The organism is Aquimarina algiphila, assembly GCF_947494415.1.
GTDB lineage: Bacteria > Bacteroidota > Bacteroidia > Flavobacteriales > Flavobacteriaceae > Aquimarina > Aquimarina algiphila.
Window position 1 is genome coordinate 288,358 of record NZ_CANLVC010000007.1, and the last position, 115,343, is coordinate 403,700.

The 115,343-nt window shown below is 32.9% G+C and carries 92 protein-coding genes and 2 tRNA genes (2 of these 94 only partly in view); 57 read left to right on the forward strand and 37 right to left on the reverse strand.

Features of this window, described 5'->3' with window-relative positions; translation table 11 throughout:
- The 11 genes from PQF96_RS15985 to PQF96_RS16035 all read left to right on the forward strand — a co-directional run.
- Positions 1–1,044, forward strand: the 3' portion of a protein-coding gene (locus tag PQF96_RS15985) for a glycoside hydrolase family 15 protein (RefSeq protein ID WP_271767358.1). Its footprint begins 744 nt before the window's first position; 1,044 of the gene's 1,788 nt are visible here — the last part of the coding sequence; its start codon lies off the left edge, out of view; its stop codon occupies positions 1,042–1,044.
- A gap of 312 nt (positions 1,045–1,356) precedes the next feature.
- Positions 1,357–3,666 carry an NADP-dependent malic enzyme gene (locus tag PQF96_RS15990; RefSeq protein WP_109435604.1) on the forward strand — a complete coding sequence of 770 codons (2,310 nt, stop codon included), beginning with the start codon at positions 1,357–1,359 and terminating at the stop codon, positions 3,664–3,666.
- Between the two features lie 273 nt (positions 3,667–3,939).
- Positions 3,940–4,296 (forward strand): hypothetical protein, encoded by a 357-nt coding sequence (locus PQF96_RS15995; protein WP_109435603.1) that lies wholly within the window; start codon positions 3,940–3,942, stop codon positions 4,294–4,296.
- A 636-nt stretch (positions 4,297–4,932) separates the two neighbouring features.
- The gene (locus PQF96_RS16000; protein ID WP_271767361.1) at positions 4,933–5,724 is read left to right on the forward strand and encodes a hypothetical protein; all 792 of its coding nucleotides are present in this window, start codon (positions 4,933–4,935) and stop codon (positions 5,722–5,724) included.
- Between the two features lie 383 nt (positions 5,725–6,107).
- Positions 6,108–7,286 carry a DUF6786 family protein gene (locus tag PQF96_RS16005; protein WP_271767362.1) on the forward strand — a complete coding sequence of 393 codons (1,179 nt, stop codon included), beginning with the start codon at positions 6,108–6,110 and terminating at the stop codon, positions 7,284–7,286.
- 191 nt (positions 7,287–7,477) lie between these two features.
- Complete coding sequence (ruvA, locus tag PQF96_RS16010) at positions 7,478–8,059, forward strand: Holliday junction branch migration protein RuvA (protein WP_109435595.1); 582 nt, start codon at positions 7,478–7,480, stop codon at positions 8,057–8,059.
- Between the two features lie 5 nt (positions 8,060–8,064).
- On the forward strand, positions 8,065–15,294 hold the full coding sequence (sov, locus tag PQF96_RS16015; RefSeq protein WP_456298489.1) for a T9SS outer membrane translocon Sov/SprA: 7,230 nt from the start codon (positions 8,065–8,067) through the stop codon (positions 15,292–15,294).
- A 139-nt stretch (positions 15,295–15,433) separates the two neighbouring features.
- The gene (gene gcvH, locus PQF96_RS16020; RefSeq protein ID WP_271767366.1) at positions 15,434–15,814 is read left to right on the forward strand and encodes a glycine cleavage system protein GcvH; all 381 of its coding nucleotides are present in this window, start codon (positions 15,434–15,436) and stop codon (positions 15,812–15,814) included.
- Positions 15,786–16,199, forward strand: a complete 414-nt coding sequence (locus PQF96_RS16025; RefSeq protein ID WP_109435592.1) for a VanZ family protein — start codon at positions 15,786–15,788, stop codon at positions 16,197–16,199. The genes gcvH and PQF96_RS16025 overlap by 29 nt, the downstream gene beginning before the upstream one ends.
- 142 nt (positions 16,200–16,341) lie before the next feature.
- Positions 16,342–17,067, forward strand: a complete 726-nt coding sequence (locus tag PQF96_RS16030) for an energy transducer TonB (RefSeq protein ID WP_109435591.1) — start codon at positions 16,342–16,344, stop codon at positions 17,065–17,067.
- A gap of 109 nt (positions 17,068–17,176) precedes the next feature.
- Positions 17,177–17,911: an energy transducer TonB gene (locus tag PQF96_RS16035; protein ID WP_109435590.1), complete on the forward strand. Its 735-nt coding sequence runs from the start codon at positions 17,177–17,179 to the stop codon at positions 17,909–17,911.
- A 57-nt stretch (positions 17,912–17,968) separates the two neighbouring features.
- Here PQF96_RS16035 and PQF96_RS16040 read toward each other — a convergent pair whose 3' ends face one another.
- A complete protein-coding gene (locus PQF96_RS16040) occupies positions 17,969–18,841 on the reverse strand; it encodes an MBL fold metallo-hydrolase (protein WP_271767368.1) in 873 nt (290 codons plus the stop codon).
- Positions 18,842–19,080: 239 nt separating this feature from the next.
- Here PQF96_RS16040 and cyoE point away from each other — a divergent pair, with 239 nt between their 5' ends.
- The 15 genes from cyoE (at position 19,081) to tsaB (ending at position 32,783) form a co-directional block, all read left to right on the forward strand.
- Positions 19,081–19,983, forward strand: a complete 903-nt coding sequence (cyoE, locus tag PQF96_RS16045; RefSeq protein WP_271767370.1) for a heme o synthase — start codon at positions 19,081–19,083, stop codon at positions 19,981–19,983.
- Positions 19,974–20,555, forward strand: a complete 582-nt coding sequence (locus tag PQF96_RS16050; protein WP_109435588.1) for a cytochrome c oxidase subunit 3 — start codon at positions 19,974–19,976, stop codon at positions 20,553–20,555. The genes cyoE and PQF96_RS16050 overlap by 10 nt, the downstream gene beginning before the upstream one ends.
- 139 nt (positions 20,556–20,694) lie before the next feature.
- Positions 20,695–21,678, forward strand: a complete 984-nt coding sequence (locus tag PQF96_RS16055) for a cytochrome c oxidase subunit 3 (RefSeq protein ID WP_109435587.1) — start codon at positions 20,695–20,697, stop codon at positions 21,676–21,678.
- Between the two features lie 23 nt (positions 21,679–21,701).
- Complete coding sequence (locus PQF96_RS16060) at positions 21,702–22,061, forward strand: cytochrome C oxidase subunit IV family protein (RefSeq protein ID WP_109435586.1); 360 nt, start codon at positions 21,702–21,704, stop codon at positions 22,059–22,061.
- Between the two features lie 139 nt (positions 22,062–22,200).
- Positions 22,201–22,854, forward strand: a complete 654-nt coding sequence (locus tag PQF96_RS16065; protein WP_271767371.1) for a hypothetical protein — start codon at positions 22,201–22,203, stop codon at positions 22,852–22,854.
- 105 nt (positions 22,855–22,959) lie between these two features.
- Complete coding sequence (locus PQF96_RS16070) at positions 22,960–23,694, forward strand: SCO family protein (RefSeq protein WP_109435584.1); 735 nt, start codon at positions 22,960–22,962, stop codon at positions 23,692–23,694.
- On the forward strand, positions 23,687–24,229 hold the full coding sequence (locus PQF96_RS16075; protein WP_109435583.1) for a DUF420 domain-containing protein: 543 nt from the start codon (positions 23,687–23,689) through the stop codon (positions 24,227–24,229). Before PQF96_RS16070 ends, PQF96_RS16075 begins: the two co-directional genes overlap by 8 nt.
- A gap of 18 nt (positions 24,230–24,247) precedes the next feature.
- Positions 24,248–24,481, forward strand: coding sequence for a hypothetical protein (locus PQF96_RS16080; protein WP_109435911.1), 234 nt, complete (start codon positions 24,248–24,250; stop codon positions 24,479–24,481).
- Positions 24,482–24,696: 215 nt separating this feature from the next.
- Positions 24,697–25,398, forward strand: coding sequence for an ABC transporter ATP-binding protein (locus tag PQF96_RS16085; RefSeq protein WP_109435582.1), 702 nt, complete (start codon positions 24,697–24,699; stop codon positions 25,396–25,398).
- Positions 25,391–26,620 (forward strand): ABC transporter permease, encoded by a 1,230-nt coding sequence (locus PQF96_RS16090; RefSeq protein WP_271767373.1) that lies wholly within the window; start codon positions 25,391–25,393, stop codon positions 26,618–26,620. The genes PQF96_RS16085 and PQF96_RS16090 overlap by 8 nt, the downstream gene beginning before the upstream one ends.
- A gap of 16 nt (positions 26,621–26,636) precedes the next feature.
- Positions 26,637–27,899 carry an ABC transporter permease gene (locus PQF96_RS16095; RefSeq protein ID WP_109435580.1) on the forward strand — a complete coding sequence of 421 codons (1,263 nt, stop codon included), beginning with the start codon at positions 26,637–26,639 and terminating at the stop codon, positions 27,897–27,899.
- Positions 27,900–27,936: 37 nt separating this feature from the next.
- Complete coding sequence (locus tag PQF96_RS16100) at positions 27,937–29,058, forward strand: efflux RND transporter periplasmic adaptor subunit (RefSeq protein ID WP_109435579.1); 1,122 nt, start codon at positions 27,937–27,939, stop codon at positions 29,056–29,058.
- A gap of 64 nt (positions 29,059–29,122) precedes the next feature.
- Positions 29,123–30,625: a TolC family protein gene (locus PQF96_RS16105; RefSeq protein ID WP_271767375.1), complete on the forward strand. Its 1,503-nt coding sequence runs from the start codon at positions 29,123–29,125 to the stop codon at positions 30,623–30,625.
- 78 nt (positions 30,626–30,703) lie between these two features.
- Positions 30,704–31,981 (forward strand): efflux RND transporter periplasmic adaptor subunit, encoded by a 1,278-nt coding sequence (locus PQF96_RS16110; RefSeq protein ID WP_109435578.1) that lies wholly within the window; start codon positions 30,704–30,706, stop codon positions 31,979–31,981.
- A gap of 139 nt (positions 31,982–32,120) precedes the next feature.
- Complete coding sequence (gene tsaB / locus PQF96_RS16115) at positions 32,121–32,783, forward strand: tRNA (adenosine(37)-N6)-threonylcarbamoyltransferase complex dimerization subunit type 1 TsaB (RefSeq protein ID WP_271767376.1); 663 nt, start codon at positions 32,121–32,123, stop codon at positions 32,781–32,783.
- A gap of 99 nt (positions 32,784–32,882) precedes the next feature.
- Here the strand turns inward: tsaB and PQF96_RS16120 are convergent, their stop codons facing one another.
- From PQF96_RS16120 to PQF96_RS16140, 5 genes are all read right to left on the reverse strand, one after another.
- The gene (locus tag PQF96_RS16120) at positions 32,883–33,584 is read right to left on the reverse strand and encodes a hypothetical protein (protein WP_109435576.1); all 702 of its coding nucleotides are present in this window, start codon (positions 33,582–33,584) and stop codon (positions 32,883–32,885) included.
- Between the two features lie 263 nt (positions 33,585–33,847).
- On the reverse strand, positions 33,848–34,561 hold the full coding sequence (locus tag PQF96_RS16125) for a hypothetical protein (RefSeq protein WP_271767377.1): 714 nt from the start codon (positions 34,559–34,561) through the stop codon (positions 33,848–33,850).
- Positions 34,562–34,848: 287 nt separating this feature from the next.
- The gene (locus tag PQF96_RS16130) at positions 34,849–36,882 is read right to left on the reverse strand and encodes a thioredoxin domain-containing protein (protein WP_271767378.1); all 2,034 of its coding nucleotides are present in this window, start codon (positions 36,880–36,882) and stop codon (positions 34,849–34,851) included.
- Positions 36,883–37,110: 228 nt separating this feature from the next.
- The gene (locus PQF96_RS16135) at positions 37,111–37,311 is read right to left on the reverse strand and encodes a dodecin family protein (RefSeq protein ID WP_109435574.1); all 201 of its coding nucleotides are present in this window, start codon (positions 37,309–37,311) and stop codon (positions 37,111–37,113) included.
- A gap of 126 nt (positions 37,312–37,437) precedes the next feature.
- Positions 37,438–38,349 (reverse strand): NifU family protein, encoded by a 912-nt coding sequence (locus PQF96_RS16140; RefSeq protein WP_109435573.1) that lies wholly within the window; start codon positions 38,347–38,349, stop codon positions 37,438–37,440.
- Positions 38,350–38,600: 251 nt separating this feature from the next.
- On the opposite strand from PQF96_RS16140, the gene PQF96_RS16145 reads away from it, so the two are divergent.
- Positions 38,601–39,617 (forward strand): PorP/SprF family type IX secretion system membrane protein, encoded by a 1,017-nt coding sequence (locus PQF96_RS16145; protein ID WP_109435572.1) that lies wholly within the window; start codon positions 38,601–38,603, stop codon positions 39,615–39,617.
- 116 nt (positions 39,618–39,733) lie between these two features.
- On the opposite strand, the gene PQF96_RS16150 is transcribed toward PQF96_RS16145, so the two are convergent.
- From PQF96_RS16150 to PQF96_RS16160, 3 genes are all read right to left on the reverse strand, one after another.
- Positions 39,734–40,111, reverse strand: coding sequence for a nuclear transport factor 2 family protein (locus PQF96_RS16150; protein WP_109435571.1), 378 nt, complete (start codon positions 40,109–40,111; stop codon positions 39,734–39,736).
- Positions 40,112–40,279: 168 nt separating this feature from the next.
- Positions 40,280–40,882: a rhodanese-like domain-containing protein gene (locus PQF96_RS16155; RefSeq protein ID WP_271767379.1), complete on the reverse strand. Its 603-nt coding sequence runs from the start codon at positions 40,880–40,882 to the stop codon at positions 40,280–40,282.
- The gene (locus PQF96_RS16160) at positions 40,870–42,042 is read right to left on the reverse strand and encodes a VWA domain-containing protein (protein WP_143916767.1); all 1,173 of its coding nucleotides are present in this window, start codon (positions 42,040–42,042) and stop codon (positions 40,870–40,872) included. Before PQF96_RS16160 ends, PQF96_RS16155 begins: the two co-directional genes overlap by 13 nt.
- A gap of 217 nt (positions 42,043–42,259) precedes the next feature.
- Here PQF96_RS16160 and PQF96_RS16165 point away from each other — a divergent pair, with 217 nt between their 5' ends.
- Complete coding sequence (locus PQF96_RS16165; RefSeq protein ID WP_109435568.1) at positions 42,260–44,476, forward strand: histidine kinase; 2,217 nt, start codon at positions 42,260–42,262, stop codon at positions 44,474–44,476.
- Entirely contained in the window at positions 44,477–45,208 is a 732-nt protein-coding gene (locus PQF96_RS16170) for a LytR/AlgR family response regulator transcription factor (protein ID WP_271767380.1), read from the forward strand.
- Between the two features lie 3 nt (positions 45,209–45,211).
- On the opposite strand, the gene murI is transcribed toward PQF96_RS16170, so the two are convergent.
- From murI to PQF96_RS16210, 8 genes are all read right to left on the reverse strand, one after another.
- On the reverse strand, positions 45,212–46,003 hold the full coding sequence (gene murI / locus PQF96_RS16175; protein ID WP_271767381.1) for a glutamate racemase: 792 nt from the start codon (positions 46,001–46,003) through the stop codon (positions 45,212–45,214).
- An 88-nt stretch (positions 46,004–46,091) separates the two neighbouring features.
- A complete protein-coding gene (locus tag PQF96_RS16180) occupies positions 46,092–46,601 on the reverse strand; it encodes an OmpH family outer membrane protein (RefSeq protein ID WP_109435565.1) in 510 nt (169 codons plus the stop codon).
- A 47-nt stretch (positions 46,602–46,648) separates the two neighbouring features.
- Positions 46,649–47,488: an OmpH family outer membrane protein gene (locus PQF96_RS16185; protein ID WP_109435564.1), complete on the reverse strand. Its 840-nt coding sequence runs from the start codon at positions 47,486–47,488 to the stop codon at positions 46,649–46,651.
- A gap of 35 nt (positions 47,489–47,523) precedes the next feature.
- Complete coding sequence (bamA, locus tag PQF96_RS16190; RefSeq protein WP_271767382.1) at positions 47,524–50,157, reverse strand: outer membrane protein assembly factor BamA; 2,634 nt, start codon at positions 50,155–50,157, stop codon at positions 47,524–47,526.
- Positions 50,158–50,161: 4 nt separating this feature from the next.
- The gene (locus PQF96_RS16195; RefSeq protein WP_109435562.1) at positions 50,162–50,899 is read right to left on the reverse strand and encodes an isoprenyl transferase; all 738 of its coding nucleotides are present in this window, start codon (positions 50,897–50,899) and stop codon (positions 50,162–50,164) included.
- Positions 50,900–50,901: 2 nt separating this feature from the next.
- The gene (gene porG, locus PQF96_RS16200; RefSeq protein ID WP_109435561.1) at positions 50,902–51,579 is read right to left on the reverse strand and encodes a type IX secretion system protein PorG; all 678 of its coding nucleotides are present in this window, start codon (positions 51,577–51,579) and stop codon (positions 50,902–50,904) included.
- 99 nt (positions 51,580–51,678) lie between these two features.
- On the reverse strand, positions 51,679–52,563 hold the full coding sequence (locus PQF96_RS16205; RefSeq protein ID WP_271767384.1) for an NAD kinase: 885 nt from the start codon (positions 52,561–52,563) through the stop codon (positions 51,679–51,681).
- A gap of 40 nt (positions 52,564–52,603) precedes the next feature.
- Positions 52,604–53,260 carry a CBS domain-containing protein gene (locus PQF96_RS16210; protein WP_109435559.1) on the reverse strand — a complete coding sequence of 219 codons (657 nt, stop codon included), beginning with the start codon at positions 53,258–53,260 and terminating at the stop codon, positions 52,604–52,606.
- Positions 53,261–53,361: 101 nt separating this feature from the next.
- Between PQF96_RS16210 and PQF96_RS16215 the strand changes: the two genes are divergently transcribed.
- The 8 genes from PQF96_RS16215 (at position 53,362) to clpX (ending at position 61,766) form a co-directional block, all read left to right on the forward strand.
- Complete coding sequence (locus PQF96_RS16215; RefSeq protein ID WP_271767386.1) at positions 53,362–54,075, forward strand: pyridoxine 5'-phosphate synthase; 714 nt, start codon at positions 53,362–53,364, stop codon at positions 54,073–54,075.
- Between the two features lie 14 nt (positions 54,076–54,089).
- Positions 54,090–54,857, forward strand: a complete 768-nt coding sequence (locus tag PQF96_RS16220) for an alpha/beta fold hydrolase (protein WP_271767388.1) — start codon at positions 54,090–54,092, stop codon at positions 54,855–54,857.
- A 121-nt stretch (positions 54,858–54,978) separates the two neighbouring features.
- Entirely contained in the window at positions 54,979–56,226 is a 1,248-nt protein-coding gene (locus tag PQF96_RS16225) for an OmpP1/FadL family transporter (protein ID WP_109435556.1), read from the forward strand.
- Between the two features lie 5 nt (positions 56,227–56,231).
- Positions 56,232–57,818 carry a G-D-S-L family lipolytic protein gene (locus PQF96_RS16230; protein ID WP_333968052.1) on the forward strand — a complete coding sequence of 529 codons (1,587 nt, stop codon included), beginning with the start codon at positions 56,232–56,234 and terminating at the stop codon, positions 57,816–57,818.
- 87 nt (positions 57,819–57,905) lie between these two features.
- The gene (locus PQF96_RS16235) at positions 57,906–58,253 is read left to right on the forward strand and encodes a phage holin family protein (RefSeq protein WP_109435554.1); all 348 of its coding nucleotides are present in this window, start codon (positions 57,906–57,908) and stop codon (positions 58,251–58,253) included.
- Positions 58,254–58,338: 85 nt separating this feature from the next.
- Positions 58,339–59,661, forward strand: coding sequence for a trigger factor (gene tig, locus PQF96_RS16240; RefSeq protein ID WP_109435553.1), 1,323 nt, complete (start codon positions 58,339–58,341; stop codon positions 59,659–59,661).
- Positions 59,662–59,763: 102 nt separating this feature from the next.
- On the forward strand, positions 59,764–60,438 hold the full coding sequence (gene clpP, locus PQF96_RS16245; protein WP_109435552.1) for an ATP-dependent Clp endopeptidase proteolytic subunit ClpP: 675 nt from the start codon (positions 59,764–59,766) through the stop codon (positions 60,436–60,438).
- Between the two features lie 95 nt (positions 60,439–60,533).
- Positions 60,534–61,766: an ATP-dependent Clp protease ATP-binding subunit ClpX gene (gene clpX, locus PQF96_RS16250; protein WP_109435551.1), complete on the forward strand. Its 1,233-nt coding sequence runs from the start codon at positions 60,534–60,536 to the stop codon at positions 61,764–61,766.
- Between the two features lie 111 nt (positions 61,767–61,877).
- Here clpX and PQF96_RS16255 read toward each other — a convergent pair whose 3' ends face one another.
- Positions 61,878–62,198, reverse strand: a complete 321-nt coding sequence (locus tag PQF96_RS16255; RefSeq protein WP_271767390.1) for a hypothetical protein — start codon at positions 62,196–62,198, stop codon at positions 61,878–61,880.
- Positions 62,199–62,431: 233 nt separating this feature from the next.
- Positions 62,432–63,973, reverse strand: a complete 1,542-nt coding sequence (locus tag PQF96_RS16260; protein ID WP_271767392.1) for a GH3 auxin-responsive promoter family protein — start codon at positions 63,971–63,973, stop codon at positions 62,432–62,434.
- Positions 63,974–64,088: 115 nt separating this feature from the next.
- Between PQF96_RS16260 and PQF96_RS16265 the strand changes: the two genes are divergently transcribed.
- Positions 64,089–64,883, forward strand: a complete 795-nt coding sequence (locus tag PQF96_RS16265; RefSeq protein ID WP_143916757.1) for a DUF2797 domain-containing protein — start codon at positions 64,089–64,091, stop codon at positions 64,881–64,883.
- Here the strand turns inward: PQF96_RS16265 and PQF96_RS16270 are convergent.
- The 9 genes from PQF96_RS16270 to PQF96_RS16310 all read right to left on the reverse strand — a co-directional run bounded on the left by PQF96_RS16270 (position 64,880) and on the right by PQF96_RS16310 (position 75,650).
- Positions 64,880–66,337: a pyridoxal phosphate-dependent decarboxylase family protein gene (locus tag PQF96_RS16270; RefSeq protein WP_271767394.1), complete on the reverse strand. Its 1,458-nt coding sequence runs from the start codon at positions 66,335–66,337 to the stop codon at positions 64,880–64,882. The two genes, PQF96_RS16265 and PQF96_RS16270, sit on opposite strands and share 4 nt — an antisense overlap.
- 105 nt (positions 66,338–66,442) lie before the next feature.
- Positions 66,443–67,075 carry a LysE family transporter gene (locus PQF96_RS16275; protein ID WP_109435546.1) on the reverse strand — a complete coding sequence of 211 codons (633 nt, stop codon included), beginning with the start codon at positions 67,073–67,075 and terminating at the stop codon, positions 66,443–66,445.
- A gap of 128 nt (positions 67,076–67,203) precedes the next feature.
- Positions 67,204–67,644 (reverse strand): hypothetical protein, encoded by a 441-nt coding sequence (locus PQF96_RS16280; RefSeq protein ID WP_109435545.1) that lies wholly within the window; start codon positions 67,642–67,644, stop codon positions 67,204–67,206.
- A 58-nt stretch (positions 67,645–67,702) separates the two neighbouring features.
- A complete protein-coding gene (locus PQF96_RS16285) occupies positions 67,703–68,977 on the reverse strand; it encodes a hypothetical protein (protein WP_109435544.1) in 1,275 nt (424 codons plus the stop codon).
- Between the two features lie 517 nt (positions 68,978–69,494).
- Positions 69,495–69,938: a hypothetical protein gene (locus tag PQF96_RS16290; protein WP_109435543.1), complete on the reverse strand. Its 444-nt coding sequence runs from the start codon at positions 69,936–69,938 to the stop codon at positions 69,495–69,497.
- Positions 69,939–70,005: 67 nt separating this feature from the next.
- Complete coding sequence (locus PQF96_RS16295) at positions 70,006–71,256, reverse strand: hypothetical protein (RefSeq protein ID WP_109435542.1); 1,251 nt, start codon at positions 71,254–71,256, stop codon at positions 70,006–70,008.
- Between the two features lie 258 nt (positions 71,257–71,514).
- Positions 71,515–71,952 (reverse strand): hypothetical protein, encoded by a 438-nt coding sequence (locus PQF96_RS16300; RefSeq protein WP_109435541.1) that lies wholly within the window; start codon positions 71,950–71,952, stop codon positions 71,515–71,517.
- Positions 71,953–72,133: 181 nt separating this feature from the next.
- Positions 72,134–74,773, reverse strand: coding sequence for an AsmA-like C-terminal region-containing protein (locus tag PQF96_RS16305; protein ID WP_271767397.1), 2,640 nt, complete (start codon positions 74,771–74,773; stop codon positions 72,134–72,136).
- A gap of 169 nt (positions 74,774–74,942) precedes the next feature.
- Positions 74,943–75,650, reverse strand: coding sequence for a queuosine precursor transporter (locus PQF96_RS16310; RefSeq protein WP_271767398.1), 708 nt, complete (start codon positions 75,648–75,650; stop codon positions 74,943–74,945).
- An 87-nt stretch (positions 75,651–75,737) separates the two neighbouring features.
- Here PQF96_RS16310 and folK point away from each other — a divergent pair, with 87 nt between their 5' ends.
- The gene (gene folK, locus PQF96_RS16315) at positions 75,738–76,889 is read left to right on the forward strand and encodes a 2-amino-4-hydroxy-6-hydroxymethyldihydropteridine diphosphokinase (protein ID WP_271767400.1); all 1,152 of its coding nucleotides are present in this window, start codon (positions 75,738–75,740) and stop codon (positions 76,887–76,889) included.
- A gap of 14 nt (positions 76,890–76,903) precedes the next feature.
- Here folK and PQF96_RS16320 read toward each other — a convergent pair whose 3' ends face one another.
- Entirely contained in the window at positions 76,904–78,199 is a 1,296-nt protein-coding gene (locus PQF96_RS16320; protein ID WP_271767401.1) for a dipeptidase, read from the reverse strand.
- Between the two features lie 253 nt (positions 78,200–78,452).
- Positions 78,453–78,986: an RNA methyltransferase gene (locus tag PQF96_RS16325; RefSeq protein WP_271767403.1), complete on the reverse strand. Its 534-nt coding sequence runs from the start codon at positions 78,984–78,986 to the stop codon at positions 78,453–78,455.
- Positions 78,987–79,216: 230 nt separating this feature from the next.
- On the opposite strand from PQF96_RS16325, the gene PQF96_RS16330 reads away from it, so the two are divergent.
- From PQF96_RS16330 to PQF96_RS16405, 16 genes are all read left to right on the forward strand, one after another.
- Positions 79,217–80,578, forward strand: a complete 1,362-nt coding sequence (locus PQF96_RS16330) for an XAC2610-related protein (RefSeq protein WP_271767405.1) — start codon at positions 79,217–79,219, stop codon at positions 80,576–80,578.
- A 135-nt stretch (positions 80,579–80,713) separates the two neighbouring features.
- Positions 80,714–81,877, forward strand: a complete 1,164-nt coding sequence (locus PQF96_RS16335; RefSeq protein ID WP_271767406.1) for a leucine-rich repeat domain-containing protein — start codon at positions 80,714–80,716, stop codon at positions 81,875–81,877.
- A gap of 113 nt (positions 81,878–81,990) precedes the next feature.
- Positions 81,991–82,377 (forward strand): hypothetical protein, encoded by a 387-nt coding sequence (locus tag PQF96_RS16340; protein ID WP_271767407.1) that lies wholly within the window; start codon positions 81,991–81,993, stop codon positions 82,375–82,377.
- A gap of 268 nt (positions 82,378–82,645) precedes the next feature.
- Positions 82,646–85,237 (forward strand): DNA mismatch repair protein MutS, encoded by a 2,592-nt coding sequence (gene mutS / locus PQF96_RS16345; RefSeq protein WP_109435906.1) that lies wholly within the window; start codon positions 82,646–82,648, stop codon positions 85,235–85,237.
- A gap of 94 nt (positions 85,238–85,331) precedes the next feature.
- Positions 85,332–85,403, forward strand: a tRNA-Gly gene (locus tag PQF96_RS16350).
- 19 nt (positions 85,404–85,422) lie between these two features.
- A tRNA-Leu gene (locus PQF96_RS16355) sits at positions 85,423–85,507 on the forward strand.
- Positions 85,508–85,990: 483 nt separating this feature from the next.
- The gene (locus tag PQF96_RS16360; protein WP_271767408.1) at positions 85,991–90,736 is read left to right on the forward strand and encodes a hypothetical protein; all 4,746 of its coding nucleotides are present in this window, start codon (positions 85,991–85,993) and stop codon (positions 90,734–90,736) included.
- Positions 90,737–90,803: 67 nt separating this feature from the next.
- Complete coding sequence (locus PQF96_RS16365) at positions 90,804–92,912, forward strand: fibronectin type III domain-containing protein (protein WP_271767409.1); 2,109 nt, start codon at positions 90,804–90,806, stop codon at positions 92,910–92,912.
- Between the two features lie 3 nt (positions 92,913–92,915).
- Entirely contained in the window at positions 92,916–96,326 is a 3,411-nt protein-coding gene (locus tag PQF96_RS16370) for a T9SS type A sorting domain-containing protein (protein WP_271767411.1), read from the forward strand.
- Between the two features lie 39 nt (positions 96,327–96,365).
- Positions 96,366–97,715: a PKD domain-containing protein gene (locus PQF96_RS16375; RefSeq protein WP_271767412.1), complete on the forward strand. Its 1,350-nt coding sequence runs from the start codon at positions 96,366–96,368 to the stop codon at positions 97,713–97,715.
- A 33-nt stretch (positions 97,716–97,748) separates the two neighbouring features.
- Entirely contained in the window at positions 97,749–103,250 is a 5,502-nt protein-coding gene (locus PQF96_RS16380; RefSeq protein WP_271767413.1) for a fibronectin type III domain-containing protein, read from the forward strand.
- A gap of 23 nt (positions 103,251–103,273) precedes the next feature.
- Positions 103,274–104,086 (forward strand): regulatory protein RecX, encoded by an 813-nt coding sequence (locus PQF96_RS16385; RefSeq protein ID WP_271767414.1) that lies wholly within the window; start codon positions 103,274–103,276, stop codon positions 104,084–104,086.
- A gap of 4 nt (positions 104,087–104,090) precedes the next feature.
- Complete coding sequence (locus PQF96_RS16390) at positions 104,091–104,513, forward strand: hypothetical protein (protein ID WP_271767415.1); 423 nt, start codon at positions 104,091–104,093, stop codon at positions 104,511–104,513.
- Between the two features lie 104 nt (positions 104,514–104,617).
- Positions 104,618–106,993 (forward strand): porin family protein, encoded by a 2,376-nt coding sequence (locus PQF96_RS16395; RefSeq protein ID WP_271767417.1) that lies wholly within the window; start codon positions 104,618–104,620, stop codon positions 106,991–106,993.
- A gap of 233 nt (positions 106,994–107,226) precedes the next feature.
- Positions 107,227–107,448: a hypothetical protein gene (locus PQF96_RS16400; RefSeq protein WP_143918360.1), complete on the forward strand. Its 222-nt coding sequence runs from the start codon at positions 107,227–107,229 to the stop codon at positions 107,446–107,448.
- A 126-nt stretch (positions 107,449–107,574) separates the two neighbouring features.
- Entirely contained in the window at positions 107,575–108,699 is a 1,125-nt protein-coding gene (locus PQF96_RS16405; protein ID WP_271767418.1) for a pentapeptide repeat-containing protein, read from the forward strand.
- 6 nt (positions 108,700–108,705) lie between these two features.
- Here PQF96_RS16405 and PQF96_RS16410 read toward each other — a convergent pair whose 3' ends face one another.
- Together PQF96_RS16410 and PQF96_RS16415 are read right to left on the reverse strand one after the other, a co-directional pair.
- A complete protein-coding gene (locus PQF96_RS16410; protein WP_109435525.1) occupies positions 108,706–109,137 on the reverse strand; it encodes a hypothetical protein in 432 nt (143 codons plus the stop codon).
- Positions 109,118–109,843 carry a methyltransferase domain-containing protein gene (locus PQF96_RS16415; RefSeq protein WP_271767419.1) on the reverse strand — a complete coding sequence of 242 codons (726 nt, stop codon included), beginning with the start codon at positions 109,841–109,843 and terminating at the stop codon, positions 109,118–109,120. The genes PQF96_RS16410 and PQF96_RS16415 overlap by 20 nt, the downstream gene beginning before the upstream one ends.
- A 76-nt stretch (positions 109,844–109,919) precedes the next feature.
- Here PQF96_RS16415 and PQF96_RS16420 point away from each other — a divergent pair, with 76 nt between their 5' ends.
- Positions 109,920–110,495 (forward strand): nitroreductase family protein, encoded by a 576-nt coding sequence (locus PQF96_RS16420; protein ID WP_271767420.1) that lies wholly within the window; start codon positions 109,920–109,922, stop codon positions 110,493–110,495.
- A gap of 62 nt (positions 110,496–110,557) precedes the next feature.
- On the opposite strand, the gene PQF96_RS16425 is transcribed toward PQF96_RS16420, so the two are convergent.
- The 4 genes from PQF96_RS16425 to PQF96_RS16440 all read right to left on the reverse strand — a co-directional run bounded on the left by PQF96_RS16425 (position 110,558) and on the right by PQF96_RS16440 (position 113,586).
- Positions 110,558–110,998 (reverse strand): hypothetical protein, encoded by a 441-nt coding sequence (locus PQF96_RS16425; RefSeq protein ID WP_271767421.1) that lies wholly within the window; start codon positions 110,996–110,998, stop codon positions 110,558–110,560.
- A gap of 165 nt (positions 110,999–111,163) precedes the next feature.
- Complete coding sequence (locus PQF96_RS16430) at positions 111,164–111,940, reverse strand: TIGR03915 family putative DNA repair protein (RefSeq protein ID WP_271767423.1); 777 nt, start codon at positions 111,938–111,940, stop codon at positions 111,164–111,166.
- A 10-nt stretch (positions 111,941–111,950) separates the two neighbouring features.
- Entirely contained in the window at positions 111,951–113,213 is a 1,263-nt protein-coding gene (locus tag PQF96_RS16435) for a putative DNA modification/repair radical SAM protein (RefSeq protein ID WP_271767425.1), read from the reverse strand.
- Positions 113,203–113,586 carry an endonuclease domain-containing protein gene (locus tag PQF96_RS16440; RefSeq protein ID WP_167571869.1) on the reverse strand — a complete coding sequence of 128 codons (384 nt, stop codon included), beginning with the start codon at positions 113,584–113,586 and terminating at the stop codon, positions 113,203–113,205. Before PQF96_RS16440 ends, PQF96_RS16435 begins: the two co-directional genes overlap by 11 nt.
- 166 nt (positions 113,587–113,752) lie before the next feature.
- Here PQF96_RS16440 and PQF96_RS16445 point away from each other — a divergent pair, with 166 nt between their 5' ends.
- Positions 113,753–114,520 carry an XRE family transcriptional regulator gene (locus tag PQF96_RS16445; RefSeq protein WP_271767426.1) on the forward strand — a complete coding sequence of 256 codons (768 nt, stop codon included), beginning with the start codon at positions 113,753–113,755 and terminating at the stop codon, positions 114,518–114,520.
- On the opposite strand, the gene PQF96_RS16450 is transcribed toward PQF96_RS16445, so the two are convergent.
- Positions 114,517–115,343, reverse strand: the 3' portion of a protein-coding gene (locus PQF96_RS16450; RefSeq protein WP_271767428.1) for an App1 family protein. Its footprint extends 175 nt past the window's final position; the window shows 827 of its 1,002 coding nt (coding positions 176–1,002); its start codon lies beyond the right edge, outside the window — the gene reads right to left on this strand; its stop codon occupies positions 114,517–114,519. The two genes, PQF96_RS16445 and PQF96_RS16450, sit on opposite strands and share 4 nt — an antisense overlap.

Genomic DNA, 115,343 nt, shown 5'->3' on the forward strand with positions numbered 1-115,343 from the left:
CCAGAAACCATAGGCGAAGTTCGTAATTGGGATTATCGCTTTTGTTGGATTCGAGATGCTTCTATGGTTATTAAAGTAATTTCAGATCTTGGACATAAAAATGTTGCACAACGTTTTCTGAGGTTTATCATTGATATCATACCGGATAAGGATGAGAAAATACAGATTATGTATGGAATTAATGGAGAAAAAGACCTTACAGAAAAAACATTAGATCATTTAAGTGGATATAAAAACTCTAGTCCGGTTCGTATCGGAAATGCTGCATTTCATCAAAAACAAAATGATATTTATGGAATTTTAATGAATGTGATTTATCAGCAATTTGTAAAGTTTGAATGTACCGTAGATGATAACGAGAGTTTATGGACAATTAGTAAAAGTATTGTACATATTGTAAATGTAAATTGGGAAAAACCAGATAAGGGTATTTGGGAATTTAGAACCGAAGAACGACATTTTACTTTTTCTAAATTGTTATGTTGGGTAGCTGTTGACAGAGCAATTAAAATTGGTGAACTTATTAATAAAAAAGGGAAGAACAAACGTTGGGAAGCACTTCGGGATCGTATTTATAATGATATTTATGAAAATGCCTGGAATGAAGAAGTACAAGCATATACGCAATCTTATGGGTCTAGTGATTTAGATGCTTCTACTTTATTAATGGAATCTTATGGATTTATAGATGCAAAAGATCCACGTTTTATAAGTACGGTAAAGGCAACAGAAAAAGAATTGTGTAATGATGGCTTATTATATAGATACAAAAATAAAGATGACTTTGGATTGCCATCCTCCTCTTTCACCATTTGTAGTTTTTGGTTTATCAATAGTCTGTTTAAAATAGGAGAAGAGGAAAAAGCAAAAAAACTTTTTGATCAATTACTTTCTTACAGTAATCATCTGGGGCTTTTTAGCGAGGATATTGATTTCAAAACCAAACGTTTATTAGGTAACTTTCCACAAGCATATTCTCACCTGGCATTAATAGAGACAGCTGTTAATTTTTCTGAAATGGGAGTTAATGAGAAGTGTTCGTGATAAAAAAAGTAAACTTAAAGAATACAAACTATTAGGAATATTCTGTTTATCTATAATTTGATTGATATTGTTATAGATTGTTTTTAAAAATAAATTAAACCAATGTGTGTATACTGACGAAATTTTTACGAAAACAGGTATATGGTTGCACAATTAGCAATAGATACGTTAAAAAAACAACTTCTTTTTTCTATTTGTTATTTTTTGAAAGATTAAGCACTATAAATTTCTGCATCTCAATCGGACTTGTACCTTTGTATATGTAATAGTTTAATACAATTTATTGTATTCGCACATTTATCTAAATTTAGTATGAGTATCGAAAGTAAAAGAAGAGAGGCTTTAGTATATCACGCAAAGCCCACCCCCGGCAAAATAAAAGTCGTTCCTACTAAAAAATATGCAACTCAAAGAGATCTGGCATTGGCATATTCCCCAGGTGTTGCAGAACCTTGTTTAGAAATAGAAAAAGATATTTCTAATGCGTATAGATATACTGCAAAAGGTAATCTGGTTGCAGTAATATCTAATGGAACCGCAGTTTTAGGACTAGGAGATATTGGTCCCGAGGCCTCTAAACCAGTAATGGAAGGTAAAGGGTTATTATTTAAAATCTTTGCAGATATTGATGTATTTGATATTGAGGTAGACACCAAAGATGTGGATGCTTTTATTGAAACGGTAAAAAATATTGCACCAACCTTTGGAGGAATAAACCTAGAAGATATTAAAGCTCCTGAAGCTTTTGAAATCGAAAGAAGACTAAAAGAAGAGTTAGATATACCAGTAATGCATGATGATCAGCATGGTACCGCAATAATTTCTGCTGCGGCTTTACTTAATGCTTTAGAGATTGCAGGTAAAAAAATCGAAGACGTAAAAATAGTAGTGAGTGGAGCAGGTGCAGCGGCAGTTTCCTGCACCAGGCTCTATAAAGCTTTCGGCGCAAAAGCAGAAAATATTGCAATGACCGATAGTAAAGGAGTTATACGTAAAGACCGCGATAATCTTACCAAAGAGAAAGCAGAGTTTGCAACTGATAGAGATCTAAATGAATTAGAAGATGCTATGAAAGATGCAGATGTCTTTATTGGTCTGTCAATGGCAAATCTTGTGACTCAAGAGATGTTGGTATCTATGGCAGATAACCCAATTGTTTTTGCAATGGCAAATCCAGATCCTGAAATAAAATATGATCTTGCTATAAAAGCTCGTAAAGATGTGATTATGGCTACAGGAAGAAGCGATCATCCTAACCAGGTAAATAATGTCTTGGGATTCCCTTTTATCTTTAGAGGAGCATTGGATGTTCGTGCAACAGGAATCAATGAAGAAATGAAAATGGCAGCTGTAAAAGCATTAGCAGAATTGGCCAAAGAACCTGTTCCTGAGCAAGTAAATATTGCCTATGGAGAAACACGTCTTAACTTCGGGAGAGAGTATATAATTCCGAAACCCTTTGATCCACGTTTGATTGCAAAAGTACCTCCGGCAGTTGCAAAAGCTGCAATAGAAAGTGGTATAGCAACAGAGCCAATTACAGATTGGGAGAAATATGAGAATGAGTTGCTTGAGCGTATGGGTAATGATAATAAATTGGTGAGATTATTACTCGACAGAGCAAGAACAAATCCAAAACGAGTTGTCTTTACAGAAGGAGACCACTTGGATGTTTTAAAAGCTGCACAAACGGTAAAAGAAGAGGGTATTGCTTTTCCAATTTTATTAGGACGTAGAGATATTATTCTGGAACTGATGAAAGAGATTGATTTTGATCCAAGTGATATTACTATTATCGACCCTAAAGCAGACGAAGAGTATGATCGCAAAAATGCATACGCCAAAAAATATTGGCAAACCCATAAACGTAAGGGGATAACATTATATGATGCAGAGAAATTAATGCGAGAGCGTAATTATTTTGCTGCTATGATGGTTAATGAAGGAGATGCCGATGCATTACTTTCTGGATATTCTAGAAGTTATGCTTCAGTAGTAAAACCGATGCTAGATCTTATAGGGCTGGCAAAAGGAGCTACTCGTATTGCTACAATGAATGTTATGATGACCGATAAAGGACCATTATTTATAAGTGATACCTCTATTAATATAGATCCTTCTTCAAAAGAATTGGCTAAAATAGCTCAGATGACAGCCAGAACAGTAGAGATGTTCGGAATCAAACCTGTAGTAGCTATGATTTCTTATGCCAATTTTGGATCATCAAAACATGATAATGCTTCAAAAGTACAGGATGCAGTATCGTATTTGCATCGATATTATCCAAATCTGGTTGTCGATGGAGGATTACAAATGAATTTTGCACTGAATAGAAAAATGCGAAAAGATAAATTCCCATTTTCTAAGCTTAATGGGCAAAAAGTAAATACTCTGGTGTTTCCTAATTTGGATGCAGCAAATAGTAATTATAAACTATTAAGTGAATTAAATAATGCAGAATCTATTGGTCCTATTATGATGGGTATGCGTAAACCGGTACATATTTTACAGTTGGGGGCAAGTGTAGAGGAAATGATTAATATGGCGGCAGTAGCTGTTATTGATGCCCAAGAGAAAGAAAAAAGAGACTTGCATTTATCTGCAATGTCTAAGGATATTTAGAATATAAGATACATATATTTAATTATTTTTTTAAGCCAGAGTTCTTAGTAAGAACTCTGGCTTTTTTAATATCTCTTTTATTTAGGTTTGTCATGCTGGCGTATGCTGGAATGATGATTTACCCCAAAAGATCTTCCAGAGGGTCAAAAAGGCCTTCGACTAGATCTATAAAGGCCAAATTTAGGCTTTGATGTTTCAAAATTGGGTTTCAGATTATAAGTTGAAACTATTTTTTATAAATTACATAGTAATATTGTATTAAAAGAATACATCATGAATACATTGAAAGAAGTAATACAATCTACAGAAAAGAATTTTACTCACATACATGCAGGTATAGACAAAGTTGCTTTTACTCAAAAAGTACATGAATTATTACAATCTCATGGTTATACACTAATTCAGGGAAATGATGCAAACGGAATGTATGAGAAGGGAAATCGAGTATTACGAATTTTATTGGGAGCATTTATCCAATATTTCAAGTTCCAGATAAAAACAGTAGAAAATGCAGAACATCTAGAAGTTACTGTATCCCGGGAAACATCTGGAATGTCAGGAGGGTTAGTAGGAATGAATCAGGTTAAAAAAGAAATGCAAGCTATAGAAGAAACATTTAAAAATTTATAGTAGCATTAAACACTTTCGTCAAAAAGAAGAGTGAGAGGGCTAAAAAGAATCTCGGATTAACTCCAAGAGTTAAAAATTCAACCTTTTGGGTTAAATTTTCAGCTCCCTAGGTTAAAATTTCAATGCAACGAGTTAAAAGTTTAATCAGTAACGTTAAACGCTTCATCAAAAAGACGCTCGAGAAGGTCAAAAATACGTTCGATTAGAGATATAAGATTCAAATTTAGACTTTGATGTCCCAAAATTGGGTGTTATACGTCCAATTTTGAAGGTCAGAGGTTCAAATTTGGAATATCAATATCCAAATTTGAACCCTAAAAATCTAAAATTTCATCAAAAAGACCCAATGGAGCGTCTTTTTGATTCATAGCTTTATAAGAAGCTCTCAAATGTGAACCTATGTAACTCAACTTTGAAAGGCTAGTGCTCAAAATTGAGTTCCTCGCTCGGATATAGTATGTGCTGGTTGCAACTAATACTGGTAAGGATGAAATGACAACTATAAGTTTTATAATTTATGGCTGTTTTTTTAGTTTGTTAGTATAGTTTTATGTGGCACACTAGTCACAGACTAGCGGCAGCTGGGGGATTCTAATAGCAGTGTTCAATCTGCTTATGATAAATACAATAATTTATATGAAAATAATCGAAACAAATTTTAGAACTTTTATCTTTTCTGTAGTTATAACCTCTTTCTTTTTCTCTTGTGGAAAAGAAAGAGGCCTATCAGAAAGAATTACTTTAGAAATCATAGATAAAGAAATTCATTCTAAATTTTTTAAAATTGAAAAAAAGAATGATTTGTATGGACACGACCCAGTTTTTAATACTATCCGATTTAAGATTACAAATCACACTAAGAAAACTCAGGTGATTTATCCTTTATGTTTTTATTCTAGATATAAAAGAGGTTGCTGTGATATGAATTCATTTCCTAAAAAATATACTGGGTTAAATTTAAACAATCTGTTGATAGAAGATGAATTCGGAGATTTTTTAAATTTTAATTCTTTTTCGGGTTATTTGGGTGATGATAGAATGACTGATTATATTTTTATTCAAGATTCTTTAGTTAATTTGCATTATATAAAGTTGGGGTATAAAACAAATAAAGATAATCAAGTTGTTGAAGGAGTAAAATATGATTTCTACAACAAAAATACGATAATGATTGAGCCAAAAGAAACACTTTTTTTTGAAACTTATTTTAGTTTTCCTTATAATAAAACTTCATATGAAAGTTCTACAAGTTATTTTATGTTTGATAAGGATAAAAATTATAAATTATCATTAGTTTTTTATTCTGATACTACTAATGTTAAAAAAGACATGTCAAGAATTCAAAGGTTAAATCATGAAAATAATGATAGAGAATTTTTTTCTGGTGAACTAAAATCTAAAAATAGTATTCCTATTATATTTCATTAGATTTTTCAGTTTCACTCGGGCATAGTATGTTCCCCGTTGCCGCTAGAGTGTCTCTATTGACAAGTATGAGTGAGCACAAGAGTAAGTAATAAAAGATAAGAAACAGTTACATTGATGTAGCTGTTTCTTTTGTGTGTTATATGGTAAAATATATTATATATAGTTTTCGCTTGGGTATAATATGTGCTGATACAGTTTTAGGTGGCATACTAGTCACAGACTAGTGGCAGCTGGGGAAGTTTTAATCTTGTTTTTATCCATAGAATGCGCTATCTAGTATAACATGTGCTGGTGTTAGTTTGTAACTAGTACCAGTGAGAATAAAATAATACATAAGCTATAGGTTTTATAACTTATAGCTGTTTTATTAGTATGTTAGTAGTATGAATGTTAAATACCTGGCCATCATTATTAGCAGTATGCTGTCTTTTGCAAGCCATTCGCAAAACGATTTACGATTTAGTGAATTAGTAGCGTATATTAAACAAGTAGAATCACCAATGGTATTACAACAAGAAGATGCCAGAGTATTAGTAAGTAGTAATCAAGCGCAAGTGATCACAAGTAGTACGGCTGTAAATGGTTATTGTTATGGTTGGTTGGATGAAGCTACATTCAAAAAAAATAAAACAGAAAAAACAAGGTTGTTCTATGGGGGAGAAGACCGTTTTTGGTTAAATCCCTTGGGAAGTAGATTTTCGCTGTACTATGGTCAAAAAAAGATACAACAAGAAAACTGGAAAGTTCCTGATCTATTTGTAAATGCAATATTTCCAAAAGTAGAGCAGTCCAAAACCAAAGTGACATTTAAAAAAGAAAATGCTGAGGTTGTCAATAACATTGGGACAACATTTAATATCGATATCGAGCGACAAATTATATTATATACTAAAAAGGAAATCAATAAAATACTTCAAATCACAATACCAGAAGAGATCAAAAGTGTGGGTTTTGGTTCAGAAACTACAGTTACAAATAGAGGAGTGTCTTGGGAAGAGAAAAAAGGATTAATCACACCTTGGGCTATTGGTATGTTTAAAGGAACTACTACTGCAGTGGGGATATTTCCGTTTAGCGGTAATGCAACTTCGCTTGACTTAAGTGCTTATTTTTTTAATACAGAAAAAGATAGAGTACGTATAAAAGATAGTGTTGTGTATTTTAAAACCGATGGAGAAAAACGAAGTAAAATAGGATTGCCGCGTGAGCATAGTAAACCTGTGATTGGTTATTATGATTATGAAAACCATCGATTAACCATCGTAAAATATACCTTAGATAAAAAAGGAAAATATCTAAGTTCTGACGAAGAACATTTAGAAGATCCTTACCATGGCGATGTGGTAAATTCATATAATAATGCTTCTGATGCTAATGGCAGTACATTTTTTGAATTAGAAACCACTGCCCCTGCAAAAGCATTAAAAACAAATGAATCGGTTAGTCATTTACATCAAACATTTCATTTTGAGGGAGAAGAGTTGTTTTTAAATGAAATTAGTAAAACGATTTTAGGATGTGAATTAATGGGGTTAAACAATGTTTTAAATAGTGGTAAATAAATATTCTTTAACCCGTTGTCTATTTAGAAGTTAATAGTTTTTTGGATCTGAAACCCTAAATGTATAATGAGTAATTCTTAATAAAATTATAACAAATTTAAGCTCTTTATATTATCATTTTTAAAGGTTTTTTTATTCTAGTTATATAGTAGAATTTTACTACATTTGGTTGCTTAACATCAACTTAGCATATGATCACACATATCAAAGGGAGGCTTGTAGAGAAAAACCCAACTGATGTTGTTATAGATTGTGGTGGAGTAGGGTATATCTTACATATTTCATTACATACGTTTTCGTTACTTCCAGAAGGAGAGTCGTTGCAACTATATACACATTTACAGGTTAAAGAAGACTCTCATACGTTATTTGGTTTTGCAGAAAAATCAGAACGAGAAATTTTTAGACTTCTAATTTCGGTTTCAGGAATAGGTGCAAGTACAGCAAGAACTATGTTGTCCTCATTGCATCCCGATCAAATCAAAGAAGCCATTGCGGGGAACGATGTTGCCACCATTCAATCAATTAAAGGAATTGGAGCTAAAACTGCACAGCGTGTAATCATAGATTTAAAGGATAAAATACTTAAAGTTTATAATATCGACGAAGTTTCCTTGTCACAGAGCAATACTAACAAAGATGAAGCGTTATCTGCTTTAGAAACCCTTGGATTTAATCGAAAACTTGCAGAAAAGGCTATTGATAGAGTCCTAAAACAAGCCCCAAAAGAAACGGTTGAAAATATTATTAAACAGGCACTAAAAAATTTATAAAAACATTGAGTTCTTCAGATTCCTTACGCTTTAATTTTTTTAGATTACTAGTATGTTTGATAGCACTTTATAGTGGAGTGTTACATGGTCAGGATACCGAAAAAGTTCGGGATTCGACAAGTACAACATTTTCTTTGGGAGAACTTTCTTTACCAGATCCCAATAGTATTGTTAGTAAATACGAATATGACCCAATTACTAATCGATATATTTACCGACAAAAGCTAGGAGATTTTAATGTAAGATATCCACTTTTTCTAACACCATCTGAGTTTGAAGCTTTGGTGGCAGAAGAACAACGAAGATCTTACTTTAAAGAAAAAATAGAGGCATTTAGTGGTAAAAAAGATGGAGCAGAAGAGAAAAGAAAGAACTTACTTCCTATCTTTTATGTAAACTCCAAATTTTTTGAAAGTATTTTTGGCGGAAGTGAAATAGAGATTATCCCGACAGGATCCGTAGAAATGGATTTGGGATTATTATTTACCAAACAAGATAACCCTGCGTTCTCTCCTCGTAATCGTAGTAATTTTACATTTGATTTTGATCAGAGAATAAGTCTGAGTTTGTTAGGTAAAATAGGAACACGATTACAGGTTACGGCAAATTATGATACAGAATCTACTTTTGATTTTCAAAATCAGTTAAAACTTGAATATACACCTACAGAGGATGATATCATTCAAAGTATCGAAGTTGGTAATGTAAGTATGCCATTAAATAGTTCCTTGATCCAGGGGGCCCAGAGCCTTTTTGGAGTAAAAATGGGATTGCAATTTGGAAAAACCACAATTACTGGTGTGTATTCAGAACAACGGTCTGAAACCAGATCTGTAAATGTCGAAGGAGGAGGTACCGTAGAAGATTTTGAACTTTTTGCATTGGATTATGATGAAAATCGACATTTCTTTTTGTCTCATTATTTTAGAGATACCTATGATGCATCTTTGGCAAGCTACCCTTTCATTAATAACAATGTACAGATTACAAGAATAGAGGTATGGGTAACGAATAGAGCAACAAGTGCACAAACACTGACTAATGCTCGTAATATTGTTGCGCTTCAGGATCTTGGGGAATCTCCGGTGGATGGTAATTTTACAATTCCGACAACATTATTTAATTCGGGAGCTGGAGCTTTTCCTGATAATGGTAATAATGACCTTGACCCGACTACAATCGGTCCCGCTGGACCAATTACCGAAGCAGTTAGACAAATATCAACAGTGCAACAAGGATTCATTGGTCCAATTGCTGGCTTTAATGAAGGGTTTGATTATGCGATTTTAGAAAATGCAAGAAAATTAAACACGAGTGAGTATACTTTAAACACCCAACTAGGATATATTTCTTTGAACCAAAGATTGAATAATGATGAGGTTTTAGGAGTTGCTTTTCAATATACTGTTGGAGGACGAGTTTTTCAGGTAGGAGAATTTGCAAATGATGGTGTTGATGCAACGGTTGGAGATAATAGTGGAAATGATACTACAGGTGTAGCTGTAGGTTCAAGTCAAAGTTTGGTGGTTAGAATGCTAAAAAGTCCAATCGTTAATGTAACATTACCGATTTGGGATCTGATGATGAAGAACATCTATAGTACTGGAGCATTTAGGTTAGAACAAAACGATTTTAGATTAAATATTTTGTATTCGAATCCTTCTCCTGTAAATTACATTACTGCTGCAGAAGGATCATCGGTTCCGTTACCAGATGATGTTGAGCAAACCACCTTACTTAAAGTTTTTAATTTAGACCGCCTTAATCCAAATAATGACCCGGTGCAAGGAGGGGATGGTTTCTTTGATTATGTGCCTGGTGTTACAATTGATTCGCAGAATGGACGAATTGTATTTACTACTATAGAACCGTTTGGGGAGCACCTTTTTAATAAATTAGATAATGGTCCTGTAGGGTCAGTGTATACTAATCCGAGTTCTTATAACCCTAACCAAGCTCAATATGTATTTCGTGATTTATATACTGAGACTAAGGTTATAGCAGAACAAAAATCTGCTGATAAAAATTATTTTCAGCTTAAAGGAAGATATAAATCTTCGGGTCAGGATGGAATCCCATTGGGAGCCTTTAATGTACCTCAAGGTTCTGTTACGGTTACTGCGGGAGGAAGAACATTGCAAGAAGGGGTAGATTATACAGTAAATTATCAATTAGGAAGGGTAACTATTCTTGATGAAGCATTATTGGCATCAAATACTCCAATTCAGGTTTCGACAGAGAATAATGCTGTTTTTGGGCAGCAAACAAAGCGATTTACAGGTTTAAATATCGAACATAAATTTAGTGATGATTTTATTATAGGAGGTACTTATCTAAATTTGAACGAAAGACCAATTACCCAAAAATCTAACTATGATTTTGAACCTATAAACAATACCATATTAGGATTTAATGTTGCATATGCTACAGAAGTTCCTTTTCTAACCAGAATGGTTAATAAATTACCAAATATAGATACAGATGTTCCTTCTAATGTTTCAATTAGAGCAGAAGGGGCATATTTGATTGCTGGCGCACCAAAAGGAGCTGATTTTGATGGTAAGGTAACAACATATATTGATGATTTTGAAGGAGCACAAACTAGAATTGATGTAAGTTCACCATTATCATGGGAACTTTCTAGTGTGCCGATTGGTTTTGGAGATCCAGCGAACCCAACAAGTGATGTAGTTGTTGATGGTATCCAGTCTGGGTATCAAAGAGCAAAGTTAAACTGGTACTCTATTGATCCTATTTTTTATAGTAATGGTAGGCCAAGTGGAATATCAGAAGCAGATTTGGCAACCAATGCAAGCAGACGAGTTTTTATTAATGAAATTTTTCCTGATACTGATGTTCAGCAAGGACAAACATTGGCACTTTTTACGTTAGATCTTAATTATAAACCTGGAGAGAGAGGTCAATATAACTTTAACCCCGCTTATGCACCAGGGAGTGCATTGCCAGCTCCAGATCCAAGAAATAATTTTGCAGGAATTACAAGACAGTTAACCTCTACCAATTTTGAGCAGGCTAATGTAGAGTTTATTGAGTTTTGGTTGATGGATCCTTTTGAATATGATGATATAAATAATCCTGGAGGAACAATTGTTTTTAATTTAGGAAACATTAGTGAAGATGTGTTGAAAGATGGAAGAAAGCAATATGAAAATGGATTGCCGGCAACAGGCCAGACAGAAAATGTAGTGAGTACAGAGTACGCTACAGTTCCGGTAAATCAATCTTTGATATATGCATTTGATTCTGATGGACAGGCAAGAATTGATCAGGATACTGGATATGATGGACTGGGAGATGCTGCCGAAAAACAAAAACCAGAATTTGCGGCTTTTCAATCTTTAGATGATCCGTCTGGTGATAATTATACTTATTTCTTACAGGCAGGTGGAAATATTCAGGATAGATATAGCAACTATAACGGTACACAAGGAAATTCACCTACTGATGTATCCAATGATGATCGAGGAAATACAACATTTCCTACTGCAGAAGATGTGAATAGGGATAATACAATGAATACTATTAATAGTTATTTTGAGTATGAAATTCCTATTTTTAGAGGAATGGATATTGGTAATGATGGTGGGACTGGATATATATCAGATATTAGAGATGTTCCTATAACTATATCATCTGGACAAGAATTAAGAACTAGATGGGTACGATTTAAAATTCCGATTTATGATCCAGATAGAGCTATAAATATTAGTGATTTTAGATCGATACGATTTATGAGGATGTATCTTACCGGTTTTGCTCAACCAACATTGTTAAGGTTTGGTAATTTGGATTTGGTAAGAGGTGATTATAGGAGATACGTAGTAGAAGGAAATACGACTAATGACCCTACAAATGGTCTAAATATAACAGGGGATAGTGAAGTTATTGTAACTTCGGTTAGTGAAGAGGAAACTCCTAATTATGTAACGCCTCCGGGAGTAATACGAGAGCAATTAAATAATAATAATAATATAATCAGAGAAGATGAGCGTTCACTTGCGCTTACGGTAAATACTTTACAAAACGACGATGCAAGAGGGGTGTATAAGAATTTTAATGTTGATATGCGTCAATATGAAAATCTTGAACTGTTTTTACATGCAGAGGCTGTTCCTAATCAAACTCTTAATAATGGTGACTTAACAGCTTTTATTAGAATGGGTAATGATTTTACTACGAATTTCTACCAAATAGAATTACCACTAGAGGTTTCTAATATTGGAGATTCTAGTCAAGAAGAAGTTTGGCCATCAAATAATCGTTTAAATCTTGACCTTAGTTTATTACAAAAAATTAAATCTGCAGTCATAGGGCAAGCGGCCCTAAATCCTAATACATTAATATATTTTGATGAAAATGGAGAAAACCCACAAACAGACCCTTCTCCTAATGGTAGTCTTGGAAATTTGAGACTGGGGATAAAAGGAAATCCTAACTTTGGAGATGTTAGAGTAATGATGGTGGGTATTAAGAATGAAAGTGGTAGTGATCAATCCGGAACAGTTTGGTTTAATGAGATGCGTTTAAGTGATCTTAAAAATAGAGGAGGATGGGCTACCGTAGGTAGTTTGGATGCTAATATTGCTGATTTTGCTAATGTCACTGCCTCTGGAAGAATCAGTACTATAGGATTTGGAGGAATTGAGCAAGGACCTAATGAAAGAAGTAGAGAAGATATTAAGCAATATGATTTAACAACTAATGTAAATTTAGGTCAGTTGTTACCAAAAAAATGGGGACTTCAGATTCCTTTTAATTATAGTCGAGGAGAAGAACTTATTACACCACAGTTTGATCCCGAATTTTTAGATTTAGAACTTCAGGATAGGTTAGATAATATCGATGATCCTGCAGAAAAAGAACGTGTTGAGCGACAGTCAACTGACTATACAAAGAGACAGAGTTTTAATGTTATTGGATTGCGTAAAGAGAGAACAGGGGATAGTAAGCCAATGCCATATGATGTAGAGAACTTTACATTTTCTGGAACGTATAATCAAACAGATCATCGCGATTTTGAGATTGAAAAGTCACTGGATCAAAATGTGAGATTGGGAGGAACATATGACTTTAGCTTTCAGCCAAAAGAAATAGAACCTTTTAAGAAAATTAAATTTTTAGGAAAAAGTAAATATTTTGATTTGCTTAAAGATTTTAACTTTAATTTACTTCCGACAAGTATCTCTGTAAACTCTAATATTACTAGACAGTATAATGAGCAAATTTTTAGAGATATTACTTTAGGACCTGATGATATCAGGTTGCCTACATTGTATCAACGTAATTTCCTCTTTGATTGGCAATATGGGGTAAATTATAACTTGACTAAGTCATTAAACTTCAATTTTACATCCGCAAATAATCGTATTGTCAAAAATTTCATTGATGAGAATAATAATGTGGATAATACCATTGATATATGGAGTGGATTTTTTGAAATAGGAGATCCTAATACTCATAGTCAGCAATTACAGGTAAATTATGAGGTGCCTTTTAAGAAAATACCTGCACTTAAGTTCATTCGTTCAACGTATTCTTATAATGCAGATTTTCAATGGGTGAAAGGTAGTGAAGCTCTTAAGACTTTAGAAGGTATTCCTGACTTAGGAAATACAGTTCAGAATGCAAATGTTCATACCATAAATGGTGCATTAGATATGAACACATTATATAAATATGTTGGGCTGAGAAAAAGAAAAGCAGGAAGAAGAAATACAAAGAAGAAGAAAGATACTAAAGATAAAAAAGGCACAACTGCAGTTGCAGAACGTAAAACACAGCCTAAAAAAAGTCAGAAAAAGGGTAAAAGTAAATTAAGCGTTGGAGCTAAGGCATACAACACACTTATTGGATTGGTTACAGCTGTAAAAAAGGTAAATGTAAATTATCAGCAGGATAATGGTATTTTCCTTCCTGGGTATACCAGAGAACCTGGCTTTGTCGGGACATTGAAACCTACTGTAGGCTTTACTTTTGGTAGTCAATCAGAAATTAGAGATTTAGCCGCTCGTAATGGTTGGTTAACTTTATATGATGATTTTAATCAACAATATCAAGAGGTTGAAGGAAGACAACTTAATATTCAAGCTTCTGTTGGGCTTATAAAAGATCTTAAAATTGATATTAGTGCGAATAGAAATTATTCTGAAACCTATACAGAAAATTATAGAGTAAATCTGGATACCGACGGTAATATAGATAATGATAACCCCTATTCATCACTTACTCCTAATACTTTTGGTAATTATACAATTTCGACCTTACTTATAAAAACGGCATTTAAGAAAAGTGATGAAACTAATTCTGATGTATTTGATGATTTTAGAGAGAATAGACAGATTATTGCTGATCGTTTGGCTACAGAATTCTATGGTTCTTCAACATTTCCAAGAAGTAGTGAACAAGAACCAAATGGATATAGTTATCCGGTAGGTTTTGGGAAGACTAATCAAGCGGTATTGTTACCAGCTTTTTTATCAGCGTATTCTGGAACTAGTGCAGACAAAGTTCAAAAAGGAGCTTTTAGAGATGTACCATTGCCTAACTGGGATGTGAAATATACTGGTTTAATGAACTTAAAATGGTTTAAAAAACGTTTTAAAAGGTTTTCTGTAGCGCATGGATATAGAGCAAACTATACGATTAATCAGTTTCAGACTAATTTGGAGTTTACAAATAGGAATGATGTGGATCAAGCTGGTAATTTTAGAAATCCAGAATTGTACTCTAATGTTAACTTAACAGAACAGTTTAGTCCTCTTATGAGATTGGATATGGAAATGAAGAACTCAGTTAAGATTCTCTTAGAGTGGAAAAAAGATAGGGCATTATCACTAAGTTTTGATAATAACTTGCTAACAGAGATTCAAGGGAATGAATATATCGTTGGTTTAGGATATAGATTTCCTGATCTAACTTTTGCTACCAGGATTGCAGGGAGAAAACAAGTGTTAAAAAGTGACCTTAACTTGAGAGCTGATTTATCTTTACGTCAAAATGAAACCTTAATTCGATACCTTGATCTTGATAATACGCAGGTAACTGCAGGACAGGATATCTATGGGATCAAATTTACGGCAGACTATTCATTAAGTAAGAACTTAACTGCGTTATTCTTTTATGATCATACTTTTTCTCAATATTCCATTTCTACAGCGTTTCCGCAGACGACAATTCGAGGTGGGTTTACATTACGATATAATTTTGGGAACTAAGATTCTTGTAATTAATTTGCTAAATAAGATATTGACAATTGTTTTTTGATAATTTTTTGATGGGTTTTCTCAAAATCTAATAAAATAGATTTATTTTCGTCATCATATATAATAATAACAATTCATAAATATTTTTCGAATGAATATTCCTTCAGATTTAAAATATACAAAAGATCACGAATGGATCAAGATCGACGGTGACGTAGCTACCGTTGGGATTACTGATTTTGCACAAAGCGAACTAGGAGATATCGTTTATGTCGAAGTAGAAACAGTTGATGAAGAATTAGAGCGTGAAGAGGTTTTTGGTACTGTAGAAGCAGTAAAAACAGTGTCTGATTTATTTTTGCCATTAACGGGTGAAATTATTGAATTTAATGAGGCCTTAGAAAGTGATCCAGAGCTAGTGAATAGTGACCCTTATGGAGAAGGTTGGATGATAAAGATTAAAATATCTGATGCCTCTCAAATTGATGATCTAATGTCTGCTGATGGGTATAAAGAAGTTATTGGGGCATAGGTTCCTTTTTGTATTAGTCATAGTGGCCACGTGTGCATTAACTTGGGTTTCTCTATCAAGAATAGTTATTCCAGTTGATGTTAAAGTAGAAGGAAGCGATAAAATAGCTCATTTTATAGCATACTTTGGTTTTACTTCGATATGGTTTTTCTTTCTTTTTTTTTCTGAAAAACTAAATAAAACCTTTAAAAGGAGCTTAATAATAGCTTCAATATTGTGTGTTTTATTTGGGATGCTTATGGAAGTGTTGCAAGCATTACTTACAAGTTATCGTAGTTCTGAGTGGTATGATGTGATGGCAAATACAAGCGGTACAATTTTTGTGGTATTTATTTTTATTGTATTTAAGAATAAATTAATTAAACTTAAGCAAATAAGCCGTTAATCAGATAGATAAACGTTTTTGTTAGCTCGAATATAGATCAGATAAAAGTTAAAAAACTCATTTTTTGTTTTACATTTTTATCTTTAGTTGGAAATTACAAAAGAAATTAGCTATTTTAGCAATCCTATAACGATTATATAATATGGAACCAAAGAAAAATCCTAAAGCAGATTTAACTAGAAAAAGTACTTTATTCCTTCAATTGGGACTTATTTTAGTTCTTTTTATCACATGGCAAGGAATCGAGTGGAAGACTTATGATAGAAGCAATATAGACATAGGTCAGGTTAATCTTGATGAATTGGAAGAAGAAGATGTTCCAATTACTCAAAATTTGAACACACCTCCACCACCTCCACCTCCACCACCTGCACCAGAAATTATTGATGTAGTAGAGGATGAAGAAGAAGTTGAGGAAACTATCATTGAATCTACAGAGACAAATCAGGAAGAAGAGATTGTTGAAGTAGAGGAAGTTGAAGATGTAGAAGAAGAAGAAGAAATAGGAGATGTACCTTTTGCTGTTATTGAAAATGTACCAGTTTTCCCAGGTTGTGAAAACGCTGGTAATAATGCTGCAAAAAAGAAATGTATGAGTGATAAGGTTAAAAAGTTTGTTAACCGTAAGTTTAATACAGAGCTGGGTAGTGAATTAGGTTTGTCTGGTGTAAACAGAATTTATGTGCGATTTAAAATCGATAGATCTGGTAACATTGTAGGTGTTCAGGCAAGAGGACCACACCCAAGATTAGAAAAAGAGGCAAATAGAGTAATTAAGTTATTGCCTAAAATGACTCCAGGAAAACAAAGAGGAAAAGCAGTAGGTGTACTGTATTCTTTACCTATAGTTTTCCAGGTACAGGACTAAGACGAAGAAAATATTCTTATATATCAGAATCCCGTTACATTATCGTAGCGGGATTCTTTTTTGGTATGCTTGTTGATTTAGATTAATTGTAACGTTAAAACTAAATATTATGAGTAACAAGCACGATGCTAATGTACGAAAAAGTACATTGGTGAATTTCCAGATTGGACTTATAGCAAGTCTATTATTTACCTATTTAATGTTTGAGGTGTATACCGCCGTACCGGTTATTAATGTTGAGCCTACGGTCACTATAGAGGAGCCTCCTACAGAATGGAATCAACAGTTTAAAATTTATGAAGAGCCTAAGCCAAAAGAAGTTGCTGTAAAGTATACAAAGCCAGTGGTTGCTCCAGAAGAATTTAAGATTGTTGAGAATTTAACTAAAGATTTAGGGGAAGAATTTAAAAATGAACCTATTGAATCAGAGCCGTTTGATCCTAGTACAATTAACGATGTAGAGCCTATTGTTGATGATCCTCCGTTTTTTGATTTTGTAAAAGTAGAATCTGTACCAGTTTTTCCAGGTTGTGAAACCCTAGGGACAAACAAAGAGAAAGCTGCTTGTTTTTCTAAAAAAATTAGAAAAATCATCTCTAAGAAATTTAACACAGGACTTGGAGAACGATACGGTTTGACAGGGGTGCAGCGTATTTATACGGTGTTTGAAGTTTCGACCGATGGGACTATTCAAAACATTAGAGTTCGTGCTCCACATCCAAAATTAGAGGAAGAAGCAGAAAGAGTGATTGATTTGTTTCCGCAAATGACTCCGGGAAAACAAAGAGGCACGCCGGTAATTGTAAAATACCAATTGCCAATTACTTTTAAAATACAAGACTAAAACATTGAGAAAAAAAAGCCTGTAGGATTTCTACAGGCTTTTTTGTGTTTTGTTTTCTTATTTGGTTAAACTCATATAGATGGTTTGTCTTATTCGTTCTGAATTGATAAAGCCATCTCCAAAACCTTTTGCGTCATATATAGCAGTTAAAGAAGTGTTTTTTGTAACGTCATCTTCAGATTTACCAGCATCAATTTCTTTCTGAATGGCATTAGTAATTTCCTTTAGCATTCTAGAAAAACCTTCAAGATCTTTTTTGGTTGCTAATGATCCGTGTCCAGGAATGATCTTAGTGTCGTCATTAGCTATTAGTAAGGCTTTTTCTGAAGCGTTGATATAGCCTTGGATACTTCCTCCAGATTTGAGATCTATATATGGATAGCGTCTATTAAAAAATGTGTCACCCATATGAAGCACATTCCCATTTGCAAAATATATAAGGGCATCCCCATCAGTATGCGCATTGTGTACATGGTATGCTTTTATGCTTTCTGAGTTAAAATATAACTGTAACCCTTCGTCAAATGTAATAACTGGTAAAGATTGAGGTGTAATATTTCCTTTTTCCTTTTGATTACTCTCCATTCTGGATCTTACGTTTTTCTGCGCAAAGATGGTTGCTCCTTGATTAGCCATATTTTCATTTCCACCGGTGTGATCACCGTGAAAATGGGTGTTGATAACCATGCTAACAGGTTGGTCGCTTATAGTTTTTAAGTTCTTGAGAATTTTGTCTGATAATCTTGCAAATTGATCATCTATAATAAATAGCCCTTTTTCATTTTTGAAAACACCAATATTGCCACCTTGACCAGTTAACATGTAAATATTTTCGGATATAGGGTCTATTGTAATAGTGACTTCTTTTTGTTGAGCATAAGTGTTAGTAAACCAGAATATGAAAAGTGCAGGAATTAGTAATTTCTTCATTAAAATGATGTTTGTGAGTGTTTTTAGCTGATTTAGTCGAAAGTAAGGTGTGAAAATTACTAATGGTTATTGGGGTGATTATCAAAATGTTCTGTCAAAAGGTTTTTATTATTATTTTTTACTAAGGGTGAAACAGTTGTTAAAAGGTGAATTATAAGTAGTTATAAGTTGTCTAGAATGCTTTTAAGACATATCTTTGCACGACTTTTAAAAAAAGCTATTTAGAAAACGTGCAAAATTTGAGCGTGACCCAAGTTAATACAGCAAAATTATCTGTTGTTCAGGATTTTAAAGAAATCACGAAGATGCGTTTGGCATTGAGTGTGGTTTTTTCTTCTGTAGCAGGATACTTATTAGGAGTAGAAACCCTTTCCTGGAGTACTCTTTTACTTCTTGCCATTGGCGGTTATTTTATGGTCGGAGCATCTAATGCATTTAATCAGATTATTGAAAGAGATCTGGATAAACTAATGGATCGTACCAAAAATAGACCTGTACCTTCAGGAAGAATGTCTGTTAATACTGCTTTTGCAATTGCTACACTTTTTACAATTGCAGGAATATCTGTCTTGTATAGTATTAATCCAAAAACTGCAATGTTTGGAGCGATTTCAATATTTATATATGTGAGTTTGTATACGCCTTTAAAAACCAAGACTCCGTTATCTGTTTTTGTGGGCGCAATTCCAGGAGCAATTCCTTTTATGTTAGGTTGGGTAGCAGCGACAAATGATTTCGGAATTGAACCAGGAACATTATTTATGGTTCAGTTTTTCTGGCAGTTTCCACATTTTTGGGCGATAGGTTGGTTTTTATACGATGATTATAAAAAAGGAGGCTTTTTTATGCTTCCTACCGGTAAAAGAGATAAAGGAACAGCAGTACAAGTTATTATTTATACAATTTGGACAGTGGCCACTTCTTTAATACCAGTTTTTGGAGTTACAGGGAGACTATATCTTTCTCCTGTTTCAGGTTTGATAATTTTGATTTTGGGTCTTGTTTTGTTGAGATCTGCTATTCGTCTATACAAAAATAGAGATGCCAAAACCGCAAAACAACTCATGATTATGAGTGTCTTGTATATTACTTTATTGCAAATTATTTATGTAGCGGATAAATTTATTCGAATATGGATTTAACACAAGGAACACAACAAGAAAAAGTCAATAGATCTAAAAAGACCATGATGTGGTTTGCTATGGTAAGCATGGCAATGGTATTTGCAGGGCTTACCAGTGCATATGTGGTTAGTAAAGCCAGAAAAGACTGGTCTATAGATTTGGAGTTTCCTCAGCCTTTTGTGTATAGTATATTTGTAATTATTGCAAGTAGTTTTACATTTTTTCTAGTCAAAAAAGCAATTGAAAATAATAATAGAAACCTTGCGACACTTTTGTTGTTGTCTACTCTTGCGTTGGGAATAACATTTGTCGTTTTACAGTTTGAAGGTTTTGAAGATATAGTTAGTCAGGGATACCATTTTACTGGCCCGACCTCAAATATTATAAGTACATTCATGTTTATCATCATAGTAACGCACTTGGCGCATATTATTGGAGGTATTCTAGTGCTTTTAGTTGTAATTTATAATCATTTTAAACAAAAATATAAATCAGGTCAAACTTTAGGATTAGAACTAGGTGCTATGTACTGGCATTTTGTTGATTTTCTGTGGGTTTATCTCTTTTTGTTTTTGTATTTCGTCAAATAAGTCATAATTATCAATTCGATGCCAAAAAAGATATTGTTTTGAAGATTGCATTCTGTAGCAATTAAAAAATAAATTTGAGCAGGTGAAATGATAAAATTGATTATTTTTGTGGGAAATTTAACAATACCAAATTCTTTATATGGAAACAGCTGTTACTAAAACAGGTACTGAAGATCAAACTTGGGGTGGTGGTAACGAACCGCTCAAGGTAAGTTATGGTAAGATGATGATGTGGTTTTTTATCGTTTCAGATGCACTAACATTTTCGGGTTTTCTTGCCGCATACGGTTTTTCAAGATTTAAATTTATTGACTCTTGGCCAATAGCCGATGAAGTGTTTAATCACTTTCCGTTTTTACATGGTGTAGATGCGCCAATGTATTATGTGGCTTTAATGACCTTTATCTTAATATTTTCTTCTGTAACGATGGTGTTAGCAGTTGATGCTGGACATCATATGAAACAGAAAAAAGTAATCTTTTATATGTTTCTTACTATTATTGGTGGAGCAATATTTGTGGGATCACAAGCTTGGGAGTGGAAAAACTTCATCAAAGGAGAGTATGGTGCAGTAGAAACTAAAGGAGGTCAAATTTTACAATTTGTAGATACCGAAGGGCATAGAGTAAAGCTGGAAGATATTGCAATTATCGATACACACAACGATAGAACACAGCACGAAAGAAAAAATGGAATCTGGTATGAAAAAGAAGCTACGCTTCCGACATATACAATCGAAGAAATAAAAACTGGCTTTGCTAAGCGAAAAGATGTTTTGATCAGAACACAATTGCTTACAGAAAAAGGTGAAAAAACAATATTATCAAGAGAAGAATCTATAAAGAGGCTTAATAGCGATGCTATTGGGATCGTTGAAGGAGCAAATTTAGTTCATAATGAATATGGTACTCCGCTATTCGCAAACTTCTTTTTCTTTATTACAGGGTTTCACGGGTTTCACGTATTTTCTGGTGTAATCATTAATATTATCATCTTTATCAATGTCATTCTTGGGACGTATGAAAGAAGAAAGAATTATGAAATGGTAGAGAAAGTTGGTTTATACTGGCACTTCGTAGATTTGGTTTGGGTATTTGTATTTACATTCTTTTACCTGGTTTAATAAAAATATAGTAGTTATATATTATGGCACACGATACAGCACATCACGAATCGAATACAGCAAGAATATGGAAAGTATTTATCCTATTGTCTGTAGTTACAATAGTTGAAGTAATACTTGGGATCATAAAACCCGCATTTTTAGTAGAAACTACTTTAATTAGTATGAAATTACTAAACTGGATATTTATTATACTAACTATTTATAAAGCATATTATATCACCTGGTCATTCATGCATATGGAAGGAGAAACCAAAGGATTAAGAAGATCTGTAGTTTGGACTGCTGTGTTCTTAATTTGTTATTTGATTTTTATACTTCTTACAGAGGGAGATTATATATATGAAGTTTTTAAAGCTGGACATAAAAGCTGGGATTTTTAACCCTTTTCATGTATACGTTAAAAGCATTGTAAAAAGACGGTTTTTTAAACCGTCTTTTTTATTTTTGTAGTCACGTCCAAATGATGTTCTTAAGGATTGATTTTTGAATAGTTTGGATGAATAAAGTTTATAATCATAAATGAAGAAATTTCTTGTTTTAGGTGTCTTATTCGTTTTGCCCTTAGTGGCCTATTTATTCTTCGCTTCAGGCGTCCATAATTTTGCAAAGCTTCCAGTTTTAAATAAATCGGTAGGAAATCTTAAAAATTTTGAAGCTCTTTCGGGTGAAGAAATTAATTTTCAGGATAAAATTACAGTATTAGGCTTCTTTGGTAAGAATATATATAATAAACAAGGCAATGCCTTTAATCTCAACCAAAAGATTTACAAGAAAAACTATGGGTTTCAGGATTTTCAATTTGTTGTTGCTCTACCTTATGGAAGTGAAAATGCAGCCAGAGAATTATTAGAGGAGCTAAGCAATATTACTAATGTGTCAGAATGGAAATTTATTTTTGGAACCGAAGAAAGTATAAAATCTCTCTTTAAAAGTCTTAATACGCCTCATCAATTAGATGAAAACTTATCTACAAGCTATGTTTATATTATTGATAAGAATGGTGATTTAAGAGGAAGAGATGGGCAATTAAAAGAGAATGAATCAAAGGTGTATGGTTATGATGCAAGTTCTGTAGCCGATTTATCAAATGTAATGGTCGATGATATCAAGGTCATTCTTGCAGAATACCGATTGGCACTCAAGAAATATAAGGCCGACCGTAAAGAGAAATAACGATAAAATTTATGTGATTAAGGTTTTTTCTTATAATCGAATAATTCATTGTTGTTGATTTTGTTTTATTTATGATAAATAACCTATAACAAATAAACCAGAAAGATGAAAAAATACTCATATGTGGGCATATCATTTATTATACTAATCTTTGGGATTATTTTTATTCCTAAAATAGTAAATAGGGTTAAGGGTACTTCTATAGTCAAAAATGATAGAATGAGTGCTTCTAATCCAATTACTAATGAAAAATTAGCCTTTATAAAACTTAACGGAGAACCAAAAAAAGTCCCTGATTTTGCTTTCCTAAATCAAGATAGTATTCTCATTACAAATCATGATTATAAAGGTAAAGTATATTTAGTTGAGTTTTTCTTTACAAGTTGTCCCACAATTTGCCCTAAGATGAATAGGAATTTGGTGTACCTTCAAAATGAATTGAAGGACCATGAAAATTTTGGAATAGCTTCTTTTACTATAAATCCAAAATTTGATACTCCGGGTAGACTTAAAAAATATGCAGAGAATTATAAAGTCACTGATCCCGAATGGCATTTTTTAACAGGTGATAGAGAAGATATATATGAACTTGCCAATGCAGGATTTAATATTTACGCAGCAGAGAATCCAGAAGTTCCGGGAGGTTTTGAACATAATGGTTATTTTGCCTTAATAGATCAGGAAGGGTATGTGCGATCAAGATATGATAGTTCTGGTAATCCTATCATTTACTATAGAGGAACAATTGGTGTAGAAGAGAAAGTAGATGAAAATGGTGAAGAAGAACAGATAACTATTTTATTGCAAGACATAAAAAAACTTTTAGAGAAAGATGAGTAATCTATCAGAAGTAGAAAAAAAATATAACAAGTGGATTGTAGTTTTGTCTATTGTTATTCCTCTGGCTGTAGCTTTGTTATTCGGAGTTAATTTAAGAAAATTGGGGTTTGATGTGCAACCTCTTACTTTTTTGCCTCCTATCTATGCATCAATTAATGGTGTAACCGCTATCATTCTACTCGCTGCATTGTGGGCAGTAAAAAACAAAAAAATAGTACTACATGAGAGGCTTATGAAAATAGCAATTATGTGCTCTGTGCTTTTTTTGTTAATGTATATAGGGTATCATATGACTAGTGATTCTACGAAATTTGGAGGAGAAGGTCTAATACGCTATGTGTATTATTTTATTCTGATTACACATATTGTATTATCTGTAATCGTTATTCCTTTTGTGTTGATTACCTATGTGAAAGCATTGGCTAAAAATTTTGATAAACATAAAAAGATTGCGAGAATTACATTTCCGATTTGGTTATATGTAGCTATTACTGGTGTTATTGTGTATCTTATGATTTCACCTTATTACGTTTAAAACATGTATAAAGTGTTTATGAAATTAAAAATATTCTGGATACTAATTCTTTTCTTGGTATTGTCGACACCTGTAGAAGCGCAATGTGCTATGTGTAGAGCGGTTTTAGAGAGTGAAGAAGGGCAAGAGACTGCAAAAGGAATAAATAATGGGATCGTATACTTAATGATTATCCCATATATTTTAATAGGTGCTGTAGGGTATTTTATTTATAGAAATAAAAAGAATTCTAAAGTAGCAAAAGAAGAATAATTATTTAACTTCTTAATTTTTAACATTTTCATAACAATGTTGGATGTAACAAAAATGTAAAGTAGTTAGTCTTATGTAACAAGACTGCACTAACCAATTAAAAAGTCTTCAAAGGGAAAACCAAAAATTGACCTAAAAAGTAGGTTGTTTTAGTTACGTTAGTGAGTTTTGTTTTGTAGAGGTGTCATTTGCCTCAGAAATCTTAATCAAGTATTATGATTGAAATAAAAGACTTACATAAATCTTACAAAATGGGAAGCAATTCGCTTCACGTACTCAAAGGAATAGATTTTAGTGTAAAAGAAGGAGAATTAGTTGCAATTATGGGGTCATCTGGCTCTGGTAAATCGACTTTGCTGAATATTTTGGGAATGTTAGATGAGGCAGATACTGGGAGTTATTTTTTAGATAATGTTCCTATTAAAGGATTGAATGAAACTAAAGCGGCACAGTATCGAAATAAATTTTTAGGGTTTGTTTTTCAATCTTTTAATTTGATTAATTATAAGACCGCTATAGAAAATGTTGCTTTACCATTATATTATCAACGCAAGAAACGTAAAGAAAGAACCGATAAGGCAATAGAGTATCTTGGTAAAGTGGGATTAGCAGAATGGGCAACACACTTACCTAGTGAACTTTCTGGGGGACAAAAACAACGTGTGGCTATAGCACGTGCATTGGCCGCTGATCCAAAAGTATTATTAGCAGATGAACCAACAGGAGCTTTGGATAGTAAAACTTCATACGAAGTTATGGATATCATTCAGAATATTAATGATGAAGGAAAAACCATATTAGTCGTAACTCATGAACCAGATATAGCAGATATGTGTAAACGTATTGTGCATCTTAAGGATGGTGTCATTGTTGAAGATAAAAAAGTAGAACAGGTTAGAGCATCTCAATATGTTTGATAGAGATAGATGGCAAGAAATATTTGAAGCTATAGGAAAAAATAAGCTTCGCACCTTCCTTTCTGGATTTACAGTAGCTTTAGGGATACTGATCTTTACAATCTTATTAGGCTTAGGTAATGGCTTGTTAAATAGTTTTTTGAGTAGTTTCGTGGATGATGCACAAAATGTAATATTTATTCGAGGAGGAAACACTTCAAAAGCATATAAAGGTTTTCAAGAAAACAGAAAAATTCAATTTAAAAATGAAGATTTTGAGTTTATCAAAAGTAACTACATAGGTAAAGTTGAATTTGCTACTCCAAGAATTTACCGTAATGGGTCTGCTAAATATAAAAAAGAATCAGGAAGTTATAGCATAAGAGCAGTGCACCCAGATCATCAGTATTTAGAAAAAACGATAATGATGAATGGTCGTTACCTTAACGTGGCAGATGTAGAGGAGCGTACTAAGAATATAGTAATAGGAAGATTAGTTGAAAAAGATCTTTTTAAGAACGAAAATGCATTGGGCAAAATATTGGATGTAGATGGAATTGCGTTTAAGATAATCGGTGTTTTTCAGGATAGTGGTGGAGATAATGAAGAACGAATTATTTATATGCCTTATAAAACTGCTCAATTGCTTTATGGTAATAATGATCATGTAGATCAGATTAACCTAACGTATAATATGATTATGAGCACTGAGCAAGCAATTGCTTTTTCTAAGAAAATTGAAGAAGACTTTAAAGAAAGGTTTGAAGTAGCTCCTGATGATCAAAGTGCAATAAGGGTAAGAAGTTTTGCCGAAGATATTAAGGAAACCATGGTAATTCTTGGAGGTATTTACGTAATTATATTTGTAATTGGTATAGGAACCCTAATTTCTGGAGTTATAGGAATTGGTAATATTATGACGTTTAGTGTTAAAGAGCGGACTAAAGAATTAGGAATTAGAAAAGCTTTAGGAGCATCACCAAAATCAATTATAGCTATGGTACTGCAAGAATCCGTTCTAATAACATCTGTTGCAGGGTATTTGGGGTTGATATTAGGAATTTTTGTGCTAAAACTTATTGGTAATAACCTTGAAGAATTCTTTATACTTAACCCAAAAGTGGATACAGGAGTTATTGTAATTGCAACAATGGTATTAATATTTTTTGGTCTATTGGCTGGATATATTCCTGCAAGAAGAGCAGCAAAAATAAAACCTATAATAGCACTAAGGGATGAATAACTAAAATCAAGATGGTATGAAATTTATATTTGAAAGAGATACCTGGCAAGAAATTTACGGAGCTATTCGAAAGAATAAAATAAGAACGATTATCACAGTTATAGGTGTAACTTGGGGTGTGTTTTTATTCGTATTTCTTTTGGGTATGGCCAAAGGATTAGATAATAGTTTTAGAAGTCAGTTTAATGATTTTGCAACTAATACAATGTTTCTTTGGGGGCAACAAACAAGTATACCTAATGAAGGTTTTAAAAGAGGAAGGAGAATGCAACTCACACTGGATGATGTTGAAGTTCTGAAATCTCAGGTAAGCGATATAGAATACATAGCTCCTCGTAATGTTACTGGTCAATGGGGAACACCTCCTGGTCAATTTGTAAGAGGTTCTAAGTCAGGGGCATTTAAAGTTTTTGGGGATTACCCTACGATCGATAAAGTTTCGAAGAAAAAAATATTTAAGGGAGGAAGGTTTATTAATGAAGAAGATATTAAATATGAACGTAAAGTTTGTGTAATTGGAGAAGATATCTATAAACAGTTTTATGAAAAGGATGAAGAAGCAATAGGAGATTTTGTAAGGATAAATGGTATTTATTTCAAAGTAATAGGAGTATATAAACCAACTCAATCAGGATTTGAAGGAGATGATTCTATTTTTTTACCTTTTACAACATTTCAAACCATTTTTAATCAAGGTAACAATATATCCTGGATGGTAATTACTGCCAAGGCAGATAAGAATATTGTAAATACAGAAGCTAAGATAAAAACTACATTAAAAAGAATACATAATGTGCACCCTGATGATACACAGGCATTCGGGAGTTTTAATCTAGGAGAAGAAGTGGCCAAAGTTAATGGGTTTTTGTCGGGAATGCGATTAATCACTTATATTGTTGGTATCGCTACACTTATTGCTGGGGTAATTGCCATAGGGAACGTACTTTTAATTACTGTTAAAGAACGTACAAGAGAGATTGGGGTGAGAAGAGCACTTGGAGCTACACCAGGAGAGGTGAGAGGGCAAATTATGCTAGAATCTATTTTACTTACCTTTTTAGCAGGGTTATTAGGTTTTATTTTAGGAACCTTATTGCTCTGGGGAATCAATACAGCTATTGGTGATAACGAAGATATACCCATTTTAAACCCTACGGTAGACTTCTTTGCTGTAACAGGAGCCTTATTGTCAATTGTGTTGTTGGGAACTTTAATAGGTCTTATTCCAGCGCAAAAGGCAGTAAGTGTGAGACCAATAGAAGCATTAAGAGAAGAATAAAATAATAATTAGAATAATCAAATCAATCATAAATCAGATGAAAAAATTTTTAAAAATCCTACTAGTTGTTTTGTTAATAGTCGCACTGGGTTTTTCAGGAAAATATCTAATAGATTCTAATAGTAAGTCACCTATCGTGTTTACAACAGAAAAAGCATTTAAAACGTCAATTGAAGAAAAAACGGTAGCTACAGGAAAAGTAGTTCCAGAAGATGAGGTAGAAATTAAACCTCAGGTCTCAGGAATTATTGAAAAAATTTATGTTGAAGAAGGTGCTGCAATAAAAACTGGAGAATTGATAGCTAAAGTAAAAGTAGTACCTAATGAGCAATCATTAAATAGTGCAAGAGGACGAGTGAAAAATGCAGAAATAAGTCTGGCTAATGCAAAACAAGATTTTGATCGTAATAAAGCACTTTTTGATAAAGGGGTAATAGCTACTCAAGATTTTCAAAATGTAAAGTTACGCTATGATCAGGCTCAACAAGAAGTTCGTAATGCAGCTAATGATTTGCAAATCATTCGACAAGGATCAACAGGTGGAGCAAAAGCAATTACAAATATTAGATCTTCAGTTGCGGGAACTATTTTAGAAATTCCGGTTGAAGAAGGAGATCAGGTAATCCAAAGTAATAATTTTAATGACGGAACAACCGTAGCAACTATAGCTGACCTTAATAAAATGATCTTTGAAGGAAAAGTAGATGAAGCAGAGGTAAATAAATTAAAAATCGATATGCCCCTCAAAGTAAGTTTAGGAGCTATTAGAGATAAAGAATTTGATGCTAAGCTAAAATTTATAGCCCCTAAAGGAGATGAAGAACAAGGAGCTGTCCAGTTTAAAATTGAAGGCGAAGTTTTTCTTGATGAGTCATACTTTATTAGAGCAGGATACAGCGCAAATGCTTCTATTGTATTAGATGTGAAAAAAGATATTCTAGCCATAAAAGAGGCGTTGTTACAATTTGATAGAGAGACAGAAGAAGCTTACGTAGAGGTTCAGACCGGAGATCAGGAGTTTGAAAGGAAGGATATTGAAATAGGGTTGTCTGATGGTATAAATGTCGAAGTTTTATCAGGAATAACTGAAGAAGATAATATCAAAGTTTGGAATAAAACTGAACCAGTGAAGAAAGAAGGTGAAGAAGGACAAAATTAAAATACTTTATGAAAATATTCATAAATCTGTAACAACATCAATCAAATATATACATATACGTAGTATGAAATTAATATTAAAAGATTTAAGCCGAGGTAGTGCTTTAAATTTTAAACTTATGAGAATTAAAGTCTTAGTTTTATGTATTACACTCTTTGCTGGATTGGGGAGTCAAGCACAAGAAAAGAAATGGACATTACGCGAATGTGTAGAGTATGCCTTAGAAAATAATATCACCATCAAACAATCAGAGCTTGATGTAGAAGCTACAAGTATTGATAGACTTGATGCTATTGGAAATTTTCTACCTACCTTGAATGCAGATGCGTCAAATTTTTGGAGTTCTGGTTTATCGACAGATCCAATTACAAATGAAAATAGAACTCAGACATTTAGGAGTTCAAGATATGGTGTAAATGTTGGAATTACGATATTTAGCGGTTTGAGAAACATAAAAAGATTTCAGAGAGCTAAACTTAATAAGTTACTTAGTCAATATAATTTAGGAAAATCAAAGGATGATATTGCTTTATTTATTGCAAATAGTTATTTGCAGGTACTATTAAATAAAGAATCATTAAAGGTGATTGAAAAACAACATGAAATTACTTTAGAACAATTGCAACGTACCAAAGACCTTGTTGATGCAGGTGTGCTTCCACAAGGAGATCTTTTGGAAATAGAAGCTACTTCTGCAGATGAGTTAACTAGAATTGTACAGGCAGAGAATGCAGTGCAAATTGCATTAGTAAGTTTAGCTCAGACATTATTGATTAAAGATTATGCGAGTTTTGATATAGCAGAACAGGAGTATTTGGTTCCCGGATCAGAAATGATGGATAAGCCAATAGATCAAGTGATTGCTAAAGCTAGAGAATCAAGGTATGAAGTGCAAATTGCTGAACAAAATAAGCTTATAGCAGAAAAGGATCTTGAGATTGCAAGAGGAGCATACTATCCAACCCTAAATGGATCGTTTGGTTATGATACAAGAGAATCAGGAGCTAAAGGTTTTGGAAGAGTGTTAGATGAAACTAATCCTGTATTGACTCAAACCATTGGGTTTGTAGAAGGAACAAATCAAAATGTTCTTAATCAATCTCCTAATTTACTTCTGGTAGAACAAAACCCTAGTTCATATTTTAAGCAGTTGTATACAAACGATGGACTTCGATATGGACTATCGCTATCGGTTCCAATATTTAACGGGTTTTCTGCAAGAAATGCGGTGAAAAGAAATAAGGTAAACGTAAAACGTACAGAATTTCAATTAGAGCAAGCAGAATTAGACTTGGATAGTAATGTATATCAGGCTTATCTGGATGCAAAAGGAGCTGCAGAAGCATATGAAGCAGCACAGGTTTCAGTAAAAGCTCAGGAAAGAGCCTACGAATATGCAAAAGATCGCTATGATGTAGGATTAACAAACGCTTTTGATTTTAGCCAATCAAAATTTAGATTAGAAAATGCGCAAAGTCAGGAAGTGCAAAATAAATTTGATTATATCTTTAAGCTAAAAGTATTAGAGCTTTACTTCGGAATAAAGATCGCTGATATAAAATTATAAAATAGTAGTATCTCTTTTTTGGCTGCTACATAGAAAAGATTGTATTTTCATACAATAGAATTAACGTTAAAGTAAGTCATGAATAAAAAAACTTTACTCTTTATTTTAGGAATAGTTGTTGTTTTAATCGTATCGCTTGTTTATGGTAAAAAAGCAGGTTGGTTTGGAGAAAATGGTAATTTTAAAGAAGTGTCAATTACAAAAATTGAAAAAATTGATATTATCGAAACCGTTTCTGCAACGGGCAAAATTCAACCTGAAGTAGAGGTTAAACTTTCATCAGAGGTGTCAGGAGAGATAATAGATCTGCCAATTAAAGAAGGACAGCAAGTTAAGAAAGGAGATGTTTTAGTGCGTATAAACCCAGATATAATTCAGTCTGGATTAAATAGATCACAAGCCGCATTAGAAAATGTTAGAGCAGGATTACAGCAAGCAGAAGCAAGCCTAAAGGAAGCAAAACTTAGTTATGACCGAAACAAAGAACTTTTTGAAAAAGGAGTGATTTCTAAAGCTGAGTGGGATAGAGCTGTATCTGCATTTGAAGGAGCTGAAGCAGGGAAACAATCTGCTTATTATAATGTTCGAAGTGCTCAGGCAACTGTTAATGAAGCAAAAGATAATTTAAGTAGAACTACTATTTATGCTCCAATGGAAGGTACAATTTCTAAATTATCGGTAGAATTAGGAGAAAGAGTTGTTGGAACACAACAAATGGCAGGTACCGAGATTGTAAGAGTTGCTAATCTAAGTAATATGGAGGTCGAAGTTGATGTAAATGAAAATGATATTGTTAAGGTTACTATCGAAGATTCGACTATTGTTGAAGTAGATGCATATTTAAAAAAAGAATTTAAAGGATTAGTTACAGAAATAGCTAATTCTGCAGAAAATGCGGTAAGCGCAGATCAGGTAACTAATTTTAAGGTTAAAGTGAGGATTTTAGAAGAATCATATAAAGATTTGATTGATGGTAAACCAGAAAGCTATTCTCCCTTTCGCCCTGGGATGACTGCTACTGTTGATGTTATTACTGATAAAAGAAAAGGTGTGATAGGAGTCCCTATAAGTGCTATAGTGATTAAGAATGATACCTCTAGTGTAAAAGAGACCGTATCAAAAGATAAAATAACATCAAGTACCGATAAGAAATTCGAATGTGTATTCGTAAAGAATGGTGAAGTTGCAAAATTAAGGGTGGTAAAGACTGGGATTCAAGACGATAGTAATATTGAAATTATTAGTGGTTTGAAAGAAGGTGATGAAGTGATAACCGGACCATATAATGTAGTTACGAAGATTCTTAAAACCGGAGATAAAGTAAAATCAGAAACTGATAAAAAACCAAGTAAATAAGTACTTGTAAAGTATAGCATAAAACTGTTTATGTGCACTTGTGTTTGAGATTTCTCTCAGTATAAAACAAGTAATGAATGATGGTTGAGGAGATAAGATAATTTATCTATTTAGATTATCTTTGCCCAAATTTTAATCAATGGCCTATATTCTCTGTATAGAAACTTCAACAACAAATTGTTCTGTAGCTTTAGCTAAAGAAAGAGAGATAATTTGTTTAGAAGAAGATTATAATACATCATATTCTCACGCAGAAAGATTGCATAATTTTATTAATAAAGTTATATCAAGGGCTGGTATATCATTAAAAAATATTGCGGCTGTTGCAGTGAGTAAGGGGCCTGGTTCTTATACGGGATTAAGAATTGGAGTTTCTGCTGCAAAAGGACTGTGTTATGCGTTAGATATTCCATTAATTGCTATATCAACATTACGGTCATTGGCATTACAAATAGACTCAGAAAGCGAAGCATATATTGTTCCTATGATTGATGCACGAAGAATGGAAGTGTATTCTGCAATTTTCTCTAATCAGAATGAACAGCTAAGGGATACAAAAGCAGAAATTCTCACTGAAGATTCCTTTAAAAAATATCTTGAGAAGAAGAATGTGTATTTTGTTGGTAATGGGGTAGAGAAGTTTTCTGCCATATGTAACGCAAGTAATGCGATTTTTGTTGAAAACAAATTACCATCTGCAAAAGAGATGGCGGTATTGAGCCATTCTAAATATCAAGATAAGGATTTTGAAGATGTAGGGTATTTTGAACCTTATTATTTAAAAGATTTTGTAGGAGGTTAACTCTTTTCTTGTAAAGTGCTACTATCCAGTATTTATTAAAATACATTGTCATTTATTTTCAACAAATGACAATGTACATAAATGTATTTTCTTAGATATTTAATTTGCTCTATCGGTATTGCTTAAAAGGCTATGCGAAGGACTAGAATCGGAACTTTTTAAAGCATTGTATCTGGCAACAAAGCGAATAAGGTCTTCTTCCTTTTTTAAACGAATTTTTTCTTTCTTGAGGTATTCCTTGAGTTCATTTTCTTTATCGCTAAATGTTGCTAACATTTCTTTTTTATTTAAAGGGAGTTCCATGATCACTCCTGCTTCTTCTATATAATAGGTGATAACTTGTCTGATTTTACCAGGTTTAACAGCACTGCCACTAATTCCTTGATTCTCAACATCAGTTATGCTAAGAGAGTATTTTTTGTAAATACTATATAAATCTGTCAATTCTACTAATACATAATATCCAGGTCTGCTCAGGCCTCGTTGATTTTTAAAATTACAGTAGTAGAAATAGTTTTCCTCAATTCTTACATGAGTAGTTTGGTTTTTGACTAGTTCATATAATGTTGATTGAGACTTGTATTCTATAGCATCAGTTTGAATGTTATATCTTAATTTTGCATGATATGTAGTTGACTTTTCATGTATAACGCTAGATTCTTTATAGCTAGGATTCATATAAACAGATCCTGTATAATCACTATATGTATAATCTTCTTGAATGTCTGTAACTAAACTTTTCGGTAATTGGGCAAATGATAAAGATGATATTGTTAAAAATAAGAGTAGTGTTTTTCCCATAGTTTGTAATTTTAGGTTGAGTTTGTTAAGCGTTTGATTAAGAGCAATGTAGTTTTTTTAGTTTAATTGTTGTTGTTTGATTTGAGAATTTTTTAATTTTTTTGAATATTAAGATAAAAATGTATTTGTACTAATAAATCCATATAATTTTAATCGTCTAACTACAAATTTCTATTTATAGTTAGACGATTAAAAATAATTGTATTGAAAAATAAGAATCTATATGGTCTAAGATCATTTCAAGTAAAAAAACAAAGTATTCATTAATTTCTACCTGAAGTAGCATTGCTTAGGAGACTTCTATTCTGGGAAGTTTCATCACTTTTTAATGCATTATATCGGGCAACAAAGCGAATAAGGTCCTCTTCCTTTTTTAGACGAATTTTTTCTTTCTTAATATATTCCTTAAGTTCATTTTCTTTATCGCTAAAAGTTGCTAGCATTTCTTTTTTATTGAGAGGCAATTCCATAATCACTTCAGCCTCTTCTATATAGTAAGAAGTAATAGTTCTAATTGATCCTGGTTCTGCAATACCACTGCTTACTACAGCTTTTTTTTCAGGGTCTTTAATTTCTAGCGTAAATCTTTTGTAAATACGATATCTATCTGTTAACTCTACTAATACATAATATCCCTCTCTATCAAGTCCTCTAGGACTTTTAAAATTACAATAGTAAAAATAATCACCATCGATTCGGGCATGCACGGTAGGTCTTTTAACTAATTCATACAATTCACCTGATTTAGATGTATGTTCTAATCCATCGTTATAAATGTTATATTTTAACTTGGCATCATAAGCGCTGGATTTTTCATCTATAACGCTAGATTCTTTATAACGAGATTTTAGATAAATACTTCCATCATATTCATCAAAAGTGTTTACTCTTGAGGTAGGTACGAGTAAACTTGTTGGTATTTGAGCAAACGAAGCAGAAAATGCTGCTAGGCATAAAACAAGTAGTATTCTCTTCATAATTCATCGATTTAGGTGTGATAAATTTAAAAAAATAACACTTTAAATAAAATTTTTATGGTTTTTTAGTACAATTTTTACGGATTATTCATTGAAAAGGCGTTACTTAATCAATTATTATGAAAAAAATAAGCAATTTAACAGAAAATCCACATAGATTTTTTACGTTAAAACCGTAATTTTTGTAAGATTTTAGTCACAAATACATGTTAATCAGTAAGTTTAAAAGATTAAAATCATCTATTATCTGCTAATTTTGATGCATTTTTAGAGAAATTATAAAAGCACTAGTCGATCATTTTAAGGACCTCGTTTGTGTCTTCAACCGGAAATTTACATGCATTATTTACACAGGTATAAATCAATGTTCTATCTTGATCAAATCTATTTTTAAGTAATGCCTGGTCAGAATCAGATGCACTTCCTGCCAATAACTTGTTGGGTATGTATGTTTGATTTAATTCTTTTAACTTATTTTCAGCATCATTTCCAACAATCACCAGTTCATAGAAATTAAAAGAAAAATTAAGCATAAGATCTAACCAATTAGAATATCCAGAAGCATACGATTCAATTTGTGGTTGAATATTATGAAGCATTTTCTCGCTTATTTCTTTATAATCAGAACGGTCATAATAATGAGATAGTAGAAATAGGTTTTTACCCATTATAGAATTGGATGCAGGAATTACATTGTCATTATACTCTATGGTTCGTGAAATAAGTTCTGGATCTTCATCTGAAGTGAAGTAGAATATATTTTTTGTTTTATCAAAGAAATGTGTTAGCGTGTATTCTGTAAGTTGATTCGCTATGTCAAGCCATTCAGAATCAAAAGTATTTTGATAAAGAACAATAAATGCTTCGATAACAAGTGCATAATCTTCTAAGTAGCCATTCACTGTGCTTTTACCATTTTTATAATTATGAAACAATGATTGGTTATTTTGAAGTTGATTTTTTGTAATAAATGTTGCATTCTTTATTGCTGCATTAAGAAATGCTTTCTCCCCAAAAACACGATAAGCATCGAGGTAACCTTTTAACATTAAAGCATTCCAGGAAGTTAATGTCTTATCATCTAATCTTGGTCTTGAGCGTTCTTCACGTTCTTGAAGTAAAACTTTTTTCCAATTTGAAACTTTTTCAGCAAGTATTTCTGAATTTATATTATTATCATCAGATATTTTTTGATCAGTGTCCTTTCTTATTAGGACATAATTTTCTTTTTCCCAAAAGCCATATGCGTTTATGTTGTAATATGAAGAAAAGAGCTCATAATCTTCTTCTAAAAGTTTTTTAAGCTCTTCTTTTGTCCATACATAAAAAGCACCTTCTTCTAACTCGCCTTCTGGAGTGTTGCTATCAGCATCTAATGAAGAATAAAAAGCACCCTCTTCATTAGTGAGTTCTCGTGATACAAAATCTAAAGTTTCATATACAACAGTTTTAAACCATGGGTCTTTAGTGATGAGATATGCATCAGAATATAAACTTACTAGTTGAGCATTGTCATATAGCATTTTTTCAAAATGCGGAACGTGCCATTTGTCATCTGTAGAATATCTTGAAAAACCTCCTCCAATGTGATCATAGACACCACCGTATGATATTTTTTGTAATGTGTTTTTTACAAAAGCTAATAATTCTTCATCATTTGTTTGGTAGGCGTATCGAAGTAAAAACTGATAATTATTTGGCATCATAAATTTTGGAACACGTTTTGTCCCACCTTTTTGATGATCAAAATTTGCACTCCACTCTTTAACAGATGAGGCAATGAATTCTTTTTCAAAATTGATTTCATTAGTATTTACATCAATAACATCTACGGCTTTTATACCTTGTTCAAGTTTATCTGCATATTCTACAAGTTTATCAGGTTGTTTTTCGTGTAATCCAGCAATTTGTTTGAGTGCGTCAACCCAGTTTCCTTTCGGGAAATATGTTCCTCCCCAAACGGGTCTTCCATCGGGTAACGTTATCATATTAAGAGGCCATCCACCACTACCGGTCATTAATTGTACCGCATTCATATATACCTGATCAATATCCGGACGCTCCTCACGATCGACTTTAATATTAATGAAATTAGTATTCATGATCTCTGCAACCTTTGGGTCTTCAAAGCTTTCATGCTCCATCACATGACACCAATGACAAGCTGCATACCCAATACTTACAATGATAAGCTTATTCTCTTTTTTGGCTTGATCCAGTGCTTTTTCTCCCCAAGGTTTCCAGTTTACAGGATTATGTGCATGCTGTAATAAATATGGACTGGTTTCATGAATTAAATCATTAGTGTATTCGTGTTCCATGGGTTGTGGTTTGTTTTGACTTGTGCAAGAGATATTTAAAATTAGTAAGATGAGAAACCAATATTTCATTTTTGTTTGACTTTAGTAATCCTTAAAAATATAAAAAGCATCCCAAGAATATTGAGATGCTGTCTAATTTTATGAAATAAATTAGATTTTCTTCATTTTAAGTATATCTAAACTTCAATATACAAATATGGATTGTCTTAGAAAATACTATTGAGAATACTATTTTATTTCGAACGATACTTTAAGGTTTACTCTATACTCTGAGACTTCGTTATCTTTTATCATAACTTTTTGGTCAGATACCCAAGCTGATTTGATGTTTTTTACCGTTTTTCCAGCTTGTTTTATTCCATTTCTAGTTGCATCTTCCCAACCTTTTTCAGAGCTTGCTATTATTTCAATTACTTTAACAATTGCCATTTTAATGATTTTTTAGTTAATGTTTTACGAATAATCTCTAAGATACGAGATACTTTACTCTTTTGAAATAAAAAACAGGTATTCTTTTAACAGTTTTTTCGATGTAATCAAAGGTTTTTCGATGAACTACCCATTGATCGCTTCAACGTACTCTACTTTATCTTTCAACATCTCCTTCAGCATATTTTCGATTCCATTTTTTAAAGTAAAAGTGGAGGAAGGGCATCCGCTACATGCTCCTTGTAAAACCACTTTCACTCCTTTGCTCTCTGGATCATAAGAATCAAATAGAATATTCCCTCCATCACTTGCAACCGCTGGTTTTATATATTCTTCGATAATATTTATGATATCCTTAGAAACGTCATCTAGCTTTTCAAAGTCAACATCAGCTTGTTTTTCTGCTTCACTTTTGGATACTGCGGCATTAGCAGATAGTACTTCTTTGCCTTGTTCGAGATAATTGCGTAAAAATTCTCTTATCTCTGTAGTGATATCATTCCAATCGGCCATATCGTACTTGCCAATAGAAATATAATTTTCATCTATATATACCTCTTTAACAAAAGGGAAATGAAATAATTCTTGTGCGAGAGGAGCTTCTGTCGCCTCATCTATGTTTTTAAATTCGTGTCCCGTAGTTACTAATTTCTTGTTTGCAACAAATTTAAGGACGGCTGGGTTAGGAGTACTTTCTGCATAGATTGTAATAGGAACCTTTTTTGTGACTTCGGTTTCTACTTCATTGATTACAGGTTCTCCGCTATTAAGATATGTTTTAATCTGTTCTGCTACCTCTTCTTGTACATCTGACCATTCTACAATATCATACTTATCAATGGCAACAAAATTTTGTGCGATAAATACTCTCTTTACAAAAGGTAAGTAGAACAATTGTTGGGCTAGAGGAGAGTTTTTAGCCTGATCTATATTCTCAAATTCATAACTAGTATGTTGAGTCAAAAAGTAGTTTGCTTCAAACTTAACAATTCCTGGATTTGAAGTCGCCTCTATTTTTATTTCAAAGTTCTTTTCCATGCGCTAATTTTTGGCAAATTTACTAAAAAGCAAAACGATATAAGTAGTGTAATTATATTGCTAACACTTTTTAACGTATTGTTCTTATAAAACTGTAAATCTGGTATTCTGACAAAAATTTATATCTTTGGAGCTGTCGTTAAGTAGCGATGAAGTGAAAAAAAAATGTGAATCCCTACAATATAAGCTGTTTTTATTAGTTAAGGTTAAATTCACAAATTCTATTTAGCCCCGTAAATGATAGAGCCCAAATGAACTTAAAAATATTTTATGTAGTCTTCTTAGCGTTAGTGTTTCAATTTGGATTCTCGCAAGAAGGAATACCTATATACTCTGATTATCTTTCAGATAACTTATATCTGGTGCATCCTGCAATGGCAGGTGCAGCCAATGCCAATAAGATCAGACTTACAGCTCGTAAGCAATGGTTTGACGTAGATAATGCGCCTAGCTTACAAACATTGAATCTTAATTTTAGAACCGGTGATAAATCTGGTTGGGGAGGAATCCTGTATAGAGATGAAAATGGAAGGTTTTCTCAAACGGGATTTTATGCTACGTATGCGTATCATCTATTGTTTTCTAGAGATAGAACAGATTTAAATATGCTATCCTTTGGTATGAGTGCAGGCTTCATACAATCTAATTTAGATTTAAGAGGGCTTGATGATCCTTCTGATCCTGATCCAGTAATATTAGATAGAGTTCAAAAAGATTTTTACTACAATGTAGATGTAGGATTGTCATATAATTTCTTAGAATGGTATGCTCATTTTACGGTCAAAAATATCTTACCGACAACTCGAGATACTTTTAATAATGATACTCCAGTGCAGGAATCTAATAATCAACGTAGATATGTATTTTCACTAGGATATTTATTTGGTATTGGGAATATTTTGAGCCTAGAGCCTTCTATTCTGTATCAGGCTACAGATGAAACCAAAGAAAGTACTATTGATGCTAATTTAAAAGCATATAAAGATTTTAACTTTGGAACTTTATGGGGTGGGATTTCTTACAGACGTAGTTTGGATGGAGCAGAATTTTCTCAAAATGGGACCTCGGTAGAAAGTCAACAATTACAGTATATAACACCATTTGTAGGGGTGAATTATAAAAAATGGTTGGTTGGATATACCTATAGTTATCAATCTAATTCTGTCGTACTTAGTGATGGTGGTTTTCACCAGATTACTTTGGGGTATGATTTTGGAGAACGTAAGGAAAGATGGAATTGTAAATGTCCTGCCGTTAATTCTAAATAAAATCAGAAACAGGTTTGCTGAAATTTTGTAAATCTAATTACATAAATTATTCTTTTAAGATATTTCTTTTTCATGATTAAGAATCATATTCGCATCCAATACTTTTAAATCTAATATCAATACATTGTGTTGGGGTTTGCAGAATCTTTAGGGATTTGTTGAATTGAATCCCAGTGCTCACATATTTTTCCGTTCTCATCAAACCGAAAAAAATCCATGGTTACATACTCATCATTGTCAGGCCATTTTTGATGTGTGTGAAGCGCTACTAGATTTTCTTCAGCAATACATCTCACAAATTCAATTGATTTATCAGGATATTCTTTTTGCATTCTTTCAAAATATGCTATAAATCCTTCGATGCCATCTGCCACATCAGGATTGTGTTGAATATATTCTTTGCCTACATACTTAGTGATGGCATCTTTTGGGTTTCCTTCATATGCCGTTTTGTAAAATGCAATTGCATTTTTTTTGTTTTCCTTTAGATTCATGTGCTATATTTTATTAAGGGATTAATTTTTTAAATCGTATAATAACAATATAAACATATTACGGTTCTAAATTATTAGAAGCGTAATATGTTTCAGAATTCTAAAGAAGTTACTTCATGTGCTGCCATTAAACACTACTTTTTTTATTGTAGCTTCAGTTTTTTCTTGTTATTTATGCATTATTGGAAGGAGATTTCCTTCAAGTTCTACTGCACTATCAGAAGACAACAACTCATCCAATTCGTAAACATTTGTATAACCATAACCAAATAGATTTATAAATGTTGGAATATTTAAAGCCAATGTTTTTTCGGGGAAAGGTTCATTTTTTGGTGAAATCTTTTTTGGTGATATCTTCTTAGTGGGGAAAGCTTCCAAAAAAGGATATTTCTGTTCAAAATTGTTATTACAATAAATTAATATTCTTGTGTCTTTAGTAGGTATAATACGAGATAAGGTTTCTATTGTGAAGTCAGAAAAATTGAGATGAACAGCGCCTTTTATATGCATCTTATCGTACATTTTTTTTGAACGGGTATCCAAAATTATAGTGTTTTTATTTTTTGACATTTTATTGAATTTTGCGAAACTTATAAGTCTGTTTGCTCTGTGCAATTTTGCATCTTTTACAACTTCTTCAAAAAAACTAAAATTTACATATGCTTTAGGATACTCTCTGTTTTTCTGTGATAGCATGGATAATGGCATTAGCGTTAGTATCATTATGGTTATTGTGGCTCTCATAGTTATGGTGTTTTTTAATTTTCCCAAGAAAATGATTTTTCTCTACCTTGTTTTTTTATAGCATTTAGTAATGCGGTTTCCAGATTAGAATCGTCTTTTTTACTGTTTTCTTTAATGTATTGCATACGTTTCTTATTTAGGTCATTTATTTTGCCTTGTATTTCTTTACGGGCATTACTTTTTTCAGCTATATATTGCTTTAATTCTTTCTCAGACTTATCCTTTAACTCTACAGGTAATTCTTCTTTTGCTACTTTTTCAACTTCAAAACTTTCATCTTCCACAGCATCAATCAGGTCCCAACTTTTGTTTTTGTAAAAACCAGAACTCTTACTTATGGTTCTGCTTACCGCATTTGCAGGACTATATGATCTAGCATTATGATCTTGTTCTGCCTGTAACTCTCTTTTTTGAGCTCCTCGATGGCCATAATAGATATATGTACCGTTTAGTTTATTGTTTAACTCAAGAATGATATCATCATATGGTGTTGCAATATGAATAGTTTCTCTATTATGGTCTATTGCGCTATATTCTCCACGAGTTAGATCTGCTCCGTGTTTCCACATGGTATCTATCCCTTGTCTAAAATTACCACAAAAGATAGTATTGATTGTAATATCTTTTTCTGACGCATCTGTAGCAGCATCTTTATAATTTACAGGTCCTTGAGTAAAGGGTTCGTTTCCTGCTATGAATATCAGTTTAAGATGATCATTATTCTTTTTCCAATTTAATTGATTGATTGACGTAGTGATCACTTTACCACAATATTCATTTCCACCATTAGTAGTTAATGCAAAAAGCTCTTTTGATATTTCATCTAAATCATTAGAAAAAGGTAATACCTGTCTTATAAAACCTTCTTGAGAAGGTAAGCCATCGTTGCCGTACTCATACAATGCAATCTCTAGTTTTATAGTATTATGACCACACTTGGCATATGATAATTCATTTACAATTTCCCAAAGCTGTGCTTTGGCTTGATCAATAAGACCATCCATACTGTTACTAGTATCTAATAATAGTGCTACTTGTATATTACGTGTATTTGGATCTGTTTTGGTGGTTTCTATTAAATGATTTTTCTCATTTTGAAATGCTAGTTCGGAGTTTGATTTATGGTTTGCATTACAAGAAATAGTAATTAATACACTCAGCATACTCCATGTAAAAAATGTCTTCATAGTTTCTTTTTTTAATTCTGGATAAAATTATATCGAACTTTTCTGTATAAAAACCTATAATGAGGGATTGCGTATGATGGATGAGTGAACACTCTTATATAATTAGCGAGTTATCTTTTTTATGCTAAAAAGCTGCTATAAAACGATATAATCTGTAAATGCTGATTTTATTTTCCCAGTTAAATGGATTAAGTTTACCTAGATTTAATAGTGAATAATGAAGAAGATAGGTTTAATAATAATATTTCTCTTGTTTTTGCCAATGTTGATTTTGGGGCAAGAGAATGCTGCTGCAAGACGATCTGCATCCATGAGTATTAAGGGCTCGGTTAAGGAGAAAAGTACTCGAAAAGCTATCCCAGGTGCAGAAGTTACAATACTTGGAAAAGGAACAATTACAACAGATATATTTGGAGATTTTAAAATTCAAGCTCAGGTTGGTGATGAACTGGTGATTTCTCATGATACTTTTAATACCGTAAGATATACTATTGTAGATGGACAAAGGATTGATATAGAGGTTGATGATCATCCGGTTGTAAAAAAATCAAAAATTGCTTCTGAAAAAAAACGTGAATCTACGTATCAGAAAAATCTAAAAGCAGCAAAAGGCGCATTAAAAAAGGATGCCGCAACGAGTATCGAATATATAACGAATGCACTGGAAACAGTACGTGATGATGATCCATCATCAGATAATAAGAAAGCCGAATTGTTTGAGACGCTTGCAGATATTTATAGGCATTGGAAACAACCTGATCTGGCTGAGAGTAATTATTTGATGAGTCTTAAAAATAGAGCAAATACTACAGTAAAAATCAAATTAGGGAACGCTCAACTCGAAAACAAGAATTTTCAGGGTGCTTTAAATACATTTTCTCAATTAGAACGGTCTAGATTAAATTCTGAACAAAAAGTAAAGGTATATCAAGGTTTAGGAGATAGTTATAAGGGGTTGCAGAATTTTGCTAATGCAAGATTAAATTATAATAAAGCATTGTCTATAAGTCAAAGAAAGGGTTTTGATGATATTGTTATTTCATTGAATTCTTTACTGGCAGGAGTATTGCAGGAAGAAGGGAATACAAGAGATGCAGAAGGATATCTTGATAATTCGGTACAGTTAGCTGATCAAAAGGATAAAAAAACATCTGCCAGACAAAGAGCTGTGGCTGCAGATTTTTATAATAAGAGTAACCGTTTTGATAAAGAAATACAATTGCGAAAAGAAGCTCTTGAGGATATTGAAGAGATACAGGAGCAGGAAATCACTAGTGGTGTCGCTCCAGTGGAAGAGGATAATGCATTGACTCCACAAGTACAAAATTATAAAATAGCTAGAGCTTTTGCGGCGCAAGAAGAGTATGATGAGGCTATTCCTTATTTGGAAGAAAGTATTAAAGAGGCAGAATCAAAAAATGACCTGATTGTCCAAAAAGATGCTACTAGAAAATTAGGAGAAGTATATCGAGAAAAAGGAGAGTTAGAAAAAGCATCTAATGCATTTAAAGAATACGAAGTAATTATTGATAAGTTATATATTCAAAAGGATCAAGAGATCTCACAAGCGGCTCGTTTTAGTAGAGAATTAGCTCAAAGAGCAAATCGTATTACTACCTTAGAAAAGGATAGGGAACTTAATGAAGCAAGGTATGAATTGGCATTTGCCTCACAACAATTGATAAATCAACAGAGTCTTAGGCAACAAAATGTGATTTATTTTTTAATTGGGCTAACATTATTATTACTTCTTGCAGCGTATTTGATGTTTCGTAACATGAAACAACAACGTTATGCTAATAATCTTTTGGCACTTAAATCATTGCGATCCCAAATGAATCCACATTTTATATTTAATGCCTTAAATTCTGTAAATACCTTTATAGCTACTAGTGATGAGAGAACAGCTAATAGGTACTTAACAGATTTCTCACTATTAATGAGAGCTGTTTTAGAAAATAGCGAAGAAGATTTCATTCCGCTAGAAAAAGAGATAGAACTCTTAAGGCTATATGTACAACTGGAACATTTTAGATTTCAAGATAAATTTGAATATACGGTTGAAGTAGATTCAGAAATTGATGTTAATGAGTATATGATACCGCCAATGCTGTTACAACCATATGTTGAGAATGCAGTATGGCATGGATTACGTTATAAATCTGAAAAAGGAATTTTATCGATACGTTTTCAAAAAATTACTTCGGATAGTATAGAGATTACAATTATGGATAATGGTATTGGGCGTAAGAAATCTAAAGAACTAAAAACACAAAATCAAAAATTACAGAAGTCCAGAGGAATGGGTAATATAAAAAAGAGAATTGCAATCCTTAATAAAATGTATAAAGATAAGGTGGATGTATTTATATCCGATTTAGAAAATGATCAAGAAGGAACTCAGGTAAAATTAATGCTTAAGAAAGATAAATAAATGAACTTAACTGCAATTATAGTAGACGATGAAGCAAATAGTAGAACTATTCTTAGAAATTATTTGGGTAAATATTGCCCTTCGGTTTCGATCTTGGGAGAAGCTGCAAGTGTGAAAGAAACATTAGAACAGTTAGAATCTCATATCCCTGATTTATTGTTTCTGGATGTAGAAATGCCTTATGGTAATGCGTTTGATTTACTGGAGCAAGTTCCTGATCGTACATTTGAAATTGTTTTTGTGACAGCATATGACCACTATGCGGTAGACGCTTTAAATGCGCAAGCAACATATTACTTGTTAAAACCAATTGCGATAGATAACCTTATTAAGGCTGTTGATCATGTTACTCATATTAAACAACGAGAGGCGGTGCTTCAGGATGCTGTTCTAGTTCCTAAAGTTACTGCTGCAGAAGGTAAAATTACGATTCCTCAACAAGATGGTTTTGAGGTGTTGCAAATTTCTAACATTTTGTATTGTGAAGCTGATGATAACTATACCAAGATTTATCTTGACAAAGGTCAGAAGCTGGTAAGCAAAACTCTTAAATATTTTGAGGAATCTTTGAATCTTCATGGATTTGCACGGATTCACAAAAGTTATTTGGTTAATGTAAGTAAAATTATACGGTATAGAAAAGGGAAGGGGGGGAGTATCGAACTTTCCTCGGGTAAGGAGTTACCTGTGTCTTCTTCTAAAAAAGGAGCTTTATTAGATTACTTTAAATAAGAGTTAAAAATCTAAAGCTTTTACGGTATATCTAATGGAGTGATTTGTGTTGAGTATTGCTTTTAACGTTTTTGTGTCGCTATTCGTATATAGGCTATGATTTCCAATCTCTGATTTTTGATTCAGAAGATTGTTTTTGATTAATATGGCTTTTGTTTGTCTTGCTACAGCTTCACCAGAATCAATGATGGTAACCTGATCAGAAAGCATATCTTTTAAAATAGGTATAAGGTAAGGGTAGTGTGTGCATCCCAAAACGAGATAATCAATATTTTTGTTGATCATTGGAGTTATATACGAATATAAAAGAGTTCTCATTTCCTTGGTATCTTTCTTGCCTTCTTCTATTAGTTCTACTAAGCCGGTACCTATTACTTCTATTACTTCTATATTTTGAGCATACAAATCTGATGTCTTTGCAAATAACTCACTAGAAAGGGTGCCTTTTGTGGCAAGAACTCCTACTTTTTTTGTTTTTGTATTAATCGCTGCGGGTTTTATAGCGGGCTCTATTCCTATAATAGGGATGTTGTAAGTCGACCTTAATACTTTTATTGCATTGGTGGTCGCTGTATTGCAGGCAACTACAATAATTTTACAGTTTAACTCTAGTAATTTCTCAGTGTTCTTAATACTTAGTGAAGTTATTTCTTCTTTGCTTCGTTTGCCATAAGGGGCATATTTACTATCGGCCAAAAAAATAGTGTCTTCATGAGGAAGTAGTGATGTGATTTCTTTCCAGATAGAAGTCCCTCCAACACCAGAGTCAAATATACCGATAGGCTGTTTTTGCATGAGTACAAGATAGTTTATTCCAAAAATAAAAAAACAGTGAGAAGAGACTCACTGTTTTTCTAAATTTTATAAAAAGATAAAGTTATACTTATATTCCTAGATCTTTCTTTACATCAGCCATAAGATTCTTACCGTCAGCCATAATGACTCCTGTTCCTGTGGTTGAATCAAGTACATACTGAAATCCTTGTGCTCTAGCAACCTTTTGAATAGATGTACGTGCTTTTTCATATATTGGCTTTAAAAGCTCAACTTCTTTCTTTTGAAGATCCTGTAAAGCATTTTGTCTGTAATCATTAATGCTTTTTTCTGTAGTTTGTATTTCTTGTTGTCTTTTTAGGTTCTCTTCATCAGTTTTAGTTTCTGCTTCTTGAGAATATTTCTTTATAGTATTTTGCAGCTCTAGTACCATATTTCTTATCTCTGCATCATAAGTCTTATTAAGTTTCTCTACTTCACTTTTGGCTGCTTTAAAAGCAGGCATTGCCTCTACAAGCTCTTGGGATGCTATATGTGCTACTTTTGATTGAGCATTTACAAAACTTGATGTTCCTATAGTAATCGCAATAGCTACTAGTAATGTTCTAAATTGTTTCATTTGTAAGTAATATTAAAGGGTGTTATAAATTTATAAAATTAATTTTTTTAATTATTGTTATCTTCAGCATTATTATTATCCAGATTCTCTTTTTTAGCTTTTAATGCTTTTATAGAATCTTTTTTTCTTTTTTGTATTTCTAACAATTTTGCTCTTCTTGCTTCAAACTCTTTCTTTTTTGCAGCTCGTATAGAGTCTCTTTCTGCCTTACGTTCTGCTAGAAGTTGCTCTCTGTCTGATAGCCTTTTTTGAGCCAGTCTTTCTCTATCTGTTACTTCTTTTTCTTGTTCTGCATTTCTCTTTTCGGCTCTTTCCAGAGCTTTCTTTTCTTGTTTGCTATTAAGTTGTTTTCTTTTTGAAACTCTATTTATTCTTAATAGTACCTGATCACTAATATCATATCTATCTGCAGAATATAACATTACTAAATCGGCAGTTTTATCAAAGATAAAATCATATTTCTTATTTTTTGCAACTTCTTGCACTGCTACAAAAACCTGATCTTGTACCGGCTGTACTAGCCTCTTTTTCTGGATAAACAAATCTCCATTAGGACCAAAACGTTTTTGTTGATATTCTAATATTTCTTTTTCTTTAAAAAAGATATCTTCTTCTCTTTCTTCAATTAATTCTTTGGTTAATAGAACCCTTTCACTATTAAGGTCTTTTCGCATTTCTTCTACTTCTTTAAGCTCTGCTTCGATTTCAACTTTCCATTTTTGAACTTTGGTTTCAAGCTCAGAGGAAGCTTCATTATATTCAGGAACATTTTCAAGGATATAGTCCATATCTATATAACCAATCCTGATACCTTTCTGTGCGTTTATTGCTTGTGTAAAAAATAGCCAACTGATTGCTGCAACTAGTAAAAGACCCTTTGTTTTCATAATTTTGTGTATATATTGAAATAATCGTGCCAAAACTAAAACTGTTGTCCTATAATGAAGTGGGTTTCCCATCCATTTGGTTGATTTGTTCCAGGAATAGGGTCGAAACCATATCCAAAATCTATACCAAGTAATCCAAAAGCTGGCATAAAGATACGTAAACCTGCACCAGCTGAACGACTTAGTTGAAAAGGGTTAAATCTCTTAAAACTATCATAAGAAGCACCCCCTTCTAAAAACCCTAACATATATATGGATGCTGCAGGTTTTAGCGTTATAGGATAACGAAGTTCTAACGAATATTTATTATAAATTGTTGCCCCATCGGCATCAAAATCTTGATTATTTGTTCTGCTTTGAGGGGTAATCGACTGATTAGGGTATCCTCTTAATGCAATAACTTCTCTACCATCCAGACTCGTTGCACCTAGACCATCTCCTCCTAAGAAAAATCGTTCAAAAGGAATATTACCTCTATCATTGTTATAAGCCCCTAAGAACCCATACTCTGCTCTTGTTCTTAAAACTAAAGGTTTTGTCCCTATGTTAATTAAGCTAGTATACCAGGTTCCATCAAATTTAAGTTTATAGTATTCCAGCCATTTAAAACGTTCTTGGTCAATTTCTCCAATCTCAGTAGATATTTCGGCATTCCTTGCAACGTCTCTAGTGTCAGAAGCGTTAAGATTAGATCTTTCTTCTTCTAGAGCGTCTCTTTGGTTGGCTAATTCACTATAATCAACTCCGTCAAAAAGCGAGTAAGGAACAGATAGTTTAGCTACAATATTAAACTCAGATCCTCCAGTTGGGAAAATTGGGTTAACTGTAGTATTGTTTCTGTTTATTCCAATGGTATAGGACAAATCATTAGATGAACCATTACCAAAGGTAAATAATCTTGTGTTATAATTTTTTAGATTATAATGTCTTACACTAATAGCTTGAGACAAGGTGAAATAGTTATCAGGCCAATTTAATCTTTTGGCTATACCAATAGATCCACCTGTGATCAGGAATTTACTATTTCTATCTACATTTCTTGTTCTGTTGTTTAATAAGAATTGTATAGTATGAGAAAAAGAAGTAGAAAGCTGGTAAGGCCTTTTTCCTCCTAGCCAAGGCTCAACAAATGAAAGGCTATACGTTTGAAAAAATCTACTGGCTTGAGCCCTAACTCTAAGAGTTTGACCGTCACCCATTGGTAGAGGACTATACGATTCTTTGTTAAAAATATTGCGTATAGAAAAGTTACTAAAAGCTAGTCCTAATGTTCCTACGAAACCACCACCACCAAAACCACCTTGAAGCTCAATCTGGCTGGATCCTTTTTCAACAACCGGGTAATTGATATCAATAGTACCTGCTTGTGGGTTTGCATTCTGGAATTGAGGTTCTAATTGTTCTGGGTCAAAAAATCCTAATTGACCTAATTCACGAACTGTGCGTACTACAAGATCTTTACTATATCGTTGACCAGGTTTGGTTCTTAGTGTTCTGTAAATTACATGGTCATTTGTTTTATCATTTCCTGTAACAGTAATATGATCAAAATACGTAAGCTTTCCTTCACGAATTCTTATCTCAAAATCAAGAGTGTCATTGTATACTTTGGTTTCTACTGCATCAATAGAGGAGAATAGGTATCCATTATTTTGATATAAGTTTGTCAAGTCGTTTGCATCTGGTTTTGTGTTGTCTGCAATTTGTTTTTCCAAAAGTACACCGTTATACACATCCCCTTTTTTGATAACCAGTTGTCTAGCCAATTGCCTGTCTGTATACACACTGTTACCAAGAAATGTAATATTACCAAAGTAATACTTGTTTCCTTCTTCAATGTTAAGATTTAAAGATATGCTATTGTCATCTTCTACGATAAGGCTATCAGAAGTTATACGAGCATCTCTATAACCTTTTTCTTTATATTTTGTTATGATATTATCCTTATCTTCTTCATAATCTGCTTTGATGTATTTTGAGCGTTTCCAGAATCTTAGAGGTTTCTTACGTTTTGTGTTTTTCATTGCCCTGCGCACTTTAGCATTAGACAACTGTTCGTTTCCTTCAATGTTGATTCTATCTACCTTTACGCGATCACCTTTGTCAATACGGACAACCATATTTACTTTATTACTAGCCACAGTATCCTTTACTGGGATGGTATTAATCACAACTTTTGTGTTAAGATAACCATCTTTTCTGTATTTATTGGTAATAAAGTTACGTGTCGTAGTTGTAAGGTTTTCGGTCACTTTGGCACCTTTCGTAAGTCCATTGTCTTTGATTAATTCTTCAGACTTACGTTTCTTTATTCCTTCAATACGTGCTTCATTTAATTCTGGAACTTCTTGTATATTGATTTCAAGATTTGCAACCTCTCCTTCTACATCGGTGATGTAAAAATTAATGTCACTAAATAGCTCTAAATCCCATAATTTTTTGATGACTTTACTTATTTCGTCTCCTGGTAAAAAAATACGTTCTCCTTTTTGAAGGCCTGTAAAAGTGATTACAGTATTCTCATTATAACTGGTAATACCGGTAACTTTAATATCTCCAATAATATATTCTTTCCCGTTAGCACCAGGTAAATTTTGTGCAGAAAGTGATATTGAATTTATTAATAAGGCGAGTAACGTAAAATACGTAATAGGTAATTTTTTTGTCATTTCTTTAACTGAGCTGCTCACTAGTTTTTCCAAATCTTCTCTCTCTTTTTTGATAATTGAATATGGCTTCTAATAAATCTGATTTTTTAAAATCTGGCCATAAAATTTCTGTAAAATATAATTCTGCATACGCAATTTGCCAAAGTAAAAAATTACTAATACGTTGTTCCCCGCTGGTACGTATTAATAAATCCACATCTGGTAGGTCTTTAGTATACAAATGCTCATTAATGACTGATTCATTTATAAGATGTGGCGAAATTACACCATTTTTAACTTTAATACTTATTTCTTCAATAGTTTTTATAAGCTCCTCACGGCTGCCGTAGCTAAGGGCAAGAGTAAGTGTCATGTGATTATTGGACTTAGTTTTTTCAATAACTTCTAATAGCTCTGTTCTTGCTTTTTTAGGAAGTGTTTGTAAGTTGCCAATAGCATTAAGTTGGATGTTATTGTCCTGAAGTGTTTTGATTTCCCTTTTTAGTGAGCTTACAAGAAGCTTCATTAAGGTTTCTACCTCAAGTTTTGGTCTATTCCAGTTTTCGGTAGAAAAAGCATATAATGTAAGATATTTTACTCCTAATTCTGCACAACTTTCTACAGCTTCCCGAACTGCTTTGGTTCCATTTTCATGGCCAACGGCTCTAAATAGCCCTTTCTTTTTAGCCCACCTTCCATTACCGTCCATAATAATGGCAACGTGCTGAGGAATGTTAGAGTTTAATTGTTTTTTATCGATCATTTTTAGAAAGCACAATAACAAGGTACCCTACCCCAAGTGTAAGATATTGTTATGCCGGTAAATAAATACCAGTCGTTATTTTTTAAATTACCAAATCCGGTACCGAATCTATCATCGGGGTCACTACCGTCTAGATTATCTGTAAATGTATACCGAGCACCTATTTCGGCACCAAGTACAAAATCTCTACCTAATGTTTTTTTAATACCTAATACCATAGGGATTGCAAAACTCCATTTATCTGCATAAGCGTCAATCTCATTATTAAGATCAACAGCTAATGCTCCATAGTTAAATGCAGTTATTCCAGTATATAGGTAAGGGGTGAATTGGGATTCTCCGTCGTAAAGATACCAATCCCAGAAGTTAAATTCCATTCCTAATGATAATTCTTTTACAGAATTGTTAAAACTTAACCCTCTTTGTTTTCTTCTGTCATCTCCTTTGTCGTCATCAGCATTAAGTTCTGCATATAGAAATGAAGCTCTAAAAGCGTGTCGTTTACTTCTATTCCATTTTCCAATAGCTCCAAAAGCAATATCGTTTGGTGAAATGTAGTAGGTAGACCCCACGTCTCCTACATAATTAGAACCTCCTAACATCAAACCTACTTCATAAGTTTGTGATGCTATAGATTGTGTAAAAAATACTACAATTATAAGTGATGCTAAGTATCTCATAGATTTTCAAAAGTTTGCAAATATAACAATTAACTTTACTACACAAGAATTTGTGTAAAATAGTATGAATAAAAAACACTTTTTAATCAGTTTTATTGTTCAATTACGTTTATCTTCTCCCCATAACATCTTTTTACGTAATGTTTTTAGAAAACTATTGTCTTGAAGAACTACCATGTTAATTTTAAAAGATGCTTTTTTAATAATAATAGTAGTATCGTTTGGTAAAGTGTGAATTCTTGAGTCTAAAGAAACTAAATAAGAATCCTCTCTTCCAGAAACCTGTAATTCGATTTCTTGATTATCAGGAATTACTAAAGGTCTGGCATTAAGGTTGTGCGGTGCGATAGGGGTGAGGACCATACTTTCTGTATCAGGGGTTATTACTGGTCCTCCACAACTTAATGAATATCCTGTAGAGCCAGTAGGGGTAGAAACGATTAAACCATCTGCCCAGTATGAAGTTAGAAATTCGTTGTTAAGGCTAGTGTGTACTGTAACCATAGATGTCGTATTTCTTCTACTTACCGCGATTTCATTCATGGCAAAATTTAAAACGCCAAATTCTTCACTGGACGGAGAGGTTTCTATGGTAACCAGGCTTCTTGAGGATATATAAAATTTTTTATCAAGTATTAATGCTATACTATCTTTGATTTCTTCTTTTTGAATAGTTGCCAAAAAACCTAGTCTCCCTGTGTTTATTCCGGCTATTGGAATTCCTAAATCTCGAACATATGTTATGGTTTTAAGGATAGTACCATCTCCTCCTATACTGAAAAAAAGATCATAAGAAGTGTCTAGTTCTTCAAAAGTACTAAAATGAGAATAGGTCTTGTCGATTTCGTCATGAAGATTTATCAATTCAAGAAAATTCTTCTCGATTACGACTTCTGCACCATTTTTATCTAAAGTTTCTAATAATTGCTGTATGTAGATTCCAGAGTTTTTATGATAGAACTGGCCATATATACCGATCTTCATTATATTTTGATTTGTGTTAGTATTGGTTAGCTAAATAGCACTATATATTAAGGTATTTTTCTAAATATTGTGATCTCTCTTTAAGGTTTGTTAAAAATGAATCTTCATGGTGTTTGGAAACAATGTTGTAGCTGTATCTTCTAAATGTTTGTACAATGTTGTTGATATCGCTATCACTAATTTTTAGTGTTATTTGTGCTACGTCATTTTCCATTTTAGAAATAAATAACCCTAACACTTTGGCGTTATTAGATTCCACGATCTGCGAAATTTCACTGAATGAATAGTCTAAAATCCCTTTTTCTACGATTAAAATGTTTCCTGGTTCACTTAAAAAAGGAGTTTCGTTAAAAAGATTAATGATGTCTCCAAGTTCAAAAAAACCTAAATATCTATTGTCATCATCAAGTATAGGCATGATGTTGGAGTTGTTCTGAGCAAACGACTCTAGAATGTCTAACCAATTATCATCTTTTCGCGCATAGAAACCTTCAAGGGCATATTGATATGCATCTAGATTTTTGTCAGTTTCAAAACACCTAATGTCAGCCTCAGAGATGCATCCAAGGTAAATGCCTTTCTTTAAAACTGGAAAATGAGTGTAGGTAAGCTCATTAAACAACAGTTGTGTGTCTGTAACTTTGGCAGACACATCTAGAGGCTCTATTTCATTAACTATATACAAATTTGTCTTCATAATTTATGGGGAGCTATATTATGCAAAATAATCAAAAAATATACAATCAAGGCGTTCTCAACTTTGTATTTTTGCTTTTTTAGATAAAGACATCAAAAACCATGACAAAGTTAAGTGTTAACGTAAATAAAATTGCAACCTTACGAAATTCTAGAGGAGGAGATACACCAAATCTGATTCAGGTGGCGTCTGATATTCAGAATTTTGGAGGGCAGGGAATTACAATACATCCAAGACCAGATGAAAGGCATATCAGATATAGAGATGCATATGATTTGAAGCCTATTGTAACCACAGAATATAATATAGAGGGAAACCCAATTCCTAAATTTATAGAATTGGTATTGGCTGTCGCTCCAACCCAGGTTACTTTGGTTCCTGATGCAGAAGATGCGATTACTAGTAATGCCGGGTGGGATACAAAAAAGCATAAAGATTTTTTGATAGATGTTATATCAGAATTTAAACGTAATAATATAAGGACTTCAATCTTTGTTGATCCTGTAGAAGAAATGATCGAAGGGGCTGCAGCTACCGGTACAGAAAGAATAGAATTGTATACAGAGGAGTTTGCTTCGTCTTATGCAAAAGGAAATCTGGAAGCTGTAAAGCCATATGCATTATGTGCTCAGCGAGCTATCGATTTGGGTATAGGGGTTAATGCAGGGCATGATCTCTCTTTGGATAATATTAAGTTTTTTAAGGATAATGTTCCTGATTTGCTTGAAGTTTCAATTGGTCACGCTTTAATAAGTGAATCTATATATCTAGGATTAGAGAATGTGATTAATATGTATTTATATCGACTCAAATAATAATAGTTTGTTTTATGAAATTACACGCTAACGTTTTTGGAGAAGGTCAACCATTTCTAATCCTTCATGGGTTTTTAGGGATGGGAGATAATTGGAAAACACTTGGTAAAAAGATTGCTGAACAAGGTTTTCAGGTGCATCTTATTGATCAGCGTAATCATGGTAGAAGCTCACATAGTGATGATTTTAATTATGAATTGATGGCTAATGATTTGGCTGAGTATTGTGAAATACATCATTTAAAAAATATTAATCTTTTAGGGCACTCAATGGGAGGGAAAACTGTGATGCTTTTTGCAGTAAAATATCCTACTCTTATTGACCATCTTATTGTTGCAGATATAGGACCAAAATATTATCCATTGCATCATCAGGACATTTTGGATGGATTAAGTGCTTTGGATTTTGAAGTATTAAAATCAAGAGGAGAAGTAGATAAGGAACTTAGTTTGTATGTTCCTGATGTAGGAGTGCGAATGTTTCTATTGAAAAATTTGTATTGGATAGATAAAGGAATATTAGGATTACGAATACACCTTGAAGCGTTGATGAAAAATGCTTCTGAAATAGGTGTGGAGCTCCCTGAAAATTTAAACTACAATGGTAAAACCCTATTTCTAAAAGGGGAGAAGTCTAACTACATTGTTAGTGAAGATGTAATTAGGATTAAAAAGCAATTCCCGCATTCAGAGATTGGGGAAATTTCTGCTGCTGGGCATTGGTTACACGCAGAAAATCCAACGGAATTTTTGACTAGAGTGTTAGAATTTATCAAAAAATAGATAAAAAATGCTATGTATGCATAATATTTTGATGATTTCGTTGGATAATTAGTATTTTCTATTAAATTTGGAAAATCAATTTTACATAATCCTAAAATAACAAAACAATTCTAAATTAATTATGAGAAAACTTTTATTATTAGTTCTATTCGTCTCGGTGACTATGGTCACATATGCAGGTGGATATAGAGTTAGTGTACAAGGTCAGCGAGCAATGGCTATGGGACATACGGGAGTAGCGGTGGTGAACAGTGCTGAGCTTGTGTTCTTTAATCCGGCAGGTCTTGTGTACTTAGAGAACAAAATTAACGTGAGTGTTGGTGCGAGTGCGATTTTTACTGATGTAATTTTTCAAAACGAAGAACTAGGAATTTCTGCAGAAACCGATAATTCTGTAGGGACGCCTCTTAACTTATATGCTTCATATCAAGTAAATGACTGGATGTCTGTTGGACTTGGAGTGTATACGCCTTATGGTAGTGAGGTTACCTGGCCAACTGATTGGGCTGGGTCTCAGTTAGTAAATAATATTGATTTGGCAGCTATTTATATTCAACCAGTAGTATCGTTTAAACTTTCTGATCATTTTAGTATTGGTGGTGGTCCTATTTATGTTACGGGTAATGTAAACTTTAACCGTAATGCCAGTAGAACAACAACAGATATAGAAGGTGTTCGTTCGAATATCACTATAGACGATTCTGGTGTTTCTAATTGGGGATGGAGTATTGGTGCAATGTTTAACCCTGTAGATAATCTTAGACTTGGATTTAGTTACCGAAGCGAAATTATATTAGAATCAGATGGTGGGGAAGCTACTTTTGCTAATTTCCCTAATTCTACAGGAGCTCCTGCAAATGGAACAACTTCTTTTAACGCAGAATTACCATTACCAGCAGAATTAACTGTTGGACTTTCTTATGAGTATAACAAATGGTTGTTTGCTTTTGACTATAATAGACAATATTGGGATGTCTATGAGTCTTTAGATATTAATTTCGGAAATGGTAGAAATTCTATAAACCCTCGTAACTATAAAAACTCTTCTGTGTACCGTTTTGGTGTCCAGTATGCGGCAACAGAAAAGATTACATTAAGAGCAGGATATTACAGAGATGAAACACCAGTACAACCTGGATTTTTTGCTCCTGAAACGCCACGTAATGATTCTGATGGATTCTCTGGTGGTTTAAGCTTTGCTGTAACATCTAAATTAGCAATTGATGCTTCTTTCTTTTACCTAAGATTTGAAGAAACTGATGCTTCTTATGATTTTGGTACAAGTTCAACAGGAGGTACAGAAACTTTTGGTGGGACATATAAATCAAGCGCATTTGCGCCTGGACTTGGTTTAACTTATAAATTGTAATAAAGATGATGAGGAAAAATATAAAATATTTGGCAATTCTGGCATTAGGATTAGTAGCTTGTGAACCAGAATTTGATAATCCAATTGATGAGGCAGGAACATACGCAAGTGGTGAGGCTGATTTTAGTAATTTTGTTGCATTAGGAAATTCGCTTACAGCAGGTTTTGCTGATGGAGCATTATATATTACAGGACAAGAAAATTCATATCCTAATATCTTATCTCAACAGTTTGCATTTGCAGGCGGAGGAGATTTTACACAGCCATTAATGGCAGACAATGTAGGAGGGTTTAGTAATGATCCTGTAAGTTTCCCTCCAAGATTTGTATTGGTGTTTGATGCTGATGGTAATCCTGTTGGGCCAGCTACATTTACAGGAGCTGCACCTTCTACAGATTTTACAACTAGTCTGGGGAGTTCTTTTAATAATATGGGAGTTCCGGGAGCCAAGAGTTATCATCTAGCTGCTCCAGGGTATGGTAATGCCGCGGGTGTAAGTGCTGGATTAGCAAATCCGTATTATGCGAGATTTGCTTCTTCTGCAACATCAACTGTAATTGGAGATGCAGTTGCACAAAACCCTACCTTCTTCTCTTTATGGATTGGGAATAATGATATTCTTAGTTATGCAACTTCAGGAGGTGTAGGTGTAGATCATAACGAAGTCCCTAATCTTGATCCGTCAACATATGGATCTAATGATATTACAAATACAACTACGTTTGCAGGTGTATATAGTCAATTAATAGATGGGCTTACCGCAAATGGTGCTAAAGGTGTGGTTTTAAATTTACCAAGTGTAACTTCATTACCATTCTTTACGACGGTCCCTTATGCGCCACTAAGTCCTTTGGACCCAAATTTTGGGCCTCAAATACCAACACTTAATGGAGTATATTCTCAATTAAATATGGCATTTACATTTTTAGGTTTTCCTGAAAGATCAATTGAATTTTCAACAACTGCTGCTAGTGCAGTAGTGATTAAGGATGAATCCCTTACTGATATCACTACTAATCTTTCTGCGGTTCTTGCAGGGGCTTTTGGTCCTCTGGCACCTATTATTGCTGCTCAATTTGGACAAGCAAGACAGGCTACAGCTGAAGATTTATTAGTGCTTCCTAGCTCTAGAGTTATTGGGCAATTAAATACAGATAGGGTGGCAGAATTAGTAATGCTTGGTGTGCCACAAGAAACAGCGGCTCAATTTTCTGTTAGCGGAGTATCATTACCATTAGGAGACCAGTATGTATTAATACCAGAAGAACAAACGGCAATAGAAAATGCACGTGTGGCATTTAATGCTACTATTTCTGGACTTGCGACAGCTAATGGGCTTGCTTTTTATGATGTGGCAAGTGTTCTGGAGCAAGCATCTAGTGGTGGTATTCGTATTAATGGCGGAACAGTTACTTCTACTTTTGTAAGTGGAGGAGGATTTTCATTAGATGGAGTACATCCTACTCCAAGAGCACATGCCTTGGTTACAAATGGTGTTTTAGATGCTATTCAGGCTACGTATGGTTCGGTTTTACCTAGGGTGGATCCAGCTGATTATGGTACAGTTACATTAAGTAATGAGGTGAATTAATTTTTTCCTCTTTATATAGATATATAAAAAGCCTGCTAATTAATTAGCAGGCTTTTTTTTAAAGCAGATAAAGTTTATATTTGAGATATGAATTTTTTACTTAAACTTATTTTAAGCGCTGTAGCAGTAATTGTTTTGGCTAAAATCCTACCTGGAGTTGGAGTGGATAGTTATGTGAGTGCGTTAATAGTTGCTCTTGTTCTGGCAATTTTAAACAGTATAGTGAAGCCAATATTAGTTATTTTAACATTACCCGCTACTGTGATTACATTGGGGTTATTTCTTCTCGTTATTAATGCTGCAATTATTCTATTAGCGGATTATTTTATATCTGGTTTTAGTGTTAATGGGTGGTTGTGGGCACTGATCTTTAGTGTTTTGCTATCAGTATTTCAATCGATACTACATTCTATTTTAAAGAAAGATAAAAGCTAACTGTTTTTCAGGGAGTTAAAATTTGTTGTGGTGTAAAAAAAGTATTACTTTTGCAACCCAATTTTTAGTAGTAAACGTAGAGATAATGAATATTTCAAAAGAGCAATTAGACGAATTAAATGCTGTAGTAACTGTAGATATAGCTAAAGAAGATTATAGCGATAAAGTAGATAAAATTCTTAGTGATTATCGCAAAAATGCTAACATCCCTGGGTTTAGAAAAGGACATGTTCCTATGGGGCTTGTTAAAAAGCAATATGGGAAAGCTGTTTTAGTCGATGAAGTAAATAAGCTATTACAAGATGCGTTGAATAAGTATCTTACAGAAGAAAAACTTGATGTTTTAGGCAATCCTTTACCAAAGGAACAAGAAAATTTTAATTGGGATACGGATAACTATTCTTTTGAATTCGAACTTGGATTAGCTCCAAAGTTTGAAGTTAAGCTTAATGGTAAAAAAGCAATTACACATTATAAAATTGTTGCAAATGATGAAATGATCGATAATCAGATCAAAACCATCCAAAAACAATATGGTAAACTTATTTCTAAGGATACTGCAGAAAAAGATGATTTGATTGCTGGTACTTTTGTTAATGAAGAAAAGGAGATTGATAATGCAACTACAGTTTCTTTAGATAAAATCAAGGGAAAGAAAAACTTAGATAAATTCATCGGAGCAAAAGTTGGTGATGTTATAAAAGTAAAAACAAAAGGATTATTTAGTGATGATCATGATCTAATCAGTGCTTTAAAAATAAATCACGATGATGCTCATGATTTAAATGTAGAAGTGGTTTTTACAGTTTCAGAAATCAATACTCAGGAGCTTGCTGATTTAGATCAGGACTTATTTGATAAATTATATGGGCCAGGGACTATAAAAACGGTTACTGATCTTAGAAATAAGATAAAAGAAGATGCTGAGCGTCAGTTTGAGCAACAATCAGAACAACAGTTGCTTAATGATATAACAGAAAACGTATTGGAGAATACTAAATTTGATCTTCCAATTGAGTTTTTACAAAAATGGATTCGCGCGACAGGAGAACAACCTTTAACAGAAGATGAGGCTAAGGATGAGTATGAAAAAAGTGAAAAGGGATTGCGTTATCAATTAATTGAAGGAAAAATAATTAATGATAATAATCTACAAGTAACTTTTGAAGAATTAAAAGACTTTGCAAAGGAGTTGATTAAAGGTCAAATGGCTCAGTTTGGGCAAAACTCACCCGAGGATAAAGAATTAGAAGATATTGCGGCTAGAATACTATCTAATCAAGATGAGGTGAAAAGAATTTCTGAACAAATGATGAGTAAAAAACTTCTTACTTATTTTAAAGAAAATGCTAAATTAAAGGAGAAGGAAGTTAGCTTTGATGAATTCATAAAAGAAGTTTACAAATAGTAAATGTTGTAATTTACTAACGAATTTATACTTATATTTAGGGCGTTAAACTATCTTTAGATTAACGCCTTTTTTATAAATAAAATTTTCAGAAAAAGAAATATGGATTACGGTAAAGAATTCGAAAAATATGCTACAAAACATCATGGGGTTAATAGTAATTACTATGGTGATATTATAAGTAGTATGTATCCAGCTGGAATGACTCCCAATATTATTGAGGAGCGTCAAATGAATATAGCTATTTTTGATGTTTTCTCACGGTTAATGATGGATCGTATTATATTTATGGGAACAGGAATTAATGATCAGGTGGCTAATATTATTCAGGCACAATTATTATTCCTAGAAAGTGTAGATTCAACAAAAGATATTCAGATATATATTAATTCTCCAGGCGGGAGTGTATATGCAGGTTTAGGTATTTATGATACAATGCAATTCATAAAGCCAGATGTTGCAACGATTTGTACAGGTATGGCTGCTTCTATGGGTGCTGTGTTATTATGCGCTGGACAAAAAGGAAAACGCTCAGGATTGCCGCATAGTCGTGTTATGATTCACCAACCATTAGGAGGTGCTCAGGGACAAGCTAGTGATATAGAGATTACGGCACGTGAGATTTTAATATTAAAAGAAGAATTATATAAAATTATAGCCAAACATTCTGGACAAACCTACGATAAAGTTTATCAAGACAGTGATAGAGATTATTGGATGAAAGCTGATAAAGCATTGGAATACGGAATGATTGATGAAATTTTGACTAGAGAATGATGTGATTTTTTCTGTTTTATAAAGGGGAATTTATCCTTTATACTTGTTGTATAATAAGACAGAAGAAATTGTTATGAAATAGAAACTAAATAACTATGGCCAAAGAAGACTTAGAATGCTCTTTTTGTGGGAGAAAAAAACCTGAAACCAATTTACTTATTGCTGGGTTAGATGCGCATATCTGTGACCGTTGTATTGTGCAGGCGCATGGTATTGTTGTAGAGGAAGCCAAAGATGAAGAAACAGGAGAACTCAGTAATGAGTTAATGTTGCGTAAACCAATGGCTATTAAAAAGTTCTTAGATGAGTATGTGATAGGGCAGGAGTTTACCAAAAAGATAATGTCTGTTGCAGTATATAATCATTATAAACGTCTGTTACAACCACAAACAGAAGATGATATAGAGATTCAGAAGAGTAATATTATCATGGTTGGTCAAACAGGTACTGGTAAAACATTAATGGCAAAAACTATTGCCAAGATGCTTAATGTACCTCTGGCAATTGTTGACGCTACTGTACTTACCGAGGCAGGTTATGTTGGTGAAGATGTAGAAAGTATTCTTACCAGATTATTACAAGCTGCAGATTATAATCTTGAGAAAGCACAAAGAGGTATTGTCTTTATTGATGAAATAGATAAAATAGCACGTAAGAGTGACAATCCAAGTATAACGAGAGATGTTTCTGGTGAAGGAGTTCAACAGGCACTTTTAAAGCTTTTAGAAGGTACTGTTGTTAATGTTCCGCCAAAAGGAGGAAGAAAGCATCCGGATCAAAAATTTATCGAAGTAGATACAGAAAACATCCTCTTTATTGCAGGAGGAGCATTTGATGGGATCGAAAAGAACATTCAGAAACGATTAAATATGCAAGCAGTGGGGTATAGTGCTTCAAAAAGTGAAGATACTATCGAAAAAGATAATTTACTGCAGTATATTATTCCGTTAGATTTAAAAGATTTTGGATTAATCCCCGAAATTATAGGGCGACTTCCGGTTCTTTCTTATATGAACCCATTGGATGCGGATACGCTTAGATCAATTCTTACTGCCCCTAAGAATGCTATTATAAAGCAGTATAAGAAGTTGTTTGAGATGGATGGTATTACGTTTTCGATTACCGATGGAGCATTAGAATATATTGTAGAAAAAGCAATGGAGTATAAGCTTGGAGCAAGAGGTTTAAGATCACTTTGTGAAGCGATTTTAACAGATGCTATGTATGAGATGCCAGAGAGTGAAGAGACTGAGTTTAGAGTAACTAAAGATTATGCAGAAAAGAAACTAAATAAATCTACTATTAAGAAGCTTAAAGCAGTTTCTTAGTATATAGTTTAGTAGCTTTTATATAAAAAATTAGAATAAAAAAAACACCGTTATACAATTGTATAACGGTGTTTTTGTTGGTTGATTAGTTGATGTGATGTTTACTATTTTCTATTCAGAGTATGATATACGTTCTTTATTATTAGCAATAATATCTTCTGTGTTTTTTAATGCTATGATATTATTTTTTTTGAGGTTGATATCAAATCCATTTTGACGAATTAAAGCCTCATAAAATGCTACTTTAGATAATTCTGCATGACAAACATCTTCTTCTAGTGTTACATTAACATCAGATTCTGAATCTTTATCAGATGAAGAAATGTCATTGTTTACACTTGCCTTATCATTGTTGTTTGTAGTTTTGATTTCTTGTGCAGTAACTCCCGCAATTAGGAATAAAAAAAGAATGCAAGATATCGTAGTTTTCATATTATGGGGTCTTGAAAAATTATAACTATCTGAGAACAAATTTAATATGAAAATAAGACGCTAAAAAGTGATTTTATATTTTTTAGATAAAACGCATTTTTTGGACGATGAAATACTGATAATTTTGTTAAAAAAGACAATTCTTACATAGTTTTTTTACGGTTAAACCGTAAAAACACATCTTCTTTTGTCTGTGTTTTCTTGAAAAAAAGTCAAATTGATGAAGAGTTTCGTTATTTTATAATTGAGCCAATAGAGCTGACTTGATTAAGTTCAATTAGTTCTTCAATGTAAGTCCTCTTATTCGATAGTCTAGGGATTTTGTGTTGTCCTCCCAATTTGTTATTCTTTTTAAGCCAGTCATAAAATAGATGCTGTCTTGCTTCTCTTATTTGAAGTAGGTTTAGGGTGGTGTTATTATATCTTTTGGCTTCATAATCACTGTTCGCTTGCTGTAGATTTTGATCCAGGATATTTGTAAATTCTTTAATACAATTAGGTCGTTTTTTAAATTCTATAATCCACTCATGTGCACCTTTCTCTTTTTCTTTCATAAAAATAGGAGCAACGGTATAATCTACAATTTCACTATTTGTGCTTCTGGTTGTTTTTCTAAGGGCTTCTTCTGCATTTTCTATGATAAGCTCTTCTCCAAAAACATTAATATGATGTTTGGTTCTTCCTGATACCTTAATCCTATATGGTGAGATTGATGTAAATCGTACAGTATCTCCAATTTTATAACGCCATAACCCGGCATTTGTAGTTATAATTACTGCATAGTTTTTCCCAATTTCTACTTCACTTAGTGGAATAACTTTTTCATTATTGGTTCCATAAGAATCCATTGGGATAAATTCATAAAATATCCCATAATCCAGCATTAATAATAGTTCTGAGGAGTCGTTATGGTCTTGAATTGCAAAAAAGCCTTCAGAAGCATTGTATATTTCATAATATTTAAAAGAGCTTTTTGGCAAGATTTTGTCATATTGATCTCTATAAGGAGCAAAATTAACCCCTCCATGAAAATATACTTCTAAATTATTCCAAACTTCAAAAAGACTTTCTTCTCCAGTGGTTTCTAGTACTTGGTTAAGTAAAACCAGCATCCATGAGGGGACACCAGCTAGGCTTGTTACATTTTCCTGAATGGTTTCATTAACAATGGCCTGCATTTTAAATTCCCAATCGCTCATTAGAGAAACCTCATTACTAGGAGTAGAGCTAAACTCTGCCCAAAATGGCATATTGTCGATAATAATGGCAGAAAGATCCCCAAAAGACGTTCCATTTTCTTTATACAACTCTTTGCTACCTCCCAATCTTAAGCTTTTGCCAGTAAACAGTTTAGAATCTTCATTATTGTTAAGGTACATACATAAAAGATCTTTGCCCGCCGCAAAGTGGCAATCTTCTAAGGACTCCTCGCTAACCGGAATAAATTTGCTTTTAGCACTTGTTGTACCACTGGATTTTGCAAACCACTTGATAGGCGTGGGCCAAAAAATATTATGTTCTCCTAAACGACTTCTTTCGATCATAGCTTCATAATCTTCATAAGATCGTATTGGAACACGTTCTTTAAAAATTTCGTAATTGTTTATTGTTGCAAAATCATAAGTTTTTCCAATTTCCGTACTTTTTGCCATATCTAAAAGTACATGTAATAACTCTAGTTGTACTTCATTAGGGTATTTGAGAAAAAGCTCCATTTGATGAAAACGTTTTTTCAAGAACCAGCTGGCAATAGAATTAACTAATGGGATTGGCATTTTTTGATGTATATTTAAACAGGTGTACTCGGTATACCTTATCTTTGGTTGTTGTCAACTAAAATAATAAAAATAATTACATTCTTCTTATAAGCTTGTTATATAACAAAATTTTATGCAATATCAGGGAGTACTTACTAAGATGCAGACAGAAATAGGAGATCCTATTCAATACTATTTGATTTTTGAGTCTGATTTTATACAAGTTAATCAATTATTAAATAAAAAAATACAAATAGAATTTGTGGGTTACAAATGTCTTGCTTGTGGCGAGAATAAAAAAATATTTAGACAAGGATATTGTTATGATGATTTCTATAATCAGCCTCAGGTAGGAGATTGGGTTATGAGGCCAGAATTAAGTACTGCGCATTTAGGTATAGAAGATAGAGATCTGGATTTTGAAAAAAAGGCTCAACTTCAACCTCATATAGTGTATTTAGCAAATTCTAGTAATGTCAAAGTAGGGGTAACCCGAAAATCTCAAGTGCCTACTAGATGGATAGATCAGGGCGCGCATGAAGCTATAGAGATTGTAGAAGTGCCAAATAGATACTTGGCAGGGATTACAGAGGTAGCATTAAAAGAACAAGTAGCCGATAAAACAAATTGGAGAACAATGCTTAAGAATGAAGTGGTCGATGAAGATTTGATTGCATTTAAGAATAAAATCAAAAATTTTGTTCCTGATGAGGTTAAAGAATATTTTATTGAAAATGGAAAAGAAACACAACTTCATTTTCCTGTACTTCGATATCCGGATAAGTTAAAAAGCTTAAATCTTGAGAAAACACCAGAATTTTCGGGAATTCTTAAGGGAATTAAAGGCCAGTATCTCATTTTTGAAGATAATACGGTCTTTAACGTAAGAAATAACGAAGGGTATGTGGTGAGTTTGACAATTTCTTAACAGGATTGCTGTATAATTACCAGCTCCTCTTTTCCGTGAATTTCACATTTTTCTAGTGTATCTTTTATATCCTCTATAGTTGTTCTAGGATTTATTAAACACATTCTTAGAACAATTTGACCTTGTAATATGGTAGTAACTAATAATGCTTCTCGCGAAGTAACGATTTTATTTGAAATATTCTGATTAATCTGATCTAGCTCTTTTTCTGATAAATGTTGACCTATTGGATTGTATCTGAAGTTAATTATGGCAAGTGTAGCGGGGGATGTAATTTCCCAGTGACTGCTCCTTCTTAAAATATCCTCTGTCTGCTCGGCAAGATCTATGTTGTATTGAATAGCTTTTCTAAAAGAATTTAAGCCAAATGTTTTTAAGGACATATAAAACTTTAAGGCACGAAAACGACGCGTTAATTGAATACCGTGATCATAAAAATTAATTTCAGATTCATTTCCTTCTATGTCTCTGAGGTATTCTGGTTTTTCGCTAAAAGTGCTGCTTAACCAATTATGATCCTTAACTAATAGACACCCTATTTCATAAGGTTGATAAAACCATTTATGTGGATCTACAGTTAAAGAATCTGCTCTTTCAATTCCATTTAAAAGAGTTTTTCCTGTATTGGCTAAAATTGCCGCTCCGCCATAAGCACCATCAATATGTAACCATAGATGCTCTCTTTCACATATGGTAGCAATATCGTTTAAAGGGTCTACTGTTCCCGTATTTGTAGTTCCGGCAGAGGCAATAATACAAAAAGGCTGCAATCCTTCTAAACGATCTCTGGCAATTGCATTTTTTAATTTGTTTATGGATATTTTAAATTCCATATCAGTTGGAATGATACGAATTTGTTCTTTTTTGAATCCAAGTACTTTGATTGCCTTTATATTTGAAGAATGGGCTTGATCAGAAAGATAAATTATAGCTTTTGAAAAATCATCTCCGCATCGTATTCTTCTTGCGGTAGCTAATGCCGTAAGATTAGCCATCGAGCCTCCACTAGTGAATATACCTCCTCCTTTTTTGGTAGGAAAACCAAAAACATCCAGTAACCAGTTCATCGTTATTATTTCTAGTTCAGCCGCTGCTGGAGATGCTGCCCAACCTCCCGAAAATATATTAAAGCCAGTAGCAATTGTATCAGCCATTGCACTTATGTAATTACTTGGTCCAGGAACAAACGAATATGATTTTGGATGTGATACTATATTGCTATGCGGAATAATCTGATCCATCACAAAATCTAAAACCTCGTTTGCAGGTGTGGGTTGATCAGGAATCTGTTCTGTCAATAGAGCATCCATCTCCTCTCGTGATGCCATCGTAACTGGTTTTTTTGAATCCTGATTTTCAAAATGTTCTACAATATGATCTATGATTTTATATCCATATTGTTGCATTTCTTCTTTTGACAGCTTTAGTGTAGAATTGAGGTCGTCTTTGATCATCTTGTTGCCATTTTTATCGTACAGAATAACAAAAGTAGGATACTTAAATAGAATTTACTTGTATAATCTTTTAAAAAAATGGTATTTTAATAGTAAAGAGAGATTTTATCCAACTAAGAAATTAATGCCTTGAAAAATAGAGAGAGTTACTAATACTATTCCAATGATTTTGGATAGTTTGTTTTTAGAATCCTCGGATTTTTGGGCCATTTTATTTCCCCACCTTCCATAAAAATATAACGTTCCTATTTTACCCAAATATATGCCAAAAAAGAAAAGAAAAAGAGATGTTAAGGGGTTTTGACTAGTGAGATCAAAAATATACTTGTTTACTAATGAAATAGCTAAAATCCAATAGATAATTACAGGTGGGTTTAATATAGATAGAGAAAATCCGGTAAGAAATTTGGAGCTGGATATTTTTATTTTCCTGGTATTATTTTTTGTGTTTGTTTTGGTTTTGAAAATTAAAAAATATAATCCGATACTAAAGAAAAGAAAAATAAATACGATTTGGATCCATTGGTTTGCAAGAAAAAAATCTGATAATTCCATACTACAGTGTAAAGCAAAGAGAGCGAGTACTACTTCACCAATTCCTGCAGCCAAAGCTATGTATGATGCGTTTCTGATACTTTCTTTTATAGAAGTATTGATAACGGCTAAATTAACTGCCCCAAGAGGTAAAGCACCTACTACAGCAATAAGAATTCCAAATAGAAGATATAATAGTATCATGGTTGATTAGTAGTTGCAAATATAATAATCTTACATATTTTGTTTTATAAAAAAATAGAAGCGACAATTGTCGCTTCTATATCTACCCTTAGTAAAAATGATAATTTGAATACATTACTAATTTATTTTTAAAAATTTCCGTCGACTCCGATTCTTATTTTTTTTATGATTTCTTCATAATATAAAATCGTCGATATAATTTTTTCGGTATCAGCGTATGGAATTAATTCTTCGACCATTGTGTCTATTGTTTCCAGATTATCACGTATCGATTCTGTAGTGTTTTTTAGAACTTTAAGGTGCCTTGAATCTTCTTTAATACCAATATCACCTAATCGAACACCGGCTTCATTGGTGAGTGATAAGAATGGTAGTATCGTCATGATTTCTTTTACTCGATCTTGATACAAATTAATTAGTTCTCCTTTTTTTAATGATTGAAGATCGCTTATGGTATGAAATTTATTGATTTGATCTCTTTGGGTAAAAAATACAGCTGGGTTCGCTTGTTGCCCAAAAGTTATACTTGTTGTTATAAATAAAATAAAGCTTGTTAAAATTTTTGACATAGTGTATACTAAATTATAGTGTTGAATTGACCCTATTATATAAATCAGTTCACATTTTTTATTGCATTACCATATAATTGTTTAAAGACTGCTTCAGTTTAAATTTTGGAGATATTGAATTATTCGGATCACTAAATAGATTAGCAACTTCGACAAAGCTTTTTGTAAACCTATTATATTTTAAAATATCTAAAGTGTTGTTAATTGTTTTGTTGCTCGAGTCTACGCCTTCGCCATGAATATTAAAAAAGCTATTATCCATCATAAATGCTTTTTGCATTACCGCTAATGATGTAAATGATTTATCAAATTTTACAACATCAGAGAAACCAGATATCTTAGAGTTGTGAATATACGTTAGAGCAGAGTTTGATGCAAAAATAGCTGCGCTTGTATGTTGATAGTTAGTTTTGTCAGATAGATTTACCAGCGTTGCATTGCTAATAGTAACATCTGTTACAGTATTTGGTCTTATGTAACCAAGTTCTTTATTATAACCATCTACTTCTATGGCATAAGATCCTTGAGGGCTATTAATGTATGGGTGACGTACTGCGATGATACTGCTTAATGTTCCTTTAAACCCTTCTGAGATATGATAATCATTCTTTTGGGCTTTAAGAGATATTAGGTTTCTTATACTGTTTTTTCCTCCATGAATGTTATATGAATCTTGACCTGAATAGCTAACCATGATATCTTCTATGATTGATGTGGTGCCAATACCATAAAGTGATAATCCACTTGTGCCTTTTTTTCTCTTAGCTGTATTACCAGAGAATTCAATTCTTAAATACCTTAAAATTGTAGTTTCCTCGTCTGGCATATTTCCTCCATATACAGAATACTGAGGATTGAAATTCCCCTCGATTATACCATTTCCAGAAACAGTATTTACTTTTCCAGATCCGGCAATAGTTATACCACCCCAATCTCCACTGTTTCTTGATTTAGATGCTTTACTAGATGTAAATACAATAGGATACGCTTTTGATCCAATTGCGATTAATTTAGCTCCTTTAGAGACAATAAGGTTTGCAGGATTCTCATAATCACAACGGATTATAGTTCCTTCTTGTATTGTTAATGATGCACCTGGAGTAACATATACATCTCCAGACATTAAGTAAACGCTATCATTTGTTAAATAAGTATGATTAGAAATAACGTTAGGTAATTTCTCATCGGCTTCTGGATAGTCTACTTTGTTAGGAGCAAAACTTGTCCAGCCTTTAGTCCATCCATCGTTATTCTCGCTAAAATCTTGTGCTGTGGTTAAAAAAGGAAATAATAGTAATACAAAAGCTGTTAAAAGAAAACATCTTTTTTTCATAATAGGTTATTTTGGGGTTAAACTTTTGGAAGAAATTTCTTTCTCTCAATTTTTCGGAATACTAAGATATGGGAGTTTGGATCAAAGTTGGTTACGTGTTTACCGTAAACTTTGTACGTTGGTCGTTATTTTAACTTAAATTAGTAAAATATTATGAGTAAAATTCCTACTAGATAAATATTTATAGATCTTAATATCAGTGAATTAGGTTGTTTTGGTGTTTTTGTTGTAAATGCTGAAAGTAATTTGTAAATGTTAAAGGTTTTTGACAAAAAAGGGGTCTTTTCCCCTCATTTTGAACCTTTTTATGCTCAATTATCTTCTTTAAAAAGGTGTTTAATCGTTAAAAAAACGAGTATTTTTAACACTAATTATTCAAAAATTATCTTAAAATGGTGTTTTTTGTGATAAAAGTGTAACTTTTTAAGACTCTTTATTTGAGGTGTACTTATAAAAAAACAGCACTTATCGGCGCTGTTTTTTTATAAGTACATAAAAGTTGTACATGTCTTACGGTTTAGTTGTTTCCATTTGGTCCTAAACGCATTTTTTTTATCATCTCTTCAAAATATAGAATTGACCAAATTATATCACTTGTATCCGAATAAGGAACAAGTTTTTTGACTGTGTTTTCTGTGTATTCAAAGGCTCTACGAGCTATCTCAATATTTTTTTCAACCACTTTGATATTCTCAGAGCTTTCTTCAATACCAAGATCACTTAGTGTTGTTCCTGCGGTATTAGTAAGGGATAGATACGGTATTGCAATAAATATTTCTTTAGTTCTTTCTAAATACAGCTGAATTAAAGCTCCCTTATTAAGTTCTTGTAATTCGTCAATAGTATGAAACCTTGTGACTAATTTATCAGGAGTGTACAAGACTGATCTTTGATTTTTTGTTTGGGCATTTATTGAAGTAATACTTAGTAATAGTAATACTATAGTAGTTAGTTTTTTCATGTTAGTAGTATTATAATCAGGTAAGTTGTTTATTCTAGTTGTTAGATTTTTTAAAAATGATATACGTTTATTGAATGACCATATAGTTATTTAATGAATTCTTTAATGTGAATTTTGGATTGCCTTTATCAAAAGGATCTTCAAACAATTCTTCAGGATTTTGAAAAGTCTTAGTAAAACGATTGTACTTAAGTAAATAAAAAGTAGCGTTTGCTATTTTATTTTCAGTATAGACACCTTCTTTATGAACATTTAAAAAGCTATTATCCATTTTAAATGCATGGTCAACCATTTTTAGAGTAGAAAAAGTTTTATCTAATCGAACTACATCAGAAAAGCCAGAAATAGTCGAATCATTAATATAAAGTTCAGCAAGATTGTTAACCGATATAGCAGCTCTAGAATGGCTATAATTCATTTGATCAGTCAATGATATTAAAGTTGCTCCCGTTATATCTACAGTGGTTAACTTTTTTGTATTCTTAAATCCAACTTTATTGTCATAACCATCAATTTCGACGGCGTAAGAACCATTATCACTCGTAATGTATGGATGTCTAATAGCAAGAATGTTTATTAATTCTGATGTATGGCCTTGAGTAAAATCAAAATCGTCATCACTCGATTTAAGGGATATTAGATTTTTAGAAACAGATTCACCGCCAGTCCATTGAAAAGAATCGTCAGCAGAATAGCTAATCATTATATTTTCCATTATAGATTTCTTTCCTAATGCATATAATGAAAGTCCGTTTGTTGATTTGCCTGCGTATTCGATTCTTACAAATCTTAACACTGTTGTTTCTTCATTTTCATTTGTTCCTCCATAAGAAGTGTAAAGAGGATCAAATTTTCCTTTGATTACTCCTTCTCCTTCTGTGCTATAAGCATTTCCTGAACCTATAATTGTAATACCTCCCCAATCACCATGACTTCTTGAATTAGGAGATTTGTTAGATGTAAAGACAATAGGATAAGCCTTACTGCCATTAGCAATAAGTTTAGCTCCTCTGGTTACAATCAGATTAGCGGAATTCTCAACATCACCTCTTAATACAGTACCTTCTTGTATTGTAAGGGTGGCATTATTAGTTACATAAATATCACCCGACATAAGATATACCAGATCACTTCTTAAAAAAGTATCTTCGGATATTATATTTGGTAATACTTTATCGTAATCTTCATAGTCGGTTTTATTTGGTTCGAAATTAGTCCATCCTCTTAACCATTTCATACTAAAAATATCATTTTGAGAAAATCCATTGAAGGAAATGGCTAAAAGTAATAATCCGGTAATTATGTATATTTTTTTCATGATTTAATCTTTTGGTGATAGTTTTAAAAGAAATCTTCACTGACTTTTCTTTGTAAACATCAATTCAAATTTTACAATTCGTAGTTTGTAAACTTGTTTATGTTGTCGATATTAAAAGGCTAAGATTACAAGGTTAAATAGGTATTAACATTTTTTTGTGTTAACTCAAGCTTAGAAAAATAAACTAAAACGTATGTTTTAGAACAAAAAAAATCAGCGGTACGAGCTGACTTTTTTTATTCATTTTTCTTTTTAAAGTTAAAAATTTCCGTTGGCGCCTATCCTAATTTTTTTGATTACTTCTTCATAATATAGTATAGTCCAGATAATTTTTTCAGTATCGGCATACGGAATAAAATCAGAAATCAAAACTTTGGTGTTTTCAAAAGTTTTTAGAGTACTTTCTCGGTGTTTATTGAGTGTTTTTAAATGATCAGAATTTTCTTTGATTCCTATATCAGATAGTTTAACATTAGGTTCATTGGTCAAGGCTAAAAAAGGTAAAATCGTTACAATCTCATTAACACGGGCTGTATATAGTTTGATGAGCTCTCCTTTTTTTAAATTTTCTAGTTCATCTATAGTGTGAAATTTACCTATCATGGCTTTTTGATCAAAAAAAACATTTTTGTTTGTTTGAGTATAACTAAGGTTTATGATAAAACAGGTGAGGAAAATAGTATGAAGTAGTTTCATTGTGGCAATAGTTTTAAGTGTGGATACTCAAATTTACTGCATCACAATATAATTTTCAGATTCTTTTGATGTAAATTTTAGATTTTTTTTAGTTCTACGAACTTGTAAATGCATCATTAACAATCCTTAACTAATTTATATTGAGTTAAGGATTGCGGTTAGATATCAAATATTCTATTCTCTAATTCTTTGTTTTTGTAGAATCTTTCTTCTTTTTCTTTTTAAGAAAACCTCCTAAAATATTTTTGGCAGTGCTTTCTAATGTTTCTTTAGTATTGTTAGCATTTGTTTTAGAAGAATCTGTTGATTTTTTTGAACCTCCCAATAAATTGGTTAATGCTTCTTGACCTTTACCTATTAATTCGCCCTTAACCTTTTGTTTTTGTTTATCGACTATTTGTTGTGTTAGTTGTTTTACAGCATCACCGGTATTAAGGTTGATTTTTGGGTTTTTGAAATTACCAGAAATGCCTATAGGTAGTCCAACAGTCATTGCATCTGCTTCTTTTGCATCAAGTTGAGAAATCAAACTTCCTACTTCACTACCTAAATATTTAGCAGGAACATCAAGTTTAATATTATAATTTATATTCTGATCAAAATTATGATCACCACCAGCAGTAATTTTTATGCCTTCAACATCAAATTCGAAAGGTTTTACATTAATTTTTCCGTCATCAAAACTTAGTTTTGTTTTGATATCTTTTAGATTTAATTGGTCTAATTCTAAAAAATTAAGCTGATTATCCAGGTTAGAAAGGAATGGGGTTTTTGTGGTCGATACTTGTGCATTAAGAATCTCTGCAAGCGCCTTCCCTTTCAATGATGTTAAGATCGGAATGAGATTTTCATTAAGGCTACCATTTAAGTTTATTTTTGTAGTGAGATCACCGGTTAATGCTCTTGCAATCGGAGCCAGGCCTTTTATCAGCTCTAAATTGTTGAAAGATTGTACAATATCAATCTTGCTTAAATCTAAAGCCATATCAAAAGTCGGAACTTTTGATTTGGTCGATACGTTACCATTAAGTGCCATACCTCCATCAAAAATATTAGAAGTTATATTGTCCAGATATGCAGTTTCATCCTTTATTCTTACTGTACCTTTTGTATTTTTAAGTTCCAGATTGTCATAAAAAACAGTTTGGGTATCAAAATTTAAAGTAGCATCCAGAAAAGAAGGAATTCTCATAGTGTCATCCTCATTACCTTTAGTACTTGTTACTTCTTCTCCTTCTTCTGATTCTTGTTCGTTGACCATAAAATCATCTACAGCGAATACCTTGGAGTTTACATCAAAGTTTCCTTTTAAGTCTTGTTCTGCAAATAAAAATCCCATAAGATTATTGATCGTACCAGTGGCGGCCAGATCTGATCTACCTGTAGTCGCTTCCATTTTATCAAGTGAAATGGTTTCTGGATTAAAACTTACGTTGGCATTTTCAATTTTTATTTCATTAGGGACATCAGGCGAAGCGTATGTAAATTGAGAAATGCTGGCAGTTCCTGAGCTTTTTATGTTTTGATATTGTTCTTTTTCTAAAGATTGCATATCAAACTTGGTTTTGATATCAGCTTTTACAATCCCATTTAGCTCTTGTTCTAATTGTAGAGGATATGCCTGATTTATATTAGCAAGATTTAATGTACCCTTTAGCATCATGTCAACAATCATATTTTTGGTAAGATTGCGTAAACTTCCTCTGGCTGCAAATGAATCCTGATCTATTTTAAACGTTAGGTTGCCAATTTTTATATAAGTGTCATCAACCAGACCAGTTTCATTTATAATTTGGGTATCTATATTAATGTTTTTTACTCCTTTGGGTAAATCGGGATATTTAAAAGAAGCATTATTTGAAGCTATTTTGATATCCATTTTTGGAATATAAGTATCATCAGATTTCCCTTTAATTATGCCATTAATTGAGAAATCACCACTTGTTTGTACACCATCTAGATTTTTGGCGTAAGTTTCAGGAATCACAGCCAGAAAATTCTTAAAATCTGAAGAAGGAGTTTTAAAACTAAGGTCCACTTCGGTATATTTTTCAAATAATTGAACAAACCCTGCAAATTCTAAAGGTAATCGATTAATTTCTGCCTTATTTTCTTTAAAAGAATAGCGTTGGTTTTTAAGATCCAGCTCTATTTGTGCATCAAGTTTTAGCTTATTTTTATTTAGATATTTTGAGTTATCTAGACTAAAAGAGGCTTCAGATGAAGTTTGGGTGTCAAGAATTATTGTTGAACCAGATACAGAACCATCACCACTATGATTAAGTCCGGTCATTTCTAAAATGGTTTTACTTACATCATCTTTAAATAAAATTTTGCTTTCATTGATTTCATAATGATCCAAAGCAAAAGTAAAAGAATTACCTTCTTCTTCTATTGGTGTTTCTTCAACGGTATCATCTTTTTTGGTAATATCTACATTAGAATTCCCTAAAGAATCTGTTTTAATGGCAATGAGCGCTTCATCAATAATGATTTTTTGTACACTAATAGATTCTGAAGCATCTTTAAATAATTCATTTATCGACATGTCCAAAGCAATTCTTTTTGAATATGCAAGTGTATCTCCTTCAAAAGGAGCGTAATTAATAATAGAAAATTCATCAATTATAACAGACGCCTGAGGAAAACTACGGATAAGACTAAGGTCTAAACTAGCAAAATCTACTTTTGCATTTACATGTTCGTTTACAAGGTATCGTACTTTGTCCTGTATCGTTCCTTTAAATAAAAATGGAATAGAAATAACGGCTATAATGAGAAATAGTATAAGGATACCAAGAACTTTTAGGGCTTTTTTCATCGGTTTAAATTTATTATTTTTCGAAGATCAGACTTGTACTGATGTATAATCGATATAAAATGATCCCTTTAATGAGATCAGTTCATATCGTGATGACATAACTTTTATATAAAATAACGATTTACAAAGATACTATGTTACGTATTTTAAGTTAACTATTTGTTAGATTTTAAATTTCCATATCCAATTCGCCTCCTTGTTGCAGTTTAAATCGTCTTCTTATTATATATACAGCTACATATAAAACAGGCGTATCTAGTGCAGCAACAAGTACTTTGAATAAAAATCCATTAAGTAATAAAACTCCAAAACGATCCCATTCTATGATGCCAAAAGAACATAGTAATAGTAACACAGTTAAAGTATCTATAAGTTGTGAAGAAAAAGTAGAAAAATTATTTCGAAGCCAAAGATGCTTTCCTTTGGTTAAGCGTTTCCAGAAATGAAAAACCTGAATGTCTATATATTGTGCAAAAAGATACGCCATCATTGAAGCAAATACAGCAATTACAGTGGCTCCAAAAACCTGGTTAAATATATCATCATTTATTGGTGACCAAGCTGTGGCGGGAACATACGATGAAGCAGATACAATAAGTAGCGAAAAGAAAGAAGCAAAGATTCCTGCTGTTACTATCTGATTTGCCTTTTTTTTACCAAATATTTCGCTTATGATATCAGTAATTAGAAAGGTAATAGGATAGGGTAGAATACCCACAGAAATTTCAAAAGTATACATCCCAAAAAAATCCCAATAAAAGAATTTTTGAAAAATAAGATTAGAGACTACCAATGATGAGATAAAAAGTGCTCCCAGAATAAGGTATATTCGATAAGCTATACGTTTGTCTTTTAAATCCAGAAGAGTTTCGTTCAAAATAAAATAATAGTTAATAATAGTTCACGCAAAAATAAGGTGAAGTGGTTTTGTTTTGCTTAATTTGCTCTTAAAAATAAGGAGTTCTTGCCAGAATATAAATATCCAGCCTTGAAAACACCTCATCAAATACATATTTCGTTAGGAAGTAATATAGGAAATCGTCTAAGTTTTCTTCAGAATGCAGTACATGAAATTTATAAACGCATTGGAGACGTGACTTCTATTTCTAGTGTATATCAAACACCAGCCTGGGGGTTTAATAGCGATGACTTCTATAATGCATGTATATGTATTCACACAATTTTTCCATCAGAAAAAGTATTAAATTTTCTTTTGGAAATTGAAAATGATTTAGGTCGAAATAGGACGGAAGGTAATGGTTATGAAGCTAGGACAATTGATCTGGATATTATTTTTTCTTCCGAAGGAAATCTATCAACTGCAGCATTAAAAGTTCCCCATCTGGCAATGCAAGATCGAAAATTTGTTTTAGAGCCATTAGCAGAAATTGCAGGAAATATAATGCATCCAACTCTGAAGAAAACAGTAGAGCAGTTATTGAGAGAAACTTCTGATGACTCGCAAGTAACATTAGTACAGGATAAAATAATAAACCCAAAGGATAGATATGCTTTGTCAAGATTTCAATACCTAACAATTGAAGGAAATATTGGAGCAGGTAAAACAAGTTTGGCACAATTAATAGCAAGAGAATTTAATGCAAAATTAATTCTGGAACGTTTTGCTGATAATCCTTTTTTACCAAAGTTTTATGAAGATATGGAGCGATACGCTTTTCCTTTGGAAATGTCTTTTCTAGCAGATCGTTACCAACGTTTACAGGATGATATTGCTCAGTTTGATTTATTTAAAGATTTTGTAGTAAGTGATTATGATGTTTTTAAATCTTTAATTTTTGCTAAGGTGACGCTACAGTCAGAAGAATTTAAGTTATATAAAAAGGTGTTTGATTTAATGTATAGAAACCTGACAAAACCAGGTTTGTATGTGTACTTATACCAAAATACCGAACGTCTTTTGGAAAACATAAAAAAAAGGGGTAGAGATTATGAGCAAAAAATCCCTCCAGAATATCTTGATAAGATTAATAAGGGATATTTACAGTTTATAAAATCACAACCAGAATTTAATGTAAGGGTAGTGGATGTTTCAGAACGCGATTTTGTGGCAAATCGATCTGATTATATTTCCATTCTCGACGAGATTTCTAAATAATTTTATGTTAACGATTATAAATCCTGGGCAATTTTTTGGACTTCATCCAGAACTCGGAGTAAGTTGCCACTCCAAAGTTTTTCGATTTGCTCTTCAGTGTATCCTCGTTTTACCAGTTCCAGGGTTACATTAAAGGTTTCAGAGGCATCACTCCATCCTTCAATTCCACCGCCACCATCAAAGTCGGAGCTAATCCCCACATGATCAATTCCGATTTTGTTTACCATGTAATCAATATGATTTACAAAATCCACAACATCTACAGCAGGAGGGAGATCATTCATATTTTTTATTTTACCTCTTCGTATAGCTGCCATTTTCCCCAGGAAATCATAATATTCTTCTTTCTCTTCTGTAGTTAAAACCATGACTTCTTCTCGTTCTAGCCATTTTACATTCATAGAATCCGCAATTTGCTTAGCGATCTGAACTTCTATCTTATTTCTTTTTTCAAATTTTTCTGTATTTAGATATGAAGTAAAAGCTACAGTTTGCACTACACCTCCGTTTTCTTTTAACCATTGCAGTTGTTCATCATCCAGATTTCTGCTATGATTGCATAAAGCTCTCGCAGAAGAATGCGATGCTATTATCGGTGCTTTAGAAAGTTCAATGATCTGTCGCATAGATTCTTTAGAAGGATGAGAGACATCGATCATAATTCCTTCTTTATTCATTTCGACAATTACTTCTTTACCTAATTCACTTACTCCATTATGTAACCAAATACCATCTGCTTCACCGGTATTAGAATCACAAAGTTGACTGTGACCATTATGAGAAAGTGACATATATCTGGCACCGAGATCATAAAACTTCTTTACATTTTTAATGTCTGTGCCAATAGGATACCCGTTTTCGACCCCTATCATTGCCACCTTTTTACCATCTTTATGAATTCGTCGTACATCATCAGAAGTAAGTGCTAGTTCAATTTGGTCTGGAGCAATTTCTTTGGTTAATTTATGTATAGCTTCAAATTTAGACATTGCAATTTCATATGCTTTCTCATAACCAATGGTAGTAAGAGAATCCTGACCAGTATACACAATGAACCAGGCGACATCTAGTCCTCCTTTTGTCATTTTTGGTAATGTTATTTGAGAACTAAGGTTCTGAGTATAGTTTATAGAATCTGTAAAATTTTTAATATTGATATCGCAATGCGTGTCTAATGTGATGACATTATTGTGAATTTTTTTTGCTTTGGCTATGAGTTGATCTTCGGTTGGTTTTTCTGTCATGGTAGTTTCTTGTTTACAGGAAACAAAAAGAGAAATAAAAATGATAAATAATAAAATGTGTCTCATGTTGAGTGCTATTGTCATTGAAAATTAGTTGACTATAAACATACGAAACAAATTTTAGATCATCATTTCTGAAACTAAAACTGCCCGAAAAGGGATTTCGGACAATTTAAAAATTGTTGATTGGATGAGTATTCATTTTTCTTTATAAAGCACTCTTGTTTTTCAAAGAAATGATTGGTTGACGACTTTTTTTGAACCCTTTAAAAAGTAAATGTAAAAGATTAAATCATGAGTTTTAGCAAGGGATTTTTATTTAAATTTTATTGAATATATCCCAAATTACAACTCCAGCACTTACAGAAATATTTAAGGAGTGTTTGCTTCCATATTGAGGAATTTCAATTACATCATCGCTTTCTGAAACCACATCTTGTTGCACGCCTTTTACTTCATTTCCAAAGATAACCGCATATTTTTGATTGGGTTGTGGGATAAAGTCATTTAGTAGAATTGCATTTTCTGCTTGTTCTATCGAAAGGATTTTTATGTTTTCTAATTTTAAATCTTCAACTAATTTCAATGTGTCTTCATGGTGTTCCCAATCCACTGTTTCTGTTGCTCCCAGAGCCGTTTTTTGAATATCTTTATGAGGTGGAGTTGCAGTAATACCACAGAGGTATATTTTTTCGATTAAAAAAGCATCTGCAGTTCTAAAAACAGATCCGATATTATTCAAACTCCTGATATTATCTAAAATAATAAGTAATGGTGTTTTTATAGATGCTTTAAATTCTGCTATTGTTTTGCGATCGAGTTCGCTATTTTTTAATTTTCTATTATTTTTCATTGCTGCAAAAATATCATTTATTCACAGAAGAGAAAAAGAACGAGGAGAAGTGTTTTGTATCCAATGGGAGAAATTTGAACCACTGTAACATCAAAAATTGATCAAATATACAATTAGCTTCATCGAATATAAATTGATGATTCTCTATTTGATAGTTTGCTATTTATCTTTAGGGTGTTCAAATAAGATATTTGTAATGAAAACGACTTTTATTTTTAAAGATCACGAGAATGACTAATTGTAGATTGGTTTTTAGAGCATTATTTCTTGTAAATATAGTTATCATGCTTTGTCAATGTAAAGAAAATGATACTAAAGCTAATACCAAAGAAAATAATGACCTCGAAACTTCTGAAAAAGACATAAATATTCCTTCTAAAAAGACATGGATGGGGAGGTATCATCTTGATTTGGAAGATATACCTCATATGGGGGAAGCTAATAGTGTTTATTTGACTTTTGATGTCAATGAAACCAGGTCTAGTCTAACGGTTCGAGTCAATGATGAAAAACCAGTTAAGTACTTTGGCGAAATAATAAAAAAAACTAATGATACTCTAGTTTTACAAGTTGTTGAAGACGGAGAAGATATTGATTATTATATCTGCCAATATGAGCCAGGTTATTATCAGGTTAGTGGTTCTGAGATTTATATGATAAACCCTCCTAATGATCAGTATGATTTGGTTAAAAGTAAAACATATAAGGATCAAGGAGATTTAGGTATTTCATTGTTGTATGAAGGATATGTAAATTCTGAAAATGGATTGAATATTAGAAATGAACCAAGTCTAAAAAGTGATAAAATAGGAACAATTCCATATGAAGCAAGTGTAAAAGTATTAAGAAGAACTAATAATTTTGAAAACCTAAACTTAGGCAATGGACGTATTGCCCATGGACAATGGGTTTATATTTCTTTCTTTTCTTCAATAACTAATAAAGAAGTTAAAGGCTATATCTATGATTATTTTATTAATTACAGTGTAGATAGCTCAATACTCTATGATTCTTTGGATCAGGCTAAAAAATCGTTTAGTTTGGATAAGCAATGTGTTATGGATAATGCTTCTAGTAATTTTATCTATAGTATGCAAGCGTTAGCGTATAATGAAGAGGATCGTCCGTCCAAAGTAAGAATAGAAATTCAAGGAATTACGGATGAGAATAGTATTTTTCAACGTTTGGATTATTTTCCTTCGCTTTGGTATTCTTATGGAGAAGTGTCTTGTGATGTTAGAAATTATTTTGAAGTCAGTAGTGATAATAGATCTATAGAGATTGGAGCGTATGGATATTTTATTATTTGGGATTTTAATATGGATGGTTTAGAAGATTTTGCAGTTTTACATGATGTGGGAGGAAGTGCAGGATCTATTTATGATTTTTTCTTGCAACAAGAAAATGGTACTTTCTTAAGAGAGGATTCATTTCCTTTTCAACTCTCTTTTTTTCCAACTTCTATTGATTTTGAAAATCAAACGATTACCGAAATGCATCCTATTGGTTGTTGTAAAATAAGTACCATAACCTATAAGAAAATAGCAAAGGATGAATGGGAATTAGTAACATCTACAGTTGAAGAATTATAGGGTGTATGCTTTTGCCAAAAAATCTAAAAACTAGAGATGAACCCTATTTATAATAGTTAGTATCAAATATAAAATCATTTTTTAATATTGGGTGAGTTGGTGTACTGTTTTGGGATACTTAAATAAAATAAACTAATGAAGAGAATAATAGTAGCAATGAGTTTTTTTATTGTACTTGGTGCAATAGCACAAGAGGATAAAATGTTTCACTCTTTAAAAAAGGCTTTGCGACATCCTAATAACGTGTATAGATTAGATTTATCGGGTAAAAACCTTAAGGATCTTCCTGTAACGATAGGGCAATTAACGAATCTAAAAACCCTTAGTCTCAAGGATAATCAATTAACAAGCCTTCCTTTAGAAATAGGACAATTAATCAATTTAGAAACTCTTAATATTAGAGGAAATCAATTAACGAGTCTTCCTGAAGAAATAGGGCAATTAACCCAATTAAAATCGCTTTATCTTTTAGAAAATGAATTAACAAGCCTTCCAGTAAATATAGAGAAGTTAGTTAATTTGAGAAACCTTCATCTTAAAGAAAATCGATTAACAAATTTTCCAATAGCAATATGTAAATTAACTCGTTTGGAAGTGCTCGATCTTGATGATAATCAACTGATAAATATTCCGGTAGAGATTAGCCAACTAATCAATTTAGAAACGCTTTACCTTAAAGGAAATCAATTAACAAATATCCCCGAAGATATAGGAGAGTTAACTAGTTTGAAAAGCTTTAATCTCAGGAAAAATCAATTAACTAATCTTCCTATGACGATAGGTAAGTTAATTCATTTAGAGTCACTTTACCTTAGTGAAAATCAATTAACAAGCCTTCCTTCAGAAATAGTGAATTTGGTTAATTTAGGTTTTCTTACTGTTACAGAAAATCAATTAACAAATCTTCCTGAAGGAGTAGGGCAATTAACGAATTTAGGTAGTCTTCATCTTAGAGGAAATCAATTGACTAATTTTCCTTATGAAATAGAGCAATTAACGAATTTGAAAGCACTTGATCTCAGCAAAAACCAATTAACGAGTATTTCTACAGGAATAGGGGAATTAACAGTTTTGAGACATCTTAATCTTAGAGGAAATCAACTAACAAGTCTTCCAGGAACAATAGGACGATTAGCTAATTTGAAAAGATTTTTTCTGGAAAATAACCAACTAATACGTCTTCCTAATTCTATAGAAAAGTTAACCAATTTGGAAAAGTTTTTACTTCAAGGAAATACGTTTTCAGAAGAAGAAAAAAGTAAAATTAAAAAGCTTGTTCATAAAGCAAACTTTAATTAATAGTAGTGTTTAAATCCATAAATCATTACGTATATAAAACCATACTCTACGAATATTGATAGGTGTTTTAATGAAATTAACCTTCACTTTACATTTGTCAAAAAATAGTAGAAATGAAACAATTCAAATTTTTAATACTCATAGCATTAGCATTAGTAAGTATAACAGTAAGTGCTCAGGAAAAAGAGAAGCCACGTCCAGAATTTAAAGAAATATATTTTGTGAATCGTTATAATGAAAGAGTTACAGAATTAAGAGTAGAGGACGAATTTATGTATATGGTGGTAGAAACAGCTAACGCCATAGGAGAAAAAGTCACACTAAGTTTGGATGAGGAAGATGGAGATTTTATTTATAAAGGAAAATATGTTTCTGCAAATGATGATATTAAGTTGAAAATCAGAAAAAATATCCAAAAAATAAAGTTTATAATCTATAACTCCGCTCTTAAAAAACATAGAAAACTTAAAGAAAAAGCAAACGCAAAGAAAAAGGAATAATTTTTTTCTGAGTATCAGATCGTAATTTGTTTTTTGACCAGACAAAGGAAGTGTAAGAAATTTAGCAATAAAAACCATATTATAAGTAGGGTAGGGATTTATTTTTTATTCAAAAACATACAAAAACTATTTGCTTAGAAAATTGTGAATAAAATTGAATAACTCATAATGTGGATATTTCAAAAAAAATAGAAGAATAGCTACTTTAGCGGTATTCATAAATACTATTCTTTTGGCAGCAAAAAACGATAAAAAAGTTACTCCGTTAATGAAGCAATATAATGCAATAAAGGCGAAATACCCTGATGCATTGTTACTGTTTAGAGTAGGAGATTTTTATGAAACTTTTGGTAAAGATGCGATCAAAGCCGCAGCGATTCTTAATATTGTTTTAACCAAAAGGGGTAATGGTAGTGAGCAGGAAACAGCATTAGCTGGGTTTCCTCACCACTCTTTAAACACTTATTTGCCTAAATTGGTAAAAGCTGGAGAACGCGTTGCTATTTGTGATCAATTAGAAGATCCTAAGCAAACCAAAACCATTGTTAAGCGTGGAGTGACCGAGTTAGTTACTCCGGGAGTTGCTCTTAATGATGAGGTGTTACAAAGTAAAACTAATAATTTTTTATGTGCATTACATTATGGTAAAAGAGAATTAGGAGTTGCTTTTTTAGATGTTTCTACTGGTGAATTTCTAACGGCGCAGGGTGATGCTTCTCATATGGATAAGTTAATGCAAAACTTTAGGCCAAGTGAGGTTTTGATTAGTAAACCAAAAAAGAAAGATTTTGAAGAGGATTTTGGAAACGATTTTCATACGTTTTTTTTAGAAGATTGGGTTTTCAAACCAGACTATGCAGATGAAACTTTAAATAACCATTTCGAAACCAAAACTCTAAAAGGCTTTGGTGTAGATCATTTACAAGAAGGTGTCATTGCAGCAGGGGTAATTCTTCATTATTTAGGTGAAACGCAACATCATAAATTACAGCACATAACGGCAATCCAGCGTATTGTAGAGGATCAATATATCTGGATGGATCGATTTACTATTCGTAATCTAGAATTGTATAATCCAAATGCGATCAATGCAGTAACCCTTCTAGATGTTATTGATAAGACGATTTCGCCAATGGGAGGACGTACACTAAAACGTTGGTTAGCGTTACCACTTAGTCAAATTACTGCAATTCAAAAGCGTCATGAGGTTGTTCAATTTTTTCTAGACAATTCAGCTTTACATCAAAAAATTCAGCATCAAATTAAGCAGATTGGTGATATTGAGCGATTGATTTCTAAAGTAGCTACCGGAAAAGTGAATCCGAGAGAGGTAATTCAACTTAAAAACTCTTTGGAAGCTATTGTTCCCATAAAATCTCAGGCGTCTCATAGTGAAAATGAAGCGCTAAAAATTATAGGAGATACACTTAATGATTGCGAATTGTTAAGGGATAAGATCAAAGAGACATTAAATGAAGAAGCTCCTGTAAATGTGTTGAAAGGAAATACTATTGCAGATGGATATTTGGATGAGCTAGATGAATTGAGGTCAATTGCTTACTCTGGAAAAGACTATCTGGATAAAATGTTGGAGCGCGAAACAGAAAGCACAGGGATTACATCTTTGAAAATCGCATCCAATAACGTCTTTGGGTATTATATAGAAGTAAGAAATACGCATAAGGATAAAGTACCCGAGAATTGGATACGTAAACAAACATTGGTAAACGCAGAGCGATATATCACAGAAGAACTTAAAGAATATGAAGCCAAAATTCTTGGGGCAGAAGAAAAGATTCTAGCGTTAGAACAGCAACTATTTGGTGAACTGGTCGTTTGGATGCATGAGTATATCAAACCAGTACAACTTAATGCAACTTTGATAGGTCAATTGGATTGTTTGTGCTCTTTTGCTCAATTGGCTCAGGAAAATCAATATGTAAGACCACTAATGGATGAATCTTATGATTTAGAAATTAAAAATGGGCGTCATCCGGTTATAGAAAAACAACTTCCTCCTGGAGAACAGTATATTGCAAATGACGTATTGCTAGATAGAGATCATCAACAGATCATCATGATCACAGGGCCAAATATGAGTGGTAAGTCTGCGATCTTAAGACAAACTGCTTTGATTGTATTGTTAGCACAGATGGGATGTTTTGTCCCAGCAGAAGAAGCTAGAATAGGAGTAGTAGATAAAATATTTACAAGAGTAGGAGCCAGTGACAATATCTCTATGGGAGAATCTACTTTTATGGTAGAAATGAATGAAACTGCAAGTATTCTTAATAATATATCAGATCGTAGTTTAGTATTATTAGATGAAATAGGTAGAGGGACCAGTACTTATGACGGAATTTCTATTGCATGGGCAATTAGTGAGTTTCTTCATGAATATCCAGCCAGACCAAAAACTTTGTTTGCTACACATTATCACGAATTGAATGAGATGTGTGAGACATTTGACCGTATTAAAAATTATAATGTATCCGTAAAGGAGCTTAAAGATAATGTACTTTTCTTACGTAAACTAGTTCCTGGGGGGAGTGAACATAGTTTTGGGATTCACGTAGCAAAAATGGCAGGAATGCCGCAGCAAGTGTTGCATAGAGCAAATAAGATGCTTAAAAAGCTTGAGAAATCCCACAGTAGTGAAGAATTAACAGATAAGATTAAAGGATTGCAGGAAGAAGATGAATTACAATTAAGTTTCTTTAATCTTGACGATCCATTATTAGAAGAAATTAAGGAAGAAATTCTGGATATTGACATAGATACGTTAACTCCGGTAGAAGCATTAATGAAACTTAATGAGATTAAACGTATGTTAACCAGGAAGAAAGCATCGCAAGTGTAAATTTTTTTATTCTTTTTTGCGAAAAGACTTTGGTATTACTAGAAATGTTTTAAATTTGCATCCGCAATAACGATTGCGAAGTTCTTAAAAAACTGCGAAAGTAGCTCAGGGGTAGAGCATCACCTTGCCAAGGTGAGGGTCGCGGGTTCAAATCCCGTCTTTCGCTCTGAGACAATATATACCATGCTGAAGTGGTGGAATTGGTAGACACGTTGGACTTAAAATCCAATGGCCTGTAAGGCCGTGCGGGTTCAAGTCCCGCCTTCAGTACTTAACCCTCTTAATCGTAAGATTTTGAGGGTTTTTTTATGTAAATATGTATAGGTTTTGTTTTAAGAATTCGAGTAAGAATCAAGATCCATAGTTTACTTTTTATTAATACTATAATTAGTTCAAATAAACAGAACTCTACATTTTTAATGCACTTTAGAAAAGATAATTTCAGATCAAGATTAATTTATAAAATTAGATAACTTATCACCTAACTTCAATTGTTAAGGTTATAATTTCTACTGTTCATCTTCTCCTTCAATTTATATTTAGTGGTGCCAAATTATAAATTGAAACTCTTTTCAGGCTATTCTTACCTAATTTCCCAATTCAAAACTCTAAAAACCAAATCTAGTGTCTTTTGATCGCTTATATCATCTATTCAGAAAAAAAACCAAATCCGTTTTAGCTTTTTTTCAAATGCTTGTCATTCGTGCAAATCTTAAGATCTTTATAAGAATAAGATTACTTCAACTCGTATGCGTGCTATTACCGGTAGCAATTTATTCATCAGGAGGTGACACATTAACTGTTAAAAATACGGGTAATGGTAGGATGTTGAAGAAAAATGAACCCATTTCTCAGTCATTTCATTTTCCTGAGATAGATAAAAAATTCCCTCTAAAAAAAAATATACATACGATAGCTGCAGGTCCCGAATTTACCTTTGATAATATACACAAAGAATTTCCTATGATGCCAGAGATTGTGAATGATGCAAGATCAGAAGCGGCTCAGGGGTTTAAAGAAATTGACAGTACAGGAAAGTGGATTTCATCATTTTCAAATGAAGATATTCAAGTCTTACCGGTAGGAATAAAACATAAGATTAACGAAGTAGAATACCAAATTGGTTTTATGAAAGCCGGTTTTACAAAAGATTATACAGAATTGTTGGTATTTGTTAAGGTTATTTTACCGCAAACAGACAAAGATGGATTACCAGTAGAGCTTTTTTTTGGAGCAAATAATGTAAAACTTTCTCATCAAGGAGGTATTATAGGTGGTGGAGATCTGGTTCTACTGGGGGATATGTTCATTCCATTTAGTGGAGGTAACTGGTTACTGATGCTTAAAGGAGGATTTGATTATGAAACAAGTGACATTGAAAACCGAACCTATGTTACGATTGATTGTGATGGGGTAAAGGAAATGCAGATTGAAGGTGAAGTGCAATTTTCTAGAAAAGTTGTATTACCACTGGATAAAGAAGGTAATTTAGACAAAAGACCAACTATCCCATATGAAGGAGCACTTAAAGAAACTATACAAATACCTAACAGGGTCAGAGGAGAATTTAAAGCAGTAGCTTCTGATTGGAATGATTTTGTGGTAGAAATTAGTATTACCCCTTTTGTAGTAGAAGGCCAGGAAGAATTATTTGCATTTTCTGCTAATAAAGCAGTCTTTGATTTTAGTACATTAAGAACCGAAAATGTTACTTTTCCACAAATATATCATGATAAAGGATGGTTGTTGCCTAATCCTGATACCTGGAGAGGAGTGTATATAGAATCTCTAGAGATTGGTCTTCCAAGAGCATTTAAAAGTAGAGAGAAAAAAGGACAAAAAAGAGTGTCTTTTGAGGCAGCTCACCTCATATTAGATAGTCATGGAGTTTCAGGATTCTTTTCAGTTAATAATTTAATCCCTCTTAATTCAGGAATAACATCAGAGTCTAATGCTTGGTCTTATTCTGTAGATAAAATGACTGTAGAGTTAGTGTCTAATCAATTGGTTGGAGCAGGATTCGAAGGTCAATTAGTACTTCCAATTTCAGATAAAGAAACCGAGGCAATTCAAAAGCAACAAGATAGTACACAAAACACCGAAATTGGGTTAAAATATAAAGGTCTTATTTCTGAAGAAGAGTTTATGATGTCTGTAGCTACTGCAAAAACTATAGATTTTGATGTATTTAGTGCTAAAGCACAGTTGCTTGAAGATTCGAGGATAGAATTAGCAGTAGTTGATGGAGAATTTAAGCCAAAAGCAGTTTTAAATGGAAGAATGGTGATTTCTGCAAGTCAGAAACAATCATTAATTGATGAAGGCAAAGAAATAGAAGGAACTGATGATGTGGTTCAATTTAAAGGTATTGAATTCTCAGGATTGGTTTTACAAACTGAAACCCCTTTGATATCGGTTGAATATTTTGGATACAAAGACACCGCAGAATTGGCAGGTTTTCCTGTTTCGATAGGTGATATTGCATTAAGAGCAAATGATGATGAGGTTCAGTTAGATTTTGATCTAAGTATCAATTTAATGGGGGAATCGGATAAAGGTTTTTCTTCTACTACTCGATTAGGAATTGCTGGTAAAAATGTGAAATCAGATGGAAAACAAAATTGGAAATACGATGGTATAAAATATTCAAAAATAGAGTTGGACGTAGATATGGGGCCTGTAGCATTCGAAGGATTTTTATCCATTAGAGATAAAGACTCTATCTATGGTAATGGGTTTACTGGAGATGTAAAAGCCAAATTTGCTGGTTTTGGACCGATTCAATCTACAGCTGTTTTTGGGAAGAAGGATTTCAGGTATTGGTATGTAGATGGCGCAGTGCATGGGTATACTATACCTTTTGGAGCATTCACAATGACTGGATTTGCCGGTGGCGCATTTTATAAAATGACTCGGGAGTCTAGTACCAAAAAGGTTTTTGCTCCATCTGGATTATCCTATATTCCTAATAAAAATACAAGCCTAGGTGTTAAAGCAATGACTTTTGGATATATGGGAGCTCCGGGTGCAGTTTCTTTTGGTGCAGGTTTTGAAATTGAATTTAATAAAAGAGGAGGCGTAAATCGATTAGGCTTTTATGGCGAGGCCCAAATTATGAAAAAATTTGATTTTGCTAACCCCTTGGTTGAATTACAACAAAAATTAGCCAATCTTGTCGATTATGAGGTTATCAACCAGATAGAGGATCATAAAGTAACAAAAACATTTTTTGATAGATCCACAGATGAATATAAATCAAATATAGAAGGTACTGCAAATATAAGTGGATTTATGGGCGTTGAGTTTGATTTTGCGAATAATGCTTTTCATGCAACTGCAGATATTTATATGGATGTAGCAGGGGGAGTATTGCGTGGACGAGGAAAAGGAGGAAGAGCGGGATGGGCAGAAATCTATATTGATAAAAATGATTGGTACGTGTATTTGGGTACACCCAAAGATCGTATGGGTATTAAAATGGGTATTGGTCCTTTATCCGCCGGTTTGGATGGATATTTTATGACGGGATCCAAAATACCAGGAAGTCCACCACCACCAGCTGTGGTAGCAGAAATTTTGGGAGTAGATGCTAATTCTCTAGACTATATGAGAGATGAAAATGCATTGGGTGAAGGTCGTGGTTTTGCCTTTGGTGCAGGTCTTAATTTTGATACTGGTAATATTCGATTTTTGATGTTTTATGCTCGCTTACGAGCAGGTATAGGTTTTGATTTAATGATGAAAAATTATGGAGATGCAAGGTGCTCAAATACAGGAAGAAAAGTAGGGATCAATGGTTGGTACACGAATGGACAAGCATATGCATATTTGCAAGGAGAACTCGGGATTAGAATTAAGCTGTTTTTTAAGAAAAAGAAAATTAGGATATTCAAAGGAGGTACTGCAGTTTTGATGCAAGCCAAATTGCCTAATCCTTTTTGGATGAGAGGATATATGTCTGGAGATTTTGATGTCTTAGGAGGATTGGTAAGTGGGCGTTTCAGGTTTAAAGTAACTATTGGTGAGAAGTGTGATTTTGAAGATGAGTCACCATTAGGCGGAATTAAAATGATTACAGACGTTTCTCCTGTAAAAGACGAGCAAGAGGTTGATGTATTTACAGCACCTCAAGCAACATTTGCTTTAAAAGTAAATCAACCCATCATAATCCCAGAGGATGATGGAGATAAAACATATAAAGTAATCCTGGAAAAATTTACACTTACCAATGAAGCGCAAGAAGAGATCAAAGGTAAATTAGATTGGGGGTCTGGTAGTGACCGCGTCACATTTATAGCCGAGGATATTTTGCCTCCAAAAACTAAATTAAAAGCAAAAGTACAGGTTAGTTTCCAAGAAAAAATAGGAGGAATTTTTAAAACTATCATGGATGATGGTAAAAAAGCTTTAGAAACAGAAGAAAGAAATTTTACCACCGGTACTGCGCCAGATCATATTCCTCTGCACAATATTCAGTATTCATACCCTGTAGTGAATCAAGAACACTTTTATAGTGGCGAATATGATAAAGCATATATAAAACTTAAGCAAGGTCAGGATTATCTTTTTGAAAATACACAATGGAAAAGTATGGTGAAATATATCGGTCAGAATGGTGATATCAAAAAAACTGAACCTAATTATAACAATGGCGATAATAAATTGTACTACAATATCCCAGGAACGAATAGAGATGAGGTATACAAAATGATCATCACCAGTTTTTCTAAATCCTCAAAAGACAAGGGTGTAGACCAAACTACAATAGAAAAGCAAGAATATGATGATGATAATATAGTTGAAATTGAGAGAAAATCTGCAGAAAACACTTCAATAGATGGAGAAATAGAAAGACTTACTTATAATTTTAAAACAAGTAGTTACAAAACTTTTGCAGATAAGATTAAAAGTATTGATATAAAAGAAGATAATTGGGGTAAAATTTCATCTGATGTGATTTATTTATCGTCCAAAATTAATACTCATGAAGGATTTGATCTGGTAGAGTTAAAAGGTACAGCTTATACAGAAAATAAGGCATTGATTAGTATAGAATCAGATCTTAAAGATGCCTATTTCAGAGAAGATATAGATCCTATACTGTATCAAAAATATCCAATAGGAGGTAAATATACTATTGATCGCAACCCTACAGTTTTGGGATTTAGACCAAAAAGAGCATTACCTATTTTGACGAATTATGTAACTAGTCTTGAGAATAAGGTGAATTTAACATGGAGAGCCACCAGATTCCCATTTCGTTATAATCTTCCGCAAGCCTATTACAATGATTATAAAAGTATAAGAGATAGAATAATTAATGACTATGCCAATGGGGTAATTAATAGCGAAGCTCCAGAATTAAGTATTATGGGAGAAGATTATAAGCTAATGCTTTTTGGTAAATATAGTGTAAAGCTACAATATAGTTTACCCGGAGGAATATTAGGATCTTCTGCAAATTATAAGTTTAAGAATCCACTTTCTTTAAGAAAATAAATAATACGTAACAAAAAATGCTTTTTCATCTAAATGATAAAATACACAATTTAAAAATCTTGTTTTGATGATAATTGAAAAAACTCGACATACAATATTACAAACGTGCTTATGGGTACTTGTCTATTTTGCTGTTTCATTTCAGGGTTTTTCCCAAAGAACAACCGAAGATCCGAGCATACAGGTAATAGCAAGAGTTCAAGGAAGTAAAATTCTTTTAAGATGGGCGCCTACTACACCTTCATCATGGCTAAAATCAAATAAATACGGATACCAAATTCAACGTTTTACTATATCACGCGATGGAAAATTAGTTTCTCCACCAGAAAAGAAAGTACTGACAACTACCCCAATAGTTCCAATGGGGCTCGAACGGTGGGAGTATATAGCCAGTGGTGATGATTATGCTGCAATATTAGCACAAGCTTTATTTGGAGAAGGTTTTGAAGTAGAAGATATGGAAGAAGAAGGTGCATTGGCACAAATTGTAAATAAATCAAGAGAAGTCGAGCAGCGATTTTCATTTGCGGTTTTTGCAGCAGATATGAATTTTGAAGCTGCAAAAATGGCTGCTTTAGGGTATGAAGACACTACTATCGTTCCTGGAGAAGAATATGTTTATAAAATAACTACAGCTATTCCCGAAGAATTGCTAAAAGTGATTCCAGGGTCAATAGTCATAAAATCTCAACAACCAGAACCTCTACCTGCTCCAATTGATCTTATCGCTGTACCTGATGATAAAATAGTTCTACTAACCTGGGATTATGGAATGTTTAAATCGATTTTCACTACCTATTATTTAGAAAGATCAGAAAATGGTAATGATTTTAAAAAGTTGGGAGACCTCCCTTTAGTCAACTTAAACGATAAACCTGATGCGGCTAAGCAACGGATGCAATATATAGATACCCTGTCCCAAAACAATAAAGAATATTATTATAGGGTGAAAGGTATTTCCCCTTTTGGAGAAGAGAGTTTGCCTTCAAAAGTCGTTTCAGCAAAAGGTATTAAAAAACTAACCGCCACACCTCATATTTTAAAATATACATTAGAGGATTCTGGAGCTGTACTGATAGAATGGGAGTTTTTAAAAGAAGCCGAAAATGAAATATTAGGATTTGAATTGAATTGGTCAATGCAGAAAAAAGGCCCTTATACAGTTGTGAGTAAGGGTCTTTTACCTAGTTCTCGAAAAACAAGATATCAGAAACTTGCGGCTTCAAATTACTTTACAATTACTGCAATAGGAAAAAATAATCAGAAAAAAGAATCACTATCGGCTTTTGTACAAACTATTGATGAAACTCCACCAGCAGCGCCTTTAGGCTTAACAGGAACCATAGATACATTAGGTATCGTGACTCTAAAATGGGATGCAAATACAGAAAAAGACATGCTAGGTTACCGTGTATTTAGAGGGAATTTAGCAAAGGAAGAGGTGTCACAAGTAACAATTTCTCCAATAAACAAGAATGTTTTTCGGGATACAGTACAGATTAAATCGTTAAACAAGAATGTTTTTTATCAAATAGTAGCAGTAGATCAGCGATTTAATATGTCTGAATATTCTGAAAAAATAGAACTGAAGAAACCAGATGTAGTGCCACCTTCTTCTCCAACATTTTCTAACTATAACGTAAGCGACGAAGGCGTATTTCTAGAATGGATCATGAGTACCAGTACTGATGTCAAATATCATCAGCTATATAGGCAAAATGTACAAGAACCAGATAAAGGATGGCATTTGTTATTTGAAACTGAGGCAGGAACAACTTTTACTGATAATACGATCGAATCAAATACAAAATATAGATATGCAATTTTTGCTGAAGATAATAGTAAGCTCAGGTCTGAGCCATCAACACCTATTACTATTGTGTATAAAAAAGCCACTCCTGATGAAAATTTAGTAAAAGGATTCACAGCAATAGCTGATAGAGAACATCAGAAAATAGATCTGAATTGGAGAAAAATGCCGTCAAAGGTAACCGAAATTTTAATCTATAAAGCTATTAAAGAAGAAAAACCTGTGTTATGGAAACAAATATCAGGATCAATGGATTCATTAGAAGATAGATCTGTATCTCCTAATACGATCTATGTGTATTATTTACAAGCAATGACTGATAGCGGAAGTCATTCTGTTATACAAACCAAAGAAATAGAATTTTAGATTATGAAAACTAATAGCAAAAATTTATTAACGTTTCTTTTTTTACTATTCTCATGTATACTCTTTGCACAGCAAACCAGTATTCAGATTACCAACTATAACTATACTGCAGATTTTGATGATGGTAGATGTGATGATGAAATAAGAATGACGGCTTACTTTAGAGGAGGAGGTTCTGAACGATTTATTAGATATAGAAATAGACCGGATGGTCCACGTGCTGATCGTGAGCTTATTGTAAATGGAGATGTAACTCATATAGATGTTTATATCTACGGTAAGGATCAGGTAAGTGGTGGTATTTTTGGAGATTTCTGTGCAGGAGGATCTTTTGGAGGAAGAGCTCGGGGAACATATCGTATAAATCTTCCAAATTATCCATGCAATCAAGGTTCATTTGATGAAAGACAAAGTGATAGTAATGTTTTTAATGGAAGTAACGAAGTACGACAACGACTTCGTTTCAATTACGAAGTTACTCCATTACCACGAGTGCAAAGAACATCGCCTTCAGATATTGTTGGGTATGAAGATGCTTTTCAGGTACAGGGAGATGGAGGTTTTAGAAATGATGCCTACAATTGGCAATATAGTTTTTTAAATGGAAGCACCCCGCTTGTTTGGCAGGAAGTTCCTGGCGCGTCATTTGATCCGTTATTGAATATTAGACTAGAAGATATATTCGATGAATCTGTTATAGGAAGAGATATATTGTTTAGAATTGCTGCATGCGATTATGATGGTCCAGAAGGGTATGAAGTAGTAAGCTACAGAATAAGAAAATCTGCTCCCAAAATCATTGATGTATCCACAACACCAGTAAGTTGTTTTGATGCAACAGATGGTGAAATAACAATAACATTTGATAGGCCACTTATAGGCGGAGATCTTTTTGGATTTAGTATATCTGATAGATCCGATCCTGATGGAGATGTTGTGGCAAACGCCAATAACATCACGACTTTGGATGTGGGAAATACCTTAACGATAAGGAATCTCCCACCTAGCAATACCGATTTTTTAATTGAGGCTATTGGTACATATGATGGTGAACCATATTATACAGGAGAAGCAAATCATTCTGCTGCCTTTATAATTGGTAGACCTGCACCGGTATCATTTGTTGAGGAACCAAGAGATAATGCAGTAAATGTATATTGTTTTGGAGGACAAGATGGAACCATTGAGATAAACGCAGCGGGTGGAGACGGGAATTATGAATATTTAATGAGAAAGGAAAATGAAACGTGGGATGAAAATGAATGGATGCCTTTTTCTTCAGGCAATACGCATACGATTCGAGATTTGTTTCCTGATACTTACTACCTTAAGATAAGAGATGGTAATGAATGTGTTGCCAAAGAACAAACATTGGTAGATGGAGAAATAGCATTAGGAGAAGAAATTATAGAACGAGTAAATATTACTCAACCAGATGCTCCTTTATTTATAACAACAGAAATTTTAAACCCTCCACAAGCATATGGTTTTGAAGATGGAAGAATTTTGGCGACGATTACAGGGGGTACACTAATTGATGGTGATTCTTATGAATTTGAATGGAGAGATGAAAATGACAATATAATTAATACTACTTCTGCTATCTATAATGCTGGTCAGGGATACTTAGTTACTTTACATAGTGTTGGAGGTGGACAATATACGATCACTGCAAGAGATGCTAATTATAGTGGAGCAACTAATAAAGAAGGGTGTACTATGGTCAGTGAATCAATTACGCTAATACAACCATTGCCCATAGAAATAAGTATAGAGGTATTCCCTATTTCCTGTAATGCAGCAAATACCTACAGCGATAATATAGATACTAATTTTGATGGAGTTGCTGATCAATTTCAGGACGGAGTATTGGTTGCCACAGTTACTGGTGGTGTGCCTTTTGATATTGAAAACCCAGATTATAGTGTACCTGTTCCTGCAAACAGTAATGGTGATCTAGTACCATATTTTTACGATTGGAAAATACAACAAGGTGATAGAAGTTGGATAGAAATTCCTATAAATAATAATCGCATTGACTTTTTGGATACTGCAACCAATTATTCTTTAAATGTGACCGATAAGAATGGTATTGTGCTGGGAAGTTATATCGCTATAATTGAAGCTGATGGTTCTCGTAGCTATAGTTTGGTACAAGCTGAAGACGTTGTAGAATACTTGCCACAACCTGAAGTACTAGCACTGGACTTTACAAAAACAGATGTTACTTGTGCTAATGGAGATGATGGAGCTTTGACGGTAACTGTAACAGGAGGTGTTGAACCTTATACTTATGAGTGGAGTAATGGTAATACTACTATGGCCATATCTGATCTTATTGCAGGGACTTATCTTGTTTTTATTACCGATGCCAAAGGTTGTCAGATAGAAGGTAATGTAGTGGTTGAACAATCTAATAATATAGAAATAGAACCTATATCTGTGGTTTCTCCTACATGCTTTGAGGGAAGTGACGGCCAAATCGGTATAAGTGTTAACGGGGGTGTACCTCCGTATACTTATTTATGGAACACAGGTTCTGTTTCGAGCGATATTCGAGGAATACCGGCAGGAACTTATAGAGTTGAAATAACAGATGCAAGTGGATGTAAGGCCTTTTACGAGGAAACACTAATTAATCCCGATCCAATAGTAGTAAATATTGAAGAAAAACGCTCTCTATGTGGAGAACAATCTTTAGCGCTTGATATTACGATTGATGATCCAGAGGCAATCTATTCTTGGACTAGTACAAATGGTTTTGCTAGTTCTGAGTCTAGTGTGACACTTACTGAAACAGGTACATATGTGGCTATGATAACAACAGGGCAAGGATGTGTAGGGATCGGCGAAGTTATAGTAGAATCTTTTGATAGACCAATAGACTCTAATTTCTACATTACTACACAAGCCTATTCTAATGAAGACGTAATTCTTATCAATGTGAGTAACCCTATCGGAGAGGTAGTAGAATGGAATATTCCAGAAGGAGTAGAAGTAGTTTCAAAAAGTGATGAAGAGTTAATCGTAAGGTTCGAAAAAGAAGGAGCCTATGATATTAATTTGGTGTCGTATCAAGGAGATTGTTACGAGAGTTTTGAGAAAACTATTTTGGTACAACCTGCAATCGAAGCCCCTCAATTAGACAATATTCCAAGAAATTTTATCGAAGAATTTATTTTATACCCAAACCCTAGCAAAGGAATTTTTAAAACAAAAATTAGCTTAAAAGAAGCTTCAAATATCACGTTAAAAATCATAGATCTGGTATCAGGTGCAACTATAAATAAGCGTGAAGAAAAAAATAGTCAAGAGCTTTTACTAGAGTACTCTCTTTCTATATCTTCAGGAGTATATTTAATGCTATTAGAAACACCAAATGGATCAGAAACTCGCAAATTAATAGTAGAGTAAGTAGCTGTTAATAATACTATCGTTTTAGATAAAATTAAAATGAAAAAAATAATAAACATAATCGTGATATTCTGTTTTTTTGGCTGTGTCAAAGAAGAAGCAGTACCTGTTGTTGTTGATTTTAATTTTGATGTGTTTAATAATGATTTTTCAATTCCGGTTCAGGTTGTTTTTTTTAACAGAACCGAAGGAGCAGAAGATTACGAGTGGAAATTCGAAGGAGGATCACCATCAAGATCTATAAATCGTAACCCTGGACTTATACGATATGAAGAAAAAGGAACCTATAAAATTGAACTTATAGGGACCAATCAAGATGGTTCCAGAGATAGTAAAATAGTTGAAATTAAAATAGATAATCCAGTATTTATTGATTTCGATTTTAATAACCTGGTGGATAATTTTTCTCCGGCAATTTATACTTTTGATAATCAGTCTTCTGGTGCAAGCACGTATTTATGGACTTTTGAAGGAGGAACTCCCTTAAATTCCTCTGAAAGAGATCCTGGAGAAGTAACTTTTGTGGATCCTGGAAATCATAATGTTACTTTGGTTATTGATAATGGAAGAGAAACACTTGATCTTCAAAAAACAATTACTGTCGCTCCATTTTTAACTTCAAATTTTGAATATCAACCTGCTTTTGAAGATGATGATTATCAGATACCAGTTCGTGTTCAATTTGATAATAATTCGATAAGTGCTACTACTTTTGAGTGGAGTTTTACCGGAGCCTCCTCTATATTTTCTGAAGCTGAAAGCCCTGAAATAGTTTTTACCGAACCAGGAGTACAAACAATAACATTAAAGACATCTAATGGAAAAGACACTAAAACAGTTGTAAAGAATATTGAGGTCTTTGCAAATACTAACCTTAGAGTTTTTGAAGATGTTAAACTAGGAATTAATACAGCGCATACTTCTAATGTATTGGGGAGTTTTTATAGTATTTCAAATCGTAGTGTATATACTAGTAATGAAATTAATAACGAAACTGGAAAAAATGTTGACTTAGTGTTTTTTGGGTTAAATGAAAGTTTTACCCGTAATAAGTTTGTAAGTCCAAATGGATTGTCTGAAACTACTTTTACATCTCTGCAAAACCCTAAGCATACCATATTTATTAATTCACAAGAATTGTGTAATTGTGCAGCTTCCTTAAGTGCACAACAGTTTGATATGATGCAAGATGATACCCTTTTGAAAAATTTAATGATTGAAGAGACTCCGGGAGGATTGCAAAGCTTTGATAGCACAATGACAACTCGAATTATTCTTTTTGAAACTCAGGAAGGAAAAAAAGGTGCAATTAAAATAAAGGAGTTTGTACAGGAAGGACAAAACTCATATCTCCTTGTAGATATAAAAGTACAAAAGGAATCCATTTAGCCTATGAACTCATGAAACAATAAGCAAAATCAGATGAAACTATACATACAGCAATTTCTAATCATATTATTTTTTATTCCTGTTTGGATGAACGCTCAGGTTTTTCCTGTACAAGTTACTCCTCAAGTTTTACCGCCATATAGTTTGAAACTTTCAGAATATGGAACATCAGATTCAGAGAAATTAATACTTAATTTATTATTTACTGATATTACAGAATCTAATGTACAAGTTCGGTTAAAGTTTTTTTTAGAAAATAATGCAGGATTATCAATCCAAAGCAATGATTTTGTAACAGGTGCTAATCCAATTTTCCTGGATGGAGGTATACCTTTACGTTTGACCAATATTGATTTGCAAGCCTATTTTTCTTTGCAAAACCTTCTGGGTATAAGTCCCCAGCAGTATAATACTCCTTTGCCAGAAGGGCTATATAATTTTTGTTTTGAAGTATATGATGTCTTTTCTGATCGGCGAATCTCTCGTAAAAGTTGCGTGCCGGTATATTTAGTACTTAATGATCCTCCATTTTTAAATTTACCTGGTCGAGGTGAACAAGTATTGCTAAGAGAACCACAAAATATCATTTTTCAGTGGACTCCTCGTCATCTTAATGCTACTAATGTTTCTTATGAATTTACGTTAACAGAATTATGGGATACTCAAATGGATCCACAGGCTGCTTTTTTAGCAGGACGACCGCTTTATCAAACGAATACTTTTGCGACAACATTATTATACGGACCTGCAGAACCCCCTTTGCTACCTGATAAAATGTACGGATGGCGTGTTAGGGCTTTGGTTAGTGATGGGATTAGTGAGACTTCTGTTTTTAAAAATAATGGTTTTAGCGAGATTTACTACTTTACATATACAGGGAGTTGTGCAGAGCCCGAATCTATTTTGGCAGAAGCAAAGAATAACACCACAGAAAAAATTTATTGGCAAGGAGTAGATCATAAATTATATGATATACAATACAGGAAAAAAACATCTTCGGCTTCAGGGAAAAAGAACTCTAGCGAAGGAAATATGTGGTTTAATGCAGGGACCCAGAATGAATATACAACAATTTATAACCTTAAGCCAGGTACTACTTATGAGTTTAGAGTAGGAGGCCAATGTATTGAGAATGGCCCTTATACGTATTCTCAGATTTACGAATTTACAACCACCTTACCGATTGATGACAATGACAGTACATACAATTGTGGGATTACACCAGAGATTCTAATAACCAATCAGGAATCTATACAACAATTGGTTGTTAATGAAACGTTTACTGCAGGGGATTTTCCGGTAACGATCAAAGAAATAACACAAGGTAACGATGTGTACACAGCAACCATTCCAGAAGAACCCGATGAAGACAGTGAAGAGAATAATGATTCGATAGATGAAACACTTCCGTCAGGAATTCAAGATAAAACATTTTCTGGTTGGGGATATATCGTGGTACCTTATTTGAATGATACTAAAATTAAAGTAAGTTTTGAGAATATTAAAATTAATACAGACTATCAATTGATTGATGGCATGGTAGAGACCGATTATGATAAAAATTGGGGAGGGCTGGCCTCTGTTAATGAAATACTAGATGTATTTGAAGGAGATAACGATTTAAGGAATATAAACCTTGATTACGACATTACTATCGATAATATAAGTATTGCAGATGATGGTACTATCGAAATCACTCATCCTATAAGCGGCGCAATACGAAGAGAACCGGGAGGAGATGATGTTACTATTATGGATACTAATCCCGATGGTAGTAGAGATATATTTCATGTTGATGCCGATGGAAATATTAGAGAAGGAGGGCAAATGGCTCCTGGAGGTCCAATACGTTCACAAAATACTGCGGGAGTTAATAGTAATGGTGAAGTTACAGAACTTACTGCAAAAGGGATTAAAGTTGAGTTTTTAGAATATACAGATTATACATATGGTTTTGATAGAATTCCTAATGGTCAAGAAACCAAATTAGGTAAATATTATAAGCAGATAAAAGATACTGAAGGTAACCCTTACAATATAATCAATAAATCGGTAGGCAACGGAGATAAAGATATAATAAGAGCGAAGGTCACAATAACCGATAATAGTCTTTCTGTTCATGATTTGGTTATAAAAACAATACATGGGGAAAAGGTGGATTATGACGTCTCAGGAAATGAGATTACACTAAAATTAAAAGGGTATTACACCTTTGAACATGAAAATATATATGCTACAATACAGCCTAAAAAAAATAAAACCAGTAAGCAAACTGTAGCAGGAGTGTTTTCGCAATGGCATTTAGCTAATAAAGATGTCAACGTAACGATTATACCGGTTAATGGAGCTTCATTACCAAATAGTGATGTATTAGGTTCACAAATCAATAAAATATTTAAACAAGCATCCGTTACTTTTAATGTATCTGTTGCTCCAGAGATGAGCATAGCAAAGAGTCAAATTGGTGTGGGAGAGAGTGGAGCACTTTCTAATTATACAAGTGATCAAAAAGATATCATTAATCAATTTAAATCAAGTGGTGTTACAAATCGTAAATCCTATTACGTATTTGTATTTGGTGATGGCATTAGACCTAGTCGACCTAGTGTGGCGGGCTTTATGCCACTAAAACGCCAATTCGGATTTGTGTTTTCTAGCAACCTTTCTCAAAAAGAGGAAGGTAAATCATCACTGGCTGGTACGTTGGCGCATGAATTAGGTCATGGTGCATTTGCGTTGCAACATCCGTTTAAAAAATTAGGGACCACTACTTCGGGAACCGATTGGTTGATGGATTATGGTAATGGTAAACGATTATCACATATCGATTGGTCACAAATTCATAATCCAGAGTTTAGATTGTATTTGTTTCAGGATGGAGAAGATGGAGCTTCATTATTTTCTGCTTTAACACCCAATTGGATGCCTTTTACTTATTCGGGAAGTGGTAAAGTCGTTTTGTCTGATGACATAAAAGAACCAAATGGAGCAGTTTTTGGAATCATAGAAGATGGTAAATTGTATGAGTGGTATTATAATAACCTAAACCCTAGTCAATCAGTATATCTACACGAAGGAAAAACATTGGAAGGAGTTGATGTATGGGCTTCTAATGATGCAACTTCTTTACAATTGTATTGGAATAAAGGAGATTGTAATCAAAATGAAATTTATCTAACCTCATTTAATTACATAGAAGACTTTGCTCCTAATGGTCGAAAAAAACTTGACCTTAATAATGGAATAGGAGAACATGCTAGCAATATACAATATGTAGGACCAGTTGGTTGTGAATCTACCGAATCTTGTAGAAGTCTAGTAATTACAGAAGAAATACGACGCCAAATAGAAGCTTTTGAAACAATGAGTAATTCTAGTTCTGTAACTATACCTGAACTTGTAACAAAAATTAATAGTATAAGTATTTGTGTACTCAAGGAAGTAGGTTACAATGCTATAAAAAGATTGTCGGCAAAGTTAATATTACCAGAAAATTTTGCTGGACAAGAAGAGCAAGAAAAAGCCATTGTAAAACTTATGGAGTGTATACCAAAAGATAAAAGCGATGATTTTTATGCTTCAAGTTTAGTAATTAATGGTAATTACCAAACGCTCGAAAACCTTATACAGCAAACCCAAAATATTCCGTTTTCTGGCTTTAATGAAGAAGGGAATAGTATTTTTATAATGAGTCTGGGTACTATTACCTCACAATTATCTAATGATAATGAGAAATGGAACGTATTTCATAAAATAGTGCAGCAAAAATATAGCAGTCTTACAAATAGATCAACATCTTGGTCATATGCCTTTTCATTACAAACCATATTAACATCTTTGGTAGCCGAAGGGGAATCAGATAATGTTCCTGGGATTATTTCTGTTTTTATAGAGATGATACAGGACAACAACTTAGAAAGAGAGCTATTAAGGGGCTATAGAGTTCTTGTAGAAATTGCAACGTTAAGATTTAAAAATAGGGGATTGTATGCAAGATTCACGATAATGGATCGTATTTCTTTAGTTAATGAAAATTATCCTGATCGAGACTTCTTGTATGAAATAGTAACTCCAAGAACTTCATTTTCATGGTTTTCTCCAGAAAAAAAGACGTATATACTTCGAAATATGGACATAGGGAGGAATGATGATATTTATGTTGATGAAGTTGCATTATATGAAAATTTTAAGTGGTCACGTTACTTAAGAGATGAAAGAATCACACGACAATCAATCAAAGAAAATCCAGACAAATACTTAGAGTCATTTCTTTCTGAGTTGAAAAGACATATAGATGCAGGTGAAGGACAAAATGATAACTTTTGGGCAAATATAACAGAGGTGGATTGTGATAACATTGCAAGTATAGTACGCCATATTAACTTAGATGAAGAAGTATCATCTTTAAAAGAAGTGGATAAACAAATTAGATTAGATGTTTTAGAAAATTTCTTCAAATGCGAAACTATTCATGACAATAGAAATGGTTTTGTATTAACATATGCCGAAAACAGTTTAAAAAAACTAGTGACTAGCTTTGAAGCAACAGACACTGATGTGTTAGACGTCATTGATAATACTATAGGTATCAAAAAAATCTACAATACCCTACGAGGAGGAGCTTTTGATCAATTTGCTTTATGGTTAAGCATGCAAATTTTAAGCTCTGGTAGAAGTGTTGGACTCCAATTGAGTGCAAATGAGTATTTCACAGCTTTTAGTAATTCTTCGACACTATTACAATTAGAATCGGATATATTTTCATGGGAAAGGTTTGGCTCAATAATAAACAGTAATACCCCAGACAATCCTGATGCTCACAACCAATTTGCCATAAGTGTATCAGAAGATAATATTTATTATAATAAAACAATTCGGTATAATCAAATGGTATTGGTGCGCGTTGCGTCAAGATTTACATTTCAAGATCAACAATTTGAGATAGGTGATGTTTTAATGGTTCCTATGATTCAGGCCTTTATCCTTAGTAAGGCCAATAGAGATATTTTGACTGGTAAGGTTTCATGGTTAGCTGCTGAAGTTGGTTTTTTTGCTCTTGGTATAACGCATCTTAGGATGTTATACAGTGCAGGACGTTTGATTACAAAAGGTCTTGTAATTACCGATGTTGTCGGTAGTGGGGTAGGTATAGTATTAACTTCTCTTAATGATAATGCCATTAATCCAGAACTAAAATTTAAAATACAAATGCTAGCGTTGTCTACGTCAATCCCTACGTTATTTATGCGTCCTGAAAATTTGAGTAGACTTAATGGTCACATAGCCCAAGTAGATGATGATATAGTCTCGGTGGGTTCTAGAATGACAGAGGAATCAAAGAATAGATTACGTAATTTATATCGAGCTCAGGGAGCTTCTGTTTTACCTTCTTATATACCTTCTGATTTAAATGCTGCTTTCAGACTTGATTTTCCAACTCCTGAATTATGGAATGGCCTAGGAGAAGATTTTATAAAGGCTTGGATAGCATACAGAAGAAGTACCAGTAATTTAACTGGGAAAATGTGTAATTAAAAAGAATAATCATGTGGAATAAAATGAAAAAATATATTGCCTTGTTATTGTTGATGTTTAGCATCAACCAAGGTATTGCACAAGGAACAGGATGTTGGTTAGGTGATCTAACCCATATTTTAAATAATTCTCATACTTCTGCTTTTAAAAATTTTGTAACAAGAAGTGGTGGTTTTACGGAATTTAAAACATTACGAGAACTAGCCGCATCTAGAGGACTTAATGATGCAGAACTTTTTGAGTTCTCTACAGACCTTGCGAAGGTTATAGATCCAATAGATTTTATCCGTAAAATAAATGCTAATCCTAATTTAATTGATGCTTGGAAAATTACTAGCTCCGTAAGAAGTTTTAATGATTTTAGTAGAGCTATTGATTTTGGGGGATCGATCATAATAAGAGCCAATAAAAAGTTAAATATTTTGGGCAGAGTGGGGCCAAGAAATGGAACTATTGGAACAATGCAGATAAGAACTGAATTAATACGGAAAGGAGTCTCTGAGGATGAAATTACTCTCCTTTTACAAGGTATACCTAGGTCTAATGATTGGACAGAATTATCTGTGTCAGCTATGAATAGGAGATATTGGGACGAAATTAATCAGCCACATATAGATGAAATAATTGCAAATGGAGGGGATATTAGGTTTATTCATGATCCAAGATTGGATATTCATAAGTATAACTTAGTAGCTGATATGCCAGATAGTCCTTTTAAACAAAAATGTATTGCCGAGGGAATATCCAAAATAAGAACCTTTACTAATATGGAATATCAGTATTTGGTAGGAAAAGGATATACGCTCCAGGAAAATGGTTTAATGATAAAACTTTAATATTTTGAACATAGATTACAAAAACTTTAAAAAAGATTTAAATAGTACAATTAGAATCTATTTGGATGAGTATGATTTTTTTGAAGTCCTTCAAAAAGAAAGTGAATTTGAAAAAATTTATATGAATAATTACTGGAGTATAAAAATATCAATGTTGAGTTTATTTCCTCATATCAGTGTCTCTTTTTCGTTTTATAGTTTAACAGGAGAGTATTGCAAACCTAATATTTTAGTTGATTTTCTTAAAATCGATAAAATTGAATTATCGGACCATTTTTCTGAATTTAGTAGAAGAGAAAAGGATATAAATGATTATAAAACTCAAATGATGTATGTATGCGAATGTATAGATAGATTTTATAAACCTCTATTAAATGGACAAAAAAAATATTCGGACTATTTAAAGTTTGAAGATCAGTATAAATAAAATATTCATAGAATTAAAATATATAAATCTATTCCTACAACTGTATTTTTTTTACCTGAAATTTCTAAATATAAAAAATAAAATCTCTTATAATTCACAACCTATTGCAAAAGCTAGTATACATACTCATGCTGATCTCTTCTATTGCCTACACGCAATCGTTGGACTATGATGCCATTACTAATGCTAAACCTTTTAAGGTTAGTGGGCAGATCGCAGCAAGTGGCGTATACTACAATTCTAATTTAAATAATAGTAGAGAGCCATATACCTATTTTTTGCAAGGACTGCTTAATGTGAGTATATATAGTTTTTCTGTGCCGATTTCGTATAGTTTTTCTAACCAGGGAGAAAATTTGGGATATCAATTGCCTTTCAATTTTAATCGATTAAGCCTTCACCCAAAATATAAATGGATAACCGGGCATATTGGTAATGTAAATATGACATTTTCACCATATACCCTTAGTGGGCATCAGTTTACAGGAGTAGGTGTAGATCTTACTCCGAAGGGAGCTTTTAAAATTAGTGCCATGTCTGGTCGCTTACTCAAAGCTACAGAGGATGATGAGGATGCCAGAACTATTCCAGCTTTTAATCGTATGGGATACGGGATCAAAACAAGTTATAAAAAAGAACGGTATACGTTGGGGGTTATTGGATTTTATGCAAAAGATGATATTAATTCACTTAATGTAATTCCAGAAACAAAAGGAGTATTGCCTCAAGAAAACCTAGTTCTTAGTCTTGAAGGAGAAGTAAAATTAGGGAAGTATTTTAATGCTCAGGCAGAATATGCTACAACTGCGATTACCAAAGATACACGGGCAGAGGAAGTAGATGCTTCAGAACTTTCTCCAATAGCGTTATTTTTTAATAATCGAGCCTCTACAGAATACTATAATGCAGTTCGTACCCGCTTAGGGTATACCATAGGAACGGTAAATCTTGGAGTAGGGTATGAGCGTATTGACCCTGGTTATGAAACCTTGGGAGCATATTTTTTTAACAATGATTTTGAAAATATAACTATAGATGCAGCAAATACTTTTTTTAAAAATAAATTGGCCTTAGCCATTAATATCGGGTATCAGAGAGATGATCTGGATAAGCTTAAGGCAAATAATACAAATCGTACTGTGGGCTCGCTAAATGCAAGTTTAGCCTTGTCAAAAAGACTAAATATAACGGGTTCTTATTCAAACTTTAGCACCTTTACTAATGTTAAACCAAATCAATTTGATGAGATTAATGATAGTGATCTTTTGGATGAACAAATTGAAGATTTAGATTACAGACAATTATCACAAACCGCTACACTTACTGTTAGTTATATACTTTCAAACAAAAAAACAGCAAGGCAAAACCTGGTTACAAACTATTCTTTAAATGATGTATTTAATGAACAAGGTGGTATTGTAAGACTAGGAGATGCTTCTACTTTTCATAATATGAATATCGGACATACTATAGATTTTTCAGAAAGGAATCTTAATATAACTACATCGGTAAACGGAACCTATAATACTATTGGTAGAGAGGAATCAACAACTTGGGGACCGACTATTAGTGTAGGGAAACGATATTTTGAAAAAACATTAAACACAAGGCTTTCTATAAGTTACAATAACACTAGGAGTAAAGCATCGCAGTCAAATATTACAAATCTTAGAGGTACAATAAGTTATGTTTTAAAAGATAAACATAATTTTAGTCTCAATGCAATTCAATTGTTTAGGAATAGTAATAGTACTGATAATCTAAGTGAGATTACTGCTACTTTTGGATATAATTACGCTTTTGGTTTAAAAAAACCTAAACTTAATTTTAAAAAGAGAACTAGGAAGCCAAAAGAAGAAAATGATTCTATTAAAATTCAATATCGAAGCTATCGATATGAGGGATTACCAAAAGAAATTACGCCAGAACTATTGACATTGCCAGAAAAAGAAGGTTTTGCACATATTATTAAAGATAAAAAAGGGAAACTAAGCCAACTAGGCGAACAACTAAAAGAAACAGAGGAAAAAGATAAAAGAGTCTATAAAGAAATAGCTTTGAGATATCTTATGGCTTTAGATGAATATCTGGATTTTGCTGCGTTCTACAACCAGAAGATATATGAAGCTTATCTTAAGTTAGTAAGAGAAGCCAAAGAAATTGACCGTCAAATACGAGATGAGTTTACAGTATTAAGCGGAAAAATTAATAGTGCAAAAGAGAAAGATCCTGAAGATCTTGAACGACAAAAAGTATTAGAAAAACGTTATGAATCTCATAAAGAACTTTTACAATCGTTGTTACGATGGGATTTAAAACCTGAAGATATTGAAAACCCAGAAGGTGAAATAAAAATATTTAAAAAACAGAATGCTTCAAAAGTTTTTTCAATGTACCAAAACAAAAAACCTGAAGAGCATATAATTAAATTTATAGAGATTAGATTAGCCGATTTGTTTCATAAAGTACTTGAAGATTAATAGATTATTTATCAAAAGATAAAGGCAAGTAACATCTTAAAAGATTTTGATGTTTTATTGTGTACAATAAAATTGACTACAGAGATATGAACTTATGAGTTATTTCCCAAATCGAGGAAATATGTTTTTAATCGAAGTTTGATCTTTTTTGCATGTATATTTTTCGTTTTTAGAGAGTTATAATTCTACTTTCATTAGATATTCCTTATAAGATAATCTAAAAAATGAATGTCATGAAAGAGAATTTAGATAGTAGAGAAATACAATTAATCATACGCAATCTGATCACTTTCATTGTGATTGAAGGAAAGGAGTATGTAAGTGATGCAAAGAAAAAAGAGTATGTAGCCGGATATATACAACTCCTCATTAAAACTATTCATCTCATTGAAGAGGAAGAAGAGTTTTCGATAGTAGAAGATATAGCAGATGATCTCTCAAAATATGTAAAATAGAAAGTATTTTGTATTATTTTTTTGCGCTAACGAGACATTTTTTAGGACTTAAAAAGAGCTTTCTTTTTCCTAAGTAATAATAACTTTTATATCTTAACCGTTTTTAATACCCAAATTCATAGCACCGTGAACGAGCAAGATTATATTGAAAGGCTAAAGAAAGAAAACCAATTACTCCAGGATAAGCTGGACAAAATTAATAAAGGGAAGCAGAAAAAAAGGAAGTTTAGATGGTGGTTGTTAAAAAAATCCAGCACCCCAATTTTTGGAGGGAGATTGAAAAAAAGCATTAATAGTGCTATAACAGAATATAAGGAATATAAAACGGTTTCTGTTGATACCGTATCTGATGTGTCGTCGAGTGTGATTTGGCGTATTACAAGAATAGGCTTATTTGCATTTATGGTTGCTGTAATACCAGCGGCTGTTCTTGTTTTTCAGACAAAATTACTGATGAATCAAAATAAATTTATCGAAAACCAAAATAGTTTGGTAGAAGCTGATAGAAGGTCCTCTTTGGTTTTTGTTATGGATAACGTTTTAGGAGATCTAAATGAAGAATTAAAATATAAAGGTGTTAATTCTAAAAATAATATTAGTAAAACTCTGGAAGCAAGAATTGTAAGTTTGTCAAGAGCCATGAAACCTTATCAATATATTGAAGATGGAAAGTTAACTAATAAAAAAACAAGTTCTGAGCGAGGACAATTGCTATATAGTTTAATAAATAGTGATATAGGAAATCAATCTTTAGGAGATATCTTTGTTGACGGGGATTTTGAATATAGTGACTTAAACGAAGTAACATTAGGAAGAGGAGTTTTCCTAAAATATGCCAGACTAAATTTCTCAAATCTAGAAAATGCGAATATGCCTGCTGCTGATTTGGGAAATAGCGAACTCAGAAATGCAAATATGAGTAAGGTTAATTTATCTGAAGCAAATCTTAAAAGAGCCCGGTTAATGTACTGTAATTTAAGAAATGGAGAATTGGCAGGTGCCGATTTAACAAATGCAAACCTTTCTGGGGCAGATCTTTCCGGAGCAGATTTTTCTGGAGCGATATTATGGGGTGCAAAATTAATAGACGCTAATCTTTCTGATGTCGTACTTGATAATGCAATAGTGGATAAGCAAGATTGGATATCTTATATAGATTCTCTGGGATTAGAAGGAGCTGATGATATAGAAGATAAATATAGAGTGAAAAAACAAGGGAAACAACAATTCATACTTGTTCCTAAAAAATAGTATTATTTATTTTTTTGTGAAGATTAATCGGTGGATTTTATCAACTAACCAGTTTCCTGCAGGAAAGTACAAAGCAAAAAATAACGCCATCCCTAGACTAAAGTTTTGAGGATTAAATAGTTTATCTAACATATTCTCTGGATATACATATGACGTTTTTAACCAATACCCTAAGAATTCTAATATTCCCATAGCGACTAGTCCATAAGCATATTGCTCAAAGAAGCTATATTTTTTTAGCAGAATAGAAACAGGAACCATATATAAAATGTAACACGTAATCACTTGCCACCAATATGTAAATCGTGCAATCTCCATTTCTGCTCCAAAACGATTCATTCCCAATCCCCATAAAAAATAAGTAATGACATAAACAAGAATTAGTGTTTTTGGTGATTCTTTTAATGTATTTATATGTCTAGATAGTATTTGTTTCATTATTTGTATGGATTTTGACGATCATTCTAAAGAAAGGTTTCTTAATAATCGAATATTTTTTTATACCGCTATTTTCTATGATTTCCTTTAATTCCTTGACAGTGAAAGCTCTTTGAATAGCTATTAAACCATCTTTTTTTGCCATATCAGAAATAGGAAGTATGCTGCTTATATGTTTAAAAATATAGTATGCTACTTTACTTCGATATAGTTCGCTAAAAATAACATGTTTCACCTTTTTAGACTTTATTTTTTTTAGAAAATCAATAAGATCTTCATTTTTAAAATGATACATAAAATGACTACTGATTAAAAGATCACAATCTGGTATAATAAACTTTTTGCTTAGGATATCTGCAGTACTATAATCAATAGATAGAGGATCTGGGTTATTTTGTAATGCGTAAGCAACACTTTCTGGATTACCGTCAATCCCTTTAAATGAAGCAGCTATTCCTGTTTTTTTTAGCTTTTTCGAAATCTTTAGAATGCAATCTCCGCCACCACAGCCTAAATCAAGAATATGTATTTTTTTTGTACTGGGATATGTTTTTGTGTAGTGTACTACGGCTTTATTCAATTGTTGGTGATTTCCCAGAAATCTATTGATTACCCCTAGACTACGTAAAGTTGTATTTAACGCTTTTCCCGACAGAGACAGGTTATCAAGCTGTTCTGACGTATGTAATCGAACCTCTGGATTCACAATATTATATTAATTAATAGGATCTCGATTTTTAGTCCTTAGAATAATAATAACTTTACAAAAAAAGTAAAATTATATGATCAAAGAAGATATAAATGAAATAATTCGAAGTAGACGATCTGTTTTTCCAGCTCAATACAACGATAAAGTCGTTTCTAAGGCATTTATAGAAACCTTATTAGAAAATGCCAATTGGGCACCAACACATAAACTTACACAGCCATGGAGGTTTAAAATATTGCAAGGAGATGCCAAGAATCGATTAGGGGTGTTTTTGTCTGATACCTATACTGACATCACTTCTAACGATGATTTTTCGCCATTTAAACACAAGAAAATCATGAATAATTGTAATGCGGCCAGTGCGATTATAGCGATTTGTATGCAGCGAGATCCAAAAGAACGTATACCAGAGTGGGAAGAGGTTGCATCAACGGCTATGGCAGTACAAAATATGTGGCTCACCTGTGCGGCACATCAGATAGGTTGTTATTGGAGTACCCCTAAATTAATACAGTATATGGATGGTTTTTTTGATTTTGAAGAAGGGGAACGATGCCTTGGTTTTTTCTACTTGGGAAATTATAATCCAGAAGACTTAGGTGAATCAAAACGAGATCGGATTGAAAGTAAAGTAGAATGGCTAGAATAAAAAAACCACCTGTAAGCAGGTGGTTTTAAACATCATAAAGACGTTATATTATCTCAAATTGACTACTGCTGAGTCATTGCTTTAGCATAATCAGCCATTTTTTGAGAACTAGCTGTCATATAGTCTGTCCATTTCTGAGCATCTTCTGCAGATAATTTTCCAGCAATATCCTGAGCTTTTGTTGCAAGTTCTTGTCCTTTAGCAGAAAGTCCAGCAAAAGCTGTCATATCTTTACTTTCAGCGATTTTCTTGTACTCAGCCATATACTCTTCGTATGCATTAACATACTCTTGTACAGCAGGGTCACTAAAACTTGGAACCCCATCAGCAGCGGTTTCTACAGCTTCTGCAACTTCTTCAGCCGCTTCTTCTACTTTCTCAGTTGCTTCTTCTGCAACTTCTTCTACGTTATCTGCTGCGTCTTTTGCTTTGTCTGTAGCCTCTTTACAAGAGATTACTGTTAAGAACATTAGAGCTAAAGCTCCTAAAAACATTTTTTTCATAATAAATAGATATAGTTAATTTTGGTTATTTAACGCCAAACATAATACTTTATTTCGTCTATTCGAAATTTAAGATGGGTAAAAAATACACACTGCTAGGGGCTAAATGCCTCAAATAAGCTTATCTATTGAAGAATTATATCACATTATTTATATGTTAACAGATTATAATGTTGTGTTTTTTTCGGTTAAATACTTCCAGTAACGCTTTGGTAGATGCTGTTTGTGTAATTTATTGTTCTTACGGGATTTTATATTGACATGGTTAAAATATGTGGTCCAAAGCATTTGAAACTCTAGTTCAGAACTACTTAATTTTTCGGGTGAGATTTTTGTATTTCTTCTTGAAAAATCATCAATAGTTATTATTTGCACTGTTTTTAGATCATAATAAATACCATAACTTCGCTTAAGATCATAAATAAGCCATTTTTGATCAGCATAACGATCTTTAAAATGAAAAATGATAAGAGGCAGCACATTAAAATCGGGTTCAACGGTTGCTGTGTAAATAGAATCAGTAGTTAGCTGAAACCTAACAAATGCTTCCATTCTATGTTTTTCGCGCTCAACCATTTTGGAGACCTGGCTCATTTTTAAAATATCAGTATTACTAAAATCGATATTTCCCCCTTTCTTTTTTATAAAAACATTTCTAAGATAATTTAATAATGTATTCTCGACACCTTTGATTTCACTTAGAAAAACTTTGAAGAAATCTTGTTGTTCCTTACGAGTTGTTTTTGGTTTAACACCTTTCCAAACCCTGTTGGCTTTGTGCTTTTCGGTAATGACATGTTCTGTTATGGTAAATAATTGATTGTTAGTATCAGATTCCTTTCTAATAATAGCATCTGATATTTTTTGTTCATAGATCATAAAAATAGAACATAAGAATCCATCAAAACTTCCATCATATATTATTATGGTTTGAGGATTCATGATTCTAGATTTATGAGAACAGACTTAGTTGATTATTAAAATAAGTATTGTATTTACTTTTCGAGGTTTTAAGAATTTTATTTTTTAATGTGAGAGGAGAAAACTCTTTTCTATAGAATTCTTTGGAGTTACAAGTAACAAAATATTGTGCTCTATTTAATGCAATACCGATGGCTTTAAGGTGAGTCCAATCTAGTTTTCTAAATTTTCTTGCTTGTAGTATTTTAGAAACCGATTGCATTCCGATGCCAGGAACTCTGGCAAGCATTTGTTTTTCAGCTGTATTTATGTCAATAGGAAATAGATCAAGATTGCGTAATGCCCAACTTAATTTTGGATCAATATCCAAATCCAGGTTTTTATGAGAATCATTTAAAATCTCATGGATAGAAAATCCATAAAACCTTAAAAGCCAATCGGTTTGGTATAAGCGATTTTCTCTTAAAATGGGAACTTCAGTTCCCAAAGATGGTAGTCTATTATCTGGCAGTACCGGTATATAACCAGAATAATACACTCTACGCATATTAAATTGCTTGTAATAATAGGTTGCAGAATACATGATGTCACGATCACTTTCTCCGGTAGCACCAATAATCATTTGGGTACTTTGACCAGCTGGGGCATATCTAGGAGTACTTTTTATAATTTTACGTTCTGAATTATATTGAATGATCTCATTTTTGACTTTTTGCATGGGTTTGATAAAGTCTTCATGTTTTTTGTCTGGAGCTAATAATTTCAATCCAGATACTGTTGGGATTTCAATATTTACACTTAATCGATCGGCATATAACCCTACTTCACGCATTAATTCATCACTTGCTCCAGGAATCGATTTTAGATGAATATACCCATTAAAATTTTCTTCTAACCGAAGCTTTTTGGCAACGGCAATTAGCCGTTCCATAGTGAAATCAGAATTTTTAAATATTCCAGAGCTCAGAAATAGCCCTTCTATATAATTTCTTCTGTAGAAGTTAATGGTTAAATCCACTACTTCTTGTATCTTAAATGCAGCGCGCTGGATATCGTTACTTTTTCTGGTAACACAATATGCACAATCGTAGATACAATGATTGGTTAGTAAAATTTTTAGTAAAGAAACGCAACGACCATCCTCTGTATAACTATGACAAATACCCATTCCGGTATTATTTCCTAAGCCTTTATTGGAGTTTGAGCGTTTACCACCACTGCTGGCACAAGATACATCGTACTTAGCGGCATCTGCCAAAATGGATAGCTTTTCTCGTATTCTTTCAAACGACATAGATACGTTCGTTTGAAGTACTTATTAAACTTTTTACAGTTCTTGAAATTTCTTCAATATCCGTTAGAATCTGATAATCTGTGAACCTAAGTACGGTTATGCCTAGTGAAGAGATGTATAGTTTTTTTGGAGCATCAAGATTATGGATATCTGAAAATTCATGCGCATAGCTATCAATTTCTATAGCAATTTTTAAAATAGGACAATAGAAATCAAAAGTGTAATTGTTAAGATTTTGATTTCGAAGGAAACGGAATCCTTTTTCAGCAAGTTTCTGTTGAAGTTGATCTACTGCAGTAATGGAGTTATCCAAGGAGTGACGGATAATTTTCTCAGATACTTTTTGGTACAGCGGGATGCTTTGTGAAGACATAATGATGGATTTAGTTGTAATTTTTCCAAATTTATGGAAAAATTCCATAAATATTAAAATAAAATTATGTTAAAATTGGAAATATTCCAAAATCTATTATCTTTGTTATGATTATCCCAAGTACAGGTGCTGTTTTGTAAGATAATAATATTAAAATTTCGATTTCATGGATAATTCAACTGACCAAACCATTAAGCGATTTAAACAAATTCGCGAAGAGAACCATTATACCCAATCTGATTTTGCCAAAGTTTTACAGATTAAAAATTCTACAGCTGATATAGAAAGAGGGAAGACTAAAATTTCGGGAAGAGTAGTGGCCAGATTACTTGATAAATTTAATATTAATCCGTTATGGTTATTTGGTGAAAGTACCCAAAAAAAGATACAATTACATCTTGGGGATGTTTCTCCAAAAGTGGTAACCATAGATTCTGAGAATAATGAGAACATAGTTTTAGTCAATGTAAAAGCAGCTGCAGGATATCCTCATAATGTTCAGGATTTGGATTGGTATCAACAATTGCCTGCTTTTGATATTCCATTACCAGAATATAGAAATGCCACGTATCGTGGATTTCAGGTTGAAGGAGATAGTATGTTACCTTTATTTGAGCCTAAAGAGTGGGTAATAGGAAAAGCCGTGAATAACTTGTCTGAGGTAAGTAATAATACTATTTGTGTAGTTGTTCTAGAGGATAGTGTGGTAGTGAAAAAGATTAGAAAAAATGAAGATGTCTCTGTAATAACATTGGTTTCTTTAAATTCAGAATATCTTCCTTATACCATTCAAACCCATCAAATTACAGAACTTTGGGAAATTAATAGTAAACTAAGTTTTAACATTGATGCGAATTCTGATACAGCAAGTATTAAGAAACTACAGGAAGCTATGGTAGCATTAACTTCTGAGGTGAGAGGCTTGAAGAATTAATGAATAAAACCTGATGTTTTAGCATGCGCTATTGCTTCTTCTGATGTATGAATTAGTAAAATAGGACATACGTTAAAAGTGTGTATAATTTTTTTGATGCGCTTTTCTTTGCGACGATGCTTTACATTTCTTAAATATATAGCAAGAATTCGTCTTGGATACTCTTCTGCGATCTTTGTATAGATATCTGCATCTTTTTCTCCACTGTCTCCAATAAGAATAAAGTTTAAATGTGGATACATCTTTAAAAGATTTAGAATCTCGGATTGTTTATGAGGTATTTTAGGTTTTGGTGTTTTATCAAAAGGAGTTCTAAAATCTCTAAGTAAAATCGGACCTTTAGGAAAATGATTTTTCTTAAAAAATGCACTCAGGTAATCGTATAAGTTCCAAGGGCTATTACTAACATAAAAAAAAGGATTATTAGATGATCCTTTTATACCTAGATGTAGTTTTTTATAAAACTTTACAGTACCTTCTATTGCTGTTCTTTTATCAAAATTTTTAAAAACAGTATTGGCGATTACTCTCCACTTAAATAAAGATGCCACTCCTGTATGTAGAATAGTATCATCAATATCACTTATGATTCCAAAATCAGCCTGATCTGATGGAATAAGCATTTCGCTTTTAAACTCGTTATTACTACTTATGGTTTTATATTTATTTTCTTTTTTATATGAAGCAGTATAGGGTATCCAACCTCTATTGTTTTTATGTTCAAAAAGAGTATCGATGTCAAGTTCAAGATGATAATATCCTTCTTGATCTGTTTGGGTTTCTATGATTTTACCGTTGGGTAATTTTATTTCTATTGGAATAT

Coding starts and splice junctions, on each gene's coding strand:
- PQF96_RS15990 (WP_109435604.1), top strand. CDS start 1,357: ATGAGTATCGAAAGTAAAAGAAGAGAGGCTTTAGTATATCACGCAAAG.
- PQF96_RS15995 (WP_109435603.1), top strand. CDS start 3,940: ATGAATACATTGAAAGAAGTAATACAATCTACAGAAAAGAATTTTACT.
- PQF96_RS16000 (WP_271767361.1), top strand. CDS start 4,933: ATGAAAATAATCGAAACAAATTTTAGAACTTTTATCTTTTCTGTAGTT.
- PQF96_RS16005 (WP_271767362.1), top strand. CDS start 6,108: ATGAATGTTAAATACCTGGCCATCATTATTAGCAGTATGCTGTCTTTT.
- ruvA (WP_109435595.1), top strand. CDS start 7,478: ATGATCACACATATCAAAGGGAGGCTTGTAGAGAAAAACCCAACTGAT.
- gcvH (WP_271767366.1), top strand. CDS start 15,434: ATGAATATTCCTTCAGATTTAAAATATACAAAAGATCACGAATGGATC.
- PQF96_RS16025 (WP_109435592.1), top strand. CDS start 15,786: ATGGGTATAAAGAAGTTATTGGGGCATAGGTTCCTTTTTGTATTAGTC.
- PQF96_RS16030 (WP_109435591.1), top strand. CDS start 16,342: ATGGAACCAAAGAAAAATCCTAAAGCAGATTTAACTAGAAAAAGTACT.
- PQF96_RS16035 (WP_109435590.1), top strand. CDS start 17,177: ATGAGTAACAAGCACGATGCTAATGTACGAAAAAGTACATTGGTGAAT.
- PQF96_RS16040 (WP_271767368.1), bottom strand. CDS start 18,841: ATGAAGAAATTACTAATTCCTGCACTTTTCATATTCTGGTTTACTAAC.
- PQF96_RS16050 (WP_109435588.1), top strand. CDS start 19,974: ATGGATTTAACACAAGGAACACAACAAGAAAAAGTCAATAGATCTAAA.
- PQF96_RS16055 (WP_109435587.1), top strand. CDS start 20,695: ATGGAAACAGCTGTTACTAAAACAGGTACTGAAGATCAAACTTGGGGT.
- PQF96_RS16060 (WP_109435586.1), top strand. CDS start 21,702: ATGGCACACGATACAGCACATCACGAATCGAATACAGCAAGAATATGG.
- PQF96_RS16065 (WP_271767371.1), top strand. CDS start 22,201: ATGAAGAAATTTCTTGTTTTAGGTGTCTTATTCGTTTTGCCCTTAGTG.
- PQF96_RS16070 (WP_109435584.1), top strand. CDS start 22,960: ATGAAAAAATACTCATATGTGGGCATATCATTTATTATACTAATCTTT.
- PQF96_RS16075 (WP_109435583.1), top strand. CDS start 23,687: ATGAGTAATCTATCAGAAGTAGAAAAAAAATATAACAAGTGGATTGTA.
- PQF96_RS16080 (WP_109435911.1), top strand. CDS start 24,248: ATGAAATTAAAAATATTCTGGATACTAATTCTTTTCTTGGTATTGTCG.
- PQF96_RS16085 (WP_109435582.1), top strand. CDS start 24,697: ATGATTGAAATAAAAGACTTACATAAATCTTACAAAATGGGAAGCAAT.
- PQF96_RS16090 (WP_271767373.1), top strand. CDS start 25,391: ATGTTTGATAGAGATAGATGGCAAGAAATATTTGAAGCTATAGGAAAA.
- PQF96_RS16095 (WP_109435580.1), top strand. CDS start 26,637: ATGAAATTTATATTTGAAAGAGATACCTGGCAAGAAATTTACGGAGCT.
- PQF96_RS16100 (WP_109435579.1), top strand. CDS start 27,937: ATGAAAAAATTTTTAAAAATCCTACTAGTTGTTTTGTTAATAGTCGCA.
- PQF96_RS16105 (WP_271767375.1), top strand. CDS start 29,123: ATGAAATTAATATTAAAAGATTTAAGCCGAGGTAGTGCTTTAAATTTT.
- PQF96_RS16110 (WP_109435578.1), top strand. CDS start 30,704: ATGAATAAAAAAACTTTACTCTTTATTTTAGGAATAGTTGTTGTTTTA.
- tsaB (WP_271767376.1), top strand. CDS start 32,121: ATGGCCTATATTCTCTGTATAGAAACTTCAACAACAAATTGTTCTGTA.
- PQF96_RS16120 (WP_109435576.1), bottom strand. CDS start 33,584: ATGGGAAAAACACTACTCTTATTTTTAACAATATCATCTTTATCATTT.
- PQF96_RS16125 (WP_271767377.1), bottom strand. CDS start 34,561: ATGAAGAGAATACTACTTGTTTTATGCCTAGCAGCATTTTCTGCTTCG.
- PQF96_RS16130 (WP_271767378.1), bottom strand. CDS start 36,882: ATGGAACACGAATACACTAATGATTTAATTCATGAAACCAGTCCATAT.
- PQF96_RS16135 (WP_109435574.1), bottom strand. CDS start 37,311: ATGGCAATTGTTAAAGTAATTGAAATAATAGCAAGCTCTGAAAAAGGT.
- PQF96_RS16140 (WP_109435573.1), bottom strand. CDS start 38,349: ATGGAAAAGAACTTTGAAATAAAAATAGAGGCGACTTCAAATCCAGGA.
- PQF96_RS16145 (WP_109435572.1), top strand. CDS start 38,601: ATGAACTTAAAAATATTTTATGTAGTCTTCTTAGCGTTAGTGTTTCAA.
- PQF96_RS16150 (WP_109435571.1), bottom strand. CDS start 40,111: ATGAATCTAAAGGAAAACAAAAAAAATGCAATTGCATTTTACAAAACG.
- PQF96_RS16160 (WP_143916767.1), bottom strand. CDS start 42,042: ATGAAGACATTTTTTACATGGAGTATGCTGAGTGTATTAATTACTATT.
- PQF96_RS16165 (WP_109435568.1), top strand. CDS start 42,260: ATGAAGAAGATAGGTTTAATAATAATATTTCTCTTGTTTTTGCCAATG.
- PQF96_RS16170 (WP_271767380.1), top strand. CDS start 44,477: ATGAACTTAACTGCAATTATAGTAGACGATGAAGCAAATAGTAGAACT.
- murI (WP_271767381.1), bottom strand. CDS start 46,003: ATGCAAAAACAGCCTATCGGTATATTTGACTCTGGTGTTGGAGGGACT.
- PQF96_RS16180 (WP_109435565.1), bottom strand. CDS start 46,601: ATGAAACAATTTAGAACATTACTAGTAGCTATTGCGATTACTATAGGA.
- PQF96_RS16185 (WP_109435564.1), bottom strand. CDS start 47,488: ATGAAAACAAAGGGTCTTTTACTAGTTGCAGCAATCAGTTGGCTATTT.
- bamA (WP_271767382.1), bottom strand. CDS start 50,157: ATGACAAAAAAATTACCTATTACGTATTTTACGTTACTCGCCTTATTA.
- PQF96_RS16195 (WP_109435562.1), bottom strand. CDS start 50,899: ATGATCGATAAAAAACAATTAAACTCTAACATTCCTCAGCACGTTGCC.
- porG (WP_109435561.1), bottom strand. CDS start 51,579: ATGAGATACTTAGCATCACTTATAATTGTAGTATTTTTTACACAATCT.
- PQF96_RS16205 (WP_271767384.1), bottom strand. CDS start 52,563: ATGAAGATCGGTATATATGGCCAGTTCTATCATAAAAACTCTGGAATC.
- PQF96_RS16210 (WP_109435559.1), bottom strand. CDS start 53,260: ATGAAGACAAATTTGTATATAGTTAATGAAATAGAGCCTCTAGATGTG.
- PQF96_RS16215 (WP_271767386.1), top strand. CDS start 53,362: ATGACAAAGTTAAGTGTTAACGTAAATAAAATTGCAACCTTACGAAAT.
- PQF96_RS16220 (WP_271767388.1), top strand. CDS start 54,090: ATGAAATTACACGCTAACGTTTTTGGAGAAGGTCAACCATTTCTAATC.
- PQF96_RS16225 (WP_109435556.1), top strand. CDS start 54,979: ATGAGAAAACTTTTATTATTAGTTCTATTCGTCTCGGTGACTATGGTC.
- PQF96_RS16230 (WP_333968052.1), top strand. CDS start 56,232: ATGATGAGGAAAAATATAAAATATTTGGCAATTCTGGCATTAGGATTA.
- PQF96_RS16235 (WP_109435554.1), top strand. CDS start 57,906: ATGAATTTTTTACTTAAACTTATTTTAAGCGCTGTAGCAGTAATTGTT.
- tig (WP_109435553.1), top strand. CDS start 58,339: ATGAATATTTCAAAAGAGCAATTAGACGAATTAAATGCTGTAGTAACT.
- clpP (WP_109435552.1), top strand. CDS start 59,764: ATGGATTACGGTAAAGAATTCGAAAAATATGCTACAAAACATCATGGG.
- clpX (WP_109435551.1), top strand. CDS start 60,534: ATGGCCAAAGAAGACTTAGAATGCTCTTTTTGTGGGAGAAAAAAACCT.
- PQF96_RS16255 (WP_271767390.1), bottom strand. CDS start 62,198: ATGAAAACTACGATATCTTGCATTCTTTTTTTATTCCTAATTGCGGGA.
- PQF96_RS16260 (WP_271767392.1), bottom strand. CDS start 63,973: ATGCCAATCCCATTAGTTAATTCTATTGCCAGCTGGTTCTTGAAAAAA.
- PQF96_RS16265 (WP_143916757.1), top strand. CDS start 64,089: ATGCAATATCAGGGAGTACTTACTAAGATGCAGACAGAAATAGGAGAT.
- PQF96_RS16270 (WP_271767394.1), bottom strand. CDS start 66,337: ATGATCAAAGACGACCTCAATTCTACACTAAAGCTGTCAAAAGAAGAA.
- PQF96_RS16275 (WP_109435546.1), bottom strand. CDS start 67,075: ATGATACTATTATATCTTCTATTTGGAATTCTTATTGCTGTAGTAGGT.
- PQF96_RS16280 (WP_109435545.1), bottom strand. CDS start 67,644: ATGTCAAAAATTTTAACAAGCTTTATTTTATTTATAACAACAAGTATA.
- PQF96_RS16285 (WP_109435544.1), bottom strand. CDS start 68,977: ATGAAAAAAAGATGTTTTCTTTTAACAGCTTTTGTATTACTATTATTT.
- PQF96_RS16290 (WP_109435543.1), bottom strand. CDS start 69,938: ATGAAAAAACTAACTACTATAGTATTACTATTACTAAGTATTACTTCA.
- PQF96_RS16295 (WP_109435542.1), bottom strand. CDS start 71,256: ATGAAAAAAATATACATAATTACCGGATTATTACTTTTAGCCATTTCC.
- PQF96_RS16300 (WP_109435541.1), bottom strand. CDS start 71,952: ATGAAACTACTTCATACTATTTTCCTCACCTGTTTTATCATAAACCTT.
- PQF96_RS16305 (WP_271767397.1), bottom strand. CDS start 74,773: ATGAAAAAAGCCCTAAAAGTTCTTGGTATCCTTATACTATTTCTCATT.
- PQF96_RS16320 (WP_271767401.1), bottom strand. CDS start 78,199: ATGAGACACATTTTATTATTTATCATTTTTATTTCTCTTTTTGTTTCC.
- PQF96_RS16325 (WP_271767403.1), bottom strand. CDS start 78,986: ATGAAAAATAATAGAAAATTAAAAAATAGCGAACTCGATCGCAAAACA.
- PQF96_RS16330 (WP_271767405.1), top strand. CDS start 79,217: ATGACTAATTGTAGATTGGTTTTTAGAGCATTATTTCTTGTAAATATA.
- PQF96_RS16335 (WP_271767406.1), top strand. CDS start 80,714: ATGAAGAGAATAATAGTAGCAATGAGTTTTTTTATTGTACTTGGTGCA.
- PQF96_RS16340 (WP_271767407.1), top strand. CDS start 81,991: ATGAAACAATTCAAATTTTTAATACTCATAGCATTAGCATTAGTAAGT.
- mutS (WP_109435906.1), top strand. CDS start 82,646: ATGAAGCAATATAATGCAATAAAGGCGAAATACCCTGATGCATTGTTA.
- PQF96_RS16365 (WP_271767409.1), top strand. CDS start 90,804: ATGATAATTGAAAAAACTCGACATACAATATTACAAACGTGCTTATGG.
- PQF96_RS16370 (WP_271767411.1), top strand. CDS start 92,916: ATGAAAACTAATAGCAAAAATTTATTAACGTTTCTTTTTTTACTATTC.
- PQF96_RS16375 (WP_271767412.1), top strand. CDS start 96,366: ATGAAAAAAATAATAAACATAATCGTGATATTCTGTTTTTTTGGCTGT.
- PQF96_RS16380 (WP_271767413.1), top strand. CDS start 97,749: ATGAAACTATACATACAGCAATTTCTAATCATATTATTTTTTATTCCT.
- PQF96_RS16385 (WP_271767414.1), top strand. CDS start 103,274: ATGAAAAAATATATTGCCTTGTTATTGTTGATGTTTAGCATCAACCAA.
- PQF96_RS16400 (WP_143918360.1), top strand. CDS start 107,227: ATGAAAGAGAATTTAGATAGTAGAGAAATACAATTAATCATACGCAAT.
- PQF96_RS16410 (WP_109435525.1), bottom strand. CDS start 109,137: ATGAAACAAATACTATCTAGACATATAAATACATTAAAAGAATCACCA.
- PQF96_RS16420 (WP_271767420.1), top strand. CDS start 109,920: ATGATCAAAGAAGATATAAATGAAATAATTCGAAGTAGACGATCTGTT.
- PQF96_RS16425 (WP_271767421.1), bottom strand. CDS start 110,998: ATGAAAAAAATGTTTTTAGGAGCTTTAGCTCTAATGTTCTTAACAGTA.
- PQF96_RS16430 (WP_271767423.1), bottom strand. CDS start 111,940: ATGAATCCTCAAACCATAATAATATATGATGGAAGTTTTGATGGATTC.
- PQF96_RS16435 (WP_271767425.1), bottom strand. CDS start 113,213: ATGTCGTTTGAAAGAATACGAGAAAAGCTATCCATTTTGGCAGATGCC.
- PQF96_RS16440 (WP_167571869.1), bottom strand. CDS start 113,586: ATGTCTTCACAAAGCATCCCGCTGTACCAAAAAGTATCTGAGAAAATT.
- PQF96_RS16445 (WP_271767426.1), top strand. CDS start 113,753: ATGGATAATTCAACTGACCAAACCATTAAGCGATTTAAACAAATTCGC.